This is a genomic window from Streptomyces violens, assembly GCF_000717745.1.
In the GTDB taxonomy this organism is placed as follows: domain Bacteria; phylum Actinomycetota; class Actinomycetes; order Streptomycetales; family Streptomycetaceae; genus Streptomyces; species Streptomyces violens.
Genome location: NZ_JOBH01000025.1, coordinates 1 through 91422 on the forward strand (window position 1 = coordinate 1; position 91422 = coordinate 91422).

At 72.2% G+C, this 91422-nt stretch carries 80 protein-coding genes and 2 pseudogenes; 39 read left to right on the forward strand and 43 right to left on the reverse strand.

The features are described 5' to 3' along the window. Nucleotides 1-526: aminotransferase class I/II-fold pyridoxal phosphate-dependent enzyme (locus tag IF04_RS36245; protein ID WP_037961639.1), on the forward strand; the 526-nt coding region annotated here is incomplete at its 5' end. A 6-nt stretch (nt 527-532) separates the two neighbouring features. Here the strand turns inward: IF04_RS36245 and IF04_RS0133105 are convergent. Then, on the reverse strand, nt 533-949 hold the full coding sequence (locus IF04_RS0133105; RefSeq protein ID WP_030266550.1) for a winged helix-turn-helix transcriptional regulator: 417 nt from the start codon (nt 947-949) through the stop codon (nt 533-535). A gap of 115 nt (nt 950-1064) precedes the next feature. Between IF04_RS0133105 and IF04_RS0133110 the strand changes: the two genes are divergently transcribed. Continuing rightward, nucleotides 1065-1964 carry an NADP-dependent oxidoreductase gene (locus IF04_RS0133110; protein ID WP_030266552.1) on the forward strand — a complete coding sequence of 300 codons (900 nt, stop codon included), beginning with the start codon at nt 1065-1067 and terminating at the stop codon, nt 1962-1964. Nucleotides 1965-1997: 33 nt separating this feature from the next. Here the strand turns inward: IF04_RS0133110 and IF04_RS0133115 are convergent, their stop codons facing one another. Beyond that, nucleotides 1998-3347, reverse strand: a complete 1350-nt coding sequence (locus IF04_RS0133115; RefSeq protein WP_030266554.1) for an MFS transporter — start codon at nt 3345-3347, stop codon at nt 1998-2000. Nucleotides 3348-3581: 234 nt separating this feature from the next. On the opposite strand from IF04_RS0133115, the gene IF04_RS0133120 reads away from it, so the two are divergent. From IF04_RS0133120 to IF04_RS0133140, 5 genes are all read left to right on the forward strand, one after another. Further along, nucleotides 3582-4268, forward strand: a complete 687-nt coding sequence (locus tag IF04_RS0133120; RefSeq protein ID WP_030266558.1) for a GntR family transcriptional regulator — start codon at nt 3582-3584, stop codon at nt 4266-4268. Between the two features lie 73 nt (nt 4269-4341). After that, a complete protein-coding gene (locus IF04_RS0133125) occupies nt 4342-5184 on the forward strand; it encodes an urea carboxylase-associated family protein (protein WP_030266561.1) in 843 nt (280 codons plus the stop codon). A 43-nt stretch (nt 5185-5227) separates the two neighbouring features. Then, complete coding sequence (locus tag IF04_RS0133130) at nt 5228-6028, forward strand: LamB/YcsF family protein (protein WP_030266566.1); 801 nt, start codon at nt 5228-5230, stop codon at nt 6026-6028. 7 nt (nt 6029-6035) lie between these two features. Then, nucleotides 6036-6683, forward strand: coding sequence for a 5-oxoprolinase subunit B family protein (locus IF04_RS0133135; protein WP_030266570.1), 648 nt, complete (start codon nt 6036-6038; stop codon nt 6681-6683). Between the two features lie 11 nt (nt 6684-6694). Then, on the forward strand, nt 6695-7588 hold the full coding sequence (locus tag IF04_RS0133140) for a 5-oxoprolinase subunit C family protein (protein ID WP_030266573.1): 894 nt from the start codon (nt 6695-6697) through the stop codon (nt 7586-7588). Here IF04_RS0133140 and IF04_RS0133145 read toward each other — a convergent pair. Both IF04_RS0133145 and IF04_RS0133150 read right to left on the reverse strand, forming a co-directional pair. After that, complete coding sequence (locus IF04_RS0133145) at nt 7572-9839, reverse strand: family 2 encapsulin nanocompartment cargo protein terpene cyclase (protein WP_281179741.1); 2268 nt, start codon at nt 9837-9839, stop codon at nt 7572-7574. The genes IF04_RS0133140 and IF04_RS0133145 overlap by 17 nt on opposite strands. Before the next feature lie 44 nt (nt 9840-9883). Then, on the reverse strand, nt 9884-11296 hold the full coding sequence (locus tag IF04_RS0133150) for a family 2B encapsulin nanocompartment shell protein (protein ID WP_030266579.1): 1413 nt from the start codon (nt 11294-11296) through the stop codon (nt 9884-9886). Between the two features lie 273 nt (nt 11297-11569). On the opposite strand from IF04_RS0133150, the gene IF04_RS0133155 reads away from it, so the two are divergent. Continuing rightward, nucleotides 11570-12643, forward strand: a complete 1074-nt coding sequence (locus tag IF04_RS0133155) for an LmeA family phospholipid-binding protein (RefSeq protein ID WP_030266582.1) — start codon at nt 11570-11572, stop codon at nt 12641-12643. Nucleotides 12644-12709: 66 nt separating this feature from the next. Here the strand turns inward: IF04_RS0133155 and IF04_RS0133160 are convergent, their stop codons facing one another. Further along, nucleotides 12710-13165 (reverse strand): hypothetical protein, encoded by a 456-nt coding sequence (locus IF04_RS0133160; protein ID WP_157847746.1) that lies wholly within the window; start codon nt 13163-13165, stop codon nt 12710-12712. A 270-nt stretch (nt 13166-13435) separates the two neighbouring features. Between IF04_RS0133160 and IF04_RS0133165 the strand changes: the two genes are divergently transcribed. Continuing rightward, nucleotides 13436-14023: a dienelactone hydrolase family protein gene (locus IF04_RS0133165; protein ID WP_030266587.1), complete on the forward strand. Its 588-nt coding sequence runs from the start codon at nt 13436-13438 to the stop codon at nt 14021-14023. Here IF04_RS0133165 and IF04_RS36830 read toward each other — a convergent pair. Then, on the reverse strand, nt 14003-15019 hold the full coding sequence (locus tag IF04_RS36830; RefSeq protein ID WP_051831791.1) for a helix-turn-helix transcriptional regulator: 1017 nt from the start codon (nt 15017-15019) through the stop codon (nt 14003-14005). The genes IF04_RS0133165 and IF04_RS36830 overlap by 21 nt on opposite strands. A 153-nt stretch (nt 15020-15172) precedes the next feature. Beyond that, on the reverse strand, nt 15173-15727 hold the full coding sequence (locus IF04_RS39410; RefSeq protein ID WP_211259895.1) for a hypothetical protein: 555 nt from the start codon (nt 15725-15727) through the stop codon (nt 15173-15175). 94 nt (nt 15728-15821) lie between these two features. Here IF04_RS39410 and IF04_RS0133180 point away from each other — a divergent pair, with 94 nt between their 5' ends. Then, entirely contained in the window at nt 15822-16463 is a 642-nt protein-coding gene (locus tag IF04_RS0133180) for a class I SAM-dependent methyltransferase (RefSeq protein ID WP_030266595.1), read from the forward strand. A 9-nt stretch (nt 16464-16472) separates the two neighbouring features. On the opposite strand, the gene IF04_RS0133185 is transcribed toward IF04_RS0133180, so the two are convergent. Next, a complete protein-coding gene (locus IF04_RS0133185) occupies nt 16473-17063 on the reverse strand; it encodes a cysteine hydrolase family protein (protein WP_030266598.1) in 591 nt (196 codons plus the stop codon). 139 nt (nt 17064-17202) lie between these two features. Here IF04_RS0133185 and IF04_RS0133190 point away from each other — a divergent pair, with 139 nt between their 5' ends. After that, nucleotides 17203-18225 carry a GlxA family transcriptional regulator gene (locus tag IF04_RS0133190; RefSeq protein ID WP_030266600.1) on the forward strand — a complete coding sequence of 341 codons (1023 nt, stop codon included), beginning with the start codon at nt 17203-17205 and terminating at the stop codon, nt 18223-18225. Here the strand turns inward: IF04_RS0133190 and IF04_RS0133195 are convergent. Next, nucleotides 18220-18606, reverse strand: a complete 387-nt coding sequence (locus IF04_RS0133195; RefSeq protein ID WP_157847747.1) for a hypothetical protein — start codon at nt 18604-18606, stop codon at nt 18220-18222. The two genes, IF04_RS0133190 and IF04_RS0133195, sit on opposite strands and share 6 nt — an antisense overlap. A gap of 208 nt (nt 18607-18814) precedes the next feature. On the opposite strand from IF04_RS0133195, the gene IF04_RS0133200 reads away from it, so the two are divergent. From IF04_RS0133200 to IF04_RS0133210, 3 genes are all read left to right on the forward strand, one after another. Further along, the gene (locus IF04_RS0133200) at nt 18815-19555 is read left to right on the forward strand and encodes an SDR family NAD(P)-dependent oxidoreductase (RefSeq protein ID WP_030266606.1); all 741 of its coding nucleotides are present in this window, start codon (nt 18815-18817) and stop codon (nt 19553-19555) included. A gap of 165 nt (nt 19556-19720) precedes the next feature. Beyond that, complete coding sequence (locus IF04_RS0133205) at nt 19721-21016, forward strand: amidohydrolase family protein (RefSeq protein ID WP_030266609.1); 1296 nt, start codon at nt 19721-19723, stop codon at nt 21014-21016. Nucleotides 21017-21124: 108 nt separating this feature from the next. Further along, nucleotides 21125-22429: an amidohydrolase gene (locus tag IF04_RS0133210; RefSeq protein ID WP_030266612.1), complete on the forward strand. Its 1305-nt coding sequence runs from the start codon at nt 21125-21127 to the stop codon at nt 22427-22429. A gap of 16 nt (nt 22430-22445) precedes the next feature. Here IF04_RS0133210 and IF04_RS0133215 read toward each other — a convergent pair whose 3' ends face one another. Next, nucleotides 22446-22943 (reverse strand): nucleoside deaminase, encoded by a 498-nt coding sequence (locus IF04_RS0133215; RefSeq protein WP_030266615.1) that lies wholly within the window; start codon nt 22941-22943, stop codon nt 22446-22448. A 173-nt stretch (nt 22944-23116) separates the two neighbouring features. Here IF04_RS0133215 and IF04_RS0133220 point away from each other — a divergent pair. The 3 genes and pseudogenes from IF04_RS0133220 to IF04_RS0133230 all read left to right on the forward strand — a co-directional run. Beyond that, nucleotides 23117-23800: pseudogene (locus tag IF04_RS0133220) on the forward strand (LysR substrate-binding domain-containing protein); the annotation flags it as partial. Nucleotides 23801-23860: 60 nt separating this feature from the next. After that, nucleotides 23861-24514: a GntR family transcriptional regulator gene (locus IF04_RS0133225; RefSeq protein ID WP_030266620.1), complete on the forward strand. Its 654-nt coding sequence runs from the start codon at nt 23861-23863 to the stop codon at nt 24512-24514. 49 nt (nt 24515-24563) lie between these two features. After that, nucleotides 24564-25220, forward strand: coding sequence for a maleylpyruvate isomerase N-terminal domain-containing protein (locus IF04_RS0133230; protein WP_030266624.1), 657 nt, complete (start codon nt 24564-24566; stop codon nt 25218-25220). Nucleotides 25221-25232: 12 nt separating this feature from the next. Here IF04_RS0133230 and IF04_RS0133235 read toward each other — a convergent pair whose 3' ends face one another. The 4 genes from IF04_RS0133235 to IF04_RS0133250 all read right to left on the reverse strand — a co-directional run bounded on the left by IF04_RS0133235 (nt 25233) and on the right by IF04_RS0133250 (nt 31225). Further along, nucleotides 25233-26999 carry an MFS transporter gene (locus IF04_RS0133235; protein WP_030266628.1) on the reverse strand — a complete coding sequence of 589 codons (1767 nt, stop codon included), beginning with the start codon at nt 26997-26999 and terminating at the stop codon, nt 25233-25235. Between the two features lie 155 nt (nt 27000-27154). Next, on the reverse strand, nt 27155-28588 hold the full coding sequence (locus IF04_RS0133240) for a carboxypeptidase regulatory-like domain-containing protein (protein WP_051831792.1): 1434 nt from the start codon (nt 28586-28588) through the stop codon (nt 27155-27157). Between the two features lie 159 nt (nt 28589-28747). Continuing rightward, nucleotides 28748-29962: an MFS transporter gene (locus IF04_RS0133245; protein ID WP_030266635.1), complete on the reverse strand. Its 1215-nt coding sequence runs from the start codon at nt 29960-29962 to the stop codon at nt 28748-28750. A 69-nt stretch (nt 29963-30031) separates the two neighbouring features. Beyond that, a complete protein-coding gene (locus IF04_RS0133250; protein WP_030266639.1) occupies nt 30032-31225 on the reverse strand; it encodes a glycosyltransferase in 1194 nt (397 codons plus the stop codon). A 354-nt stretch (nt 31226-31579) separates the two neighbouring features. Here IF04_RS0133250 and IF04_RS0133255 point away from each other — a divergent pair, with 354 nt between their 5' ends. Then, nucleotides 31580-32869 (forward strand): DUF418 domain-containing protein, encoded by a 1290-nt coding sequence (locus IF04_RS0133255; RefSeq protein ID WP_078601132.1) that lies wholly within the window; start codon nt 31580-31582, stop codon nt 32867-32869. A 32-nt stretch (nt 32870-32901) separates the two neighbouring features. Here the strand turns inward: IF04_RS0133255 and IF04_RS0133260 are convergent, their stop codons facing one another. Genes IF04_RS0133260 through IF04_RS0133270 form a run of 3 tightly spaced genes read right to left on the reverse strand, consistent with a single transcriptional unit; the run spans nt 32902 to nt 34957 of the window. Then, complete coding sequence (locus IF04_RS0133260; protein WP_030266646.1) at nt 32902-33288, reverse strand: BlaI/MecI/CopY family transcriptional regulator; 387 nt, start codon at nt 33286-33288, stop codon at nt 32902-32904. Between the two features lie 53 nt (nt 33289-33341). Next, nucleotides 33342-34508 carry a glycosyltransferase family 4 protein gene (locus tag IF04_RS0133265; RefSeq protein WP_030266649.1) on the reverse strand — a complete coding sequence of 389 codons (1167 nt, stop codon included), beginning with the start codon at nt 34506-34508 and terminating at the stop codon, nt 33342-33344. Continuing rightward, a complete protein-coding gene (locus IF04_RS0133270; protein ID WP_030266653.1) occupies nt 34505-34957 on the reverse strand; it encodes a hypothetical protein in 453 nt (150 codons plus the stop codon). The genes IF04_RS0133265 and IF04_RS0133270 overlap by 4 nt, the downstream gene beginning before the upstream one ends. Nucleotides 34958-35200: 243 nt before the next feature. On the opposite strand from IF04_RS0133270, the gene IF04_RS0133275 reads away from it, so the two are divergent. The 9 genes from IF04_RS0133275 (at nt 35201) to IF04_RS0133315 (ending at nt 44991) form a co-directional block, all read left to right on the forward strand. After that, complete coding sequence (locus tag IF04_RS0133275) at nt 35201-35746, forward strand: Lrp/AsnC family transcriptional regulator (RefSeq protein ID WP_030266656.1); 546 nt, start codon at nt 35201-35203, stop codon at nt 35744-35746. 280 nt (nt 35747-36026) lie between these two features. Then, nucleotides 36027-36824, forward strand: a complete 798-nt coding sequence (gene ddaH / locus IF04_RS0133280) for a dimethylargininase (protein ID WP_030266659.1) — start codon at nt 36027-36029, stop codon at nt 36822-36824. Then, nucleotides 36821-38089: an ornithine--oxo-acid transaminase gene (rocD, locus tag IF04_RS0133285; RefSeq protein ID WP_030266662.1), complete on the forward strand. Its 1269-nt coding sequence runs from the start codon at nt 36821-36823 to the stop codon at nt 38087-38089. Before ddaH ends, rocD begins: the two co-directional genes overlap by 4 nt. 86 nt (nt 38090-38175) lie before the next feature. Next, the gene (gene argJ / locus IF04_RS0133290; RefSeq protein WP_051831793.1) at nt 38176-39381 is read left to right on the forward strand and encodes a bifunctional glutamate N-acetyltransferase/amino-acid acetyltransferase ArgJ; all 1206 of its coding nucleotides are present in this window, start codon (nt 38176-38178) and stop codon (nt 39379-39381) included. Between the two features lie 129 nt (nt 39382-39510). Continuing rightward, on the forward strand, nt 39511-40608 hold the full coding sequence (locus IF04_RS0133295) for a WD40/YVTN/BNR-like repeat-containing protein (RefSeq protein WP_030266668.1): 1098 nt from the start codon (nt 39511-39513) through the stop codon (nt 40606-40608). A gap of 198 nt (nt 40609-40806) precedes the next feature. Next, complete coding sequence (locus IF04_RS0133300; RefSeq protein ID WP_030266671.1) at nt 40807-41484, forward strand: uracil-DNA glycosylase; 678 nt, start codon at nt 40807-40809, stop codon at nt 41482-41484. 110 nt (nt 41485-41594) lie between these two features. Continuing rightward, on the forward strand, nt 41595-42695 hold the full coding sequence (locus IF04_RS0133305) for an LURP-one-related family protein (RefSeq protein WP_030266675.1): 1101 nt from the start codon (nt 41595-41597) through the stop codon (nt 42693-42695). Next, the gene (locus IF04_RS0133310; RefSeq protein WP_211259896.1) at nt 42688-43746 is read left to right on the forward strand and encodes an N-acetylglucosamine kinase; all 1059 of its coding nucleotides are present in this window, start codon (nt 42688-42690) and stop codon (nt 43744-43746) included. The genes IF04_RS0133305 and IF04_RS0133310 overlap by 8 nt, the downstream gene beginning before the upstream one ends. Before the next feature lie 336 nt (nt 43747-44082). Continuing rightward, nucleotides 44083-44991 (forward strand): sirohydrochlorin chelatase, encoded by a 909-nt coding sequence (locus IF04_RS0133315; RefSeq protein ID WP_078601135.1) that lies wholly within the window; start codon nt 44083-44085, stop codon nt 44989-44991. Between the two features lie 177 nt (nt 44992-45168). Here IF04_RS0133315 and IF04_RS0133320 read toward each other — a convergent pair whose 3' ends face one another. From IF04_RS0133320 to IF04_RS0133330, 3 genes are all read right to left on the reverse strand, one after another. Next, complete coding sequence (locus IF04_RS0133320) at nt 45169-45960, reverse strand: class I SAM-dependent methyltransferase (protein ID WP_030266687.1); 792 nt, start codon at nt 45958-45960, stop codon at nt 45169-45171. Nucleotides 45961-46044: 84 nt separating this feature from the next. Next, a complete protein-coding gene (locus IF04_RS0133325; RefSeq protein WP_030266690.1) occupies nt 46045-47124 on the reverse strand; it encodes a lactonase family protein in 1080 nt (359 codons plus the stop codon). Nucleotides 47125-47271: 147 nt separating this feature from the next. Further along, nucleotides 47272-48822 (reverse strand): FUSC family protein, encoded by a 1551-nt coding sequence (locus IF04_RS0133330; protein ID WP_030266694.1) that lies wholly within the window; start codon nt 48820-48822, stop codon nt 47272-47274. Nucleotides 48823-49211: 389 nt separating this feature from the next. On the opposite strand from IF04_RS0133330, the gene IF04_RS0133335 reads away from it, so the two are divergent. The 4 genes from IF04_RS0133335 (at nt 49212) to IF04_RS0133345 (ending at nt 54216) form a co-directional block, all read left to right on the forward strand. Continuing rightward, nucleotides 49212-51260 carry an ATP-binding protein gene (locus IF04_RS0133335; protein ID WP_211259897.1) on the forward strand — a complete coding sequence of 683 codons (2049 nt, stop codon included), beginning with the start codon at nt 49212-49214 and terminating at the stop codon, nt 51258-51260. Between the two features lie 103 nt (nt 51261-51363). Then, complete coding sequence (locus IF04_RS40465) at nt 51364-51444, forward strand: putative leader peptide (protein WP_425428484.1); 81 nt, start codon at nt 51364-51366, stop codon at nt 51442-51444. A 250-nt stretch (nt 51445-51694) separates the two neighbouring features. Then, nucleotides 51695-52849, forward strand: coding sequence for an LLM class flavin-dependent oxidoreductase (locus tag IF04_RS0133340; RefSeq protein WP_030266699.1), 1155 nt, complete (start codon nt 51695-51697; stop codon nt 52847-52849). Continuing rightward, nucleotides 52846-54216 (forward strand): MFS transporter, encoded by a 1371-nt coding sequence (locus IF04_RS0133345; RefSeq protein ID WP_030266702.1) that lies wholly within the window; start codon nt 52846-52848, stop codon nt 54214-54216. Before IF04_RS0133340 ends, IF04_RS0133345 begins: the two co-directional genes overlap by 4 nt. On the opposite strand, the gene IF04_RS38940 is transcribed toward IF04_RS0133345, so the two are convergent. From IF04_RS38940 to IF04_RS0133375, 6 genes are all read right to left on the reverse strand, one after another. Next, nucleotides 54206-54343: a hypothetical protein gene (locus IF04_RS38940; protein ID WP_157847748.1), complete on the reverse strand. Its 138-nt coding sequence runs from the start codon at nt 54341-54343 to the stop codon at nt 54206-54208. The two genes, IF04_RS0133345 and IF04_RS38940, sit on opposite strands and share 11 nt — an antisense overlap. 184 nt (nt 54344-54527) lie before the next feature. Continuing rightward, the gene (locus tag IF04_RS0133355; RefSeq protein ID WP_051831802.1) at nt 54528-54884 is read right to left on the reverse strand and encodes an ArsR/SmtB family transcription factor; all 357 of its coding nucleotides are present in this window, start codon (nt 54882-54884) and stop codon (nt 54528-54530) included. Continuing rightward, entirely contained in the window at nt 54871-55293 is a 423-nt protein-coding gene (locus tag IF04_RS0133360) for a hypothetical protein (protein WP_030266706.1), read from the reverse strand. The genes IF04_RS0133355 and IF04_RS0133360 overlap by 14 nt, the downstream gene beginning before the upstream one ends. A 71-nt stretch (nt 55294-55364) precedes the next feature. Beyond that, the gene (locus tag IF04_RS0133365; protein ID WP_245654586.1) at nt 55365-56390 is read right to left on the reverse strand and encodes a WD40 repeat domain-containing protein; all 1026 of its coding nucleotides are present in this window, start codon (nt 56388-56390) and stop codon (nt 55365-55367) included. Then, the gene (locus IF04_RS0133370; protein WP_030266709.1) at nt 56387-57409 is read right to left on the reverse strand and encodes a CobW family GTP-binding protein; all 1023 of its coding nucleotides are present in this window, start codon (nt 57407-57409) and stop codon (nt 56387-56389) included. The genes IF04_RS0133365 and IF04_RS0133370 overlap by 4 nt, the downstream gene beginning before the upstream one ends. A 22-nt stretch (nt 57410-57431) precedes the next feature. After that, nucleotides 57432-57845: a Fur family transcriptional regulator gene (locus IF04_RS0133375; RefSeq protein ID WP_030266711.1), complete on the reverse strand. Its 414-nt coding sequence runs from the start codon at nt 57843-57845 to the stop codon at nt 57432-57434. Nucleotides 57846-58005: 160 nt separating this feature from the next. Between IF04_RS0133375 and IF04_RS0133380 the strand changes: the two genes are divergently transcribed. Together IF04_RS0133380 and IF04_RS0133385 are read left to right on the forward strand one after the other, a co-directional pair. Beyond that, on the forward strand, nt 58006-58485 hold the full coding sequence (locus IF04_RS0133380) for an Lrp/AsnC family transcriptional regulator (RefSeq protein ID WP_030266714.1): 480 nt from the start codon (nt 58006-58008) through the stop codon (nt 58483-58485). A 24-nt stretch (nt 58486-58509) separates the two neighbouring features. Next, nucleotides 58510-59211, forward strand: a complete 702-nt coding sequence (locus IF04_RS0133385; protein WP_030266716.1) for an HAD family hydrolase — start codon at nt 58510-58512, stop codon at nt 59209-59211. Here the strand turns inward: IF04_RS0133385 and IF04_RS0133390 are convergent. Continuing rightward, a complete protein-coding gene (locus tag IF04_RS0133390; protein ID WP_030266718.1) occupies nt 59159-60811 on the reverse strand; it encodes an AMP-binding protein in 1653 nt (550 codons plus the stop codon). The genes IF04_RS0133385 and IF04_RS0133390 overlap by 53 nt on opposite strands. A gap of 70 nt (nt 60812-60881) precedes the next feature. Beyond that, nucleotides 60882-61547 carry a TetR/AcrR family transcriptional regulator gene (locus tag IF04_RS0133395; protein ID WP_030266721.1) on the reverse strand — a complete coding sequence of 222 codons (666 nt, stop codon included), beginning with the start codon at nt 61545-61547 and terminating at the stop codon, nt 60882-60884. Nucleotides 61548-61640: 93 nt separating this feature from the next. Here IF04_RS0133395 and IF04_RS0133400 point away from each other — a divergent pair, with 93 nt between their 5' ends. Beyond that, nucleotides 61641-64847, forward strand: coding sequence for an acetyl-CoA carboxylase family protein (locus IF04_RS0133400; protein WP_037961644.1), 3207 nt, complete (start codon nt 61641-61643; stop codon nt 64845-64847). A 10-nt stretch (nt 64848-64857) separates the two neighbouring features. Here IF04_RS0133400 and IF04_RS0133405 read toward each other — a convergent pair whose 3' ends face one another. From IF04_RS0133405 to IF04_RS0133420, 4 genes are read right to left on the reverse strand one after another with little or no spacing between them, the layout of a single operon-like run. Beyond that, complete coding sequence (locus IF04_RS0133405; RefSeq protein WP_030266727.1) at nt 64858-65994, reverse strand: XdhC family protein; 1137 nt, start codon at nt 65992-65994, stop codon at nt 64858-64860. Then, nucleotides 65987-68140: a xanthine dehydrogenase family protein molybdopterin-binding subunit gene (locus IF04_RS0133410; protein ID WP_030266731.1), complete on the reverse strand. Its 2154-nt coding sequence runs from the start codon at nt 68138-68140 to the stop codon at nt 65987-65989. Before IF04_RS0133410 ends, IF04_RS0133405 begins: the two co-directional genes overlap by 8 nt. Continuing rightward, complete coding sequence (locus tag IF04_RS0133415) at nt 68137-69129, reverse strand: FAD binding domain-containing protein (RefSeq protein WP_030266734.1); 993 nt, start codon at nt 69127-69129, stop codon at nt 68137-68139. The genes IF04_RS0133410 and IF04_RS0133415 overlap by 4 nt, the downstream gene beginning before the upstream one ends. Then, nucleotides 69126-69665, reverse strand: a complete 540-nt coding sequence (locus tag IF04_RS0133420) for a 2Fe-2S iron-sulfur cluster-binding protein (RefSeq protein WP_030266737.1) — start codon at nt 69663-69665, stop codon at nt 69126-69128. Before IF04_RS0133420 ends, IF04_RS0133415 begins: the two co-directional genes overlap by 4 nt. A gap of 304 nt (nt 69666-69969) precedes the next feature. Here IF04_RS0133420 and IF04_RS0133425 point away from each other — a divergent pair, with 304 nt between their 5' ends. Continuing rightward, complete coding sequence (locus IF04_RS0133425) at nt 69970-70557, forward strand: TetR/AcrR family transcriptional regulator (RefSeq protein WP_030266740.1); 588 nt, start codon at nt 69970-69972, stop codon at nt 70555-70557. Here IF04_RS0133425 and IF04_RS0133430 read toward each other — a convergent pair. The 3 genes from IF04_RS0133430 to IF04_RS0133440 all read right to left on the reverse strand — a co-directional run bounded on the left by IF04_RS0133430 (nt 70546) and on the right by IF04_RS0133440 (nt 74364). After that, nucleotides 70546-71730, reverse strand: coding sequence for an MFS transporter (locus IF04_RS0133430; RefSeq protein ID WP_030266743.1), 1185 nt, complete (start codon nt 71728-71730; stop codon nt 70546-70548). The two genes, IF04_RS0133425 and IF04_RS0133430, sit on opposite strands and share 12 nt — an antisense overlap. Before the next feature lie 94 nt (nt 71731-71824). After that, nucleotides 71825-72559: a thioesterase II family protein gene (locus IF04_RS0133435; protein ID WP_030266746.1), complete on the reverse strand. Its 735-nt coding sequence runs from the start codon at nt 72557-72559 to the stop codon at nt 71825-71827. Then, nucleotides 72556-74364: a non-ribosomal peptide synthetase gene (locus tag IF04_RS0133440; protein ID WP_245654591.1), complete on the reverse strand. Its 1809-nt coding sequence runs from the start codon at nt 74362-74364 to the stop codon at nt 72556-72558. The genes IF04_RS0133435 and IF04_RS0133440 overlap by 4 nt, the downstream gene beginning before the upstream one ends. A gap of 195 nt (nt 74365-74559) precedes the next feature. On the opposite strand from IF04_RS0133440, the gene IF04_RS0133445 reads away from it, so the two are divergent. From IF04_RS0133445 to IF04_RS0133460, 4 genes are read left to right on the forward strand one after another with little or no spacing between them, the layout of a single operon-like run. Beyond that, on the forward strand, nt 74560-75339 hold the full coding sequence (locus IF04_RS0133445; protein WP_245654587.1) for a TylF/MycF family methyltransferase: 780 nt from the start codon (nt 74560-74562) through the stop codon (nt 75337-75339). 29 nt (nt 75340-75368) lie between these two features. Continuing rightward, nucleotides 75369-80288: a non-ribosomal peptide synthetase gene (locus IF04_RS0133450; protein ID WP_169746163.1), complete on the forward strand. Its 4920-nt coding sequence runs from the start codon at nt 75369-75371 to the stop codon at nt 80286-80288. Nucleotide 80289: 1 nt separating this feature from the next. Beyond that, on the forward strand, nt 80290-83409 hold the full coding sequence (locus IF04_RS0133455; RefSeq protein ID WP_051831797.1) for a type I polyketide synthase: 3120 nt from the start codon (nt 80290-80292) through the stop codon (nt 83407-83409). Then, entirely contained in the window at nt 83409-84167 is a 759-nt protein-coding gene (locus IF04_RS0133460; RefSeq protein ID WP_030266763.1) for an alpha/beta hydrolase family protein, read from the forward strand. Before IF04_RS0133455 ends, IF04_RS0133460 begins: the two co-directional genes overlap by 1 nt. Here IF04_RS0133460 and IF04_RS0133465 read toward each other — a convergent pair. From IF04_RS0133465 to IF04_RS0133500, 8 genes and pseudogenes are all read right to left on the reverse strand, one after another. After that, entirely contained in the window at nt 84164-85132 is a 969-nt protein-coding gene (locus tag IF04_RS0133465) for an EamA family transporter (RefSeq protein ID WP_157847750.1), read from the reverse strand. The genes IF04_RS0133460 and IF04_RS0133465 overlap by 4 nt on opposite strands. A gap of 20 nt (nt 85133-85152) precedes the next feature. Further along, nucleotides 85153-86415 carry an ATP-grasp domain-containing protein gene (locus IF04_RS37940; protein ID WP_051831798.1) on the reverse strand — a complete coding sequence of 421 codons (1263 nt, stop codon included), beginning with the start codon at nt 86413-86415 and terminating at the stop codon, nt 85153-85155. Beyond that, nucleotides 86412-87950, reverse strand: a complete 1539-nt coding sequence (locus tag IF04_RS39180) for an FAD/NAD(P)-binding protein (protein WP_030266770.1) — start codon at nt 87948-87950, stop codon at nt 86412-86414. The genes IF04_RS37940 and IF04_RS39180 overlap by 4 nt, the downstream gene beginning before the upstream one ends. Before the next feature lie 99 nt (nt 87951-88049). Next, nucleotides 88050-88811, reverse strand: coding sequence for an IclR family transcriptional regulator (locus IF04_RS0133480; RefSeq protein ID WP_078601141.1), 762 nt, complete (start codon nt 88809-88811; stop codon nt 88050-88052). A gap of 27 nt (nt 88812-88838) precedes the next feature. Continuing rightward, the gene (locus tag IF04_RS0133485) at nt 88839-89207 is read right to left on the reverse strand and encodes a nuclear transport factor 2 family protein (RefSeq protein ID WP_245654588.1); all 369 of its coding nucleotides are present in this window, start codon (nt 89205-89207) and stop codon (nt 88839-88841) included. Continuing rightward, the gene (locus tag IF04_RS0133490; RefSeq protein ID WP_030266778.1) at nt 89204-90382 is read right to left on the reverse strand and encodes a LeuA family protein; all 1179 of its coding nucleotides are present in this window, start codon (nt 90380-90382) and stop codon (nt 89204-89206) included. Before IF04_RS0133490 ends, IF04_RS0133485 begins: the two co-directional genes overlap by 4 nt. Before the next feature lie 269 nt (nt 90383-90651). Next, nucleotides 90652-91065, reverse strand: coding sequence for a DUF2000 domain-containing protein (locus IF04_RS0133495; protein ID WP_030266780.1), 414 nt, complete (start codon nt 91063-91065; stop codon nt 90652-90654). 161 nt (nt 91066-91226) lie between these two features. Then, a pseudogene (locus IF04_RS0133500) lies at nt 91227-91422 on the reverse strand (3-isopropylmalate dehydratase small subunit); the annotation flags it as partial.

Here is a 91422-nt window from a genome sequence, read left to right on the forward strand (position 1 = left end):
CACCACCCTCGTCGAACCGGGCGACCACATCGTGGCCGTCGTCCCCACCTACCAGCAGCACTACTCCATCCCGGACAGCTACGGCGCCCGCGTCGACCACCTGACGTTGCGTGAGGAGCACGGCTGGCTTCCCGACCTGGACGAACTCGACCGCCTGGTCACCCCGGAGACGAAGCTCATCGCCGTCAACAATCCCAACAACCCCACCGGCGCCCTCATCGACGCCGCCGGGCTGACCCGCATCGCGAAGATCGCCGATCGCGTCGGGGCGTGGGTGCTGTGCGACGAGGTCTACCGGGGCGTGGACCAGGACGGCGACGGCTTCACCGCCTCGATCGCCGACCTGTACGAGCGCGGCATCTCCACCGGCAGCATGTCCAAGCCGTACTCCCTGGCCGGGCTGCGCCTGGGCTGGATCACCACCGTACGCATCGGCTTCGCCGACGACACGGAGACCTTGCGCACCGGCCTGCAGTTGGTCGGCCGGTTCCTCGACCAGCTGGAGCCCGATCGGCCGTCCTCATAGGCGACTTCAGGGTTTCTTGGCGGTTTGCTCGTCGAAGTGGGAGCGGTTCCGGGAGATCTCGTCGTGGTGGGTGCCGGCCCAGTCGATCAGCGCGGTGACGGCGACGAGCAGGGTGGCGCCCAGGTCGGTCAGCGCGTACTCGACCCGCGGGGGCACCTCGGGGTAGGCGGTCCGGGTGACCAGACCGTCGCGTCGCAGTTGGCGCAGAGTGTGGGTGAGCATGCGCTGAGAGATGCCGGGGATGGAACGCTGCAGATCGGTGTAGCGAAGGGGGCCGCTTTCCAGGGTGCCGATCACGAGCACGGCCCACTTGTCGCCGGCCCGCTCGACGATCTGCCGGATGGTCTCGCCCTGCTCCGCCGGCCAGCGCGAGCACGGCCCGGCGGGAACAGCCGCCCGGCCGGCCTGCGACTCGGTTGCCATCCCGGCCTCCGTTCCGTTGCGCACACGGGTGTGCCTTTTGTATCGCCTTCCATTCTGACCCAACATTTGGTTACGCACTAAAGGTAAGAAACGACGTCGGAGGACGAATATGCGCATGCGCGCCGCGACAGTCTCCCGCTTCGGCGGGCCCGAGGCCGTCGAGATCACCGAGCTTCCCGTGCCCGTGGCGGGGCCGGGACAGGTACGGATCAAGGTGGCGGCAGCTGCCTTGAATCCAGTGGACGCTGCCATGCGTTCCGGCGTCTTCGGCGGCGGCGACGGTGCACGGATCGGTCTGGGCTGGGACGTCGCCGGCACCATCGACGCCGTCGGCGACGGGGCGGGTTGGGCGGTCGGTGACCGTGTCATCGGCCTGGCCACGGGCCATCGCACTCCGCTGGGCACCCACGCCGAGTACGCCGTGCTCGATGCGGATGCCATCGCGGCCGCTCCCGCCACTCTGAACGACATCCACGCCGCGGCCCTGCCCCTCAACGCACTGTCCGCGCTCCAGGCGCTGGAGATGCTGGCACTGCACCCGGGGCAGAACCTGCTGGTCACGGGAGCTGCCGGCGGGGTCGGGGGGCACGCGGTGGAACTCGCGCACCACCGAGGGCTGAAGATCACCGCACTCGCCTCCGCGAGCGACGAGGAGTTCGTCGTCTCCCGGGGCGCCGACCACTTTCTCTCCCGCGGCCGGACACCCACGCCCGCCGACTTCGATGGTGTACTCGACGCCGCGATGCTGGGGCGCGACGCGCTCGCCGCGGTCCGCGACGGCGGCACCTACATCGGCGTGTGGCCCGGCCAGGAGCCGCAGCCCGAGCGCGGCATCCGGATCGACGCCCTGGACGTACGGGCCGACAGTGCGCAGTTGGCCGTACTGGCCCGCCTCGCCGACACGGGTGCGCTGTTGCCCCGCGTCGCACAGACCCACCCGCTCGACGCCGCGGCCACGGCCCACGCCCGGCTGGCCGAAGGCGGCCTGCGCGGACGCATCGTCCTCGTGCCCTGAAGCCCCCTGAAGCCCCGAGGAGTGGGCAGCGGTTCAGGCCGCGCTGGAGCTTTCCAGTGAGGCGCCCAGCGTTTCCGGGGCGAGTGCTACCGAGACCAGCGTGCCGCCCAGGGACACGATGCCCGCGAGGAGCAGAGTCGCGCCCACGCCCCAGGACTCCAGGGCGATCGGGGTGAGGAAGGTGCCGGCGGCCGCGGCGACCCGGCTGAAGCCGGTGCCGATGCCCACGGCCGTGGCCCGGAACTCCGTGGGGAACAGCTCGTTCGGGTAGATCCACTGCAGGAGGGTCGGGCCGCCGATGGCGACGGCGTAGACCGCGAAGAGGATGCCACCCAGCACGACGGGCAGGTCCGGGAAAAGGCCGAGCACCATGAGCGGAAGGGTCGCGGCGGCGAAGGAGGCGATCAGCAGCGGACGGCGCCCGATCCGGCCGAGCAGTGGCAGGAACGCAACGCAGCCGACCAGGAAGACCAGGCTGATCACACCGGAGCCGAGATTGGAGCTGCCCTCCCCGGCCAGCCCCATCGCGGTCAGCAGCTGCGGCCCGAACGCGTAGATCGCGTAGATGGGCATCACCGAGCAGGCCCAGAAGACGGCGACGAAGACGGTGCGGCGGCCGTACACGCCGCGGAAGACGGCGGTGAGACGGGCGGGCTCCGTGGGGACCTCCAGCTCGTCAATGGTGGCGTCGGGGCCGAAGACCTTGCGCATCACGGCCTGCGCCTCTTCGGTACGGCCCTGGGAGAGCAGCCAGCGCGGCGACTCGGGCGTACCCATCCGCATCAGGACCAGGATCGCGGCGGGAATGGCGGGGCAGGCCAGCAGCCAGCGCCAGCCGTCCGGGCCGAGGCGGAGCAGCAGGTCACCGACGAGGTACGCGGCGGCGCTGCCGAGCGACCACATGACGGTGAGCAGGCCGAGCATCGCGCCGCGGTGCTTGCGCGGGGAGAACTCCGCGAGCAGCGAGGTCGCGATCGGGTAGTCCGCGCCGACCGCGACGCCGATGAGGAAGCGCAGGACCAGTAGCTGTTCCGGGCCGGTGACGAATGCCTGGGCCACCGAGAAGACCACGATCGCGGCCAGGTCGATGGTGTACATGATGTGCCGGCCGAAGCGGTCGGTGACGTACCCGAAGACGGTGCCGCCGACGAGCAGGCCCAGCAGTGCGGCCGCCGCGAGCAGGCCCTCATAGGCGCCGCCGAGGTGCCACTTCGGGCCGAGCTGGGTGAGGGCGACACCGATGACGCCGAGGATCAGCCCGTCGAGGAAGGGGCCGCCGGCCGAGTAGACGGTGAGCCGGCGGTGGAACGAACTGAGTTTGCTGTCCTCGAGAAGGTCGCGGCCACTGCCGGCGACGGGTTGCGATGCGGTGGTCGGCGGCATGGGCCACCTCCGGGTGCGGAGAGACGGGGGACGGCGCGCGCCACGGCGGCGTGACGGCTCGGCCAAGTGGCGGACAACGTAGAAATGGTTGAACGATCCTGTCAAGGCTTGACGATCAGCTCCCCAAAGAAAGCCTTATGGGCTGCTGGTCGGTAAGGGTTTCTGGACCCTCCAGGCCGTCCACCACGCAAGACGGTCTCCATTTTGATGAACAATCCTGATAGCGTGCCCGCCATGCCTGAGGAGATCCACGCCGACGCCCCCCAGGGCGACGTCGCCGCCGACACCGTGGCCGACCGGCTGCGCGAGCGCATCAGCCGCGGTGAGTTGGCGCCCGGCACGCCACTGCGCGATGCCGCGCTCGCGGGCGAGCTGGGCGTCTCGCGCAACACACTGCGCGAGGCGGTCCGACTGCTGGTCCACGAAGGCCTGGCCGTCCATCAGCTCTACAAGGGCGCGGCGGTCAAGCGCCTCGAGGTGGCGGACGTGCACGACATCTACGCCGCCCGGCGTTGCATCGAGCTGCGGGCCGTCGAGGAGAGCGTGTACTCCCCGGCCGAGGCGTTGGACGATCTCGACCGGAGGGTCACCGAGGCCGAGCGGGCCGCCGCGGCGGAGCGCTGGAACGAGGCGGGCACCTGCTCACTTGGCTTCCACCGCGCCGTGGTGCACCTGCTCGGCAGCGCCCGGCTGGACCGCTTCTTCGACACCACCGCGGCCCAACTCCGCCTGGCCTTCGCGGAGTTCCCGCAGGAGCAGGACTTCCAGGCGCAGTACGTACCGCGCGACCGCGTGGTCTGCGATCTGCTGCGCTCCGGCGGGCGGGCCGAGGCCGCGGCGGCCCTGCGGCAGTACCTGGACGACTCCGAGCGCGAGGTCGTCGACATGGTCCGGGCGGCCGCCGCGGCCCGGCAGAGCTGACCCGAGCCGATCCGAGCCGATCCGAGCCGACCCGACCCGATCCGAGCTGACCTGTACTTCTAGGAGGATCCCCATGGCCACCACCGCAGCCGCCTACCAGGCCACCAAGGGCGGCCCGCTCGATGTCGACAGAGCCTTCTACGACCGGGTGTCCGGTACCCCCGAGGGCCGCGAGCTGGTCGACAAGTTCGAGATACCGATCCGCTCCGGCCAGGCGTGGGAGGTGCCGGCCGGGCACCTGTGCCGGCTGGTCACCGTCGAGGGCCCGCAGGTCGGCGACCTCAACGTGTGGAACCGCAACGACCCGCGCGAGCGACTGTGGGCCTCCCGTACGCGGCAGCTCCAGCGCGCGCACGTGAGCACGTACGACCGGCTCTGGTCGAACCTGCCGTTCCTGCGCCCGCTGCTGACCATCACCGATGACACGCTGGCCGAGTACGGGCGCGACCCCGAGGGCGGCCGGGTGCACGACCTGCTCGGCACCCGCTGCGACCCGTACGTCAATCAGATGCTGACCGGCGAGGCATTCGACTTCCACTGCCACAGCAACCTGACGCGGGCCGTCCTCCCCTACGGCCTCACCGAGTTCGATGTGCACGACGTGCTGAACGTCTTCCAGTGCACCGGGCTGAATGAGGACGACCAGTATTTTATGAAGGACTGCCCGGCCCGCCCCGGCGACCACTTCGAGTTCTTCGCCGAGCTGGACCTGCTCTGCGCGCTCTCCACCTGCCCCGGCGGCGACCTGTCCGTCCCGATGTGGGGCCCGGACGCGCACGACCCGGTCGAGGTCTGCCACCCCATCGGCGTCGAGGTCTACAAGGTCGACCCCGAGCTGCTGGCGGGCTGGCAGCAGCCGGAGCGCGCCGCGTACCGCAACCTCCACGGCATCAACCTCCCGACCTGGCAGAGCTGAGCCGATCCCGCCACGAGCACGCGAGAGGAACCAGAGGAACCACATGACTGTCATCGACCTCAACAGCGACCTCGGCGAGGGCTTCGGCCAGTGGACGCTGGGCGACGACGACGCCCTGCTGTCCATCGTCAGCAGCGCCAATGTCGCCTGCGGCTACCACGCGGGCGACCCGACCGTGATGCGCCGCGTCTGCGAGCTGGCCGCCGAGCGCGGCGTCGCCATCGGCGCCCAGGTCGGCTACCGCGACCTGCCCGGCTTCGGCCGCCGCTTCATCGACGTCGACCCGCGCGAGCTGGTCAACGACGTGGTGTACCAGATAGCCGCGCTGGACGGCTTCGCCAGGCTGGCCGGTACGAAGGTCGCGTACGTCAAGCCGCACGGCGCGCTGTACAACGCGATCGTCCACCACGAGGCGCAGGCCGAGGCCGTCGCCGACGCGGTCAGCCGGTACGACGTGAGCCTCCCCGTGTTGGGTCTGCCCGGCAGCGCCTGGCTGCGCAAGGCCGCCGAGGCCGGGCTCACCCCGGTCCACGAGGCCTTCGCGGACCGCGCGTACACTCCCGAGGGCACGCTCGTCTCGCGCCGTGAGCCGGGCGCGGTGCTGCACGACCCGGACGTCATCGTGGCCCGCTGCCTGCGGATGGTCATCGAGGGCGTGGTCGAGGCGATCGACGGTACGGAGGTGCCGCTGACGGTGCGTTCGCTGTGTGTGCACGGCGACACCCAGGGCGCGGTGGAGATCGCCCGCCGGCTGCGCAAGGAGTTCGACGCGGCGGGGCTGTCCCCGACGCCGTTCGCCACGCCGTCCGCCGCGGTCGCCACGGGCGCCGCCGGGCAGCGCTGAGGCCCGTATGACGACCCCGCTGCGCGGCGTCCGCAGGGCCGGCAGTGCGGCACTGCTCGCCGAACTGGCCGACTTGGCCGACGTGCTGGCCCTGCGCGCCGCGTTGGAACGTGAACGACCGGAGGGCGTACGGGAGTTGGTCGCGGCCGCCCGTACACTGCTGGTCACCTACGATCCGGCGGTCACCGGGCAAGACCGACTCAGCCGTACGGTCGCCGAGCGGGCCGCGGCGCTGCCGGAGCAGGGCGGCCCGGCCACGCAGGAGACGGACTACGACACGCTCGTCGTCCCGGTCCGTTACGACGGGCCCGACCTCGCGGACGTCGCCGAGCTCACCGGCCGCACCGTCCGCGAGGTGATCGACCGGCACACCGCACCGCTCTACACGGTCGCCTTCGCCGGCTTCATGCCCGGCTTCGGCTATCTGGTCGGCACCGACCCCGTACTGCACCTCCCCCGCCGCAGCGAGCCGCGCACCGCCGTACCGGCCGGCTCGGTCGCCGTGGCGGGCGGCTTCACCGGTGTCTACCCGCGCTCCTCCCCCGGCGGCTGGCAGCTGCTGGGCAGCACCGATGTGCCGCTGTGGGACGAGGACCGCACTCCGCCGGCGCTGCTCGTCCCCGGCAGGACCGTACGTTTCGAGGAGACAACGTGACGCTGCAGGACATGGATACGGTGGCGCGCACTGTGGAAATCCTCACTCCCGGTCCGCTCGCCACCGTCCAGGACCTCGGCCGCCCCGGCTGGTCGCATCTGGGTGTCTCCCGGTCCGGCGCCGCCGACACCACGTCCCTCACCCTCGCGAACCGCCTGGTCGGCAACCCCGAGGACGCGGCCGGCCTGGAAATCACCTTCGGTGGGCTGCGGGCCCGGCTGCGCCTGCGCCGCCCCGACGGCACCCCCGCGACCGGCTATCTCGCCCTGACCGGCGCGCCCTGCCCGGCCACGGTCAACGGCCGCCCGGCCGCCCTGGACGCGCCCGTCCCCGTACGCGACGGTGACGTCCTGTCCCTCGGCATGCCGTCCTCCGGCCTCCGTACCTACCTCGCCGTCCGCGGCGGGCTGACTCCCCCGCCCGCACTCGGCTCCCGCGCCACCGACCTCCTCTCGGGAACGGGCCCCGCGCCGCTGCGCGCCGGAGACACCCTCCCCCTCGGCGACCCAACGCACCCCATGCCCGGCGTCGACCACGCCCCACGCAGCGCACCACCCACCGAATTCCTCCTACGCGTCTGGCCGGGCCCACGCGACGACTGGTTCGAAGAACCATCCCTCAAAACGTTCTTCACAACGCGCTGGGAAGCGACCAGCAAAAGCAACCGGATCGGCATCCGCCTCGCGGGCCCGGCACTGCGCCGCTGCCGTACGGGCGAACTGCCCGCCGAGGGCATGGTCCGCGGCGCCCTCCAGGTCCCACCGAACGGCCTCCCGGTCCTCTTCCTCACCGACCACCCGGTCACCGGCGGCTACCCGGTGATCGGCGTGGTCCACGAAGACGACCTCCCACTGGCGGGCCAGATCCCACCGGGTGCCGGCATACGATTCAGCGCCGCCCGCTGAGCCTCGGAATACACGCCGCCGAGGTTCCCAGGCCGGTGGGGAGGTCGAGGCGGCGTTGGGGGTGGGTGGGGAGGTCGCGGCGGAGGTCTTCCTCCTTGTAGCGGTGGCAGCGCTGGTGCCAGGTCAGGATGCCGGAGAGCCAGTTTTCGAGTTCGCGGACGTAGCCGTTCAGGGTGCGTCGGGCGTCCGGGGTGAGCTTGAAGTCCTCGTAGAGGATGGGGAGTTCGTGCTCCGCCACGTGCTGGAACTGCCGCATCCGGGAGGTCATCAGGTCGTGGATGATGGCGAGGGCGGTCGGGTAGTCGCAGTCGAAGAAGTTCTGGACGACCAGGATGCCGTTGTGCACCTCGCCCTCGTACTCGATCTCCTTCTGGTAGGAGAAGACGTCGTTGAGGAGGCACGCGTAGTCCGCGGCGGCGTTCTCCAGGGAGCGCATGGGGCCGCTGCGGTAGATCTCGGGCGGGATCTGCTGTCCGTGGCCCAGTCGGCACAGGCTCATGGTGAGATCGGAGCCGAAGGTCATCCGGCGCATCTCGATGTAGTCGACGGGGTCGGGGATGCGGTTCTGCGCCTGGTTGGCCAGCTCCCACAGCCAGCTGGACGTCATGTCCTCGATGGCGGTGCGGAAGGTGCGGCGGCCCTGCGGGTTCATCGGGCCGGCCGTACGGGCCCAGAGATCGGCCAGGCCGCGCTCCAACGCGTTGGCGGGCTCGGGCGTCGGGGAGCCGTCCACCGGCATGAAGGCCGAGAGCCGGGTGTTGGCCGCCTTCGCTCCTGCCAGGTCCCGGGTGCGGCCGAAGACGACGGGGAAGTAGTCGTCCCCGTACGTCCCCCAGGTCAACCACCCTGACGTCACGTCGAGTTGGTCGGGTGAGGCATCGGGGTGGATGCCGGCCGCGCACAGGGGGAAGTCGAAGCCGGCGAGCTTGCGTTCGTTCCAGATGTGCGAACCGGGGATGCCGGGCTGGGCTTCGAGCATGCCCATCCGGCGCCCCCACTCGACCACGTTGCGGCGCGCGCCGTCCAGGTGCGGGCTGAGCCGAGTGGTGAACGGCATGTGGAAGTCGGGCAGTTGAGACGGGCCCACTCGCTGGTGCGGGACGTGGGTGAAGCCGCGGAGCCGGCCGGCCTCGGCCCGGCGGGTGGTCGTCAGGCTCGTCAGCCCGAGACGCGCCGCCGAGGTACCCAGACCGCTCGGGAGAAGCGAGAATCCCGAGAGTCCCGATTGCTCTGAACTTCCTTCAGCCGCGCCTCCGTTCATGTAGCGGCTGGACCGCATGTGCCACTCATGGCCGCCCGACTGCCAGTCCTGCAGCCCCTTGACGTACGCGAGGACGTCCGCGCACTGGTCCGGGCCCAGGCCGGTCTCGGCGAAGAGCGGGGAGAGCTCGGTGAAGACGGTGTTCTCGAACTGCTGGAGGCGGGAGGTGAGCAGGTCGTTGACGGCGTCGGCGGCCTCCTGCGTACTGCAGCCGAGGAAGGTCTCCAGTACCAGCACACCGTTGCTGTTCTCCCCCTCCTCCTCGACCTCGCGCTGGTACGAGAAGAGGTCGTTCCGCAGGTGCACGGCGTCGGAGAAACTGTCCCGCAGCACCTTCATCGGGCGTGACGCCGCGATGGGCGCGGGCACCTCGGCCCCGATCGCGTACTCGATGAGACCCGCCGACCAAGGGGCGCCCCCGACCTTGCGGCGCATCTCGATGTACTCGACGGGGTTGGCGATGCGGTGGGCGTTGATGTTGGAGAGCTCCCACAACGACTCGTTGAGGAGGTTCTCCGTGCTCTCCGCGAACCGGGCCCGCCAGTCCGCCGACATGCTCGGCACGGTGCGGGCCCACAGGTCGGCGAGGCCCGCTTCGACCGGGTTCGTCGGCTCGGGGATGACCGCGGCCGGGTCGGTCGGCATGAAGAGCGGCAGGCGGTCGAGGTACGCCTTGCCGCCCTCCCGGTCCTTCGAGTACTTGAAGACCTCGAGGAAGTGGTCGTCGAAGAAGAAGACCCACACATACCAGTCGGTGACCAGGGAAAGGGCCGGGCCGGACGCATCGGGATGGGTGTACGCGCACAGCAGCGCGTAGTCGTGCGCGTCGAGGTCGCGCTCCTCCCAGACACCCGAGCCTTCGAGCATGCCCATGTCGCGGGCCCACCGCTTCGAGTGCCGCCGCGCCTCCTCCAGATGAGGATTCAGGCGCGCGGGATGCGGCATGTAGAAGTCCGGCAGTTCAAAAGGCTGTGTCGCTGGTGCCGTCACTGGTGCCCGGCCCTTTCCTGTTCCTGAAACGAGGTGTGCGTCGGCTAGTTGTCGTAGTGGCCGATCTCGACGTCTTCGAGGATGCCGAGCGCGTCCGGGACGAGTACCGCCGCGGAGTAGTAGGCGCTCACCAGGTAGGAGATGATGGCCTTGTCGTCGATGCCCATGAAACGCGCGTTGAGGCTGGGCTCGATCTCGTCGGGGATACCCGCCTGGTGGAGACCGACGACGCCCTGGTCCTCCTCGCCCGTGCGCATCGCAAGGATGGAGCTGGTACCGGCCGGGCTGACCGGGATCTTGTTGCAGGGCAGGATGGGGATACCGCGCCAGGCCGGCACCTGGTGGCCCTCCAGCTCCACGCCCTGCGGGTAGAGCCCGCGCTTGCTGCACTCCCGGCCGAAGGCCGCGATCGCCTTCGGGTGGGCCAGCAGGTACTGGGTCTTACGGCGCCGCGAGATCAGCTCGTCGAGGTCGTCCGGGGTGGGCGGGCCGCTGTGCGTACGGATGCGCTGCTTGAAGTCGGCGTTGTGGAGGAGCCCGAAGTCACGGCTGTTGACGAGCTCGTGCTCCTGCCGCTCGCGCAGCGCCTCGACGGTGAGCCGGAGCTGCTGCTCGACCTGGTTCATGGGCTCGTTGTAGAGGTCGGCGACGCGGCTGTGCACGCGGAGCACCGTCTGAGCGACACTCAGTTCGTACTCGCGGGGGCTGAGTTCGTAGTCGACGAAGGTACTGGGCAGTACCGGCTCCCCGGCGTGACCGGAAGCCAGGTCGATGGCGGCCTCGCCCCGCTTGTTCTGCGACAGCCGGGACGCGGACCGCACCTCCTCCAGGTGCGTACGCAGGCCCTCCGCCCGTCCCTGGACCTCCTCGAACGCGTCCCGCGACAGGGTCAGAACGGTGCAAGCGGTGACCGCCCGCACCGTGAACTCCCACTCGCCGCCCGAGCCTGTCAGGAGGCCCTCGCCGACGTAGTCACCGTCCGCGAGCACACCGAGCACCGTCGGGTCACCGTACTTACCGGTGCCCAGCTTGTTGCTCTTGCCGTGCGCGATGAGAACGACCTCATCGGCCGGGCGGCCGGCCTCCACGATCGCTTCCCCCGCGGCCACCTCGCGCTGCGCGAACCGCTCCGCCAGCGCACCCAGCACCGCCTCGTCCTCAAAGGCCCGCAGCGGCGGCAGCTCACGCAGCTCGGTCGGTATGACCCGCACGTCCGCGCCGGTGGCGACGAACTCGACGCGGCCGTCACCGAGGGTGTGGGTGAGCCGGCGGTTCACCCGGTACGCGCCTCCGGAGACCTGCACCCAGGGCAGCAGCCGCAGCAGCCACCGGGAGGAGATCCCCTGCATCTGCGGAACGGTCTTGGTCGTACTCGCCAGATTCCGCGCGGCCGCCGTGGACAGGCTCAGCTGCGGCTGCTGACCGTCCTGGTTGGCAGGAGTCGGGTTGAACGGCATAGAAGACATGAAGCGGCATCCATCGTTGAGAACGGGAGCAGAACGGGAGCAGAGTGGGAGGAGAGTGGGAAAAGTGGGGGCAGAGCGACAGCGATCGCCCGGAAGCGCTGTCGGGGTGAAGATCATTTACGCACCCGCGCCCACCGTAACAGGGCCTGTTGGCCCGTCAACAGTGGGTGATCTGCGCGTGGTTACCGGTGCCTCCCGGGTGCTCGCCGACTGCGGGCCGGGCATTACTTGGCCGTAGCGGTAGTCGTGTGATCGCATGTGGTGGTGATCTCGAACGGACCTCCCGCAGACTCCACGGCACGGATTCCGGCGGCCCGCGCTTCCCACGAGGGCGCGGACCGGGACGGTGAGTGCTCAGACACGGGCGATACGGCCGATACGGCCCCCGGGGGCCGGCGCACCGGCCGGCGCGCTGCCCGGAGGGTCGCGAAGACGGTCGTCGGCCTGGGCGTTGTACTCGCGTTTCTCGCCCTCGGCGACCGCTGGGCCGTGCTCTACGCCGAGAACCTGGCGGCGCAGAAGATGCAGGACGCGCTGAAGCTCCGTGCCGAGCCCGAGGTGCACATCGACAGCTTCCCGTTCGTCGCGCAGCTCGCCACGGGCCATCTCGACCATGTCGAGGTCAACGTCCCCGACGTGTCGGCCGGGCGGGTCTCCGTCGCGCAGGTGAACGGAACGGTGGACGACCTGCGGATCGTCGGCTCCCTCCCGGCCTCGGTCAAGGGCGCGGTCCTGAGCCGGGTGCGCGGTGAGGTGTTCCTCGACTTCGACGACCTGAACCGCGAGGTCGGGGCGTCCCAGGTCCGCCTGACTCCCGGCCCGCAGAAGAACACCGTACTGGCCCAGGGCGAGCTGCCGGTGGCCGGCAAGGAGGCGAGCATCCGGGCGCGGGCACACCTGCAGCGCACCGGCGACCACGGCCTGGCCATGACCGTGGCGGACACCCGGCTGGTGGTACCCGGTCTGCTCACGTACACGCCGGGCAAGGGCGGCGGCCTGCAGCTCACCACACCCACCGCCGACAAGATGGACGAGCGCGCCCTCCAGCAGGCGACCGGGCAGCAGCGGCTCCGCCCGGACCAGCTCATGAAGGGCCGCGCGCTGGACGCACTCGCCGAGCACCCGTCGCTGCTGAAGCCCACCGGTATCGATCCGTCGCTGATCCGGGGCCTGCAGAAGGTCCGGGAGCCGAAGGTCGCGGAGGACATGGAATTCTCGGCCCAGCTACCGGACAACCTGCCCGGTGACCTGCGGCTTCGCGGAATCTCCGTAACGAAGGACGGCGTACGGGCGGAACTGTCCGGCGCGGACGTACCGCTGGGCGGCGGAACGCCCTGACGGGACGGGGCCGCGCGGCCGGGGCCCGTCCCGACCGGCGGGCCCCGGCCGCGCCCGCCTCACCCGTCAGGCGCGTACGACCTTGTACGCGTCCGTCGGACCACCATTGCTCGTGAGCGTGGCGATCACGGACGGCTTGGCCTGCGGTGTGATGCTGGCTCGGAAGTGCAGGTCGAGCTTCGCAAGGCAGAGGTCGACGTGGGGCTGGCAGTCCCGCAGTGTGAAGGTGTTGTCGATCAGACGCCAACTGGGGCTGCTCTGGACCGTGTTACTGGCTTCACCCTCGACTCTCCACTCCCACACCGGCCCATAGGAATTCGTCCTCACCGGGGTGGTGAAGGCGGTGTTCTCCGTCAGGCTGCCGGTCTCATCGAAGCACCTCTTCGCCTGCGCATCCACCCAGGCGACCTCCGCACCGGTACTGCTGACCACCTTGTACCGGAAGACGTCCGTGGTGCAGGTCTCCGCTGCCTGCGCCTGCCCGATGGGCCCGAAGACCACGGCCACCATGGCGAGAACCACGGGAAGAACCGCCCCCCGCGCCATCCGGCCCCTCTTGCTGGTCGTTATCACTACTGAAGTCACCATCCCGTTGGTTGCTCATGGGCGGCCCCCATCGTCGACACGCGACGAGCCCCGCCTCTCCCGTGGAAAATCCTGTGGCCCTGCGACACACCAGTCCACCCTCGTTTGATTCGAGATCGGCGCCCCCTCATAGACGACTACGCATCAATGCAGGCCAGCCGTCCTCGGACTCCCCTCACTCCTCCCCGAACTGGGCATGATGACCCCATGGCCCACATCGCGCTCTTCCACTCCGTTCTCGGCCTGCGTCCCGCCGAACTGCTCGCCGCTGAGCGGTTGCGGCGCGGCGGGCATGAGGTCGTCACACCCGACCTCTTCGCCGGTCGGACCGCCGGCACCCTCGACGAGGGGTTCCGGTTGCTCGACCGGATCGGCTGGGAAGCGGCGGTCGAGCGGGCTCGGCAGGCACTGGTCGGCATGCCGGAGGAGACCGTGCTCGTTGGTGTCTCCATGGGGACAGGCGTTGTCGCCGATCTCTGGCCCGAGCGTCCCGCGACTGCGGGTGTTGTCCTCCTGCACGCCGTCGCCGACCTCCCCGCGTCCGTCCGCCCTGGCCTCCGGGTGCAGTTGCATGCCGCGGAGCCGGACGACTTCGCGCCGCCCGAGCGCGTGGCCGCCCTCCGCCACGCGGCACAGGAGTCCCATGTCGACCTGGAGGTCTTTCGTTACCCGGGCGCCGGCCACTTCTACATCGACCGCGAGCTTCCCGACCACGATCCGGCCGCGGCCGAGCTGACCTGGCGCCGGGTGCTGGAGTTCCTCGGCCAGGCCGACTCAGCCCCGGTGCTCCTGTGACGGCAGGGTCCCGTACCTGGCCTGGTAGGCGGCGGCGAAGCGGCCCAGGTGGGTGAAGCCCCAGCGCACCGCGGCCTCGGTGACCGAGTCGGTGGATCCGGGGCGGGTCAGGTCGCGGTGCGCGCGCTCCAGGCGCAGCGTGCGCAGATACGTCATCGGCGTGGTCTCCATGTGCTGCTGGAACCCGGCCTGCAGGGACCGCGGGGAGACGCCGGCGATCCTGGCAAGTTCGCGCGTGGTGAAGGGGTGCGCGGGATCGGCCTGCATGGCATCGATCGCCCGCTTGACCGGACGCGGGCAGGTGCGCGGCCCCGGCTCGGCGAGCTCCTCGTGGTACTGGTGCGGGGTGGCGTACAGCATCGTCGTGAGGAGGGCGTCGGCGAGCTTGGCGGCGACGATCTCGTGCCCCAACAGCCCAGTGGGCGAGCCCAGTTCGCGCTTCAGCACCTGCGCCAGCCCGGCCAGCGTCCGGCCCTCGCCGTCCGTGGGATCGAAGCCGCCGGGGAAGTGCAGCGGCCGGACAGGGTGGTCGAGGTACTCCTCCAGTGCGCTTTCCACCGCATGCCGGTCCCAGCCCAGTGCGAGCACCGCAGCGTCGTCGCTCATTTCCGTGGTGACCGCGCCCGTTGGTTCGAACACCGGGAGCCGTCCTCCCGCGGCGGTACAGACGAAGGTCTCCCCTCGGTGGGCCTCGATCGAGGTGCCGCTGGTGGTGAAGTTGATGTGGTACGCGACGCCGAGGCCGCTGCTTCTGCCGAGGCAGTGGGTGCCGTACGCCACCGTGTTGGCATTGATCGGGCCCAGTTGCATCCCGCGCATGTCCAGGGCGAAGCGGTCCGTCTCGGCCAGCGGATTCAACGTCACGGGATAGTGCATGACTTCGCTGATCCAGGTGCGGGCCCGGTCGACGTCACCGGTGCGGAACTGCAGCGTGCCGCCGCCCTGCCGGTCCGGTACGCGCGCCTGCGACTCCGGGCTCCCGCGCTCCACCGCCATCGCTGCCTCCAGGACCTGGGCCCTGCCCCTATCACACGGCGAACAACCGACTGCGCTTCGTGTCCAATGCTAGCCGGAAGGACCGTCAGCGGAGAGGCAGGTAGCGGATGGCCCCTCCCTGCGGCATCCTCAGCTCAGGCGGCAACCGTCAGCTCAGGCGGCGACCCTCTGTGCCACCGTGCGCACGGGTGCCGCGGGTGCCGTGGGACGACCCACGGATGTCATCGGGCGACGCACCGGTGCGGCAGCCGGGGTACGGGTGGGCCTGGCCGGCCTGGCAGCGGCGTGAGCGGGCTCGGCAGGGGTGTCGGCGGCCCATACGCGGTACGTCGTCTTGGCCGGATCCACCAAGGGATCACCGAACGTGATCCGGCCTGCCGACTCCAGCCGGTCGCATACCTCGGTGGGCAGAGCCATGTAGCAGCCGCCCTTGCCGGTGCGGGAGTCATACGGCCGCCAGTAGCCGTACCGGCGCCGGCCATTCGCATGCACGGTGATGAAGACCGGGGTACGGGAGTTGGCGATGGTCCGGAGAACCTCGGCGCCGGCGGCGTCGAGGGGGGCGGCCGCCCGGCGAGGCGTCGTCCTGATGCGAGCCGGCGGGCGGCGGAACTCCGTCGACACAGCGACGGGCGGGGCCTGGTCGAGGACGGACAGCATCAGGAATTGCCTTTCGGAGGACAGCGACTCAAGATCATCTCCCCCCATTCAATCAGGTGTAGATGGCAAAGTGCAGCTACGGATCAAGCCGAGGTACGAAGTTGTCGTCAGCGCGACAGGGGAGGCCCTAGTGTCCTCGCTTGTGACTGAACCTTCCTCGCACCTCTCCGCGACAGCGGATGCCTACGATGCCGTGGCCGTCCTCTACGCCGAACTCGCCCGCGACTCACTCGACGCTCTTCCGCTGGACCGCGCGGTGCTCGCCGCGTTCGCCGAGCTCGCGCGGGCCAACGGCGCCGGGCCCGTCGCCGAGCTGGGATGCGGCCCCGGGTATCTGACCGCGCACTTGCGGGACCTGGGACTGGACGTCTTCGGCATCGACCTGTCGCCGGTGATGATCGACCTCGCCCGCGAGACCTACCCCGACCTGCGGTTCGAGCTCGGTTCCATGGACGCACTGGACCTGCCCGACGGCAAGCTGAACGGCATCGTGTCGTGGTATTCGGTCATCCACGCCCCGCCGCAGGACGTGCCCTCGTACTTCGCCGAGTTCCGGCGGGTGCTCGCGCCCGGCGGCCACCTCTTGCTCGGTTTCTTCGAGTCGGAGGGTGAGCCGGTCACGGCGTTCGACCACAAAGTGGCGACGGCCTACCGGTGGCCGATCGACGACCTCGCGAAGCTGGCCGGCGAAGCCGGATTCATCGAAGTCGGCCGGATGCTGCGCGAGCCGGGCGAGGACGAGCGGTTCCGCCGGGGCCATCTGCTGATGCGCCTGGGCCAGTAACCCGGCCGCTTACTTCAGGGCGGAGCCCTGCGCGACAACGACCCCGTAGAGGTCGGCGATCGTGGCCAGCGCGCTCTGGTGGACCTGCTCGGCGGACAGTTCGACCCCGGCCCCCGTCAGGGGCCGGGTGGCGCACGCGTCCGCGACGATCGTGGGCGCGTAGCCGCGCAGGAACGCGCCTTCGGTGGTGAAGGTGACGCACATGTGGGTCATAAAACCGGCGATGATCACGTTCTTGCGGCCCGCGGCCTCGACCTTGTCTTCAAGGTCGGTGCCGTGGAAGGCGTTCGGCGCCTGCTTCTCGACGACCGGCTCGCCGTCGGCCGGGGCCACGCCGGGGTGGATGGAGCCGATCTCCGCGCGGATGTCGTACGGGGTGCCCTCGCCGCCGTCGTTGATGATGTGGATGACCGGCGTCCCCGCCTCCCGCGCCCGCGCCAGCAGCGCCGCGGCCGAGTCCAGGGCCGCCTGCCAGCCGGACAGCTCCATCACGCCCCGGGTGTAGGTGTTCTGGAAGTCGACCATGAGGAGCGTGGCGTCGGCGAGGCTCGCCGGGGTCTCATCGAAGCCGTTGAGCTGACGCAGCGTCGTTGTAGTCATGGAGAGAAGCCGTCCCGGGTGAGGTGTTGGTTTCGTCCGACGCCCTGGCGGCGCCGACGTGTTCGACGCTACGATCCCCCGTCGGTGTCTGCAATGACACCGAACTTGCAGATCCGGACATCACCTGGGGAGGGGACGCGTGTCCGCATCGGAACGGCTCGTCGTCATCGTCGTTTTCGATGGCGTCGACCTGCTGGACATCACCGGCCCACCGGAGGTGTTCGCCCTGTTGCAACGCGAGGTCGACGCCGAGAGCGGCACCGGCACCCACACCGGCTACCGCGTACTCCTGGCCGCCGAGACGCTGGATCCCGTTACCACCTCGGCGGGGGTACGCGTCCTGCCCGACGCCGTGTTCGACGCGGTGGAAGGCCGGCGCATTGACACCCTCCTGGTCCCCGGCTCCGTACGCTTCGACGCCGACCGGCGCGTGAGCGCCCTGGCGGACCCGGCTGTCACCGCCCGCGTCAAGCAGCTCGCCGGTGCGTCACGTCGTATCGCCTCTGTGTGCGTCGGCGCCCACATCCTGGCGGCCGCGGGTCTGCTCGACGGAAAGCGGGCCACCACGCACTGGTCGACCGCCCGCCAGCTCGCAGCCGAGCACCCCACCGTCACCGTGGACGCCGACCCGATCTTCATTCGTGACGGCGCCGTGTGGACCGGCGCGGGTATCAGCTCCTGCCTCGACCTGTCCCTGGCCCTGGTCGCCGAGGACTTCGGCGAAGCCGTCGCCCTGCGTGTGGCCCGCCAGCTCGTGATGTACCTCAAACGCCCGGGCGGACAGAGCCAGTTCTCCGTACCGCTCGAACCCGTCTCCACCACTCGCCGGACCGAGGACCTGCGGCACTACATCACCCGCAACCTGTCCCGGCCCATCGGCCTCGCCGACCTCGCCGCACACGCCCACGTTTCCGAACGGCAGCTCTCTCGCATCTTCAAGACCGAACTCGGGATGACGCCGGCCGCCTATATCGAATCCGCGCGCGTCGAACTCGCCCGTAATCAGCTGGAGTCGACCGATGCAACGCTTGAGCGCATCGCCGGCGACTGCGGGTTCGGTACCGTCGACACCCTCATCCGGGCCTTCCGCCGCCAACTGGCCACCACGCCGACCGAGTACCGCAACGGCTTCCGGTACCTCAGCAGGAGCGGGACATCATGAGGCCGCTCCCTTGGGGCAGGTCCTGACGAGTTGCAGGCCGGCGCTGCGCAGTGGTGCGAGGTCGGGTTTGCGGTCCTGGGCGAGCGCCGTGCGTACTTCGTCCGCCGCGTCTCCGACTGCCGTGGCGGCTTCCTGCACCTCCGCGCCGGACGAGCGCCGCGTGAGCTCGGCGACCGCCGCGTCGAGCGCATCGACCGCCGCGTCCGCCTCGCGGTCGAGGGCGGACTCCAGTACGGCATGTTCCAGGTCCCCTATGGCGTCGGACACCGCGAGGGCGAACCGCGCGCATCCGACGGCCCGGTCCTCGCCCTCCGCCATGTCGCATCCTGCGAGCAGTGCCACCGCCAGCACCACCGCTGCCGCGCGTGCTGTCCGCTGCATGTCGTCACGTCCCTCCGGTGAACCGTTCGGTGAGTCACTTCGGTGCGTCACGAGGAAAGCGGCCGCCGCTCGCCCGACACGGGGCAGCCTATGGACGGTGACTGCGCTCAGGGAGAGGGTTTCTCGCAGTTGGCGATGAAGGTGGGTACCGCGTCGCCATAAGGGACGAGTACCGGCCACCGCAGGGGCCCGTGACAAGATCCGCGGCATGAGCATGCAACAAGCGGATCGGCCCGTCGCCCTGGTCAGCGGGTCCACGTCGGGGATCGGGGAGGCCATCGCGCGGCGGCTGGCGGCGGACGGGATGCGGGTCGTTGTGCACTCGCGGCGCAGTACGAAGGCCGGGGAGGCGCTGGCGGCGGAGCTCGGCGGGGCGTACGTGCGGGCCGACCTGGCGGTGGAGGAGGAGGCCCGGGGGCTGGTCGAGGCGGCGCTCGGCCGGTACGGGCGGCTGGACGTGCTGGTGAACAACGCGGGCATCAGTTGGCCGATCCCGCACGACGATCTGGCCGCGGCGACACCGGCGGACTGGCGGCAGCTGCTGGAGGTCAATCTGATCGCGCCATGGGTGTTGTGCACGGCGGCACTTCCGGCGCTGCGCCGCTCCCCCGGCGGCGGCAGCATCGTGAACATCACCAGCCACGCCGGGGTACGCCCCAAGGGCTCGTCGGTGCCGTACGCGGCGAGCAAGGCCGCGCTGAATCACGTCACCCGGCTGCTCGCGGCCGCGCTCGGACCCGAGGTGCGGGTCAACGCGGTGGCCCCCGGGCTGGTGGACACCCCGATGACGAAGGACTGGGCGCAGGCGCACGAGCTGTGGCGGGACCGTGCGCCCATGCACCGCCCGGCCCAGCCCGCCGACGTGGCCGGGCTGGTCGCGTCGGTGATCGACAGTACCTATCTCACCGGTGAGGTGATCGTGCTCGACGGTGGGCTGAATCTGACCTGAGAAGCCGACTCGCGGGGGATGGCATACCGAACCCACGGAGGGGGTGGTGGGCAAACGCCCCATCGCACTCCATACATGGGCGGCCATCACCGGGAACCTTGCCTCGGACTGAGGTTTGGTATACCAATTTCCCTCAGTTGTACGTAGAGCACTGAGGAGCCCGTCATGTGTGTCGAGTCCGTCCCGCCCCCGCCCAGCCGGGTCACCCGCCGCGGTGTGCTCGCCGGTGCCGCGGCCCTGGCCGGCACGGCCGCCGCCCTCTCGGCGGCACCGGGCGCCGCTGCCGCCCCGGCGCGGGGAGCCGCCGCCGGTCCGGCGCGGAGCGCGCAGCGCGGCGGCGACCTGGTCGTCGAGGGCGGCACCCTGCTCGACCCGGCGACCGGTGACGTCATTGAGGACGCCGTTGTGGTGATCCGCGACGGTGTGGTGCACGCCGCCGGGTCCCGGGCGAAGGTCGATGTGCCGGCCGGCGCGCCGCGCCTCGACGCGCACGGCCGCTGGGTGCTGCCGGGTCTGGTCGACGCGCACATCCACCTCAACACGGCCACCGAGGCGCGCGACGCGGTCCGCAAGGGCGCCACGAGCGCGCGCAGCGGCTCCACGAACTTCTACCAGGACATCGCCGTACGGGAGTTGGCCCGCCAGGCACCCGAGCAGGCGCCCCGGCTGCGGGCCGCCGGTGTCTTCGTCACGCCCGACCTGGGCGACACCGTACTCGCGGACCCGGACCTCACGCCGCTCGCGCGGCTGAAGAACGGCGTGCGGTCGGCCGAGGCGCTGCGCCGGGTCGTCGAGGTCAACCTCGCCCGTGGCGCCGACGTGATCAAGACGCGGGTGAACGAGCGTGCCGGTCTGCCGGAGCAGGACCCGCTTACCCAGGTCTACTCGTACGAGCAGCTCTCCGAGATCGTCGCGACGGCGCGGCGCCGGGGCAAGGGCGTGCTGTGCCACAGCTACAGCGAGCGCGGCTGCGACGACGCGGTGCGGGCGGGGATCCGGTCGCTGGAACACGGTGTGTTCGTCGGCGAGCGCACCCTGCACGAGATGCGGCGCCGGGGGACGTACTTCACGCCGACGCTGACCGCCATCGCGGGGATGATCCACTCGCCCGACCCGGTGCTCGCCGAGCGCGGCCGCACGTATCTGCCGGTCCTCAAGGACGCGGTGCGTACCGCGCACGAGCTGGGCGTTCCGCTGGCGGCGGGCACCGACTCCTCCGGCGGGGCGGTCAAGCCCATCGGCCGGGAGGTGGAGCTGATGCGCGCGGCAGGTCTGCCGGCGCTCGACGCGATCCGCACCGCCACGACGGGCGCCGCCCGGCTGCTCGGTATGGAGCGGACGGCGGGACGGCTGGCGCCCGGCTTCGCGGGCGATGTGATCGTGCTGGACAGCGACCCGCTCGACGACGTCTCCGTACTCAAGAAGCCGCACCGCGTGGTGCGCGCGGGTCTGCCGCTGTAGACGCAACTCTTGGCCCGTGTGCTGCGCCGCCGCTTCCCCGGCGGCTGCGGGGCGCACGGGCCCGTACTGCCCGTCCCACCGCCGCTTCCCCACCCCGAAGGAGTTCCGATGACGCCTCCGCCCTCCCAGCCCTCCCGGCGCGGTGTTCTCGCGGGTGCCGCCTCGCTCGCGGGCGCCGGCACCGTACTGTCCGCGGCCGTGCCGCCGGCGCGGGCCGCGGCCCGTGAGCGGCCCGCGCGCCCGGTGGTCTTCCGTGATGTGCGGCCCTTCGGGGCGAAGCACGCGGTGGACCTCACCGTCGTCGACGGCCGCATCACGGACCGGCGGGCCCCGGAGGGTGCCGAGGTGATCGACGGCGGCGGCCGTATCGCCCTGCCGGCGCTGGTGGACGCGCACATCCACCCCGACAAGACGACGTGGGGCGGCAGTTGGGAGTCGCGCAAGCCGGCGAGCAGTATCGCGGACTACGCGGCCCAGGACGTGGAGCTGTTCCAGCGTCAGAGCCGGTCCGTCGCCGAGCGGGCGCACGGGCTGATGGCGCACGCCGTGACCCGTGGTACGCGGGCCATGCGCGCGCACGCCGACATCGCCCCCGCCTACGGCCTGACCTGCGTGGAAGGCGTCGCGGCCGCGCGCGAGCGGCTGCGGCACGCGCTCGATGTGCAGATCGTTGCGTTCCCGCAGCACGGTGTCATCCGCACGCCCGGTACGGCAGCACTGCTGCGGGAGGCGGCGCGCAGCGGGACCGTGGACTTCATCGGCGGGATCGATCCGATCGGCTTCGACCAGGCGCTGGACGAGCAGCTCGACCTGGTCTTCGACCTCGCCGACCAGTACGGCATCAGCGTGGACATCCATCTGCACGACCGGGGCGAGCAGGGCCTCACGGCGCTGCGCGGCATCATCGACCGCACTCGGGCGCTGTCGCTGCGGGGCAAGGTGACGGTCAGTCATGTGTTCTGCCTGCCGGGCCTGTCCGACGCCGAGCTGGCCTCGGTGGCGGCCGACCTCGGCGAGCTGGACATCGCGCTGACGACGGTGGCGCCGAGCCGGGAGCTGGTCCTGCCGATCGCCCGGCTCAAGGAACACGGTGTGCGGGTCGGGCTGGGCTCGGACGGGGTGCGCGACGCGTGGAGCCCCTTCGGCAAGGCCGACATGCTGCATCGCGCGCATCTGCTCGGCTGGGTCCGGGACAACCGTCTCGACACGGAGCTGACGGGGTGTTACGAGACGGGGTCGCACGGCGGCGCCGATGTGATGCAGCTGGACCGCGCCGACCTGTCCCCCGGCTCCCCCGCCGACTTCCTGCTCCTCCGCGGCGAGTGCGTACCGCAGATCGTGGTGGACATGCCGGCGCGGGACATGGTGGTGCACGGCGGCCGGGTCGTCGCCCGCGACGGCGAACTAGCCTAAAGCCAGGGCCAGTTGTTCAGGTGGTGGGAGCGCCTTCGACGTGGCGGTTGCCGCCGTTGCGCTCCTGCCACCGCCGGTACACGTCGACGGCGGCGTCCCGCGGCGCATGGCTCATGGGCAGCCGCCGCTCGGTGTAGTCCTTGGCGAACTCGTCGTAGAAGTTGGCGAGTTCGAAGTACTTGCGGTCGTCGACGTAGTGCGGCTCGTAGGCGTCGCGGGAGGTGAGGAAGACCACCTCGTCCGGGGAGCAGTAGTACAGCGCGCCCAGGCACATGGGGCAGGGGTGCGCGAGGACGTAGATGGTGGCGCCGACCAGGTGCTCGGTGCCGAGCTTGCGGCACGCCTCGCTGATGGCGAGGATCTCCGCGTGTGCGGTCGGGTCCGAGGTCTGGGCGACCTTGTTGGGGCTCTCCGCCAGGATCTCACCGTCCTTGACGATGACGGTGGCGAAGGGGCGGCCGCCCTCTTCGACGTTCTGCCGGGCGATGTCGATGGTGCGCTGGGCGAAGTCCATGAGCGTTCCTCCAGAGAAAGCGGTGGGGACAAAGGGGTCGGAAAGTGGCTGCCGGCCCACTGCGGGCCAGTCGGAACCACCAAGAACCACCGTGCACGACCAGGCCCTATAGCGTCCGCCGACGCTCTCGCAGCAGATCAAACAGCTGGAACGGGCCGTCGGCGCCCAGCTTCGCCGACCTCTCCCGGGGGCATCTGCGGCTGGCCATGACGCCCACGTTCACCGCCTACCTCCTCGGCCCACTCGTGCAGGCACTGCACCGTGACCACCCCGGGCTCACGCTGGAGGTGCGCGAGATGACGCAGGACCGTATCGAGGCGGGCCTGCTGGCCGACGAGCTGGATCTCGGCATCGCCTTCGAGGGCCCGCACCTGGCGGGCATCGCGGCCACCGGGCTCTTCGCCGAGAACCTCAGCCTGGTCGTCACCGCGGACCGCCCCGATGCAGCCGATCGAGCCGATGCCTCCGCTGCGTCCGGTGCCCGGGACCGGCGGTCGATGCCGGTGGCCCGCCTCGCCGGGCAGCCGCTCGCGCTGCTCAGCGAGGACTTCGCCACCCGGAGACACATCGACGCGCACTTCGCGCGGCACCGCATCAGCCCGCCGATCGCGGTGGAGGCCGACACCATCCAGGCGCTCACCGAAATCGTACGGCGCACTCCTGCACTGGCCACGGTGCTTCCCGATGCCATTACCGACGACCACCCGCATCTGGCGCCCGTCCGCCTCGACCCTCCGCTGCCCACCCGCCGGGCCGCGCTGCTGCGCCGCGACAACGCCTACCGGAGCGCCGCCGCCCGCGCCTTCACCCGGCTCACCGAGCAGGTCGTACGCGACCGCGGGTACGCACCGGCCTGAGCGGCCCGCGCCCCCCGTACGGTGCCGGGCGCGGTGCGGGCCGATGAGAGAATCAACGGCATGACAACAGGGTCTGAAGGGTTCGAGCCCGAGTCGGAGCGGGTCACCCGGCAGCTGCGCAACGAGATCATCGACGGTGTCCGCGAGCCGGGCAGCAAGCTGGTCGAACGGGAACTCGCCGCTGAGCTCGGGGTGAGCCGGCTGCCGATCCGGGACGCGCTGAAGGCACTGGTGAATGAGGGGCTGGTGACGCCCCGGCCGCGGACGTGGGCGGTGGTGCGGGAGTTCGCGCCGTCGGACATCGCCGACCTCGACGAGGTGCGGTCGGCGCTGGAGATGCTGGCGTTCCGGCTCGCCGCCCAGCGGCGTACCCGCGCCGGGCTGGCGAGGCTCCGCGCGGACCTCGACGCCGAGCTGGCGGCGGCGCGCGAGGGCGACGCGGTACGGGCCCGGCGGGCGGCGGCCGATTTCCACGAGACGGTCACCTCGCTGGCCGACAACGAGCTCCTGAACGAACTGGAGCGCACGTTGCGCAGCAGGATGCGCTGGCTGCTGGGGCAGCACGACGACCTCATGGCCATGGCGAAGGAGCACGAGGAGCTCTACGAGGCCCTCGCGGACCGGGACGTGGCACAGGTCGAGAAGCTGGTGACACGGCACCTCGCGACCGGCCGCGACGCGGCGGCCGCCCACCGGAACGCCACGCAGGACTGACGCCCAATTGCGCTTGTCCGCTACCTCGGCACCGCACTACCGTGCCGAGGTGGATCTCTTCTCACGCTCCTGGACGGCGTTGCGCACGGCGGTCGCCGGGCTCTCGGACGAGGACTTCGCGCGGCCGTCCGGCTGTACCGGCTGGCTCGTGCGGGACCTGGTGTGCCATCTGGTCATCGACGCGCAGGACGTCCTGATCACCCTGGTGACCCCCGCCGATACGGCACCGACCCACGACGCCGTGACGTACTGGAACGTCGCCGACACGCCGCCGACCGGCGACGGCCCCCTCGACGCGCTGACCGTCCGGCTGGCCGCCGCCTACGAGGACCCCGGGCTGCTCAAGTTCCACCTCGACGACGTCGGCTCCGCGGCCGGCCGTGCCGCCGCACTCGCCGACCCGGGTCTCCGGGTCAGTACCCAGGACATGGTCCTCACCGCGGGCGACTACCTCACCGCGTACGTACTGGAGTGGACGCTGCACCACCTCGACCTGATCGCGCACCTCCCGGACGCGCCGGAACCTCCTGCCGAGGGGCTCGCCCGGTCCCGCGAGATGCTGGAGCGGATCGCCGGGGCCGCGTTCCCCGCGTCGTTCTCGGACCGCGACGCGCTGCTGGTCGGTACCGGGCGGCGGGCCCCGAGCGACGCGGAGCAGGCCGCGCTGGGCGGCCTGGCCGCGAAACTCCCGCTGATCCTCGGATAACCCTCGGACTGCTCAGCTCTGTACCGCTGCGCGGCGCTCCCCCGCCGCGGTCGTGAGGACGAGGTCGACCTCGACCGGGCAGTCCTCGCCGGGGTGGACGGCCGACGAGGCGCTCGGGGCGTGTCCGGCGACCATAGCGGCCAGTACGTACGCGCCGCCGTCCGGGACCGCGACCGAGTAGCGGCCCTCGTGGTCGGTGAGCGCGGTACCGGCCCGGCGCCCGCGCGGGTCGATCAGCGCCACCCTGGCGCGGGCGACGGGTACACCGGCCGGGTCAAGGACGCGCCCGCGGAAACCGGCGCGGGGCCCCGGGCCCGCCGGTACCGCCCGGGTGTCCCGCTCCGGCTCGGCTGCCTCCTCGCTGGTGGCCACGAGCTGCGGCGTGGACATCGTCCGGCCGCGCGGCAGGAAGACCGCGAGCAGCAGGCCGAGGGCGACCGCCCCGGTGGCGATGAGGAACGAGATGCGGAAGCCCTGCATGGTGGGTACCGCCACCGACCCCGCGTGGTGGGCGGTGTTGGCGAGGACCATGCCGATGACGGCGCTCGACACCGACGTACCGATCGAGCGCATGAGGGTGTTGAGGCCGTTGGCCGCGCCCGTCTCGGAGGGGTCGACAGCGCCGTTGATCAGTGCCGGGAGGGAGGAGTAGGCGAGGCCGATACCGGCGCCGACGATCACCGAGATGACGATGGTCTGCCAGGCGGCGCTCATCAGGCCGAGCCCCGCGCCGTAACCGACCGCGATGATCAGCATGCCGAGCATGAGAGTGAGCTTCGGACCGTACCGGGCCGACAGCCGGGCGTAGACGGGAGCGGTGAACATCATCGTCAGGCCCAGCGGCGCCACGCACAGCCCCGCGACGACCATGGACTGGCCCAGGCCGTAGCCGGTGGCGGTCGGGAGCTGGAGGAGCTGCGGCAGGACGAGGGAGATCGCGTAGAACGCGACGCCGACGGTGATCGAGGCGAGGTTGGTGAGCAGTACCTCGCGGCGCGCGGTGGTCCGCAGGTCGACCAGCGGGGCCTTCATGCGCAGTTCCATCAGGCCCCACAGGACGAGCACGACCAGTGCGGCGGCGAAGAGGCCGAGCGTGGTGCCCGAACTCCAGCCCCAGTCACTGCCCTTGGTGATCGGCAGCAGGAACAGGACGAGACCGAGGGAGAGACCGAGCGCGCCGGCGAGGTCGAAGCGGCCCTCGGCACGGACGCCGCTCTCCGGCACGACGGCCAGGGTGAGCAGGATCGCCAGGACGCCCAGACCCGCGGCGCCGAAGAACAGCGCGTGCCAGTCCGCGTGCTGGGCGACCAGGGCGGCGAGCGGCAACGCGAGCCCGCCGCCCACGCCTATGGAAGAGCTCATCAGGGCCAGGGCCGAACCGAGCTTCTCGCGGGGCAGCTCGTCGCGCATCAGGCCGATGCCGAGCGGGATGGCGCCCATGGCGAAGCCCTGGAGCGCACGGCCGACGATCATCACGAGGAGGTCGCTGGTGAAACCGCAGACGAGCGATCCCCCGACCATCACCGCGAGGCTGGTGACCAGCATGCGGCGCTTGCCGAACAGGTCGCCGAGCCGGCCCATGATCGGGGTGGCGACGGCGCCTGCGAGCAGGGTGGCCGTCATGATCCAGGTGGCGTTCGTCGGCGCGGTGTTCAGCAGGGCGGGCAGGTCCTTGATGACCGGTACGAGCAGCGTCTGCATCACCGCGACCGTGATGCCGGCGAAGGCAAGGACGGGAACGATCCCGCCTGTGCGTCGATGGGCCATCGTCTGGGGCATTACCTGGGACCTCCGGAAGCGGGAAGAGTGGCGGGCTCGCCGAGCACGCATCGGTGAGTACGCCGATGAGCGTGTGCCGTACGTGCGGAGAGAACTTGCCCACTCGGGTGGGTATTCCGAAGGACATCGTACGACGGGAACTCTTCACCAATTCCTTACGTTGCCGGAGCCGAGGCTCCGCTGCCCCCGGGAGGCGGGTCCTGCGGCCGCGGCCGCAGCACGAAGTCCTGATGGGCGAGGCTCCCGTACTTGATGTACACCCGCTTGATGGACGGGATGCGACGCGGTCCGCCGGCGATGACGTTGATGAAGCCCTCCGGGAGCCCGGTCAGCTTGTACTCGCCGTGTTCGTCGGTCCGCGTGCGCGTCAGCTGCCGTCCGTCGGTGGTGGTCACGGTGATCAGTACACCGTGCAGCGGTTGCGACTGGGTGTCCCGGATGCGGCCGACCAGCAACGGCTCGGAGGCCCCGATGTAGTGCGTGGCGGCGCGTACCGGCATCGGCTGCGGCATCTCGAACGTCGGGTCCTGGACCGACTCCTCCAGGTCGGAGGCGGTGAGTTCGTCGTCCCCGCCGGAGCGCGCCACGTTCACCCGGTGCCGTTCCCAGAAGAACCCGATGCAGATGAGCACGATGCCGACGGCGATCCAGATGCTCAGCGCCAGCAGCGGGCGGAAGAGCTGCGCGCCGTCGAAGTACATCTCGTTGCGCAGCGCGTCGACCAGATTGCCCAGTGGCATGTACGGATGCAGCCAGCGGAAGAAGGACGGCACCATCGAGACCGGAATCGCCCCGTCGCTGGCCGGCATCGACAGCAGCACGAAGATGACGATGGCCACGCCGGGGAAGAACTGCCGCACGAACGGCACGAGCCCGTAGCAGGTCAGCGAGACCGCCAGGCTCAGCATGAACATGTAGAGCAGACAGATCGGCCGGTCCACGATGGCGTCCATCGCGAGCGCGATGTAGAAGGCGGCCACGGCCATCACGGCGCCGGAGACGACGAAGGTGACGACCTTCTTCCAGCGGCTGAGGCCGGTGGCCCGCAGCATCATCATCACCATGATGTACGAGGGGATGGTGAGCCCCAGGCAGAGGTAGAAGAGGCTGGTGCCCATCCCGTCCTTGGGCGCGGTGGGCGCGAGTTCGACCTGCTTGAGCCGGGCGCCGCCCCGCTCGGCGATCGGCGTGAACACCTGCTGCAGCACGGCCTCGATCTCGAAGCCGCCGGCCTTCGCGGTGTACAGGGCGGGGTGGGCCGGGTCCGGGAGGTAGCCGCCGGCGGCACGGCGTTCCTTCACCGCGCTGCGGAGGGCGGCGTCACCGCCGGATACGGGCTTCACCTCGAATCCGCCCGGGACGGCCTTGTCGAGCGTCTGCTGCACCTGGGTCGCCGCCTGGGCGGGCACGGCCACCCGGATGTCGTGCGGGGTGGGGTTGTGGAAGGCGAGCAGGTAGCAGAAGAGGAAGCCGAAGAAGAAGAGCGCCGGGAACCAGAGGCTGCTGACGAGCACCTTGGCCGTGTGCGTCCACCGATGGCGCGGTTCGCTGTCGGCCGGTGCCGCGTCCTCTTGCTGTGTTCCGGACATGCCGCACCCTTCCCGTACCGTGCCCTTCCCTGACCCCGCCCGTCCCTGCGCGGGTCACTGACGCTCCGCTGCTGGGAGATCTCCGCCGACACGGCCCGGCACACCTGCTTTGCTGCACTCGGCCCAGCATGTTGGCCCGCGCGTGGGAGGCGCTGGCGGTCAGTTGCGTCGGGAGGCGCGCAGCAGGTGGACGGCCGTGCCGGCGGCCAGGACGGCGACGCAGGTGGTGAAGGTCAGGCCCGCGGCGCGGAGGCCGAGGGCGACGGTGAGGGCACCGACGCCGACGACCGGGAGGGAGATTCCGGTGTAGGCGACGACGAAGAAGGTGGAGATCGTGCCGCCGCGGTGTTCGGCGGGGGCGGCGGCCGCGACGGACGTCAGGGCCGCGCGGAACGCGAGGCCCTGGCCGAGGCCGCCGCACAGGGCACCGACGACCAGTGCCGGCAGGGACTCGGCGGCGAGGGACGTCGCGACGAGGGCGAGGCCCACCACGAGGACGAGGCAGCCGACCGGGAGCGCCCTGCGCGCACCAAGTTTTTCGGTCAGCGACTGGCCGGCCGTCGAGCCGAGGAAGACGGAGAAGACAACGGCTCCCGAGACGGCCAGGTTGGCCACGCCGAGGGTCTGGGACACAAAGGCCGGCGCCACCGCGGTGAACAGGCCGAGGAGCGAGAAGCCGGCGAAGGCGGCGAGGGCAGAGGGTGCGAACACACCGCGTACTTCGGGGGGTACGACCACGCCCTGCGGCCGGAGCCCCGGCCACCGCTCAGGGTGCTCGACGGTCTCGGGCAGGAGGAGGACCAGTACACACGCCACCGCGATGAGTGCGAGGTGCGTCAGATAGGGCAGGGCGAGTGGCCAGGGTGCGTACTGGGCCAGGAGCCCGGCGAGCAGCGGGCCGCAGCCGAGGCCGCCCATGTTGGCGGCGGCCGCGGCGAAACCGGCGCGCGACTTGCGTTCGGGCGGCGCCAGTTCCAGTACCGCCGCCGTGGCAGCGCCGCTGAAGAGCCCGGCCGAGAAACCGGAGAGCAGCCGGCCCGCGAAGAGGAACAGCAGCCCGCCCCCGGACGTGAAACCGGACAGGAAGTCCGACACGAAGCAGACCGCGCTGAGTGCCGAGAAGGCCAGCGCCGCGAGGAGCACGGGGCGGCGGCCGACCCGGTCGGAGTAGTTGCCCGCGAGCAGCAGTACGGCGATGACGCCGAGTGCGTAGACGGCGAAGACCACCGTCACCATCAGCTCGGAGAAGCCCAGCTCTTCGCGGTAGAGGCCGTACAGCGGGGTGGGGAGCGTGGTGCCCGCCATGCCCACGGCGAACACCGCCGCTGCTGCCGGGTACCCCGGGCGCCGGCCCGTCCCATGACGAACGATCATGTCCCCACGGTACGAGCCGGCCCGGCCTCCTGCGGTCAGGCGGCCCCCAGCGGTCAGGCCGCCCCGGGCCTACGCGCCCGTCGCCGCCGCCGCGTCGTCCGCGAGCCGGGTCAGGTCCAGGAGCGCGTGGGAGCGGCGCTGGAGGGACTGGGCGCGGGCGCGGTAGCTGCGATCCTCCAGTACGGCGCGTACGGCCGCGGTCAGCGACGCGCGCGTGACGTCCTGGGCGTCGATCCGGCGGCCGGCGCCGATCTCCTGCAGCCGGGCCGCGTTGTACGACTGCTCGGCGAAGAGCGGTACGGCGACCACGGGGACGCCGGCCGCCAGCGCCTCCCGGGTGCCGTTGAAGCCGGCGTGGCTGAGGAACACATCGCTGGACTGCAGGAGCAGCTCCTGCTGGACGAACGAGGTGAGGTGGACGTTGTCGGCACGGGCGCCCTGCCACTCCCGGGGGTCGGTGCCCGCGCCGAGCGCGACGACACCGGTGACCGGCAGGTCCCCGAGCGTCTCGATGATGGTGTCGAGGAGGGGCAGAACGCCGCCGCCGGGGAAATGGGTGGCGTTCGAGCCCAGCGTGGCGAGGACGAGCGGGCGGTCGGCGGGGAGCCGGGCGATCTCGGGGTCGAGGGGGGCTCCGCCCGCGGGGGCCGGCAGGCGGTAGTAGTGGGCGCTCGGCAGGCGGCTCGCCTCGGGGTAGAACTCCTCCGGTACGACGCCGGCACGGAAGGCGCGGAAGACGTGCCAGGGGTCGGTGATCGGGTCCAGGCCCAGGTCGGCGCGGTGCTTGTTGAGCGCTTCGGTGACGGCGGGGTGGTCGTACGGCGCCATCGGGGCGATGTCCAGCGCGCCGTGCGGGATGCCGAGCCGTTCGCCCGCCAGGTAGCCGCCGAACTCGGTGGACTCGTGCAGGATCAGGTCGGGGCTCCAGTCCCGGGCCACGTCGATGAGGTCGTGCGCTGAGGGGCCGGCCAGCTTTCCGACGAAGGCGGTAGCGAAGAACTCCGGGTCCAACTCGATGGTGACGGAGCCCAATTGACTCATGGCCGCGGGCGGACGGACGTCGCCCCGCTGCAGTACCTCCGCCATCCCCTCGACGTTCGGCAGCCGCAGCGCGGTGAGCCCGCGCTTCTCGATGTGCTCCGCGACGGCGTTCCCGGTGGCGACGGCCACCTCGTGGCCCGCCTGCCGGGCGCTCTCGGCCGCCGGCAGCACCAGCGGTGCGAGGTGCGAGTAACTCGCCTGGGCGGTGAACAGGATGCGCATGGCGCTTCGCTCCCTCGGGTGCCGCGCGGCCGGCACAGGGGTACGCGCAGCTGGGACTCGGGAAAATCAACAACTGTTGAAACAGGCTATCCGCCTCGGTTCCGCACGCTCCGGGCGGGTCCGGTCGGGGCCCGGATCATCCACTCGGGGCGGGTCATCCGCTCGGAGCGGACGCGGAGGGACCGGGCGGTGGGCGCGGCGCTCGTGCGCCGGGCGTGCCCATGGAGCGTCCTGCGAACCCAGGAGTGCACTCGGGCACCGGAGGGCGCAGCACGATACCGCCGCAGTGACGGATGCGTCACCAAATTGCCGTGAAGCGTGTCCCCTTACGCAGGGGGCAGGCATCTTGGGCGTATGTCGCAGAACTTACCCAGGGCACGCAGCGTGCCCCTGCCGACGCGCGCCGGGACCGCGGCACGGAAAGTGTCACCGGGCGACCGGCTCGCCGCCACCGTACCTGACCAACCGTCAGCACCGGCCGCCCGTGCCAGTACACCCCGGCTGATCGGCATCGACCTCGCCCGTGGCCTCGCGGTACTGGGCATGTTCGCCGCCCACGTGGGCCCCGATCCGTCGGACGGCGGCCCCGTGGGCTTTCTCATGGAGCTCGCGCGCGGCCGGTCCTCCGCCCTCTTCGCGCTGCTCGCCGGCTTCTCGATCGTGCTCATCACCGGCCGCCCCGAGCCCCGTACCGGGCGCGCGGGACGGCAGGCGGTCGTGCGGGTACTGATTCGCGCCGTCATCCTGCTGGCGCTGGGCATGGCGCTGACCGCGCTGGACACCTCGATCGATGTGATCCTCGCCTACTACGCGCTGGCGTTCGTCGTGGCCCTCCCCTTGCACCGGCTCAAGGCCGGGGTCCTCACCTTCATCGCCGCGGCGACCGCGCTGGTACTCCCCCAGGACCTCTTCCTGGTCAAGGTCTGGCTCGACGAAAGCAGTTGGGGCGACACGGTGATCGCCCACGACCCGCTGTCCGGGCTCGGCGACACGGACGGCGTCATGGACCTGCTGTTCACCGGCGCCTATCCGGTACTCACCTGGATCCCGTTCCTGATCGCGGGCATGGCGGTGGCCCGGCTCGACCTCTCCCGGCCGGTGGTCCGCGCCCGGCTCGCCTTGACCGGTGCCGCGCTGACGGTGCTCGGTTACGGGGGCTCCTGGCTGGCCCTGCACCTCATCCCGAACGCGTACGCCGCCGTCGCCGCGGGGTCGGACGGCGACGCACCCGGGTCGGCCTGGTGGTCCGACACCGTCGGCGAGCCCACCTACCTCTTCCGGGAATGGCTGCTGGTGGCCGCGCCGCACAGCCAGACGACCCCGTCGATCCTGGGCAACACCGGCGTCGCCCTCCTCGTGGTGGCCGGGTGCACGATCGCGCTGGACCGGCTGCCGCGCTTCCGGCGGGCGGTCGCACCGGTCATCGCGGTCGGCGCGATGTCACTGTCCGCGTACGTGCTGCACATCGTGGCCATCTGGGCGCTGGGCACGGACGACATGTCCGACTCCAGCGAGCCGTTGGTACTGCTCGGCTTCGTCGTGGGCGTGCTGGCGCTGGCCTACGTATGGAAGCGGCTCTTCCGGCGCGGGCCACTGGAGTACCTGCTGTACAGGATCACCTGGCCGGCGCGCTTCATCCGGTGAGCGCCTCAGCGGCCGCTCATCCGGTGTGCGCCTCAGCGGCCGCGGTCCTCCGCGAGGAACTGCCGCAGCGCGGCCTCTTCCTCGCTGCTGAGCCCAGTGACGAACTGCTGCAGGGCCGCGATCGGGTCGGGCCCCTTGTCCAGGGCCTGGTGCATGACCTCAGCGGTCAGCTCGGCGGCGTTCTTGGCCGGCCGGTAGGCGCCACGCCGGCCCTCGGCGTCCCGTACGACCAGGTCCTTGTCGTGCAGCCGCTTCAGGATCGTGTGGATGGTGTTGTACGCGAGGTCGCCGCCGATCTCGGCGTGCACCTCGGCCGGGGTCAGCGGCGCCTCGGTCGCCCACAGGGCGGCCAGGACCTCGCTCTCCAGCGTGCCGGCGCTGCGTCGTTCCCCTCTGACACGAGGGTTTCTGCCTACCATGACCACACCCTACAGCCCGTAGGGCGCACGGGCACCCGCTGGTACCCCCGACCTCACGCGTGCTCCTTTTGCGAGATGAGGACCCTGAGGAGCGCCTCCCAGCGGGCGCGGACGCGGGCCGGGGTGTAGCGGCGGGCGGACTCGACGGCGTGTCCGCCGAGCTTCTTGCGCAGTGCGTCGTCCTCGACGAGGCGGGTGAGCGCCGCGGTCAGACCCGGGGTGTCCCCCAGCGGTACGAGCAGGCCGTCCTGGCCGTCGGCGATGATCTCGCGGGGGCCGTGCGGGCAGTCGAAGCTGACGGGCGGGACGCCGTGGCTCATCGCCTCGGCCAGCACCATGCCGAACCCTTCGCGCCGGGAGGCGAGGGCGAAGACGGCGGCCTTGGCCAGTTCCCGGTCGAACTCCTGCGTGGCGCCCATCAGGTAGACGTGGTTGTAGAGGTGCCGGTCGTGGATCAGCGTCCGCAGGCGGTCGCGCTCCGGCCCCGCGCCGTAGATGCGCAGCTGCCAGTCGGGGTGCGCGCGGGCGACCGGCTCGAACGCCTTGATGAGGGTCGCGAAGCCCTTGCCCTTGACGAGCCGGCCGGCGGAGACGACGAGCGGCCGGTCGAGGCCGGCGCGCTCGGGGGCCTCGTCGGAGAGCGGGTTGGGGATGCACTCGACGCGGACGCCGCTGTCACCGAGCCGCCGCAGGTAGGCGTCCTCGTCGGCCGCGGTCAGTACGGTCACCGCGTCCAGCCGCCGGTACCAGCGCCCGATCTCGCGGGCGAGTTCCGGCTTGTGGTGGGAGTAGTGCAGGTGTTCCTGGCCGACCCGGACGACGGAAGCGGGCGTGAAGCGGGCGGAGAGGAGGTTCAGGGCGGGCCGGGTGGTGATCAGTACGCCGTCGTGCAGCGAGCGCAGGTAGCGCACGACGCGCCGGTCGGTGAGGCGGCTGAACCGGTCGAAGCGGACCTCGGCCTCGGGGACGAGCCGGCTGGGGCGGTGCTGCCGCTGGTACGTCAGCGGGCGCGTCCAGCGGGACGGCGGACGGGTGTCGTCGACCAGGGCGCTCAACCGCACCTTCGGGTGCAGCGCGAAGCGGGGCTCGGCGCGGTGCCGGTGGACGCTCACGACCTCGACGTCGTGCCCGGCCTCGGCGAGGGCGTTCGCCTGGTTGACGACCGTGCGGACGGTGCCGCCGACCGCGTAGGCGTTGAGCAGCAGGAAGCGGATCTTCACCGGGATTCCTCCCGTTGGCGGGTGAGTCGTCGGCAGGTGATCGAGAGGTTGTCCTGGACGGTGTAGTACGGCTCGATCCGCAGGCCGCCGGCGCGCTGGGCCGGGTACGTGAAGATCTTCTTCTTACCGGGCACATCGTCCAGGTGCCGCCCCAGCCGGAGCGCGTCGTCACAGCCGTCCGGCACCAGATACAGGTCCCAGACCCGGTCGCCTTCCGGGGTGGCGGAGGCGAGCGCGTCCAGCGGGACGGAGACCTCGAAGCGGCTGCCCCGCCCCTTCGCCGCCAGCCGCAGCTCCGTACCGGCCGCGTCGCGCACCCTGGCGACCAGCGTGCCCGCGCCCGAGGCCGCGCCCACGACGTGCCCGAGGACCCGGATCCGGCCGTCGCGGGGCCAGATCTCGGCCACTTCGGCATGCGCGGGGGCGATGTGGTCGGGCTGGTCGTGCATGACGCGCTCCTCCGGCAGCAGATCCGACAACCTGTAGGGTCACAATCGAAACCCTACAGGATGTAGTACGGGTGGCGGGAAACGCGAGGTGACGAGGCGTGGAACGGTGTGGGGCGCGCAGGCTGCGCATCGGGGTGGGGCGCGCGGGCTCCGTGCGGCGCATACGATCCGCGTGGTCCGTGCGCTCCGCAGGGACCACCGGCGGCCGTACGGCCCGGCCCAGCGACGGAGGAATCACCCGCCATGCCCCACGCATCCGGCCCGCTCGACGAGTTGGACCGCAAGATCATCGCGGCGCTGACCGCGAACGCCAGGACCAGCTTCGCCGAGATCGGCTCGGCCATCGGCCTGTCGGCCACCGCGGTCAAGCGCCGGGTGGACCGGATGCGCGAGACCGGCGTGATCACCGGCTTCACCGCCACGGTCCGGCCGTCCGCGCTCGGCTGGCGCACCGAGGCGTACATCGAGGTGTACTGCGACGGCGCGGCCCCGCCCCGGCGCATCGCCGAGGTCGTCCGCCGGTACCCGGAGATCACCGCCGCGATGACGGTCTCCGGCGGCGCCGACGCGCTGCTGCACGTCCGCGCGACCGATGTGGAGCACTTCGAAGAGGTGCTGGAACGCATCCGCACCGAGTCCTTCATCCGCAAGACGATCAGTTACATGGTCCTCTCGCACCTGATCCCGGACAGCCCGGAGGCCGGCGCCGGCTCATCCGCGGTACAGGGCTACGGCCCCGACTCCTCCACGGACTCCGTCCGCCCCGCGGGGAACACCGGCACCATCTGATCCACCGACGCAGCAACCCTGCGCCGACCGGCCTCTTTACGCACGTTCACTGCGCCGGTGCGCAGCATTCCCACCTTGTCCGGCACAGCCGCGGCTTCCTACCGTTATGGGCATCCCTGCGTCACCTCCCAGTGACCCCGTGTCACTCGGGTGACGTCCCCTGCCCGTCCGCGGATCGGAGGACCCCGCCGTGCCCGAACCCGTGTCCGTACCCATGCCCGTACCGGTACGCGAGCCCGTGAGCGAGGCGGCGGTGCGCACGATCGTGCGTCCGCCCCGTGTGCCGCGCCCGCGGCGCTTCTTGCTCTGCGAGCCGCGGTACTTCGATGTGCAGTACGCCATCAACCCCTGGATGCGCGACGGCGCGCCGGTCGACACCGCCCTGGCCCAGCGGCAGTGGGCGGCCCTGGTCCAGGCGTACCGCGACCACGGCCACACGGTGGAGACGGTGCCGCCGGTGGCCGGACTGCCGGACATGGTGTTCGCGGCGAACTCGGCGCTCGTCCTGGGGGGACGCGTGTTCGGCTCGCGCTTCCATGCGCCGCAGCGCCGGCCGGAGTCCGACTCGTACGAGAAGTGGTTCCGGGCGGCCGGGTTCGACGTGCACGTGCCGGAGGCCGTGTGCGAGGGCGAGGGCGACCTCGTGCCGGTCGGCGGCCACCTCCTGGCCGGTACGGGCTTCCGCACGACGCGGGAGGCGCACCGGGAGGTGCAGGAGTTCCTCGGCGTGCCGACGATCAGCCTGCAGCTGGTGGATCCGTACTTCTACCACCTCGACACCGCCCTCTTCCCGCTCGACGACAGCAACATCGCGTACTACCCGGACGCGTTCTCGCCCGGCAGCCGTGAGGTGCTGCGGCGGCTGTTCCCGGACGCGGTGCTCGCCACCCGGGACGACGCGCTGGCGTTCGGCCTCAATTCCGTCTCCGACGGGTGTCATGTCTTCGTTGCCCCGCAGGCTGAGGGGATCGTTGAACAACTCGCCCGTCACGGCTACGTTCCTGTCCCCGTCGACCTCTCGGAGTTCCACAAGGCCGGCGGCGGCATCAAGTGCTGCACCCAGGAGGTCCGCTCATGACCGCGCCCACCCGCTTCTCCGCCGCCGCGGCCGGCCCCGCGCCGCAGCCCCCCGCACCGGACGCCCGCTCCTCGGCGGAGCTGATCCGCGCGGAAGGGCCCGTCCTCGCGCACAACTACCACCCGCTCCCGGTGGTCGTGGCGCGCGCCGAGGGCGTGTGGGTCGAGGACGTCGAGGGCCGCCGGTACCTCGACATGCTCGCCGGCTACTCGGCGCTGAACTTCGGCCACCGCCACCCGGCGCTCGTCGAGGCCGCGCACCGCCAGCTCGACCAGGTCACCCTCACCTCGCGCGCCTTCCACAACGACCGGCTCGCCGGCTTCGCCGAAGGCCTGGCCGCGCTCACCGGCATGGACATGGTCCTGCCGATGAACACGGGCGCCGAGGCCGTCGAGAGCGGCATCAAGGTCGCCCGCAAGTGGGCCTACGACGTCAAGGGCGTGGCCCCGGACCAGGCCACGATCGTCGTCGCCGCCGACAACTTCCACGGCCGCACCACCACGCTCGTCAGCTTCTCCACCGACCCCGTGGCGCGCGCCGGTTACGGCCCCTACACGCCGGGCTTCCGCATCGTCCCGTACAACGACCTCGCCGCCCTCGAAGCGGCCGTGGACGAGACCACGGCGGCCGTGCTCATCGAGCCCATCCAGGGCGAGGCCGGCGTCCTCATCCCGGACGACGGCTACCTCGCCGGCGTCCGCGAGCTGACCCGGCGGGCCGGATGCCTGTTCATCGCCGACGAGATCCAGTCCGGGCTCGGGCGCACGGGCCGCACGCTGGCCGTCGAACACGAGTCCGTCGTCCCGGACGTGCTGCTCCTCGGCAAGGCGCTCGGCGGCGGCATCGTCCCGGTCTCCGCCGTCGTGGCCCGCCGGGACGTGCTGGAGGTGCTGCACCCGGGCGAGCACGGCTCCACCTTCGGCGGCAACCCGCTGGCCGCCGCGGTCGGTTCGGCCGTCATCGACCTCCTGTCCACCGGCGAGTACCAGCGCCGGGCGGCAGAGCTGGGCGAGGTGCTGCGCGCCGGTCTCGCCGGTCTGACCGGCAAGGGCATCACCGGCTTCCGCGCCCGCGGCCTGTGGGCGGGCGTGGACGTCGACCCCGCACTGGGCACGGGCCGCGAGATCAGCGAGCGCCTCATGCGGGAGGGCGTCCTGGTCAAGGACACCCACGGCTCCACCGTCCGGCTGGCCCCGCCGCTGACCATCACGGAGGACGAACTGTCGTCGGCGATCGAGGCGCTGGGGCGGGTGCTGGGCGAGTAACGCATACGGGTTGGGACGCATGGCCATGCGGACCCGTTCAATAAAATAGCTGGACGCCTTGGAGCTCGCTCGCAACTATATTCCGCATGACACATATTGATGCACATTCAGTCGCGGGTGCGGGTGCGGGCGAGCTCATCTGGCCCGTGGGCTTCCGGGCGTACACCGGGAACGGGGGCCTGCGGGCGCACGGGGACGACATCTCGATCGTCGCGTCGGACCGGCCGTCGGTCAGCGCCGCGATGTTCACCCGCAGCCGCTTCGCGGGCCCCGCGGTGGTACTCAGCCGGGCGCACGCCGCCGGCGGGCGCCTGCGCGCCGTCACCACCCTGGCGCAGAACGCCAACGTGGCCACCGGCCGGCAGGGCGAGGAGAACGCGGCCGAGGTCGTCGGCCGGGTCGCCAAGATCTTGGGCGTCCCGGCCGACGCCGTGCTCATCGGGTCCACCGGGGTGATCGGACGGCCGCTCCCGATGGACGCCATCCGCGCGCACCTGGAGACGACGGCGGAGCGCGGCACGGGGGCCTTCGAGGCGGGCCCCCTCGATGTGGCGCGCGCGATGATGACCACGGACACCCGCCCGAAGACCAGCACGCGGCGCGTCGGCCGGGCCCGCATCGTCGGCGTCGCCAAGGGCGTCGGCATGCTGGAGCCGAATATGGCCACGATGCTGGCCTACGTGTTCACCGACGCGGAGCTCTCCCCTACCGCGCTGGACACCGCGCTGCGCGGCGCCGTGGACAAGACCTTCAACTGCCTGAGCGTGGACACCGACACCTCCACCTCCGACACCGTGGCCGCGCTCGCCAACGGGGCGGCGGGGCCGGTCGACCCGGCGGCGTTCTCGGCAGCGCTCGCCGCGGTGTGCCTGGACCTCACTCAGCAGCTCGCGAGCGACGGGGAGGGTGCGAGCAAGCTGCTGCGCGTCACGGTGGCGCAGGCCGCCCACTACGCGCAGGCCAAGCGGGTGGCCAAGAGCGTGGTGAACTCTCCGCTGGTCAAGACCGCCGTGCACGGCGCCGACCCGAACTGGGGCCGGGTCGTCATGGCCATCGGCAAGAACACCGAGGACACGGACATCGAGCCGGCGAAGGTGACCGTACGGTTCGGCGAGACCGAGGTGTACCCGGAGGAGCCCGCGGCCGGCACCCTCGAAAAGCTGGCCGAGACGATGCGGCGGGACGAGGTCGACATCATGATCGGCCTCGGCATCGGCGACGCCACGGCGACGGTCTACGGCTGCGACCTGACCGAGGGCTACATCCGCGTCAACGCGGACTACACGACCTGACGGACGACCTGCCGCATGGCCCGCCACGCCCTCTCTGACCTGGGCGGATGTCGCTTCCGAGGGCCGTTGTCAGTGGTCGGGTGCAGACTGACTCGTACCTGGAACAACGGCGTTCGGAGGTGCATTGACATGACGACCCACACGGCTGATGTCCTGCTCGCGGTAGGGACCCGGAAGGGCCTGTTCCTCGGCCGGCGACGACGGGGCAGGTGGGAGCTGAGCGAGCCCCACTTCCCGGCCCAGGCGGTCTACTCGATCGGCATCGACACCCGCCGCGCCACGCCGCGGCTGCTGGCCGGCGCGGACAGCGCGCACTGGGGCCCTTCGGTCTTCCACTCGGACGATCTCGGCGAAAGCTGGGTGGAGCCGTCCCGCCCGGCGGTCAAGTACCCGGATTACACGGAGAGTTCACTGGAGCGGGTGTGGCAGCTGCAGCCCGCGGGCCCGGCCGCGCCCGACGTAGTCTATGCCGGTACGGAGCCGGGCGCGCTGTTCCGGTCCGAGGACGGCGGCGAGTCGTTCGAGCTGGTGCGGCCGCTGTGGGAGCACCCCTCGCACGACGAGTGGGTGCCGGGCGGCGGCGGCCTCGCGGTGCACACGGTGATCACCGACCCGCGGACCGCCGACGCGGTGACGGTGGCCGTGTCCGCGGCCGGGGTGTTCCGCACCCTGGACGGCGGGGCGAGCTGGTCGCCGTCCAACGCGGGCGTGAAGGCGGTGTTCCTGCCCGACCCGGACCCGGAATTCGGCCAGTGTGTGCACAAGATCGCGCAGGACTCGGTCAACCGCGACCGCCTCTACCTGCAGAACCACTGGGGGGTGTACCGCAGCGACGACGCGGGCGCGCAGTGGACGGACATCGGGTCGGGGCTGCCGTCGGACTTCGGTTTCGCGGTCGCCGCGCACCCGCACCGCGGTGACGTGGCATACGTCTTCCCGATCACCGCGGACATGGACCGGGTGCCGGCCGAGCACCGCTGCCGGGTGTTCCGGACCTCCGACGCGGGCGCGAGCTGGGAGGCGCTGAGCGAGGGGCTGCCCCAGGAGGATCACTACGGCACGGTGCTGCGGGACGCGCTGTGCGTGGACGAAGGGGACCCGGCGGGCGTGTACTTCGGCAATCGCAACGGCGAGGTGTTCGCCAGCGCGGACGACGGCGACAGCTGGCAGCAGCTCGCCGCCCATCTGCCGGACGTGCTGTGCGTACGGGCGGCGGTGCTGGCGTGAAGCGGCGATCGTGAGCGGGGCGGCCGTGAGTGGGGCGACCGTGATCCGGGCGACTGTTGTCCGGACGACCGGGAGGTGACCGGTGATGGCGTGATCTGTGCGTGGTCGTGGTCGAAGCTGACCGGAGGGAGGCGAAGGTGACCGGGGGAAGGGGGCACGGGTTGATACGGACCACCGGACGGCCAGTAGGGTGACGCCGTGGCTGCACGACCTCTCCATGAAATCGTTGAACCGGGCTGGGCGAAGGCACTTGAGCCCGTTGCCGGACGGATCGCCGCGATGGGCGACTTCCTGCGGGCCGAGATCGCCGCGGGACGTACTTACCTCCCGGCCGGCAGCAACGTGCTGCGCGCCTTCCAACAGCCCTTCGACGACGTGCGGGTGCTCATCGTCGGGCAGGATCCCTACCCCACGCCGGGGCATGCCGTCGGGCTCAGCTTCTCGGTTGCGCCGGAGGTGCGCCCGCTCCCGGGCAGCCTGGAGAACATCTTCCGCGAGCTGCACTCCGACCTGGGGCTGGGGCGGCCGTCCAACGGTGACCTCACGCCGTGGACGAAGCAGGGCGTGCTGCTGCTCAACCGCGCCCTGACGACGGCGCCGCGCAAGCCCGCCGCACACCGCGGCAAGGGCTGGGAAGAGGTCACCGAGCAGGCCATCCGTGCGCTCGCCGCGCGCGAGCGGCCGCTGGTGGCCGTCCTGTGGGGGCGGGACGCGCGCAATTTGCGCCCGCTTCTCGGGCAGGTGCCGTCGGTGGAGTCGGCACATCCCTCGCCGATGTCCGCCGACCGGGGGTTCTTCGGCTCGCGGCCGTTCAGCCGGGTCAACGACCTGCTGGTCAGGCAGGGCGCGCAACCGGTGTCCTGGCAGCTCCCCTGACCGCGCGGCGGCGCCCCTGCCCGCGTGGCGGCGGCGGTGCGGCGGTCCGGTGGCTGGGCTGACGTGGTGGCCCGACGGCCGTGCTGAGCTGGAGGGATAGTGTGCAACGCATGACCACGAACTCGAACGTGCCGCCGGCGGGCTGGTACGCCGACCCGCAGGGCACGCCTGACCAACTGCGCTGGTGGGACGGCGCCCGGTGGACCGAACACACCCACCAGGGCAGCGGCCAGGGGCAGGCCACGGGCCAGACACAGCAGCAGGCCCCGGGCACGGGCCAGGACCAGAACCAGGCGCAGGGCCAAGGACAGGGCCAGCAGTACGGCCAGCCGCAGCAGCAGGCCTCCGGCCAGGCACAGCAACACGGCCAGCCGCAGCACCAGCAGGGCCAGCACCACCAGCACGCGCAGGCACCCGGCGCGCAGCCGATGCCGCAGGCCCAGCCGCAGCCCCAGCCGTACGGGCAGGGCGCGCCGCAGCAGCAGCCGTACGCTCAGCCGCAACCGCAGCCCCAGCCTCAGCCGGTCGGGCAGCCGCCGTACCCGGGCGGGCAGCCGCAGGCGTACGGCTACCCCCAGCAGCCCGGCGGCGCTCCCGCCGGCCCCGGTGGCGGTTCGCTGTTCAGCGAGCCGGTTCTGGTCGTGAACCAGAAGGCCAAGCTGATCGAGATGACGAACGAGTACAGCGTCTTCGACCAGAACGGCAACACCGTCGGCTCGGTCGTGCAGGTCGGCCAGAGCACGGCCAAGAAGGTGCTGCGACTGGTCTCCAGCCTCGACCAGTACATGACCCACAAGCTGGAGATCCGTGACGCGTACGGGCAGCCGCAGCTCGTGCTGACCCGCCCGGCCAAGTTCATCAAGTCCAAGGTGCTGGTGGAGCGCCCGGACGGGCAGCCGGTCGGCGAGATCGTGCAGCAGAACGCCATCGGGAAGATCAACTTCGCGCTGGTGGTCAACGGCCAGCAGATCGGCGCGATCAAGGCGGAGAACTGGCGCGCCTGGAACTTCGCCATCGTCGACCACGCCGACCAGGAGATCGCCCGGATCACCAAGACGTGGGAGGGCCTCGCCAAGACGATGTTCACCACGGCGGACAACTACGTCCTGCAGATCCACCAGCAGCTGCCCGACCCGCTGCTGAGCCTGGTGGTCGCCACGGCGCTGACCGTCGACACCGCCCTCAAGCAGGACGCCCGCGGCTTTGGGTGAGACCACACCGGCGCCGGGACCGGCACTGGTACTCGGCGTCGATTCGGGCGGCTCGGGCCTGCGGATCGCGGTCGCCCGCGCATACGGGATCGCGAACGCAGTCGGGAACGATGCCGCGGCCGAAGAGGCGTCGGCCCCAGCGCAGCGGCTGCGTACGGTCGTCTTCCGGGAGCCGGTGCGTACGGGACCGGACGGCATCGACCCGGACGATCTGCTCGGCCGGCTCCTGCCGGCGGCCGGCTCGCTGCTGCGCGAGGCCGGCGGCGACGGGCGGTGCGCCGCGGTGTGCGTGGGCGCGGCCGGGATGGCCACGCTCGGCGACGGTCTGCGCGCCGCGCTGCCGGCCGCGCTGTCCCGCGCGCTCGGCACGGACCGGCTGGCCCTCGCGGCCGACGCGGTCACCGCGTACGCGGGCGCGCTCGGCCAGCGCCCCGGGGCCGTGGTCGCGGCCGGTACGGGCATGGTCGCGATGGGTACGGACCTCACCGCGGCGACCGGCTGGCGCCGCGCCGACGGCTGGGGCCACCTGCTGGGCGACTGCGGCAGCGGCGCCTGGATCGGCCGGGCCGGGCTGGAGGCGGCGATGCGCGCGTACGACGGCAGGCCCGGCGGTTCGGCGGCGCTGCTGGCCCGCGCGGAAGCGGTGTTCGGGCCGGTCACGGGCCTGCCCGGCAAGCTGTATCCGCGCGCGGACCGGCCCGCCGTGCTGGCCTCCTTCGCGCCCGAGGTCGCGCGCTGCGCCGCCGAGGACAAGTTCGCCGCCGCGATCCTCGACGAGGCAGCCCATCACATCGCCGACGCCGCGGCCGCGGTCTGCCCGCCGGCGGCCGCGCCCACCGGCCTGGACGTCGCGTACACCGGCGGCCTCTTCAAGATGGGCGAACCGCTGCTGGAACCGTTGCGGGCGGCGCTCGCGGTGCGGCTGCCCGGCGTACGCCTCCGCGCGGCGGACGGCGATCCGCTGGACGGCGCGCTGTTGATCGCGTCGGCGGTGGCCCGGGACGCGCTGCGGCTGCCGACCGACGACCGGCTCCTGCACGTCGCCGGGTGAGCACGCGCGCGATCCCCTCCTCACCGTATTAACAGTCGCGAACACACCCACCACCTCCCTCCGTCTCCACCCAGCCCCGCCTTCCGACGGTCACCCGACCCCGCCACCGACCGCCCCAGCTCCCCGACGTCGGCGCCCCCGGCACCTCCCGGTGCCCGCTAAGCGGAATCCACCCAACCGCGCCTCCCCCGACCGCCCGCCTCGCAAGTCAGCGCAGATCACACGGCGTGTCGTGGGGCGCTCGCGCGAAGACGCGCGGGACGAATCGGTACACAAGTCACCCGACCGTGCCCTCCCTCGGCACGGGGTGCCGAAGAGGCGTTAGCATGCGGCGCCATGAGTTCCCCCACTGGGCCCGCACCCGGCCTGCCTGTACGAATGCCGCGTCCGCGCCAGCCCGGACGCCACCGCAAACCCGAGCCGGTCGCCGCTCCCGAGGGCGCGCCCGCCCTCGTCCTGGCCGTTCCCGGCGCACCCAACGCCGCGTCGCGCAGCCTGGCGGAGGAGGTGTCCAGCATCGCCCGCTCCGAGCTGCCGGGCCTCGACGCGCGGATCGGGTACGTCGACGGCGGTGACGAGGAGTTCCCGTCGCTGGAGGCCGTGCTCGCGCACGCCGCCGCCGAGCGCAGGGCCCGCATCGAGGGCGGTGCGCAGGAGCTGAAGGACAGCCCGGCCGCCGTGGTCGTGCCGCTGCTCGCGGGGCCCGACAACGCCCTGCTGCGCCGCATACGCCAGGCGATCATGAACAGTGGCTCCGCCGCCGAGCTCACCGACGTGCTCGGGCCGCACCCGCTGCTCGCCGAGGGCCTGCACGTACGGCTGTCCGAGGCCGGCCTGGCGCGCGCCGACCGCGCCCGCCTGTTCACGGTCGCAACGGCCGCTGACGGCATCATTCTCGCCACCGTCGGCGGCGAGGAGGCCGTGCAGGCCGCCGGCATCACCGGCATGCTGCTCTCCGCGCGTCTCGCGGTGCCGGTGCTGGCCGCCGCGCTGGACGAGGACGGCGCGATCTCGCGTACGGCCGAGCAGCTCCGGGCCTCGGGCTCGCAGCAGCTCGCGCTGGCCCCGTACCTGATCGGCCCGGAGATCGCCGACGGCCTGCTGGGGGCGGCCGCGGCCGAGGCGGGCTGCGCCTCCGCGGAGGCGCTGGGTGCGTACATGGCGGTGGGCCGCCTGGTCCTGTCCAACTACGCGGCGTCGCTCGGCATCACGCTGCAGTCGGCACAGGGCGCCGCGACCCGCTGAACCCCCACCGGCCGCCATCGGCAGCCGGCGACCCGGCCTGGTGAACAAGCCAGTGGGCGAAGCAGTGGGCACAGCAGTGGGCAATGCAGTGAACGAAACAGTGGACGACGTACCGGATGGGCCGCCCCGCAGCACGCGGGGCGGCCCATCGCCGTATCCGGGGGCGCTCCCCCGTACTCAGCCGCTCGTGCGCCCCACCAGCACCCGTACCCGTACCTCCTCCGCGTACGGGCCCTGCGGGAGTGCGGCCCGCAGGCCGGCGGCGAAGTGCGGGCGGTCGGCGGCGGTCGGCAGCCGGCCGGCCGGCACGGCGGAGCAGACGCCGCCGACCAGCTCCTCGAACGTCAGCTCCACGCGGTAGCGGTGGTCGATCTCGCGCACCCCGTCATAGCCCGCCGCGCGCAGCTCCCGGGCGTAGCGCTCCTGATCGTCGTCGGCCGTGCCGCAGGTGGCCTGCAGTACCGTGCCGAAGTACCGCTCCAGGTAGCCGCGCAGCGCGTCCGACCAGTAGCTCTCCTGCTGCCAGAGCGGTACGCCGTTCGCGATCACGGCGATGCCGCCGCCGGGCCGGAGCAGCGGGCGCAGCTCGCGGAAGAGCTGCTCGTGGTCCATCCAGTGCAGCGCCTGGCCGATGACGGTCATGGCCAGGGAGCCGCGGCCGAGCAGCGTGCCGAGCGCCGGGACGTCGGTGTCCGCGCCGAGCACCCAGGTGGCGTTGCGTACGCCTGCTTCCTCGGCGGCCCGGCGGGCCAGCCGCAGCATGTCCGGTTCGGGGTCCATGCCGAGTACGGAGCCGACCCGCTCGGCGAGCGGCACGGTCAACTGTCCCGTGCCGCAGCCCAGGTCGAGCGCGGTGTCGCCGGCGGTCAGGCCGAAGGCTTCCTGCAGGGCGTCCAGGAGCTCCGGGCGGTAGCCGCGCCGGAAGCGGGCGTAGTACTCGGCGACTTCACCACTGAATCCGACGGTCATGCCGTCAGACTGCCCGGTTCCTGGCCGCCGCGCCCGCCATTCGGACGATCTCGCCGCCGAGCGTCCGCTATCGGCTGAACATACTCAACGGTCGGCGCCGACCGGCAGGTTCCCGAAGACCACGCAGGAAGCCGACGGTACCGGGATCGAACCTGCCCGCTCCGGGACGCCCGTTTCCGGGGCGACCGTGAACCATGTGACGTCCCCGGAGCGCTCGTTGGCGGCGTAGAGGTGCCGCCCTCCGGGGTGCAGCGCCAGGTCGCGCGGCCAGGTGCCGCCGCACGGCACGGTCGTGACGAGCCGCGGCGACAGGCCGTCCTGCTCCAGCGCCAGTACGGCGATGCTGTCGTCCCCGCGGTTGGCGGCCCAGCCGAACCGTCCGTCGGCGGAGACCACGAACTCGGACGGCAGCGTCGGCGTCACGCCACCGTCAGGCAGTACGGACGTCTCCCCCACCGGCGTCAGCACCCCCTGTACGGCGTCCCAGCGGCAGGTGGTCACCGTCGGATCCAGTTCGTTGATGACGTACGCGAGCCAGCCGCCCGGGTGGAAGCGCAGATGGCGCGGGCCGCTGCCGGCGCGCAGCGCGATCTCGCGGCGCATGACCAGTCGCCCGCTCCCCGGGTCGATGTCGCAGACGCGTACGGAGTCGGTGCCGAGGTCCACGCTGAGCACCCAGCGTCCCGTGGGGTCGGCCACCACGGCGTGCGCGTGCGGGCCGGTCTGCCGCTCGGCGTTCGGGCCGCTGCCGTGGTGCTGGAGCACGGCGCCGGGGCCGGGCGCGGTGGGCGCGCCGTCGGCCCGCAGGGGCAGCGCACTCACGCTGCCGGAGCGGTAGTTGGCGGTCAGCAGGTGCCCGGCGTGCGGGGTGAGGTGGGTGGGCGCGGAGCCGTGCACGGGCACCGGCGGCGCGAGCGGTTCCGGCCGGTCGCCCGCGAGCGAGAACGCCGCGGCCGCGCCGTCGGGCGTCTCACTCACCGCGTACAGCAGCCGGCCGTCGCCGGACACCGCGAGGTAGGAGGGGTTGGTCACCGCGTCGGTGCGGTGCAGTTCCTTCAGGGCCCCGCTCTCCGGGTCGGCCTCCGCGGTCACCACGCCGGCCCCGCCGGCCGTCGACCCGATGTACGCCCGCCGCCCGGCACCGTTCCGGCCGTCACCGTTCACACCCGTACCCCGCTTCCCGTCCGCACGCCCCGCATCGGTCGGTCACCGACGCTAACAGCCGGGGCGGCGCGGAGCCCGCCTGTATCCGCCTGTATCCGTCCGTACTCCGTGCGTACAGCCCGTCCGTACCCGCCCGTGCGGTCGTCGTCAGGCGCTGATCAGCGGCGGGCGACCGGAATCGCGCAGAGGTACCGCGAGTTCGGCGAGCGCCCTTTCCAGGCCGTCGAGGTGGGCGAGGGCCGGTTCCGTCGCCGAAATGCGCGGCGCGGCGGCCACGGCCACCCACTGCTGACCGGCCACCCGCTCCCGCTGCTGACCGGCCGCCCGCTCCGCCGCGCGCTCCGGCGTCGTCAGCGCCGCCACCGCGGCCTCGACCCGTCGGCACGCCGCGGTGAGGCGGTCGTCGTGGGACGCCTCGGGGTCGGCCGCGACGGCGGCCAGCCCGCGGACCTCGCGGGCGCAGTCGTCGAGCAGGGCGACGACCTGACGCGCCCGCTCCTTGCGGGCACGCAGCGGGCTGAGCGGGTGGACCAGCGGGGCGATCGAGACCCGTACCTTGCCGAGCAGCAGCTCCAGCTCGGCGATCCGCGGCGCGGGGTCGGCGGCCGCGGAGCCGGCCAGCCGCGCGGCGGCCTCGGCCGTGCAGGCGTGCACGCAGCGCAGCGCGCGCTCGATCCAGGCGTCCGTCGTGGCGTGCGTGGTGACGGGCAGCACGAGCAGCACCGCCAGTACCGCGCCGAGCGCCCCGACGCCCGTCTCCGTGACCCGCAGCACGAGCAGCCCCGGGTCCAGCACGCCGAGGAGCCCGTACAGCAGCCCCGCCATCACCGTCACCGCGAACATCATCCAGGTGTACGAGACGGCGGCCGTGTAGAAGATCCCGAAGACACAGACCGCGACGAGCGCGGCGGTGGCCACCGGCGCGCCGTGCAGCGGTACGGCGACGCCCAGCCCGACGACGATCCCGAGCACCGTGCCGAGCACCCGCCGGAAGCTCCGTACCAGCGTCTCGCCGCTCGACGCCGTGTTCACGAAGACCCACCACGTCGCGCCCACGGCCCAGTACCAGCGGTCATGGGAGAGCACCTGCCCCGCCGCGAGTGCGAAGGCACCGCCGGCCATGGCCTGGACCGCCTGCCGCGTGGTCGGCCGGGCGAGCCCGGTGCCGACGTTCAGCGGCGGTACGACGGCGGGCGGCGGCAGCCGACGCTCGTAACACCACAGTCCGAAGCGCACGGCCGAGGAGGCCAGCAGCGACAGCAGCATCGCTTCGTAGAGCTCGGGCAGCTGGCCGGGCACCGTGTGCAGGAACTGCGACGCGAAGAAGGCCATGAAGCCGAGCACGCCGAGGGAGTGCCCCCGCGGCCCCCACCGGCGCGCGTACACCCCGGTGCCGACCACGGCGAGAAAGGCCGCGTCCCGGGCCAACGGGTAGTCGTGCAACATCGCGGCGAGGGCGAGTACGGGGAAACCCACCGCCGGGAACAGCGCGGTGGTGACCGCCTGTCCCCGAACCGTCGGGTCCGTCACCGTGAAGAGCGCCAGCAGGGCCGCGAGCCCACCGAAGATGACCGCGACCAGCGAATGGCCGGCCAGTCCGCACAGGACCACCGCCAGCCCGATGCCGAGCACCGCCCGCAGCGCACTGCGCAACCGCAGCCGCCCCGGATCCGGAGCAACGAACACCCTCTTCAGCACGGATCCCCGCCCCTTCTGCGTTCCAGCACGCATGGCATGAAAAAGGCGCCGCGGAATCCGCAGCGCCATCGACACGACCATCAGAACACCCGAGGGCACACTGGCTCAACAGGACGCGGAAACGCTGAGCCATTGGCACAGCAATACGCGCCCCCACGAGAACAAGAGCGTGCCAATGGACCACCTCGCCCGAGCGGAACGTGGAAGTAAGTGATCCGCTCCCAGCAGGCGGCGGCCTGTCGCGGTCAGGGTGGGGCGGGTTTGCACGGCTCTCAGGTATTCGGTGACATCGCGCCATGGTCCGGGGACGAGAGGGGACACTCTGCAGGGTGCGCTCCCTGCCGGTATCTCGTACGCGTCTGATCGGGCGCGCAGTCGAACTGACACGTGTGGAACGCCTTGTGTGCCGGCGGTCCCGGATGGTGACGCTGACCGGGGTCGCCGGCGTGGGGAAGACCCGTCTCGCGCAGGCGGCCGCACAGGCCGTGCAGGCGCAGTTCCGGGACGGGGTGTGGTTCGTCGAGCTGTCGCCGCTGCGGGACGGTGAGCTGGTCGCGCTGGTCATCGCCGAGGCGCTGCCGCTGGCCGACCAGACGACCCGGCCGATGATCGATGTGGTGGCGGAGTATCTGGCCGAGCGGGAGACGCTGCTGGTGCTGGACACCTGCGAGCACCTCGCCGAGGCCTGTGCCCTGACGGCGGAGGTGTTGCTGCAGGCCGCGCCGGGCCTGCGGATCCTGGCCACGAGTCGGCGCCCCCTGAATGTGGCCGGCGAGGAGGTGGTCGTGCTCGACCCGCTGCCCGTGCCCAAGGAGGGCGACCTGGCCACGGGCGCGGAGGACCCGGAGGACGCGGTGGCGCTGCTGGCCGAGCGGGCCACGCAGGCCGTGCCGGGCTTCACCGTTACCGACGCCAATCGGCCGGAGCTGGTACGGCTGTGCCGCCGCCTGGAGGGACTGCCGCTGGCGATCGAGCTGGCCGCGGCCCGGCTGCATGAGCTGAGCATGACCGAGCTGGCCGAGCGGCTGGACGACCGGTTGGGCGTGCTGGGCAACGACCGCGAGGTGGTGCCGGACGCCGATCCCCCGTGGCATCAGGCGCTGCGTACCGCGATCGGGTGGAGCAACGAACTGTGCACGCCGGAAGAGCGGCTGCTGTGGGCGCGGGTGTCGGTGTTCGCCGGCGATTTCGACGCCGAGGCGGCGCGTCGGGTGTGCGCCGACGACCTGATCCCCGGCGAGAAGATCCCGGCCCTCCTGCACGCGCTCGCCGATGCCTCGATCCTGTCCTGGACGCCCACCGGGGACGGGGACCGCTACCGGATGCTCGACACCATCCGCGAATACGGCGCCGGATGGCTGGCGGCCATCGGTGAGCGCGACGCCTGCCGCCGCCGCCACGTCGCCCACTACACCTCCCTGCTGCGCCACTTCGCCGACCGCTTCCTCACCTCCGAGCAGGTGCCGCTGTACTGGGGACTGGTCCCCGAGCGGGAGAACCTGCGCGCCGCGCTCGGTTACGCCCTCGACGGCGGTGGTGGCGACGCGGTGGCGCTGACGGCGGTGATGTGGCCGTACTGGACCTGTGCCGGGCAGCCCCGTGAGGCGGGCCACTGGATGGACCTGGCGCTCGCCCGTGCGCCCGAGCCGTCCGCCGACCGGTTCACGACCCTGGTGTGGAGCTGCACCTACGCGACGTACCGGGGCGAACACGCGGCGGCGCAGCAGTTCGCAAACGAGGCGCAGGAAGTCGCCGACCGGCTCGGCGACCTCCGACTGGCCGGATATGCCGCCATGAGCCGCGGGCAGTCGCTGGCCTACGCCGGCGCGCCCGACGCGGGCCTGGACCTGCTGCGCCGGGCGACCGAGATCTTCCGCGACCTCGGCGACACATCCGGCATGTGCCTGGCTGCGATCCGCAGCTGCGTCGCCCATACCATCGCCGGCGACGTCGACGCCACGCTCGCCGCCTTCGCCGAGGCGCGCGACCTGCTCGGCGAGGGCAATGAGGAGAGCTACTTCACGGCGTTCATCCTCATCTCCAGCGGCGTCGCCCAGGTGCTCTCCGGGGATACCACCGCCGCCGGCCAGGGCGGGCGCCGCGCCCTGGAGCTGCAGTCCGCGCGCGACGACCTGCTCGGCGTGGCGTCCTCCCTCAGCCTGCTGGCCTGGGTCGCCGCGCAGGAGGGGCGGCATTCCCGCGCGGCCTGTCTGTTCGGCGCGGCGAGCGCGGTGTTGGCGCTGGCGGGCGCGGCGCCGTTCGTCGGCAACCCGAAGCTGGGGGCCCTGCACGCCCGGTTCGACGCCACCGCCCGGGAGGCGCTCGGGGACCAGCGGTACGAGCTGCTGCACCGCCAGGGCGCGCAGTGGCCGCGATCGGCCGCCGTGGAATTCGCCGTGAGCGACCGCGACGCGCCTCCCACTGTCGGCGGCCAGTAGAAACGACTGGCGCCGCGCGCTCCGACCCCGGGCCGTCTCACGTGCTGAAATACTCGTCTCAGCGGCTTGATCCGCACAGGTCGGACGGCGCAGAATGCCAGGCATGACTGCTGCTGCCGACCTCCTCGTGGGACGCCTCCACGTCGATCTGTGTCGCCAGTCCAGCGCCAACTGTCGCGCCTGATGCGTTCTTCGGCCGCGTTCCCCGCTCTTCCCGGGCCCGCGCTGCCGCGCCTTTCTCCTGCTTTCCGAAGCTCTGCTGTCAGAAGCCCCGCTCTCCGAAGCACGGCTTTCTGAAGCTCCGCTTCCGCAGTTCCCCTTTCCGCACCTGGTGACGCACCGTCGTCGCCTCCTCCGCGGCGCACCGTCATGTCCCGCGCCGGGCCGTCGTGCCCTGCCCGGACGTGGCCCGCCGCCCTTCCCCGGAGTCCTCGATGTCTTCTGCCCTGACGTTCCATTGGTTCCTGCCCACGACCGGTGACAGCCGGCACATCGTCGGCGGCGGGCACGGCTCCCTGCCCGGCACCGCCGGCGGGGACCGGCCCGCCTCCGTCGAGTACCTCGGTCAGATCGCCCGCAGCGCCGAACAGCTCGGTTTCGTCGGGGCGTTGACGCCGACGGGCGCGTGGTGCGAGGACGCCTGGCTGACCACGGCGATGCTCACGCAGGTCACCGAGCGGCTGAAGTTCCTCGTCGCCTTCCGGCCCGGCCAGATCAGCCCGACCCTGTCGGCGCAGATGGCCGCGACGTACCAGCGGCAGTCGCACGGCCGGCTGCTGCTCAACGTCGTCACCGGCGGCGAGTCGGCGGAGCAGCGCGCGTACGGCGACTTCCTCGACAAGGACCAGCGGTACGCGCGCACCGGCGAGTTCCTGGACATCGTGCGGCGGCTGTGGGACGGCGAGACGGTCGACCACCACGGCGAGCATCTGCGGGTGGAAGGCGCCAAGTTGAACCGGCTGCCCGACCCGGTGCCGCGGGTTTACTTCGGCGGCTCCTCGCCCGCGGCCGGTGAGGTGGCGGCGCGGTACACCGATGTGTATCTGACCTGGGGCGAGCCGCCGCAGCAGGTGAAGCAGAAGATCGACTGGATCCAGTCGCTGGCCGCCGCGCAGGGCCGCGACGTACGGTTCGGTATCCGGCTGCACACCATCAGCCGGGACACCTCGGAGCAGGCGTGGGCCGAGGCGGAGCGGCTGTTGAAGGGGATGGACCCCGAGCGCATCAAGGCGGTGCAGCAGGGCCTGGCGACCAGCGAGTCCGAGGGCCAGCGCCGGATGCGCGAGCTGCACAACAGCGGGTCCAGCGACAACCTGGAGATCTACCCCAACCTGTGGGCGGGCGTCGGACTGGTACGCGGCGGCGCCGGCACGGCGCTGGTGGGCAGCCACGCCGAGGTCGCGAACCTCATCGAGGAGTACGCCCGGCTGGGCATCGAGGAGTTCGTGCTCTCCGGTGTGCCGCACCTGGAGGAGGCGTACTGGTTCGGCGAGGGCGTGCTGCCGCTGCTGGAGCGGCGCGGTCTGTGGCAGCACCCGGCCGGTCCGCGCACGGCCGAGGCGGGCATCGTCCCGTTCGCCGGCCGATGAGCCCGGCCCCCGCGCCCTCGCAGGCGCCACCGCACCCGGACGAACGGCAGGCGGGCGCCCCGCCGACCCGGCTGAAGACCGTGGTGCTCGCCAGCCTCCTGGGCACCACCGTCGAGTGGTACGACTTCTTCCTGTACTCGACGGCCGCCGGGCTGGTCTTCAACAAGCTGTTCTTCCCGACGGCGAACGGCACGGTCGGCACGATGCTGTCGTTCGCGACGTTCGCCGTGGGCTTCGTCGCCCGCCCGGTCGGCGGGCTGCTGTTCGGGCACATCGGCGACCGGATCGGCCGCAAGCGCACCCTCGCCTTCACGATGGGCCTGATGGGCGTCTCGACGGCGCTCATCGGCCTGTTGCCGACGTACCAGCAGGTCGGGCTGCTCGCCCCCGCACTGCTCCTGGTCCTGCGCGTCGCGCAGGGCGTGGCGCTGGGCGGCGAGTGGGCCGGAGCGGTATTGCTTGCGGTCGAGTACGGGCCCGACGGCCGCAAGGGCCGGTTCGGCAGCTATCCGCAGATCGGGCTGGCGCTCGGACTGGCGCTGGGCACCGGGGTGTTCGCATTGCTGAACGATGTGCTCAGCGATGCGGCGTTCCTCGGTTACGGGTGGCGGATCGCGTTCCTCGTCAGCCTGGTGCTGGTCGGGGTCGGCCTGACCGTACGGCTGAAGATCGACGAGACGCCGGCCTTCCGCGCGGTGCGCCGGCTGCAGGAGCTGCCGCGCTCCGCGCCCCTGGTGGAGCTGGTACGCGAGCCCGCGGCGCGTCGGCACGTCCTGCTCGGCATGCTGGCGCGGTGGGGTGAAGGGGCCGCCTTCAACACCTGGGGGGTCTTCGCGATCACCTACGCGACGGGGACGCTCGAGCTGGACCGTACGGCGGTGCTGCTCGCGGTGACGGCCGCCGCGCTGCTCATGGCCGTACTGATACCGATGTCGGGTGCGGCGGTCGACCGCCTGGGCGCGCGCCGCGTCTATCTCGTGGGCATGGGTGCCTTCGCCGTCTCGGTCTTCCCGGCGTTCTGGCTCTTCGGCACGGGCGGTACCTGGGCGTTCACCGCAGCGCTCCTCATCACCCTCGGGATCGTGCACGCGTCGTTCTACGGGGCCCAGGGCACGCTGTTCGCCGCGCTGTTCCGTACCCCCGTCCGGTACACGGGCATGTCGTTCGTCTACCAGATGTCCGGCATCTTCGCCTCGGGGATCACCCCGCTGGTCATGACGGCGCTGCTGGCCCTGGGATCGGGCACGCCATGGCTGGCCTGCGGCTATCTGGCCCTGACCGGCCTGGTGAGCATGGTGGCGACCGCCCGGCTCCGGGACTCGGACCTGCACGTCCCGACCGGCCGGTCCCGTCGCCTCACGCGGTAGCCATCGCCGCGTGCGTACGGTTCTTGCGTACGTACGCGGTGTACAGATCGATGACGAACCGGGTGAGGATCGCCTCGGCGATGACGAGCCCGGCCTTCGCCAGCGCCGCAACAAGGAATTCACCCACCGGAATCACGCTCCTGTCCCATTTTTACCGCTCGTGTCCGCGCGGCTTCCGGCGGGAGGCCGCGGCGGTCCCTCTGTATCCATCCATGCCCTGGTGAGGTGACGTGGGGGTGACTCGGGACCAATGCACGGTTACGCCATGGTGAATTGCCGGGCTGCAGGACACGGGCTCAGGGCATGTGGGGTCAGGGCATGCCCCGCAGGCCCAAACGGAGGTGTTCGGTGTGGTGCAGGGCCTCGTCGAGGAGCTGGGCGACATGGTCGTCGTACAGCCGGTAGACGATGCGCCGCCCTTCGCGGTGGCCGCTGACCAGGCCCAGTGTGCGCAGCAGGCGGAGCTGGTGGGAGACGGCGGACTGGGCCATGCCGATCTCCGCGGCGAGCTCGGAGACCGGGTGCGGGCGGTTCCGCAGCGCGGCGAGGATCAGCAGCCGGGAGGGGGCGGCCAGGGCCTGCAGGGTGGCCGCGACGACCGTCGCGGTCGCCGCGTCCAGGGCCACCCCCTCCTCCTCTGCACTGGTTTCCGCGTCAGCGGCGGGCACGGCCGCGCCTGCCTGCCGCCCGGCCCTGCTGCGCCGCACCCGGTGGCCGGATGAACTGGAGCTCCAGTGCGGGCGGCGGCGCGGCGATGCCGGGGCCGCCGTCGGCCGCCCACCGCAGGACGTCCTCGGTGGCGTCGTCGCTCATCGCGAAACCGATCCAGGCGGCCCGGCCGCCGTTCCGCCGCCCGGTGCCCGACGGCTGGACGACCAGCACGTTCGCCTGGTCGCAGGGGCCGAGGCAGTCGGTCGTACGGACCGCGAGGCGGCCTTCGGAGGCGCGGGCCGCCGCGCGCAGCCGGGCGAGCTGTCCGTCGTGGTCGAAGCCGCGGTGCTTGCGCGCGTTGCCGCAGCAGCAGCCCCGGCAGACGACCAGCGTGCACGGCCGGTCGCGCGCTGCACCGACCACCACCTGCGCCGCCGTGTCGGCGCGCGCGGCGAGTTCCTGCCGCCGCGCCGCGGCAGCGCGCCCGGCCGGGCGGCTCACAGCGTCACCCCCGGCGGCACCTCTACGGCCCGTACGGCACCGTCCCGGTACGCCACGACCAGCAGTTCGGAGCCGGCCCAGGCCAGCGCGGTGACCGCCGACCCGCCGGGCAGCGTGCGGGCCGGTGACAGCCTGGTCTGCGGGCGGCCCGACGTGGCGTGCCAGAGCGCGAGCGTGCCGTCGTCGCCGCCGGTGGCGAGGTGACCGGCGCCGCCGGGCCGCCAGGCCAGTGCGGTGACCTTACGGTGCGCGCTCAGCGAGCGCGGCGCCGTACCGGCGGGGCCCTTGCCGGAGAAGTCCCACACCGTGACGTCCGGCGCGCCGTCGGCTGCGAGCCAGAAACCGGTGTCGTCGAACGCGAGCCGGGAGACCTTCTCCCGGTAACCGGACATGGTCAGTTCGCTGCCGTCGCGGGTGCGCCAGATGTGGATCGAGGCGTCCTGGTTGCCGCTGCAGATCCAGCGGCCGGTGGGCGCCACGGCCAGCGCGAGGTGCGAGCCGACGTACGGATAGGTGACCACGGGCGCCGCGGTGTGCCGCTCGTGGCAGCGCACCGCTCCGTACGCCGCGACCGCCAGCCGCCGGCCGTCGCGCAGCCAAGCCAGGTCGGTGACGGTGCTGGGCGCCGGTTCGGTGGCCCAGAGCTGCTCGCCCTGCGCGTCCAGGACCAGCGCCTGCCGGCCGCGCGCCACGGCGACCCGCTGCCCGCCCGCCCAGACGGCGGTGGCCGACCAGGCACCCGTCTCGGTCAGCACCGTACGGCCGGTGTCCCTGTCCTGTACGCCGTAGCCGGTCGGCCCGGTGGCGACGAGGTGGCGGCCGTCGGGCGAGAGCGCGACGGACAGCGCGCCGCCGGGCAGTTCGAGCGCGGGCCGTACCGCGCCGGTGGCGGTGTCCACGGTCCAGACGCGGCCGTCGGCACCGGCCACCGCGGCGGTCCCGGCCCGCACGGAGAGCGCGACGGGCGCGTCCTCGACGGCGGCCTCCCAGGCGAGCGGCACACCAACGGCGGGGGCGGTCACGCGGCGGCTCCCGCGGTGCTCAGGCAGGCGGACAGGCCCTGCTCCAACTGGTCACGGTCCAGCCCGCGGCCGATGAAGACCAGCTTGCTCCGCCGCGTCTCGGCCGGCTGCCACTCCCGCCCGAACTGCCCATCCAGCAGCATGTGGACGCCCTGGAAGACGTACTGCTTCGGCGCTCCGGCGAGGGCGAGAATGCCCTTGGAGCGGAAGATGTCCGCGCCCTTCGTACGCAGCAGCGCGCCGAGCCAGCGGTTGAGCCGGGCCTCGTCCAGCTCGCCGGTCAGCTCGAAACCGACCGAGGTGACGCTGGTGTCATGCTGGTGCTCGGTCTCGGTCAGGAACTCCGGGTCGTCCTTGAGCACCCGCGCCAGGTCGAACGCGCCGACGTCCATGACCTCCTCGAGGTCCACCGCCGCGTGCCGGGCGGGGATGATCTGTACGGCGGCGTTGATCGCCCGGATACGGGAGACGACCTCCGCGACCGTCGTCTCGTCCACCAGGTCCGTCTTGTTGAGGACGATCCGGTCGGCGAAGGCGACCTGCTCCACGGCCTCGTTCTCCACGCCCTCGGGCTTCACCTCGTCGAGGTGCTGGATGGCGTGGGCCGCGTCGACGAGCGTGACGATGGCGTCCAGCCGAAGCTGGGCCGCGATCTCGTCGTCCATGAAGAAGGTCTGCGCGACGGGCGCGGGGTCGGCCAGCCCGGTGGTCTCGATCAGGATGTGGTCGAACTTCTCGCGGCGGCGCATCAGCGCGCCGAGGATGCGGATGAGATCGCCGCGCACGGTGCAGCAGATGCAGCCGTTGTTCATCTCGAAGATCTCTTCTTCGGCGTCGAGCACGAGCGCGTCGTCGATGCCGACCTCGCCGAACTCGTTCTCGATCACGGCGATCTTCATCCCGTGCTGCTCGGTGAGGATGCGGTTGAGCAGGGTGGTCTTGCCGGAACCGAGAAAGCCGGTCAGTACGGTGACGGGCACCCGCCCATCACGTGCGGCGGCGTCGGCAGCGTCGGTCATGGGGCGTCCTTCTGAGTAGGTGTCAGTGGGCGGTGGGCCGGCAGCGGCCGCAGACGCCGGTCAGTTCGACGGTGTGCTCGACATCGGTGAACCCGCTGGTCTCGCCGATGCGTTCGGCCCACCGCTCGACCACGCGCGAGTCGACCGGCCGGCTGTGGCCGCAGTCGCGGCACAGGAGGTAGTGCTGATGGCCGGCGGTGCTGCGTCTGCGGTACAGCCGTTCCCCCGTCCCGTCCCGCACGACGTCCACCTGGCCGCTGGCCTGGAGCTGGTGGAGCGCGCGGTAGACCGTCGTGAGGCCGACCGCGCAGTCCGCGGTGACCAGACGGGCGTGCAGCATCTGGGCCGAGACGAAGTCCTGGCAGTTACCGAGCGCACGCAGCACCGCGGCCCGCTGCGGGGTGTTCCGCGTCGGCGAAGGCTTGGCACCGGTCATGCTCGAGAGCCTAAATGAAAATGAATTCCATGTCCATGTGAGGGGCTGTTCATGTGTTACGGGCGCGCCCGCCCCGCTGTCGCAGGTCGCGGCGGCACACCGCAGACTGGAGGCGATCGACCGGAACCGCACCGCACCACCCGTAAGGAGGCCGTTCACCATGGCCGTGGACGCACTCGACGCCCGGATCCTCCGGCTGCTGCTGGAGCAGCCGCGGACGAGCGTGCGGGAGTACGCGCGCATCCTCGGCGTCGCGCGCGGCACGGTGCAGGCGCGCCTGGACCGGCTGGAGCGGGACGGTGTGATCACCGCGTACGGGCCGCGGCTCTCCCCCGCCGCGCTCGGGCACCCGGTCACCGCCTTCGCACACATCGAGGTCACGCAGGGACACCTGGAGGAGGTCGCGGCCCTGCTGGCCGAGGTGCCGCAGATCATCGAGGCGTTCTCGACCACGGGCGGCGGCGATCTGCTGGCCAAGGTGGTGGCGCGGGACGCGGCGCATCTGGAGGACGTGATCCAGCAGCTCATCAACATGCCGGGAGTGGTGCGGACGCGCACGGAGGTGGCGCTGCGCGAGCGTGTGCCGCACCGGCTGCTGCCGCTGGTGGAGGATGTCGGCGGGGCCGCGGCTCCACGCTGACCGCGGGCTTGGCATGCTGGGGGCATGAGCACCGAAGCCCCCTCCCGCACGCCCGTCATCTTCGACCTCGACGGCACCCTGGTCGACAGCGAGCCCAACTACTACGAGGCGGGGCGGCGGCTGCTCGCCCGGTACGGGGTCGAGGACTTCACCTGGGAGCACCACACGCGGTTCATCGGCATCGGGACGCGCGAGACGCTGGAGATCCTGAAGAAGGAGTACGGGATCCAGGCGCCCGTGAGCGAGCTGCTGGCCGGGAAGAACGCGATCTATCTGGAGCTGGCCGGGGCGCAGACCGAGGTGTTCCCGGAGATGCGGGCCTTCGTGGAGCAGCTGCACGCGGCGGGGCACCCGGTCGCGGTGGCGTCCGGCTCGTCCCGGGCCGCGATCGACGCCGTGCTGAAGGGCACCGACCTGGACGCGATGCTCAGCACGCGGGTATCGGCCGAGGAGGTGGGGCGCGGCAAGCCGGAGCCCGATGTCTTCCTGGAGGCGGCGAAGCGGCTGGGAGTGGCACCGGAGAGCTGCGTCGTGCTGGAGGACGCGCCGCCCGGAGCCGAGGCCGCGCGCCGCGCCGGGATGCGGTGCATCGCGATCCCGTACGTGGCGGAGACCGCGGGAGACCCGGCGTTCGAGGCCGCCGGGCTCCTCTTCAGGGGCGGTCAGCGGGAGTTCACGGCGCGGGCCGCGTACGCATGGCTCGCTCGGCCAGCTCCGTCTTCTTGATCTTTCCAGTGGCGGTGAGCGGCAGCTCCGCGGTCAACTCGATGGCGGGCAGCTTGTAGGGGGCCATGGCCGCGCCCGCCCACTCCGTCAGGGCCTCGGCGGTGAGCGTGCTGCCGGGGACGGTGCGGACGTAGGCGTACGGGCGCTGGCCGCGGCGCTCGTCCGGTACGGCCACCACCGCCGCGGCCAGCACGTCCGGGTGCCGTCCGAGCAGCGTCTCCACCTCCGTCGGGAAGACGCTCATGCCGTTCACCTTGATCATGTCCTTGTCGCGGCCGAGGTAGTGCAGACAGCCGTCCTCGTCGATGGAGCCGATGTCGCCGGTGTGCAGCCAGCCGTCGCGAAGGGCGGTCTCGGTGGCCTTGGGGGCGCGCCAGTACCGGGTGAGGACGGACGGGCCGCGGACGACGATCTCACCGCGCTCGCCGAGCGGCAGCGGCTCGCCGGTGGCGAAGTCCACGACCATGATGTCCGTGCCGGGGACGGGCAGCCCGCAGAACGTGGGCTCGCTGAGCAGGTCGGCGTCGCCGTCCTGGAAGCCGAGGGTGGAGGTGTCGCTGGTGTGCGTCTCGGTCATGCCGTACGACGCCTCGCGCAGCACGCTGTGGTCGCCGACGGCGCGGCGCCAGCGGTCGCGGACCTCCGGGGTGAGCTTGCGGATGAAGGAGACGGTGAGCGGCGAGGTGAAGGCGGAGAGATCACGGCCCGCGAGGTCCGGGCGGTCCAGGAGTTCGAGGTAGTTCTCGACCGTGCCCGCCATGGTGGCGACGCGGTACCGCTCCAGGCCTTCGATGACGGCGGCCGGGTCCCAGCGCGGCAGCAGCACGCTCGTGCCGCCGGAGACCAGCGGCGCGAGGATGCCCAGGTTCTCGCCCGCGATCCAGAAGATGGGCAGGTAGCAGAGGGAGACGATGCCCTCGGGAGCCAGGTCGGGGGCGCGGCCGGAGTCGATGGCGGTGGCCGTGTAGACCATGTGGCGCTGGGTGTGTTCGCAGCCCTTGGGCATGCCGGTGGTGCCGCCGGTGTAGTTCAGGGCGGCGAGCGCGTCGAGGTCGTCGGCGATCCGGCCGTGCGGGGCGTGCGCGAGCGCTGCGTCCCAGGCGTCGGTGTCGGCGAGGAGTACCTCGCGTACGGGCGTGTCCGCGCGTATCTCCTCGATGGCCGGGGCCAGTTCGGTACGGGAGATGACCAGGTGGGTGCCCGCGTCGGTCAGTTCGTGGCGGAGTTCGGCCGCCTTGAACATGGGATTGACCGGTACGTGGACCGCGCCGAGGCGTAGCACGGCGAGCATCGCGACGAGGAACTGCGGGCAGTTGGGCAGATGGACGCCGACCCGGTCGCCGGGCTGCACACCCTGCGCGGCCAGCCATCCGGCCAGCCGGTCGGACGCCTCGTCCAGCTCCCGGTAGGTCGTCTCGCGGCCGTCGAAGACGAGGGCCGGACGGTCGGGGGCCTCGGTGGCCCAGTGATGCACGTAACCGGGCACGGTCCGCTCGCCGGCCCGGAGCCGTATGGCGTCCGGCTGCCGGCCGCTGCGGGCCCGTTCCTGTCGGGTGCGGAGATCGGTCAGGTAGTGCTCGATACGCGTCGCGCGGCTCACTGCTACTCCTCCGGTATCGCCTGGTGTCCCTCGTCGTCCTGCGGCGGTGCTGTGCGGTGCTGCGGCGTCCCTAGGGGTTTTCTGACGGGACGCCGAGCAGGTGCAGGTACATGGCGGTGACGTCGCGTACGGCCGCCTCGTACGCGTCCGGGTCCTCCGCGACCAGCTGGGCGAACCGCACGCTCATTCCACCCACCGCGTGCGCCACCGCCAACGGGTCGGCGACCGGGGCCAGTTGACCGGTCTCGGTCAGGCGGCGGATGTAGCGGGCGGTGCGGCGGGTGGGCCGGCGGTTGATCTCCTCCCACAGCTCGCGCAGCCCGTCGTCCCCCTGCGCCTGCTGCTCGATCAGCCGGAGCAGCGGGAGGTGGGCGGCGTACGCGGCGAGGAAGGCGGCGGTGGAGTCGTGCGCGACGGCGCGGACGTCGTCGGGGTCGGTGTCCGGCACTTCCTGCGCGGCGAGGAAGGCGTCCCGTACGCGCACCGCGAGCACCTGGAAGATCTCTTCCTTGGACGCGAAGTAGACGTAGAACCCCGCGCGGGACAGCTCGGCCTCGGCGGCGATGTCGGCGATGGTGGCGGGCCCGTAGCCACGGCGCGCGAAGACCGCCTCGGCGGCGTCCAGCAGCCGGTGGCGCACGGGCGTGTCGCTGCGGTCGCGGGCGGTGCGGGTCGCCCAGGGCCGGTGTCCGCGGCCGGGCGGCTGCTGGGCGGCGGACTCGTCTGTGTTTGCCACGCCTTCTTTGTTTGCCACGCCTCGACCATATTGACGTTGACGCCAATGTCAATGACCATGACAGCGCCGTCTCAGCGTGGAGGTGCTTGCTCAATGGGGTCAGCCGTACTCGTCGCCAATCGCGGGGAGATCGCCGTCCGGGTGGTGCGTGCCGCGGCAGCGGCCGGACTGCGAAGCGTCGCGGTGTACGCGGAGGACGATGCGGCAGCCCCGCACGTCCGGCTCGCCGACGAGGCGCATCCGCTGCCCGGTTCCGGGCCCGCGGCCTACCTCGACGCGGCGGCCCTGCTGGCCGTCGCCCGGGAGGCCGACTGCGCGTACGTCCATCCCGGCTACGGCTTCCTCAGCGAGGACGCCGGCTTCGCGCGGGCCTGCGCCGAGGCGGGCACCGTCTTCGTCGGCCCCTCCCCCGAGGTGCTCGGGCTCTTCGGTGACAAGGCACGGGCCCGCGCGCTCGCGCAGTCCCTGGACGTACCGGTCCTGCCGGGCACCAGCGGCCCGACGACGCTGGAGGAGGCCCGCGCGTTCCTGACCGAAGGGCCCGGCGCGGGCGGCCCGGTGATGGTCAAGGCGCTCGGCGGGGGCGGCGGCCGCGGGATGCGCCGGGCGGCGGACACGGCCGAGCTGACCGAGGTGTGGGAGCGCTGCCGCTCGGAGGCGGTGCAGGGCTTCGGGCGCGGCGAGCTGTACGTCGAGCGGCTGCTGACCGGCGCGCGGCACATCGAGGTACAGGTCATCGGGGACGCGACCGGCGCGGTCACGCATGCCTGGGAGCGGGACTGCTCCGCGCAACGCCGCCACCAGAAGCTCATCGAGATCGCGCCGGCGCCCGCACTGGCCGCGTCCGTCCGGGACCGGCTGCTGGAGTGTGCGCTGCGGATGGCCCGCGAGGTCGGTTACACGGGCGTGGGCACCTTTGAATTCCTCGTGAGCGGCGAGGAGTACCACTTCATGGAGGCCAATCCGCGGCTCCAGGTGGAGCACACCGTCACCGAGGAAGTGACGGGCGTGGACCTGGTCGACGCGCAGCTGCGGCTGGCGGCCGGGGCGACGCTGGCCGATCTGGGGCTGGCCGACGGGCCGCCGGCGGCGCGCGGCTTCGCCGTACAGGCGCGGGTCAATGCGGAGGTGACGGCGGCGGACGGTACGGTACGCGGCTCCGCCGGCACGCTGACCCGCTTCGAGGTGCCGACCGGGCCCGGAGTGCGGGTGGACACCGGTGCGCGCGGCGGGCTGACCGTCGGCGCACGCTACGACCCGCTGCTGGCCAAGGTCGTCACACGCGTCCCCGTACCGGACTTCGCGGCGGCCTGTGAACGCTCCCGGCAGGCCCTCGCGGAGTTCGCCGTGGAGGGCGTACGGACCGGAATCCCGCTGCTGCGGGCCGTGTTGGGCCATCCGGAGTTCGCGGCGGGCGGCACGGACACGTCCTGGGTGGCGGAGCATCTGCCCGAACTCCTCACCGAACACGACGAGCCGGTGACCGCCGAGCCCGACGAGGACGGCGCGGTCGTCGCGCCCATGGCAGGCACCGTCGTCACCGTGACCGTGGCACCCGGCGACACCGTGCCGGCGGGTGCACAGCTCCTCGTCCTCGAAGCAATGAAGATGGAGCACGTGGTGACGGCGCCGACCGCCGGGATCGTGCGCTCCGTACGGGCAGGGGTCGGCGACACGGCTTCCGAGGGGCAGCCGCTGGTGGTCCTGGAGCCGGTCGCGGGCGACGCGGCGGACGAGGCGGCCGCCGCGGAGGCCGACCCGGACGCCATCCGTCCGGACCTCGCGGAGGCGCTGGCCCGGCACGCGGTCGGGCTGGACGCGCAGCGCCCGGAAGCGGTCGCCAAGCGGCACAAGCTCGGCCGCCGAACGGCACGCGAAAACATCAACGACCTGTGCGACGAGGGCAGTTTCACGGAGTTCGGCGCGCTGGCCATCGCCGCGCAGCGCCGTCGCCGCTCCCTGGACGACCTGATCGCCTCGACCCCGGCCGACGGCATGGTCACCGGTACAGGGACGGTCGACGGCGCGCCGTGCGTGGCGATGTCGTACGACTACACCGTGCTGGCCGGGACGCAGGGGCACAACAACCACCGCAAGACCGACCGCCTGCTGGGCGTGGCCGAGCAGCGGAAGCTGCCCGTCGTACTGTTCGCGGAGGGCGGCGGCGGCCGCCCCGGCGACACCGACACCTCCTCGATCGCCGGGCTGAATGTCATGACGTTCCATCAGATGGGGCGGTTGAGCGGTCTCGTGCCACTGGTCGGCATCGCGTCCGGGCGCTGTTTCGCGGGCAACGCGGCGCTGCTGGGCTGCTGCGACGTGGTGATCGCGACGCCCGAGGCGTCGATCGGGATGGGCGGCCCGGCGATGATCGAGGGCGGCGGGCTCGGCGTGTACGCGCCCGAGGACGTCGGCCCGCTGTCCGTGCAGGTCCCGAACGGCGTGGTGGACATACCCGTCGCGGACGAGGCCGAGGCGGTCCGCACGGCCAAGCGCTACCTCTCGTACTTCCGCGGCCCGGCCGAGGACTGGGAGGCACCCGATCCCCGGCTGCTGCGGCACGCCATCCCCGAGAACCGACGCCGCGCGTATCCCGTCCGCCGGGTGATCGACGGCCTCGCGGACACCGATTCGGTACTGGAACTGCGGGCGGGCTTCGGTACGGGCGTGGTGACGGCACTCGTACGGATCGCGGGCCGCCCGATGGGTCTGGTCGCCAACAACCCCGAACACCTCGGCGGCGCGATCGACCGCGACGCCGCCGACAAGGCCGCCCGCTTCCTCCAGCTCTGCGACGCGTTCGGCCTGCCGGTCCTCGCCCTCTGCGACACCCCCGGCTTCATGGTCGGCCCGGACGCCGAACAGGACGCGACCGTACGGCACTTCGCCCGCCTCTTCGTCACCGGCGCCAACCTCCGCGTCCCCGTCGTCGCCCTCATCCTCCGCAAGGCGTACGGACTCGGCGCGATGGCAATGATGGGCGGCTCGACCCACGCCCCACTGGCCACCGCCGCCTGGCCGACCGGCGAACTGGGCGGCATGGGCCTGGAGGGCGCGGTACGCCTGGGCTACCGCAAGGAGCTGGAGGCCATCACGGACCCGGACGAACGCCGGCACGCGTTCGAGACCCGGGTCGCCGAACTGTACGAACACGGCAAGGCGGTGAACGCGGCGGCCGCGCTGGAAATCGACGCGGTCATCGATCCGGCGGTCTCCCGGGACTGGATCGCGGCGGCGCTGGAGGGGTACCGGGCGGAGGAACTCCCGCTGAGTGGGCGGGGGTTCGTGGACACCTGGTGAGTCGTGTGAGCTAGTGAGCGGTGCGGGTGGGGCGTTGACCACCGTGGATCGGGAACCGAGCCCCCGTCAGTGGTACCCCCGTCCCCCCGTGCCGGGTGGCGATGATTTCTGCGGCGATGGAGAGGGCGGTTTCTTCGGGGGTGCGGGCGCCGAGGTCTAGGCCGATCGGGGAGTGGAGGCGGGCGAGGTCTTGGTCGGTGAGGCCGGCTTCGCGGAGGCGGCGGTTGCGGTCCTCGTGGGTGCGGCGGGAGCCCATCGCGCCGATGAACGCGGCCGGGCGCCGCAGGGCCGTCGTCAGCAGGGGGACGTCGAATTTGGCGTCGTGGGTGAGTACGCACAGGACCGTGCGGTCGTCGGTGCCGGTGCGTTCGAGGTAGCGGTGCGGCCAGTCGACCACGATGTCGTCGGCCTCGGGGAAGCGGGCCCGTGTGGCGAAGACGGCGCGGGCGTCGCACACGGTCACGTGGTAGCCGAGGAACTTGCCCGTGCGGACGAGTGCCGCGGCGAAGTCGATGGCGCCGAAGACGATCATGCGGGGCGGGGGGACGCTGGATTCAACGAAGAGCGTTACGCCGCCCGGGCAGTGCGATCCGTCCTCGGAGATGTCGAGTGTGCCGGTGCGGCCCACGTCGAGCATGGCGCGGGCCTCAGCGGCGGCCGTACGATCCAGAAGACCCTGCCCGCCGAGAGCACCCTCGTACGAGCCGTCCGGGTGGACCAGCAAGGCCCGCCCCAGTAGTTCCGGTGGGCCCGCGGCCACGCGGGCGAGGGCCGTTGGCTCGCCCCGGGCCGCGCCGGACAGGGCGGTCGCGAGGACCGCCCTGTCCGGCGCGTCGGCGGGTACCGGTGTGACCAGGACCTCGATGACTCCGCCGCAGGTCAGGCCGACGGCGAAGGCGTCCTCGTCGCTGTAGCCGAAGCGCTCGCGTACCGTCGTGCCGTCCTGGAGGGCCTGGACGCACAGGTCGTACACGGCGCCTTCCACGCAGCCGCCGGAGACCGAGCCGATCGCCGTGCCCTCGCTGTCGACGGCGAGGGCGGCGCCGGGCCGGCGCGGCGCGCTGCCGCCCACGGCCACGACGCTCGCCACGGCGAACTCGCGGTCCTCCCGCAGCCACCGGTCCAGCTCGGCGGCGATGTCAAGCATCCGGGCCCTCGGCACCGGCCCCCGCACCGGCCGGCACCGCGGCGCCCGCCAGCAGGACGCGGTCCGGGCGGATCGGCAGGTGGCGGTGGCGTACGCCGGTCGCGTGCCAGACCGCGTTGGCGATCGCCGCGGCGGCTCCCACGATGCCGATCTCGCCGACGCCCTTGATCCCGACCGGGTCGTCCGCGTCCGTGTCCTCGACCCAGTCCGCCTCGATGAGCGGCACATCGGCGTTGGCGGCGACGTGGTAGCCCGCGAGGTCGGCGCCGACATGGCCGCCCGAGGCCGCGTCCCGTACCGCCTCTTCGTGCAGCGCCATGGACAGGCCCCAGGTCATCCCGCCGATGAGCTGGCTGCGCGCCGTCAGCGGGTTCACGATCCGGCCCGCGGCGAAGATGCCGAGCATCCGGCGGACGCGGACCTCGCCGGTCGTGACGTCCACCGCGGTCTCGGCGAACTGCGCGCCGAAGGAGTACCGCTCCTTCTGGGCCAGCGCGGCGAGGGCCTCCGAGGTGTCCGACCGTACGGTGATGCCCTCGGGCGGGATCGTGCCGCCCAGCGCCAGCTGCTCGCGCAGGTCCTTCGCCGCGGCCGTGACCGCCCAGGCCCAGGAGCGGGTGCCCATGGAGCCGCCCGCGATCCACGCCGGGCCGAAGTCGCTGTCCGCGATCCGGGTGCGGACGCGGCCGGTCTCGACCTGCAGCGCGTCGGCGGCGATCTGGGTGAGCGCGGTGCGCGCACCGGTGCCGATGTCCGCCGCGTTGATCCGTACCGTGAAGGTGCCGTCCGCCTCCGCCGTGACGGCAGCGGTGGACGGGCCGGCGCCGGAGGGGAACGAGGCCGCCGCCACGCCCGTACCCAGCAGCCAGCGGCCTTCGCGGCGCACGCCGGGGCGCGGGTCGCGGTCGGCCCAGCCGAACCGGCGGGCGCCCTCCTCGAAGCAGGCGAGCAGGTTGCGGCTGCTGAACGGCAGGCCGGAGACGGGTCCCGCGTCCGGTTCGTTGCGGACCCGCAGCGCGATCGGGTCGACGCCGCACTTCTCGGCGAGCTCGTCGAGCGCGCACTCCATCGCGAAAGAGCCCGGCGCCTCGCCCGGCGCGCGCATGAAGGTCGGCGTCGGCACATCGAGGCGTACGACGCGGTTGACGGAGTGGTGCGCGTCGGAGGCGTACATCGAGCGCCCCACGTTGGCGCTCGGCTCGATGAATTCGTGCACGGTCGACGTGAGGTTCTGGGCCTCGTGGGCGAACGCGCGCAGCCGCCCGTCGGCGTCGGCACCGAGCCGGACGCGCTGCACCGTGGGGCTGCGGTAGCCGGTGAGCGAAAACATCTGACGGCGGGTCAGGACGACGCGTACCGGGCGCTGGAGCGCGGTCGCGGCCATCACCGCACACACCTGGTGCGCACGGATTCCCTTGGAACCGAAGCCGCCGCCGACATGTTCGGACCGCACCCGCACCGAGGCCGGGTCGAGGGAGAACAGCTTCGCGAGCTCGTCCGCCACCCACATGGTGCCCTGGTTGGAGTCGACGACCTCCAGCCGGCCGTCCTCCCAGCGCGCCATCGCCGCGTGCGGCTCCAGCATCGTGTGGTGCTCTTCGGGCGTGGTGTACTCCGCGTCCAGGACGACGGCGGACGCGGCGAGTTCGGCCTCGACGTCCCCCTTCTCCACGGCGGAGTTCTCCGGTGTGTACGTACCGTCCCGGCCGGCGGCGAACGCGACGTCGTGCGGCTCCTCGTCGTACTCCACCACCAGCGCCTCCGCGGCCTCCCTGGCCTGCTCGGAGGTCTCGGCGACGACCAGCGCCACCGGCCAGCCCAGGTACGGCACGCGGTCGTCCTGGAAGACCGCGAGGGTCGGGTCGGGCTTTCCGAGCAGCCCCACGTAGTCGGTGTCGAGGCGCGGCGCGTTGCCGTGGTGCAGGACGGACAGCACACCGGGCATGGCCAGTACGGCGTCGGCGCCGACGGAGCGGATGCGGCCGCGGGCGACGGTGGAGACCACGAGCCAGCCGTGGGCGAGTTCGGCGTAGGGGATCTCCCCCGCGTAACGCGCGGCGCCGGTGACCTTGGCGACGCCCTCGATGCGCGTGTGCGCGGTGCCGACGGCGCCCGTCACCGCCGGGGTTCCGGTCATGGTGGTCATCGGGCGGCCTCCTCGGTGAGCTCGGTCAGTACGGCTGTGACGAGGTTGCGCATCAGTGTCACCTTGTATGCGTTGTCGGGCAGCGGCTCGGCGGCCGCCAGCTCGGCGTCCGCGGCGGCGGCGAAGGCCTCGGCGGTCGCCGGACCACCGGTCAGCAGCCGCTCGGCCGTCAGCGCACGCCACGGCCGGGACGCCACCGCGCCGAAGGCGAGGCGTACGTCGCGTACGGTCCCGTCCTGGACGTCGAGGGCTGCGGCGACCGAGCCGATCGCGAAGGCGTAGGAAGCGCGCTCGCGCACCTTGCGGTACCGCGAGACGGTGGCGACCGGTGCCGGCGGCAGGGTGACGCCCGTGATGAGCGCGCCGGCCGGCAGGGCGGTCTCCAGATGCGGGGTGTCACCCACGGGGAGGTAGAACTCCGAGAGCGGCAACTCCCCCGGCCCGTCTGCCGTTTCGTACGTCACCACCGCGTCGAACGCGCTGAGCGCCACCCCCATGTCCGAGGGGTGGGTGGCCACGCAGTGCGCGGAGGCGCCGAGGATCGCGTGGTTGTGGTGCTCGCCCTCGATGGCGGGGCAACCGCTGCCGGGGACACGCTTGTTGCACGGCTTGGCAGTGTCGGTGAAGTAGCCGCAGCGGGTGCGCTGGAGCAGATTCCCGCCGACCGTCGCCATGTTGCGCAGCTGGCCCGAGGCGCCGGCCAGTACGGCCTGTGTCAACGCCGGGTAGCGGCCCCGTACTTCGGGGTGCGCGGCGAGGTCGCTGTTGGTCACGGTCGCACCGATGTGCAGACCGCCGTCCTCCGTCGCCTCGATCCGGTCGAGGGGCAGGTCCCGTACGTCGATGAGCAGTCCGGGCCGCTCCACGCCGGTCTTCATCAGGTCGACGAGGTTGGTGCCGCCACCGAGGTAGCGCGCGTCGGGCTCGGCGCCGAGCAGCGCGACCGCGCCGGGGACGTCGAGGACGCGCTGGTAACCGAATTCCTTCATACCGCGGCCTCCACTCCGGCCGCGCGCGCGACCGCCTGGACGATGGACACATACGCACCGCAGCGGCACAGGTTGCCGCTCATCCGTTCCCGGATCTCGTCGGCGGTGAGCGGCGGCGGCCCCGCTTCGGGCCGTACGTCGTCGGTCACGGCGCTCGGCCAGCCCGCCGCGTGCTCCTCGATCACCGCGAGGGCCGAACAGATCTGCCCGGGCGTGCAGTAGCCGCACTGGTAACCGTCGAGGTCGACGAACGCCTGCTGCACCGGGTGCAGTTGGTCGCCGTCGGCCACGCCTTCGATGGTGGTGATATCGCGCCCCTCGGCGGCCACGGCGAGCTGCAGACAGGACACGGCCCGCCGCCCGTCGATCAGCACCGTGCAGGCGCCGCACTGCCCCTGGTCGCACCCCTTCTTCGTACCTGTCAGATCGAGCCGCTCGCGCAGCGCGTCGAGCAGGGTGGTGCGGTGGTCGACGGGCAGCGTGTACTTCTCTCCGTTGACGTGCAAGGTGATGGCGCTGGACGTCGATGGGGCCATGAACAGCCTTCTTTCGCGTGTGTGGTGCGCGGTGGGTGTCGGTGGTCTCGGTGTGGGGTACGCGGTGGTCGACGAGGCGCGGGGCACGGATGGTGGGATCGGCCGGGCGGAGGGCCGTACAGTCCCGTCACGCAGGCTCTGAACCGATCTCGGTCACCACCGGCCGTCCACTCCCCCGTAATCTGCCGCTATGGTGAGTCTAAGCGGACAACTGTCCGTAACCACGGAACCTATCGGACAGCTGTCCGCTTAGCAAGGCCCGCCCGGCGGTGATTCCCGTGCGCGGTTCTCGGAAGGAGGACGAGTGCAGCAGCCGAACGACCCACCACTGCGCTCGGACGCGCAACGGAATCGCGAGCGCATCCTGGAAGTGGCGCTGGCCGAACTGACGCGCTCGGCGGACGCCCCGCTGAGCACGATCGCGAAGAAGGCGGGCGTCGGGCAGGGGACCTTCTACCGGAACTTCCCGAACCGCGAGGCGCTCGTCCTGGAGGTCTACCGCTACGAGATGCAGCAGGTCGCCGACGCGGCGGCCCAGCTGCTCGAAACCCGCCCGCCGGACCAGGCGCTGCGGGAGTGGATGAGCCGCCTCGCCCAGTACGCCATGGCCAAGGCCGGTCTGGCCGACGCGATGCGCAAGGCCACCTGCTCCCAGGGCAGCCTGGCCGGCCTGGGGCACGCCCCGCTGACCTCGGCCGTGACGCTCCTGCTGAGCGCGAACGAGGAGGCCGGCACCATCCGTCCGGGGGTCACCCCCGACGACTTCCTGCTCGCCATCGCCGGCCTCTGGCAGATCGGCGCCCAGGGGGACTGGGAGTCCCGCGCCACCCGCCTCCTGGACCTCGTCATGGCCGGGCTCCGCGCGGGCGCGCCAGGACGGTCAACCGGCTGACGGCAGTGGCGTGGCCTCGCGCGTACGCGTCGCGCGGTGGAAGGCGGCCTCGGGCAGGAGCGCCAGGGCGCAGACGGCCGCGGCGGGGAGGGCGATCCAGCGGCCGTCCAGCGGGGACAGCAACGACAGCAGCAGGCCGCCGGTCGCGCCGCCGAGCGCGGCTCCCACGTAGATCACCGAGCTGTTCATCGACACGGCGAGCGGCCCGGCGGGCCCGGCCAGCCGCAGCAGCCGGTGCTGCTGCGGCGCCGCGTACATCCAGCCGGTGACGCCCCACAGCACCATGGACGCCAGCGCTGTCGGGAAGGAGTCCACGGCCCAGGGCATGGCGAGGAAGTTGACGGCCATGCCGACGACCGAGATCAGGACGAGCCGGCGGCCGGCGGGCCGGTCCATGCAGGCCCCGGCGACGGCGTTGCCCGCCATGCCGCCGAGGCCGAAGGCGAGCAGCAGCACCGCGAGGCGGGTGCCGTCGCCACCGGTCGCGTCGGCGAACACCGCGCCCGCGTAGGTGAGGACGGAGTACTCGGCGATCACGGCGCAGACGGTGACGGCCAGTACGGCCCGGATGCCCGGTCCGCGCAGGGCGGCGAGCCGCTCGCGCGCGCCGACGGCAGGCCGTACCGTACCGATCCCCCGCAACCCCCTGACCAGGCACAGCCCGACCGCGGCCGTGCCCAGCGCGAGGACGACCAGGGTGGGGCGCCAGCCGAAGGCCGAGGCGGCCCACGTGCCGGCCGGGACGCCGAGCACGGAGCCCATCACCAGCCCGCTGTTGACCAGCGCCAGCGCCCTGCCCTGCCGGTCCTCGGGCACCAGTGCCGCCGCCAGCGCCGCCACCTGCGGGGTGAACTGGCAGGCCCCGGCGGCCACCAGCACCCGGCCGGCCATCGCGGCCAGGAGCGAGTCGGCGCCGGCGCAGACGAGATTGCCGAGCGCCGCCGCACAGAGCGCGGCGGTCAGGGTGGTGCGCGGCGCCCGGTTGCCGAGCGCACTGGACAGCAGCGGGCCGAGCACGGCGTAGGCGAGCGAGAAGGCCGTCATGAGCTGGCCGGCGGCGGCGAGCGTCGTACCGAGGGAGTGCCCGATCCCGGGCAGCATGCCGGCGATGACGAAGACGTCCGTGCCGAGGAAGAAGGTCCCGGCCGCGAGCAGGTAGAGCCGTTCCGGCATGGTGGATGCTGTCCTTTCGGGCCTGCGGGGCCGGGGGCCTGGGATGCGCGGGCCTGCGGGCTTGGGGGCTTGCGGGCTTGGGGCGTGCGGGGATTCAGGCCAGGAAGGTCGCCGCCTTGACGGCCGCGGTGATCTCCGGCGGGAAGCCGTCGAGGTAGAAGTGGCCGCCGGGGAACGTACGCAAGGAAAAGTCCGCCGTGGTCCGGGCGGCCCAGCCGGCTGCGGCGTCCGGGTCCACCAGCGCATCGTCCCGCCCCGTCAGCACGGTGATCGGGCAGGACAGGACTGCGTGCGTATCCGGTGCGTACGACGCGACCGCCCGCCAATCGCTGCGCAGCGCCGGAAGAACCAGGGCGCGCAGCTCCGGGTCCGCCAGCAGCGCCGGGTCGATACCGCGCAGCAGGCGGAGCTCCTCGACGATCTCGTCCTCGGTGCCGAGGCGGAGCGCCGGGCGGCGGTCCGGCGGGACCATGCCCGAGACGATGAGACCGGCGGGCGGCGCAGCGTACTTCTCCTCCAGGCGCCGGGCGGTCTCGAAAGCGAGCAACGCGCCCATGCTGTGGCCGAACAGGACCGGTCGGGCGCCTTCGATGTCCCCGGCGACCGCCTCGGCGATCCGGTCCGCGAGGACGCCGAGATCCTCGATGGCCGGTTCCGCTGCCCGGTCCTGGCGGCCGGGGTACTGCACGCCGAGCACCTGCACGGCGGGGCACAGCACGGCGGACAGCGGGAAGTAGTAGCTCGCCGAGCCGCCCGCGTACGGGAAGCAGAGCAGCCGGCGGGCCGGTGCGGCCGAGCGGTGGAAGGTGCGGATCCAGGTCGGCCTCATACCGGTCTCCGTTCGGTGACCAGGGCGGTCAGCGCGCCGATGGTCGGCTTCTCCAAGAACTCGTGGATGTCGATCCGCACCTGGAAGCGCGCGTGCAGGCGGGTGACGAGGAGGGCGGCCGAGAGCGACGTCCCGCCCAGTTCGCCGAACGGCCGGGACGCGTCGCGCGGGTCGACGGGCACGCCCAGTACCTCCGACCAGAGCTCGGCAACGGCCCCCTCGACGCCGCCCCGGTGGGAGGTGGAGAACGCGGCGGGTGCGGTGGAGGGCGTACGGGCCGGGGCGGTCACCGGGGGTGGCAGCCGTCTGCGGTCGATCTTGCCGTTCGGGGAGAGCGGCAGCGACGCGGCGGTACAAAGGTGCCGCGGGACCATGTGGTCGGGCAGCCGGGCGGCGAGGTGCCGGCGCAGGGTCTCCTGCCCGGCCTCGTGCCCCGGCTCGGCCACCACATGGGCGACCAGCTGCCGCTCGGCGCCGGGCGACGGCTCCCACGGCACCACGGCGCACTCCCGGACCGCGGGATGGCGGCCCAGTACGGCCTCGATCTCGGCGGGCTCGACACGGTAGCCCCGGATCTTCACCTGGTCATCGGCCCGGCCGCGGTACTCCAGGATGCCGTCCGGGCGGCGCGCGACCAGGTCGCCGGTGCGGTACATACGGACCCGCGCACCGCCCGGCTCCGCCTCGGCCACCGGGAAGCGCTCGGCGGTCAACTCCGGTTCGGACACGTACCCCAGGGCCAGGCCCGCTCCCGAAAGCCACAGCTCGCCGGCGCGTACATGCGCCGCGAAGCCGGGTACCGGCCGGCCGATGGGCGGGGCGTCGGGCCAGGACCGCGGCGGGCCGGTGAGGGTATGGGCGACCGCCACATGCGTCTCGGCGGGCCCGTAGTGGTTGTGCAGCCGGCAGCCGGGCAGCCGCTCGAAGAACGTGCGGATTCCCGGGGTGATGCGCAGCGCCTCGCCGGCCGCCGCGACCTCCCGCAGCCCGGTCGGGAAGCGGCCGAACGCGCAGGCCAGGTCGGCCAGTCGGCTCAACGCGACGGGCGGGACGAAGAGCCGCTCGATCTCCCACTCGACCAGGCGGTCCAGCACGCGCTGCAGGTCGGCGCGTTCGTCGTCGGCCGGGGTGTGGAGGGTGCCGCCGCTGCACCAGGCGGTGAAGACCTCCTGCACGAAGACGTCGAAGCCGAGGGGCGCGAACATCATGGTGCGCAGCGGCCGGCCGGACGTACTGGCCAGGGTCCAGGCGATGAGGTTGTCCAGGGCGCGGTGCGGCATGGCGATGGCCTTGGGGCCGCCCGTGGAGCCCGAGGTGAAGACGGTGTACGCCGGGTCCTCGGGGCGCGGCACCACCGGCTCGAACGCGTCGTCCGGAGTTCCGCTCCCGTCAGCGGTCCCGATCCCCGCCCCGGTCCCGTCAGTCCCTTCCGTACCGTCCATGACCAGTACGCGGAGACCGTCCGGCACCTGGGCCGGGGCCTGGTCCGGTGTCGTGAGGGCGATGCGTGCCCCGCTGCGCTGCCACATGTGGCGGGTGCGGTCCTCGGGGTAGCGGGGGTCCACGACGCAGAAGGCGCCGCCCGCGCGGAGCACGGCCAGCACTGCCACGCCGAGCCGCAGACCGCGCGGCGCCTGGACGAGCACCACGTCCCCCGGGCGCACGCCTTCGCGTACCAGGCGCCGGGCGACCGAGTTCGCGCGCCGGTCCAGTTCCGCGTAGCCGATCCGGCCGTCCGGGGCGATCAGGGCGGTGGCGTCGGGACGCCGCCGTACCTGTTCCCCGATCAACTCGCCCACGCGCATGGACACCAGCTCTCTCCTCCGCTCCGCCGGCCGGCGCCCGGCCGACCCGGCGACGATGCCACGAGCGCGGGCCGGCCCGGCAGAAGGCTTTCGTCCTGCGGAAGACTCGGCCGCGACCCGGCACAACGTCCCTAGGGTCCAGAGCGGGATCACCCGCACCGGTCCCTCCCCCTGAGACGCCCTGGGATGGTTGTCGTGCACTCGACCGCGCAGACCGAACAGACCGAAGACACCGCACAGCTGTATCTGGACCTGATGAAGAAGGTCCTGGCCAACACCATTTACGAGGACCCGCCCATCCCCGCGACCTGGGCGCCGGCCGAGCAGTACGACGAGCTCAACCGGCGGCTGGGCGTCGACTGGCCGAGCGTCGCGCACACCATGATCGGGATACGCCGGCTGGAGAACGTGGAGAGCTGCGTCAAGACCGTTCTGGCGGACGGCGTTCCCGGCGACTTCATCGAGACCGGGGTGTGGCGCGGCGGTACCTGCATCTTCCTGCGGGCGATTCTCAAGGCGTACGGCGTCACGGACCGCCGGGTATGGGTGGCCGACTCCTTCCAGGGAATGCCGCAGGCGGATGCCACGACGCACGATGGCGACCGCGAACTGGCGACAGACCAGTACAACGCGTTTCTCGCCACCGATCTGCCCACCGTGCGCGGGAATTTCGAGCGGTACGGGCTGCTGGACGAGCAGGTGTCCTTTCTGCCCGGCTGGTTCAAGGACACCCTGCCGACCGCGCCCATCGACCGGCTTTCCATTCTCCGGCTGGACAGCGACCTCTACGAATCCACGCGGGACACGCTCGTCCATCTCTATCCCAAGCTGTCTCCCGGCGGATTCGTCATCGTCGACGACTACCACATTCCGGTGTGCCGGGAAGCGGTCCACGACTGGCGTGACGAATACGGCGTAACGGAGCCGATCGAGGACATCGACGGTCTGGGCGCGTTCTGGCGACGCGGCGCGTGACGGGCGGCGGAGGAATGGAGAATCGCGAAGTGGCAAGCACTGCGGACGTACTGGCATTGGTCGCCCGGCAGTTGGGGCGTCCGGCGGAACAGCTCGACGGTGACCGGACGTTCGTGGCCTCCGGCGCGGATTCGCTGTCCCTGATGGCTCTGGCGAGAGAGGTACAGAAGGAATTCGGAGTGCGGGTCTCGGTCCGGGAGCTGTTCTCGGGGACCGATACCCCGCACAAGCTGGCGGGGGTGCTGGCGGAGCGGGGGGCGGTTTCGGCGACGGCCCCGGAGGTCGCCCCGGAGCCGGCCGCGGGGCCCGCCGTGGAGTCGGCCGCGGGGCCCACCGTGGAGCCGGCGGAAGAGTCGGCCGTGGAGTCGGCGGGAGAGTCGGCCGTCGCGGTCGTCAATGCCCAGCTCCGGCTCGCGGACCGGATGTTCACCAAGTTCTCTGAGCTGGCGGCCGAGCAGCTGCGGGTGCTCGGCGGGCTGCGGCCCGCAGACGCCCCACCGGCGGTGCGGCCCGCGGACGCCCCACCGGCGGTGCGGCCCGCGGACGCCCCGTCGGCGGTCCGCACCCCGGCCCCCGAGGCCACCCGACTGCCCTCGCCGGCGCCGGCGCCGGCCCCCTCCCCGCGCCCCGCCGCCACACCGGCCCCCACCGACCGCCCCGATTTCAGCCTCTACTTCTTCGGCGACTATCCGGACCAGAACGCCGCGGTCAGCTACGAACATTTGCTCAAGGCCGCGCGATTCGGCGACGAGCGCGGATTCCACACGCTCTGGATCCCCGAGCGGCATTTCCATTCCTTCGGCGCGCTCTTCCCCAATCCCTCGGTGCTCGCGGCGTCCCTGGCCACCGTCACCTCCCGCATCCGGCTGCACGCCGGTTCCGTCGTGCTCCCGCTGCACCATCCCGTCCGGGTCGCCGAGGAATGGTCCGTCGTGGACAATCTCTCCGGCGGCCGGGCGGGACTGAGTTTCGCCAGCGGCTGGAATTCCCGCGATTTCGCGCTGGCGCCGGAGAATTACGGCCGCCAGCGGGACGTGATGTACGAAGGACTGGAGACCGTACGGGAATTGTGGGCCGGGCGTACCGTGCCGGCCATGTCCGGCACCGGTGAGGCGGTGGAGATCGCCCTCCACCCCGCGCCCGTACAGGAATCGCCCCCGATGTTCGCCGCCGTGCTGTCGAACCCGGACAGTTATGCGCGGGCGGCGCGGGCCGGGCTCGGCATCGTCACCAATCTGATGTCGCAGAGCGTCGAGGACCTGCGGGAGAACATCGCGCTGTACCGGCGTACCCGCGCGGCCCACGGCCTGGATCCGGACGCGGGCCGGGTCGTCGTGCTCGTCCACACGTATCTCGGCGCGGACGCGGAACGGGCGCGACAGGAGGCCCGCCGGCCCTTCTGCGACTATCTGCGGTCCTCGCTCGGCCTCTTCGACTCCCTCGCCAACAGCCTCGGGATCGACGTCGACCTGGCGGCCACGGACCCGGAGGACCTGGACTTCGTCCTGGACCGGGCGTACGACCGGTACTGCGCGTCCCGGGCCCTGATCGGCAGCCGGGACAGCGTTCGCCCGGTACTGGATGCGCTGACGGCGGCGGGCGCCGACGAGATCGGCTGCTTCATCGACTTCGGTGTGCGGCCGGACCTGATGCTCGACGCGCTTCCCGAACTGGACGGACTCCGCGAGGAGTACACACGGCCCGCCCCACAGTCCGCCCCACGGCCCGAGGACAACCACGCTCCGCGACCCGAGGACCGGCACCCTCCGCGCACCGACGACCGGCGCGCCCCCGCCCCCAGGCGCGCCCCCGCCACCCCCCTCCAGCGCCGCATGTGGCTGCTCGACCGGATGCACCCGGGCCGGCACACCTACCACGAGCCCAAGGCGCTGCTCCTCGAAGGCCCGTTGGACACCGATGCGCTGCGGGTCGCCCTGCGGCGTACCGTCGACCGGCATCCGCAGCTGCGTACCGTCTTCCGGGAGAACGCCGAGGGCGTCCTGGAGCAGACCGTGCTGGACTCCGTCGCCGTCGACTGCCCGGTCGTCCCGCTGACCGGCCTCGACGACGACACCGCGCTGCTGCGTCTGCGGGACGACGCGGACGCCGAGGACTTCGATCTCGCGCGGGGGCCGCTGCTGCGCGCGCGGCTCGGCCGGCTCGCCGACGACTGCCATCTGCTGTACCTGGTCGCCCACCACATCGTCTTCGACGCCGCCTCCACCGAGGTCCTGTGCCAGGACCTGGCCGCGTTCTACCGCGCCTGGCCCGGCGAGCCGACGGATCTCGCCGAGGTGGGCACCGCCGCCGTGCCGCCCGCGGACGAGGACGCCCCGTCCGACGGTCACCTCACCGAGGGCCTGGAGTTCTGGCGCCGCGAGCTGTCCGGTGCGGCGCCCCTCGAACTGCCCACCGACCGGCCGCGGACCGCGGCCCCGGCGGCCGGCGCCAGCCTCGCGCACACCCTGGATGCCACGCTGTCCGAGCGCGTACGGGCGCTCGGCAAGGAGCAGGGCTGCACGCTGTTCATGACGCTCCTCGGCGCGGTCGGCGCCACCCTCGGCCGGTTCGCGGGACAGGACGACGTCGTGCTCGGAACGGCCGTCAGCAACCGGCCGAGCGACGCCGCGCACACGGTCGGCATGTTCGTCGAGACCCTCGCGCTGCGGCTCGATCTGTCGGGCGACCCGGCCTTCGGGGACCTCGTACGACGGGTCGGCGCCCGGACGGCCGAGGCCATGCAGTACCGGGACATCCCCTTCGACCAGGTCGTCGAGGCGGTCAACCCGGAGCGCGCCGCGGGCCGGAACCCGCTGTTCCAGGTGATGGTGGAGTTCGAGGCGCACAGCACGCCCGACTTCGGCGGCACCGGCCTGACCGCCGAGCTGCTCGACGTACCGCGCAACGAGACACCGGTCGACCTCACGCTCTACTTCGCCGACCGCCCGGACGGCATCCGCTGCACCGCCGAGTACGACACCGAAATGTTCGACGGGACCACGGTGCGCCGGATCGTCGAGTACGTGGCGGAGCTGCTGCGCCACGCGGTGGACTCCCCCGGCCTCCCGCTGTCCCGGCTGCCCGCCCTCACCGAAAGCGACCGGCGGGTCCTCGACCGTCTGCAGGGCGAGCGGGTCGACGCGGGCCCCACGGACCCGGCGACGCTCCACGGGCTCGTCGAGGCGCGGGCCGCGGAGACACCCGACGCGGTGGCCCTCGTGGGGGACGGCGAGCCGGTCGGCTACGGCGCGCTCGACGCCGCCGCGAACCGGCTCGCGCACGCCCTCGCGGCCCGGGGCCTGGACCGGGGTGACACGGCCGCGGTCTGTCTGCCGCGCGGTACGGCCCTGATCACCGCGATCCTCGCCATCCTGAAGTGCGGCGCCGCGTACGTACCCGTGGACCGCTCGCTGCCCGCCGAACGCCGCCGGTTCATGCTGACGGACAGCGGCGCCGCGCTGGTCGTCGCCGACCGCGAGGTGGACGGCGGGGACGCGGAGAGCTTCCCGTGCCCCGTCCAGTGGATCGACGACCTCGACGATGCCCTGCCGGACACACCTCTCGGGCGGACGGTGGACCCCGAGGACGCCGCGTATCTCATCTACACCTCCGGGTCGACCGGCCGGCCGAAGGCGGTGGCCGTACCGCACCGGGGCCCGGTCAACCTGATCCGCTGGCAGCTGCGGAGGTTGGGGGCGCTGCGTACGGTCCAGTGGACCTCGCCGGGCTTCGACGTGAGCGTGCAGGAGATCTTCTCGACCCTCGGCTCCGGCGCCACGCTGGTCCTCCTCGACGACGCGACGCGTCACGATCCCGCCGCGGTGGCCGACCGGCTGCGGGAGTACGAGGTGCAGCGCATGAGCGTGCCGTTCACGCCGCTCAAGAGCCTGGCGGGCGAGCTGGCGCGGGTGCCGTCGCTGCGGCAGCTCCTGATCGGCGGCGAGAAGCTCACCCTCACGCCCGAACTGCGCGCGCTCGCCGCCGCGTGCCCCGGGCTGACGCTGTACAACCAGTACGGGCCGACCGAGACGTCCGTGGTGGTGACCTCGCACCGGGTCGATCCGGCCGCCGGGCCGGTACCGCCCATCGGCCGGCCGGTCGACAACGTGACCGTCCGCATCGTCGACGGCCACGACCGGCCGGTGCCGGTCGGAGTGGTCGGTGAACTCCTCATCGGGGGCGTGCAGGTCGCGCACGGCTACGTCGGTGATCCCGAGAGCACGGAGCGCGGCTTCGGCACGGCCGCGCCGGATTCCGGCGCCGCGGAGCGGTACTACCGGACCGGCGATCTCGTCCGGCTGCGGTCGGACGGCGTCCTGGAGTACCACGGGCGCCGGGACACGCAGGTGAAGATCCGCGGCCATCGTGTGGAGCCCGAAGAGGCCCAGTGGGCGCTGAGCGGGCTGCCCGGCGTACGGGAGGCCGCGGTGCTGGCCCGGCCCGACGCGGCGGGCGAGACGGCGCTGGCGGCGTACGTCGTACCGGACGGCCCGAGCGCCGGCCACGGCGTGGAGGCAGCGCCCGGGGACGACTGGAGTACGCCGCTGCGCAGGCGGCTGGGCGCGGTACTGCCGCACTACCTGGTGCCGCAGCTCTGGCTCCGGCTGGACCGTATGCCCTACGGCCCCAACGGCAAGCTCGACCGCGCCCGGCTGCTGGCCATGGGCACCGCGACGCCCGCCGACGGCCAGGACGCCGAGGGCGGCCCCGGCGAGCCGGCCGATCTGCAGGAGCGGGTGGCCAAGCTGTGGGCGGTCGAGCTGGGCGGCGGCACCGTGCCGCCGGACCGGTCGTTCTTCGACGCGGGCGGGAACTCGCTGTCCGCTGTGCGGCTGCTGGAGCGGGTCCGCGCGGAGCTGGGCGTCAAGATCCCGGTGGCCGAGTTCTTCGCCGCGCCGACCGTCCGCGCCATGGCGGACCGGCTGGCGTCGGCGCGGAAGGAGCCCTGACATGGCCCACCGCACCGAACAGGAGCTGCTGCGGCACATCCGTACGGCCGTCGAGGACGTCCTGGGGCGGCCGGCGGACCCGGCCGCGCCGTTCTTCGAACTGGGGCTGACCTCGCTGGCGCTGGTCCGGGTGCGGCTGCGCCTGGAGCGTGACCTGGGGCGGCCGCTCACCGACACCGATCTCTTCGAGCACCCGAGCGCGGCCGCCCTCGCGGCCCATCTGGCGACCGGTGACGGCTCCGAGGATGCCGCGGCGCGGGAACGCGTCGGCGGGCCGCCGGACGGGGACGACCGGCGGATCGCGATCGTCGGCATGGCCGCGCGGCTCCCCGGCGCCGCCGATGTCGATCAGTACTGGGAGAATCTGCGGGCCGGGGTGTGCAGCGTGCGCACCTTCGCGCAGGATCCGGGAGCGCCGGCCGGGCCGGACCGGGTACCGGTGGCGGGCGTGCTGGACGACGCCGACCGCTTCGACGCCGGTTTCTTCGGGATGAGCGCGCGCGAGGCCGAACTGACCGACCCCGCGCACCGGTTGTTCCTGGAGTGCTGCCAGCGCGCGCTGGAGCACGGCGGGTACGCGGACGCCGGGTCCGACGGCGACGGTGGTCGCCGCATCGGCGTCTACGCGGGCGGCGGGATGAACCTCTACGGCCCGCGCCTGCCGTACTACGCCCGGAACGGCTCGGGCACCGGCGGCATCGCCGCGGAGATGCAGCGCCTGATCGGCGGCCAGTACGACTTCCTGGCCACCCGGGTCGCCTACCGGCTCGGCCTCACCGGCGCCGCGATCGGCGTCCAGACGGCCTGCTCGACCTCGCTGGTGGCCGTCCATCTGGCCGCCCAGTCCCTGCTGTCCGGCGAGAACGACCTGGCGCTGGCCGGAGCCGCGGCCGTGCATCTGCCGCAGGAGGCCGGGTACGCCTACCAGCCCGACTTCATCCTGTCGCCGAGCGGCGTCTGCCGGGCCTTCGACGCCGCCTCGGACGGCACGGTCGGCGGCAACGGAGTCGCCGTCGTACTGCTGAAGCGGCTGGACCGGGCGCTGTCGGACGGCGACGAGATCCATGCCGTGCTGCTCGGCTCGGCGGTGAACAACGACGGCGACGCCAAGGCGGGGTTCACCGCGCCGGGCGTGCGGGGCCACACCGAGGCGGTACGGCAGGCACTGGCCCGCGCCCGGGTCGCGCCCGAGTCGGTGGGGTACGTGGAGGCCCACGGCACCGGCACCGAACTGGGCGACCCGGTCGAGTTCGCCGCGCTGGCCCGCGCGTACGGGACGCCCGGGGACGGTGCCGGCCGGACCCGCCAGCACTGTGTGCTGGGCTCGGTGAAACCGAGCGTGGGGCATCTGGACACCTGCGCGGGGATGGCCGGGCTGATCAAGACGGTGCTCATGCTCCGGCACCGGACCCTCGTGCCGACGGTCAACGCGACCCGGCCCAGCCCCCGGCTGCCATGGGCCGAGAGCCCGTTCCGGCTCGCCACCGAGACCCGCGAGTGGGCCACCGAGGAGGGTGCGCCGCGGCGTGCGGGGGTCAGCGCGCTCGGGTTCGGCGGCACCAACGCCCATGTCGTCCTGGAGGAGCCACCCGTCCGGTCCGCGACACCGCAGCCCGCCGCGCCGGTACCGGTGCCGGTCAGCGCCCGCGACCCGGAGTCGCTGCGCGAGCTCGCGGCCGCGCTCCGCGACCACCTCACCCGGCATCCCGGCATCCCCGCCTGCGACGTGCTGTTCACCCTGGCGCGCGGCCGGACGCACCATGCGTACCGGACCGTGGTGCACGGCCGGACGGCGGCCGAACTGGCCACCTCCCTGGGGGACTTCCTGGCCGGCCCCGAGGGCGGGGACCGGCGCGCGGCCAGCCGCCCGGGACCGCCTGCCTTCGCCTTCTCCGGGCAGGGCACCTCCCCCGTCGGCGCGGCCCGCGGCCTCTACGCCGAACTCCCCGTCGTCCGCGAGGTACTGGACACCTGCGAGGAGATCCACCGGCGGACGGAGCGCGGCAGTCTGCTCGATGTGCTGCTGGCGGACGGGGCCGAGGCCGTACCCGCGCAGCCGGCGGTGGCCCAGCCCGCGCTGTTCGCCCTGCAGATGGCGCAGGCACGGTGGTGGCGGTCGGTGGGCGTCGAGCCGTCGTACGCCATCGGCCACAGCCTCGGCGAGATCGCCGCGCTCTGCGATGCCGGCGCGTTCTCGCTGGCGGACGGTCTCCGGTTCGTCATCGCCCGGGGGCGCGCCATGAGCTGCGGGGCGATGGCCGGCGGCATGCTCGCCGTGGCCGCCGACGAGGCTACCGTACGGCGCGTCGGCGACGCGGCGGGTCTCGATGTCGCCGCGGTCAACGGCCCCCGGTCCCATGTGCTCTCCGGGGCGCCGGAGCGGGTCGAGGCCGCGGAACGCCTGCTGGCCGCCGAGGACCTCACGTATCGGCGGCTGGCCGTCGACCGGGCCTTCCACTCCGCGCTGCTCGACCCGGTCGCGGACGAGCTGCGGGACGCCGCCGCGAAGGTGCGCTTCACGGCGCTGCGGATGCCGTGCGCCGACACCGCCGGGGGCACGGTGCTGGACGCGGGGACCGTACTGGACGCCGGCTTCCTGGTCCGCCAGGCCCGCCGCCCGGTGCTCTTCCACGGAGCCCTGACGGCCCTCCGTACGGCCGGCTGCGCGGACTTCCTGGAGACCGGGCCGGGGGACGTGCTCACCGGGATGGGCCGCGCCGCCCTGCCGGACAGCCGCTGGACGGCGAGCCGGGCCCGCGGCACGGCTCCTGACCTGGCGCTGTGGCCCGCGCTCGGCGCGCTGTACGAGCAGGGCACGGACGTGGACTGGGCGAGCATCGCGCCGCATGGACGGCGGATCCCGCTGCCGGGCCATCCGTTCCGCCGCGACCGGTACGAGATCCCTGCTCTGCCGGGGGCTGCAGCGGAACCGTCCGCGCCGCCGGAGACGGCCCCGGAATCCCGCACGGCGCGGCCCCGGCCCGGGACTCCGCAATCCGCCGTCCCCGGGACGCCGGAAGCCGGCGTGGCCGCCCGTCAACTCGCTCTCATGGGCCGCATGTTCGACGACATGGCGGACCTCATGACCGCACAACTCCGCTCGCTGGAGGAACAGCACTGATGGACCACCACGACGAGCCGCTGCTGCTCGTACTCGACTACCCCGGTTACCGCCCGGAGGCCCGGTTCGCCGATCTCCGCCTGGACGGGCACGGCGTACGGACCCACGACCTGCTGCGCCGTCCGCTGCCCCGGGTCACGAACGGCTCGGAGTACGCCGCGCGGTCGCTGCTCGCCAACCCGGCACCCGCCGGCCCGGTCACCGCCATCGCCGCCTACTGCGCCTCGGCCCCGCTGGCGTTCGAACTCGCCCGGGCGGTCACGCCCGAGGGCGGGGCCGTGCCCCGGCTCGTCCTCGTCGACGCCGAACCCGGAACGCTCACCCCGGTCCTGGACAGTTACCGCGACGCGCTCGCCCAGCTGGGTGTCCACCCGGCCGAGGAGGAGATCCGCGAGCGGGCGGACCCCGACCGCCTCGCCCACGACCCGCGGGGTTTCGTCGACGCGCTCGTGGACGATCTCGAACGGCGGGCCGCGGAGGCACTGCGCGCGCTGGGCAGCGGCCCGGCCGAGGCCATCGAGAGCGCGGCGCACATGGCGGGCGCGTACGCCGACTGGCTCAGCCATCTGGTGGCCGCGCACCGCTCCCGGGTCTCCCCCTGGGACGGCGAGGTCCTGCACATCGACTCCGCCGGCGGCTCCGGTCGCCATTTCGCGCACGGTGCCGCCGGCGTACGGGAGATACGGATCGACTGCGACCGCAAGGACCTGCTGCGCAGCGAGGAGACGCGCGAAGCGGTACTGTCCGCGCTGCGCTAACCGGGGACCCGCGCGGACTCCCGACCGGACCTCCGGCCGGACTCCGCGCGGGAACCGGCCTCCGTACCGTCGCCATCGCCCGCGCCCTTCGACGGCTCCTCCCGGGACAGCCGGGCGTACCACAGGGCGACCGCCATCAGCGCGCAGATCAGCGCGAACGACAATCCGTCGAAGCCGCCGTGGAAGGCGGTCTCGGCGAGATAGGTGACGCCGGGCAGCGTGGTCAGCAGCACCATCGCGACCATCGGGTCTGCGCCCTGGAGCCCGCGCTGCAGCAGGAACAGCGGCACGGTGACCGCCAGGACGCCGGTGACCAGCAGCGCCGGCCAGTCCGCCGACCGCACCGCACTGGTGCCGCCCACGACGAGCAGCAGCGCGCCGCCGCAGAGGAAGGTGAGGTGGAAGCGGTGCGCGGTGGCGTGCACGGGGTCGATACCCCGGCGCCCCAACTCCGCTGACACCAGGGCGAGTACGGACGCGCCGATGCCCGCGACGAGCACCAGCCCGATCCCCGCCGCCGCCCCGGCCGACCGCATCCCGCCGTCCCCCGTGAAGCTCCAGGCGATGGCCCCGCCGAGCACCACCAGCAGGCCCGCCGCCGCCCAGCCCGGAGCGGTGGCCCGCCGGCCGATCCCGGCGAGCCCGAGCAGGGCGAGTACGGCCGGGCCGATGGCGGTCTCGATGCCGGTGGCGAGCGCGGAGGGGATCCAGCTCAGCGCGGCGTAGAAGCTGAGGAAGGTGACGGCCGTGACCACGTTCATGGCCAGGAGCAGCCGGCCGGCCCCCGGCGGCGGTGCGACGGGCGCGCCGCCCCGCCCCGCACGGCGGCGCCGGACCAGCAGCACCGCGTTGAAGACCACGGCGGCGGCGCCGAATCCCGCGCAGGACAGCGCCAGGCTGTCCGTGGACCCGAGCCGGCCGGAGACGAATCCGTACACCCCGGACTGCAGCAGTACCGATGCCATGATGCAGAGGACGGGCACGGTCAGTCCCCGCTCTCCGCGGCCGGGGACGTGTCGCTCTCGTCCTCGATGCGGTACAGCTCGCCCGCGTCCTCGATCTCGTGCAGGACGTCGAGGCTGTGCTGGAGCAGTTCGGCGTCCTCGTGGACGAAGAAGGCGACGCCGCAGCCGCCGGTGGTCAGCTGCCCGTCCCGGACCGGCTCGCCGACCGCCGGGATCCGGGCCACGCTGTGGAATCCGGGGAGCCGGCGGACCCGGCGCAGACCGTCCAGCGCCCGCACCGTGCCGGCGCGGTGTGCCCGCAGATAGACCTTGGCGAGCGACCGTCCCGGCCCGTACGGCAGGTCGAAGCGGTTCGTGAACTCCTCGGGCCGCAACAGGCTTTCCGCCAGCAGATGGGGGCTGCTGTACCCGTACGCGACGTGGTAGGCGTCGGCGGACAGGTACGGTCCCATGAGCCGGGAGTTGACCTCCACCAGGCGCGGGCCGCCCGCGGTGAGGATCACTTCGGTGTGTGCGGCGCCCTCGCGGACGCCCAGCGCGTCCAGGCAGCGCATGACGTACGCGACGAGCTCGGTCTCGGCCTCGTCGAGCGTGCGGCGGGAAACGATGTGCCGCAGGACGGGCGCGCCCTGCTCGCGGTCGATGCGCTCGGCGTAGATCTCGGCGAGCAGGTGGCGGCCCGTCATGCTCACCGTGTTGACGATGTACTGGGGGCCTTCGAGGAACTGCTGGACCAGTACGCCGTCGTTGACCTCGCCCATGAGGTTGCGCCGGCCGCTGTTGGCGCGGAAGGCGTCGATGGCCTGGCCGGCGTCGGCGCAGATGTGGCAGCCGTCGCTGCCCGCGCTGTTGAACGGCTTGACGACCACGGGGAAGGTCCCCCAGCGGTCCAGCACGGTGCGCAGCTCGTCCTCGCTGCGCACGGCTTCGGTGCCGGCGTGCGGCACGCCGGCGTCGGCCAGCGCGCGGGCCATCCAGTACTTGTCCCGGCGGGCGGCGCGCAGCTCGTGGCGGTGATGCGGCACACCGAGGGCCTCGGCGAGCTCGTCGGCGAGGGTGACGCCGAACTCGCTGCCCGCGAGCACGGTGGTGACGCCCATCGCGCGCAGCCGCCCGGCGGTCGCGTCGAGGCCGGTGTGCACCACGGTCTTGACCGGCAGGCCGCCGGACGGTGCGGCGGGCGCCCGGTCCTCCGTGTAGACGTGCAGGAATTCGGCCCCTTCCTCCAGCAGCGCTTCGGTCAGTTGCGCTCCGCTGGAGACGGGGTTGACGAGGGCGATCACAGGGCCGTCCTTTCGGCGAGCGGCTCGGTTGTTCCGGGGCTGTACTGCCCGAGTTGGTCGGCGACGACGGCCGCGTGCTGGGCGGCGGCCCGCAGGTAGTTGACGATGGGGAAGCGCGCACCGGCGCCGGCGCCCAGCGCCCAGATGCGTTCGGCGGGGCCGTCGGGCCGCAGCCGTATCCGCAGGGTTTCGAGGATCTCCGGCCGCGGCCCGGCGTCGTCCGCCTCGACTGCGGCGCCGTCCGCTGCCCCGCCTCCGATGCGTACGCCGGTGGCGGTGGTCGTCAGCGGCGCGACCCGGTATCCAGAGGCGCACACGATGTGGTCGAAGGTCTCGGTGGTGCCGTCCGGCCAGCGCACCGACCATCCGGTCCCGCTCGGCTCCATCCGTTCCGGGTAGCGCGGGGCGACGCGGAGTCTGCCTTCGGTGAGCCAGCCGTCCAGCAGGGTGGCGTTGCGCAGCGGGAAGGCCGATATGTAACGGGTCATCAGGGCGCGGTAGCGGGGCAGCACACGGGCGCGCACGTCGGCGCGCCAGCGGGACACCTGGGCGTTGACGGTGTCGATGAGCTCCGCCATCACGTCCTCCCAGGGGATGCGGCCGGCCGCGGCGCGGTGCCGTTCCTCGCGCAGCAGGGTCGCGGGCCGCCCCGAGAGCCGGGGCCGGGCGACCCGGGCGCCCGGCGCTCCGGCACGGATGGCGGAGAGCAGTTCGCGGGCGACGGTGCGGTCCAGCGCCGTGTCGTCCGCGGGTCCTTCCGGGGTGCCGCTCGCGGCGAGGGCCGCCCATACGTCCTGGCGCAGCCGTGGGGCGGCCGGGCGGACGAGGCGGTTGCGGACGGCCGGCAGCATGCCCGAGGGCGAGGTCATGACCGTACGCCGGTTGCCGGTCCTGCACAGGGTCACCGCCGCGTCGATCGCGGACAGCTTGGTGCCCAGGACCAGGACGCGGGCGTCGGCGGGCAGCCGGCGCAGCTTGTGCGAGGGGTACGGAGTGGCCATCAGACGGGGGTGCCCGGCGTACGGGCGGAGCTCCGGCGGCAGGACCGGGTTGTCAGCGCCCGCGCAGAACAGGATGTCGGTGCCGGTGACCGATCCCCCGCCGGCGAGCGCCACTCGGTACGCCGTGGCGTCCGTGTCCGTGTCTGCGTCCGTGTGCCGGTCGATGGCCACCGCGCGGTCGCGGATGTGGGTGACGCGGGTGCCGGCCCGGCGGGCCGTGTCGGAGTACTGCCAGAAGCGCTCGCGGCAGTACTGGCCGACGAGGTAGCGGGGAGCGAAGTCGGCGCGGTGCGCCGGGTGGCCGCGGGACGCGAGGTAGTCGAGGAAGTCCGAGCGCCCGTCGGCCTTCAGGGCCGTCACGTCCACGGAGGTGTTGCACAGCAGGGCCGGGTCGGTGGTGCCGAAAGCGGTGCCCAGGCCGATGGGGCCGGGCGCCACGAAGGTGACGCGTTCCACCCCGGAGCTGCCCGCCAGATGCGCGAAGGCGCTCACGGCGGTGGCGCCGCCTCCGATGATGACAATTTGCTTGCTCACAGTGATGCCTCACCGGGGAGTAGTTCAGTTCAAGGGAACGCCCGTACGGGAAGGGGCGCCCGGCCGGGTGGTGCCGGGCGCCCCAGAGATCGCGGCCGGTCAGGCCGCGACGGCGTGGCGGCGCGGCAGCGCCCGCTGGACACCGGCCGTGGCGGCGATCAGCATCTCTCGCCAGTGCCCGATGGCGGAGCCCTCGGGCGTGGAAAGGCCGATCGCGGCCACGGCGACGCCCTCGTCGCAGACGGCCATGGCGACGGTCTGCCGGCCGGGGCGCCCGGTGTCGTTGAGCACCGCACAGCCGTGCCGGCGGATCAGTGGCAGGCGGCTGCGTACGGACGCGTCGGCCCGCAGCGCCTCATCGGTCCGCGGTGCTCCGCCGGCCCGTCCCGTTTCGCCGTCCGCGCCGCGATGGGCCAGCAGCGCCAGCCCGCAGGCGGACTCGGTCAGCGGCCTGCGCAGTCCTCTCAGGTCCGCCGAGCGGATGCCCTCACGGGGCCCGAGGTGTTCCACGCACACCGCGTCGTCGCCGTCCGCGACGACCAGCTGTACCTCTTCGCGGGACAGCTCGGAGAGGGACAGCAGGGCCGGCAGGGCCGCCTCACGCAGTCCCGTACGGCTGGGCGTCAGCGATCCGAGCTCCCAGATGCGCAGCCCGATCCGGTAACGCCCGTCCTGATCGCGGTCCAGCGCGCCCCAGGATTCGAGTTCACCGATGAGCCGGTGTGCCGTGGCCAGTGGAAGTCCGGTGCGCCTGGAGAGGTCGGAGAGCGACAGGCCGCTGTACACCCTGTCGAATGCTCCGAGAATCGCCAGCGCCCGGCTCGTCACCGATACGCCCACGGCTTTGGCATTGCCTGCCACAGTTCCCCCATCGTTCGGTAACGGTCCTCACACCAGCGGCGCGTAGAAGAACGTTTCCCGCCGGCCGAAACGACCGTCCGATTCGAGCGTGAAGAAGTCGGCGAATTCCACGGAGACCTGCCGGCCGTCCTTGAGTTCGCCGGAGAAACTTCCGGAGACCGCGACCCGAGGCAGCTGTTCGGTGATGGTGTGCACGGTGTGGCTGCCTTTCCGGATCACCCGCTCCCCCCGGTAGAACGCTTCCAGCTCGGCCCGGCCGTTCATCGCTTCATAGCCGGGCCGCCGGTAGACGGCTTCTTCGGAGAAGAGGCCCAGAAGGCCGTCCACATCGTCGGCGTCGACCCGTTCGTAGTAGCTGCGGACCAGTTCTTCCGCCTTGCTCGGCACCGGGCTCACCGGGCCTTCCGCGGCCAGTCGGCCAGCTCGCGGTCGAGGCGGTCGCGCACCACCGCAAGGTCCTCGCAGTCGCTGCCCGGACGCTCGGCGATATGCGTCTCGTAGAGCGCTTCCAACTGCTTGTCATCCACCTCGACGCCGATCTGGTCGAGCAGATGGCGCAGTACCGCACGGCCGGAGTGCCGGCCGATCAGAATCGTGGTCTCACGGCCGAACACGCCGGGCCGTACGTATTCGTACGTCTCGGGGTTGCGCAGCAGGCCCTGCTGGTGAATTCCGGCGGTGGTACCGAAGGCATAGGCCCCGACGATGGGCTTGTTGCGCGGCTCCTCCAGCTTGATGATCTCGCGGAGCCTGGTGTAGGCGTCGTGAATGCCCGCCAGGTCGATATCGCTGTGCACGCCGTAGTAATCGCTCTTGTAGGCCAGTACGGCGGCGAGCTGCTCCAGCGGGGTGTTGCCGGCCCGCTCACCGATTCCGCCGAGCGTCACCTGGATCTCGTCGGCACCCGCTTCCATACCGGCCAGCGCATTGCCCAGCGAAAGGCCGAAGTCGTCGTGGCAGTGGGTGGAAATGCGGACGCCGGGCACCCATTCGCGGAACTTGGCGATCAGCTCACCGTACTGCCCGGGGACCAGGGCACCGACGGTGTCGGGAACGACGATGCAGCTCGCGCCGGCCTCGACGACCGCTTCGGAGACGTTGCGAAGGTGCTCGTCCGCGCCGCGGGTGGCGTCCTCGATGGCCACCGCGACCTCTTCGACGCCGAAGGACTTGGCGAACTCGACGACGTCGACGATCTCCGCGACGGCTTCCTTGCGCGTGATGCCGCGCTTGTACTCGAGGTGGATGTCGCTGCCCACGGTCACCGTCTCCACCTGGTGGTTGGCGGTGCCGCCGGCCTCGACGGCCGCCTCCACGTCGCCGCGCACGGCACGGCAGAAGGTAACGAACTGAGCGTTCGTGACGCTCTTGGAGATGAGCCGGGTCGCTTCGAAGTCACGGGGCGACGCGGCCGGGAAGCCGGCCTCCACCCGGTCCACGCCCAGGGCCTCGATCCGCAGCGCGATATCGAGCTTCTCCTCGGGCGTCATGGCATTTCCGGGTGCCTGCTCCCCGTCCCGCAGAGTCGTATCGAAGACCGATATACGTCGCGTTCCCTTGTCAACTGACACAGAGCCCCCAGCGTTTGGTGAGTATCAACATGCGAGATGCGGAGCGCAGCCGAGAAGGCGAACCCCCACGACCCCAGAAGTTAACAATGGCGGGCGGTCCGAACCAGCGTTGCCGAATCTGTTCAGCACCGATGGCCATTCCGCCGTTCACTCATTCGCCCTGAGCGCGCGGTAGCACCGTCGCAGCGAACATAAGGGAGCGGGATCGCCGATCACGCCGCGCCGGGCCGAGAACGCAGTTGTCTCACCATGCGAGAATTCGCGGAGATTCAGCGATAGAGCGGAAGCTGTCCGGTGAGGGAATCGACGGCCGGCCGCGGGCCGTGCAGCATCACGCCCAGATACCGCATGTCCTCCGGCTTGGTGCCGCCAAGAGTCGCCAGATAGGCGTCGTAGGTACGCGACTTCTGCGCGACCTCGCTCATATCGGCGACCAGCACACCGTCCAGCGCCGCGGCGTCCGCGTACAGTTCCTTGAGGCGTTCGGCGGACGCCTTGAGCACCGGAACGGGGTGTGTACTCATCCCCAGATGCCGGTGCCCGGAGGCGTCCGGTCCGTCCGCACCCACCAGATCCGATGCCCGATTGCCGAGGCTGATCCCCAGCAGCGCAGCGGTATTGAGCGCGACGCCGACCGGAAGTTCTTCCGCGATGACGACAACGGCCTTGGTGGGCAGGGACATGGACTACCTCTTTGCTCTGCGTCGTGACATACCGCCTGGTTTGGGGCGGTCGCAGAACGAGGTTAATTCGCCCGGTCCGCGGGGCTGCGGCCCGGTGAATGTTGTTCGTTTTCCGTCAGCCGTTCACAGGGTCGGCGGACTTTGTGCGGATCGGGCTCGGACTACAGAACGACGTTCGGCTTGAAGGGCAGCCTGTTCGCTTCGTAGGCGGCGATGGAGTCTTCCTCCCGGAGGGTGAGGCTGATGTCGTCCAGGCCTTCCAGCAGTCGCCAACGGGCGTTCTCGTCCAGCTCGAATGCGGCCTTGATGCCCTGGGCGCGTACCTCGCGGTGCACCAGGTCGACGGTGACCTCGGCG

Excerpts from the sequence above, each read along its gene's own strand:
- IF04_RS0133105 (WP_030266550.1), bottom strand. The coding sequence starts at position 949 with ATGGCAACCGAGTCGCAGGCCGGCCGGGCGGCTGTTCCCGCCGGGCCG.
- IF04_RS0133110 (WP_030266552.1), top strand. The coding sequence starts at position 1,065 with ATGCGCGCCGCGACAGTCTCCCGCTTCGGCGGGCCCGAGGCCGTCGAG.
- IF04_RS0133115 (WP_030266554.1), bottom strand. The coding sequence starts at position 3,347 with ATGCCGCCGACCACCGCATCGCAACCCGTCGCCGGCAGTGGCCGCGAC.
- IF04_RS0133120 (WP_030266558.1), top strand. The coding sequence starts at position 3,582 with ATGCCTGAGGAGATCCACGCCGACGCCCCCCAGGGCGACGTCGCCGCC.
- IF04_RS0133125 (WP_030266561.1), top strand. The coding sequence starts at position 4,342 with ATGGCCACCACCGCAGCCGCCTACCAGGCCACCAAGGGCGGCCCGCTC.
- IF04_RS0133130 (WP_030266566.1), top strand. The coding sequence starts at position 5,228 with ATGACTGTCATCGACCTCAACAGCGACCTCGGCGAGGGCTTCGGCCAG.
- IF04_RS0133135 (WP_030266570.1), top strand. The coding sequence starts at position 6,036 with ATGACGACCCCGCTGCGCGGCGTCCGCAGGGCCGGCAGTGCGGCACTG.
- IF04_RS0133140 (WP_030266573.1), top strand. The coding sequence starts at position 6,695 with ATGGATACGGTGGCGCGCACTGTGGAAATCCTCACTCCCGGTCCGCTC.
- IF04_RS0133150 (WP_030266579.1), bottom strand. The coding sequence starts at position 11,296 with ATGCCGTTCAACCCGACTCCTGCCAACCAGGACGGTCAGCAGCCGCAG.
- IF04_RS0133165 (WP_030266587.1), top strand. The coding sequence starts at position 13,436 with ATGGCCCACATCGCGCTCTTCCACTCCGTTCTCGGCCTGCGTCCCGCC.
- IF04_RS36830 (WP_051831791.1), bottom strand. The coding sequence starts at position 15,019 with ATGGCGGTGGAGCGCGGGAGCCCGGAGTCGCAGGCGCGCGTACCGGAC.
- IF04_RS39410 (WP_211259895.1), bottom strand. The coding sequence starts at position 15,727 with ATGGGGGGAGATGATCTTGAGTCGCTGTCCTCCGAAAGGCAATTCCTG.
- IF04_RS0133185 (WP_030266598.1), bottom strand. The coding sequence starts at position 17,063 with ATGACTACAACGACGCTGCGTCAGCTCAACGGCTTCGATGAGACCCCG.
- IF04_RS0133195 (WP_157847747.1), bottom strand. The coding sequence starts at position 18,606 with ATGCAGCGGACAGCACGCGCGGCAGCGGTGGTGCTGGCGGTGGCACTG.
- IF04_RS0133200 (WP_030266606.1), top strand. The coding sequence starts at position 18,815 with ATGAGCATGCAACAAGCGGATCGGCCCGTCGCCCTGGTCAGCGGGTCC.
- IF04_RS0133205 (WP_030266609.1), top strand. The coding sequence starts at position 19,721 with ATGTGTGTCGAGTCCGTCCCGCCCCCGCCCAGCCGGGTCACCCGCCGC.
- IF04_RS0133210 (WP_030266612.1), top strand. The coding sequence starts at position 21,125 with ATGACGCCTCCGCCCTCCCAGCCCTCCCGGCGCGGTGTTCTCGCGGGT.
- IF04_RS0133215 (WP_030266615.1), bottom strand. The coding sequence starts at position 22,943 with ATGGACTTCGCCCAGCGCACCATCGACATCGCCCGGCAGAACGTCGAA.
- IF04_RS0133225 (WP_030266620.1), top strand. The coding sequence starts at position 23,861 with ATGACAACAGGGTCTGAAGGGTTCGAGCCCGAGTCGGAGCGGGTCACC.
- IF04_RS0133235 (WP_030266628.1), bottom strand. The coding sequence starts at position 26,999 with ATGCCCCAGACGATGGCCCATCGACGCACAGGCGGGATCGTTCCCGTC.
- IF04_RS0133240 (WP_051831792.1), bottom strand. The coding sequence starts at position 28,588 with ATGTCCGGAACACAGCAAGAGGACGCGGCACCGGCCGACAGCGAACCG.
- IF04_RS0133245 (WP_030266635.1), bottom strand. The coding sequence starts at position 29,962 with ATGATCGTTCGTCATGGGACGGGCCGGCGCCCGGGGTACCCGGCAGCA.
- IF04_RS0133250 (WP_030266639.1), bottom strand. The coding sequence starts at position 31,225 with ATGCGCATCCTGTTCACCGCCCAGGCGAGTTACTCGCACCTCGCACCG.
- IF04_RS0133255 (WP_078601132.1), top strand. The coding sequence starts at position 31,580 with ATGTCGCAGAACTTACCCAGGGCACGCAGCGTGCCCCTGCCGACGCGC.
- IF04_RS0133260 (WP_030266646.1), bottom strand. The coding sequence starts at position 33,288 with ATGGTAGGCAGAAACCCTCGTGTCAGAGGGGAACGACGCAGCGCCGGC.
- IF04_RS0133270 (WP_030266653.1), bottom strand. The coding sequence starts at position 34,957 with ATGCACGACCAGCCCGACCACATCGCCCCCGCGCATGCCGAAGTGGCC.
- IF04_RS0133275 (WP_030266656.1), top strand. The coding sequence starts at position 35,201 with ATGCCCCACGCATCCGGCCCGCTCGACGAGTTGGACCGCAAGATCATC.
- rocD (WP_030266662.1), top strand. The coding sequence starts at position 36,821 with ATGACCGCGCCCACCCGCTTCTCCGCCGCCGCGGCCGGCCCCGCGCCG.
- argJ (WP_051831793.1), top strand. The coding sequence starts at position 38,176 with ATGACACATATTGATGCACATTCAGTCGCGGGTGCGGGTGCGGGCGAG.
- IF04_RS0133295 (WP_030266668.1), top strand. The coding sequence starts at position 39,511 with ATGACGACCCACACGGCTGATGTCCTGCTCGCGGTAGGGACCCGGAAG.
- IF04_RS0133305 (WP_030266675.1), top strand. The coding sequence starts at position 41,595 with ATGACCACGAACTCGAACGTGCCGCCGGCGGGCTGGTACGCCGACCCG.
- IF04_RS0133315 (WP_078601135.1), top strand. The coding sequence starts at position 44,083 with ATGAGTTCCCCCACTGGGCCCGCACCCGGCCTGCCTGTACGAATGCCG.
- IF04_RS0133320 (WP_030266687.1), bottom strand. The coding sequence starts at position 45,960 with ATGACCGTCGGATTCAGTGGTGAAGTCGCCGAGTACTACGCCCGCTTC.
- IF04_RS40465 (WP_425428484.1), top strand. The coding sequence starts at position 51,364 with ATGACTGCTGCTGCCGACCTCCTCGTGGGACGCCTCCACGTCGATCTG.
- IF04_RS0133340 (WP_030266699.1), top strand. The coding sequence starts at position 51,695 with ATGTCTTCTGCCCTGACGTTCCATTGGTTCCTGCCCACGACCGGTGAC.
- IF04_RS0133345 (WP_030266702.1), top strand. The coding sequence starts at position 52,846 with ATGAGCCCGGCCCCCGCGCCCTCGCAGGCGCCACCGCACCCGGACGAA.
- IF04_RS0133370 (WP_030266709.1), bottom strand. The coding sequence starts at position 57,409 with ATGACCGACGCTGCCGACGCCGCCGCACGTGATGGGCGGGTGCCCGTC.
- IF04_RS0133375 (WP_030266711.1), bottom strand. The coding sequence starts at position 57,845 with ATGACCGGTGCCAAGCCTTCGCCGACGCGGAACACCCCGCAGCGGGCC.
- IF04_RS0133380 (WP_030266714.1), top strand. The coding sequence starts at position 58,006 with ATGGCCGTGGACGCACTCGACGCCCGGATCCTCCGGCTGCTGCTGGAG.
- IF04_RS0133385 (WP_030266716.1), top strand. The coding sequence starts at position 58,510 with ATGAGCACCGAAGCCCCCTCCCGCACGCCCGTCATCTTCGACCTCGAC.
- IF04_RS0133400 (WP_037961644.1), top strand. The coding sequence starts at position 61,641 with ATGGGGTCAGCCGTACTCGTCGCCAATCGCGGGGAGATCGCCGTCCGG.
- IF04_RS0133405 (WP_030266727.1), bottom strand. The coding sequence starts at position 65,994 with ATGCTTGACATCGCCGCCGAGCTGGACCGGTGGCTGCGGGAGGACCGC.
- IF04_RS0133410 (WP_030266731.1), bottom strand. The coding sequence starts at position 68,140 with ATGACCACCATGACCGGAACCCCGGCGGTGACGGGCGCCGTCGGCACC.
- IF04_RS0133415 (WP_030266734.1), bottom strand. The coding sequence starts at position 69,129 with ATGAAGGAATTCGGTTACCAGCGCGTCCTCGACGTCCCCGGCGCGGTC.
- IF04_RS0133420 (WP_030266737.1), bottom strand. The coding sequence starts at position 69,665 with ATGGCCCCATCGACGTCCAGCGCCATCACCTTGCACGTCAACGGAGAG.
- IF04_RS0133430 (WP_030266743.1), bottom strand. The coding sequence starts at position 71,730 with ATGCCGGAACGGCTCTACCTGCTCGCGGCCGGGACCTTCTTCCTCGGC.
- IF04_RS0133435 (WP_030266746.1), bottom strand. The coding sequence starts at position 72,559 with ATGAGGCCGACCTGGATCCGCACCTTCCACCGCTCGGCCGCACCGGCC.
- IF04_RS0133440 (WP_245654591.1), bottom strand. The coding sequence starts at position 74,364 with ATGCGCGTGGGCGAGTTGATCGGGGAACAGGTACGGCGGCGTCCCGAC.
- IF04_RS0133455 (WP_051831797.1), top strand. The coding sequence starts at position 80,290 with ATGGCCCACCGCACCGAACAGGAGCTGCTGCGGCACATCCGTACGGCC.
- IF04_RS0133460 (WP_030266763.1), top strand. The coding sequence starts at position 83,409 with ATGGACCACCACGACGAGCCGCTGCTGCTCGTACTCGACTACCCCGGT.
- IF04_RS0133465 (WP_157847750.1), bottom strand. The coding sequence starts at position 85,132 with ATGGCATCGGTACTGCTGCAGTCCGGGGTGTACGGATTCGTCTCCGGC.
- IF04_RS0133495 (WP_030266780.1), bottom strand. The coding sequence starts at position 91,065 with ATGTCCCTGCCCACCAAGGCCGTTGTCGTCATCGCGGAAGAACTTCCG.